This is a genomic window from Anaerosporobacter faecicola (genome assembly GCF_012070565.1).
Lineage (GTDB): Bacteria > Bacillota > Clostridia > Lachnospirales > Lachnospiraceae > Anaerosporobacter > Anaerosporobacter faecicola.
This window is the reverse complement of record NZ_JAAQRO010000022.1, coordinates 288,357-403,699: the sequence shown is the minus strand read 5'-3', so window position 1 is coordinate 403,699 and position 115,343 is coordinate 288,357. Positions and strand designations below refer to the sequence as shown.

Here is a 115,343-nt window from a genome sequence, read left to right as displayed (position 1 = left end):
CTAGATTCTGAATTGGCGTCGGCTGATTCATTCGTAGAATTGTCGGTTACAATCAGTTCAGGTACGGTAATTTTCGCTTCATTCCGATCATCCTCGTATTGGTAATCTCGAAATGTTACGACATCTACAAATTCCCCAATCACTGGAATCTTCTCCATTGCATTTGCAATATTTTTGGATAGGTTTGGAGACGCAACGAATACAATTGCAACACCTGCAGCTGTAAGAGCAACCCTTTTTATATAGTGGGGTTTCATTTGTGCCTTTTTATCTTTTTTTGCTTGTTCTATGTTCTCTTTCATCTGCTTCACCTGCTCCTCTGACATGGATATCTCCGTATATGTTTTCTTTAGCTGTTCCAATTCTCTATTCATATAACACCTCTTATTCTTCTAGTTTAATTCTTAGTTTTTTTAGCCCACGGTATAGTCTGCTTTTGATGGTACTAACGGGTTCTTGCTGTAATTTTGCGATATCTTCTAATTTCATATCTTCAAAATAGCGAAGACTTATGACGAGTTTATCTTCTTTTGGAAGCATGTCCAGTGCTTGTTGCAAATCAAAATTGGCATACGGATCAGTTATTGCTTCCTCATAAGTGACACCATCTAAGTTTACACAAGTTGGCTGATTTAAAAATCGGAATATCTCGTTAAGCATAATCCGATATACCCATGTTTTTGCATAGCTTTGCTGTTTGAGCTGGTCACTGTGCAAGATTGCTTTATAAGCACCATTTTGTACAATATCCAAAGAATCGGATTCATTCTTGGTATAGCTAAAAGCCAGACGGTAAAACTGGTTATAATCACTGAGCAGAATATGTTCTACTAGAGATTCTTTTCGTTTGTTTGTCACTACAAATGTACGCCTCCTATCATGTGTTTCTATTTATTAGACATTTGAGGTTGAGAAAAAGTTTCATGATGAAATAAACTATTTTCATAATTTTTTTTGTTTCTTATTTTTATTATTATCATAGAGTGAATGGCATAATCGTATCTTTCCATCATAATATGTCAATTAATTGTAGATTTTACTCTGCCTATACACGACACGTTTAGACCATTCCTATTTATTTTATTGACGATATAAGTCGAAAATTAGTAACAATACATAGAAGATGGAATATATATATAGTAGAACATTCATAGAGGATTGCGTATCATGTCATTAATAACCAGATACTCAGATCGTATTTATGGGGATATAGCCTTTATTGGTAATACACTTGGTTTATCAAGAAGGCCAATAACACTGTTGAATCCTATTCGAAGTCCAGGGACGTTAGGAATAGTAGGATCCTATATTACAACCGACACAACAAAAACTTGTGGTGGATTTACGAATGGAACAACTTGCGACTATTCTTTGAATAAATCTACAGCAGAATTACAATTACCTGCTAATACAGAAGTTATCTATGCGGAATTAATTTGGAGTGGAAATTCAAGCACAGATGGTGGGAATATTGGTAATTTAATGGATAATAAAATCATCTTTAAGGGACAAAATCTGGCTGAGATAGAAATTGAGCCATTGGAAATAACAAAAAATAATGAAGTGTTAGTAGCCAATTCTGATGTAAAAGTTTATACCCGGTCTGCCATTGTAACAGATTATGTAAAACAATCTGGGAATGGAACCTATTATGCAGGTAAGATACCAGCTTATTTGGACTTAAATGATCAAACTTCACATGAATCAGGGTGTGTTGGCTGGACATTAGCGGTTATCTATCGATATCTAAGTGCAGGGTTTGATTTTAAGAGTATTACCCTATATGTAGGTGGTTTAGCAGTTCGACAGAACCAACTACCAGCACAGACAGTATTGCAGGACTTTGTTACACCTGATTTTGATAATATTGCTGCTGACGTTTTAATTAGTGCAGCAGAAGGGGATTACAACTTAACCGGTGAAAATGTTTATTTCGGTACAGAAGGAAATGCTTTAATAAATACGCCATTGTCAGGTCCAAACAATCCGGTAGATAATTTTTTCGCATCGCAGATAAATGGAAATGATGGAAATCTGGTTACAACAGGGACGTTTGGGAACGTTAACCATACACGAATTGGTCAGACATCACAATATATTGGAGTTAGTGGTGCACGACAAGGTTGGGATATTACAAGAGTCAATGCATCCGATCATGTAGATAAAAATAAAACTTCTGCGACCTTAAGAATCTCAACAATGGGCGATAGTATACTAGTTAATGGTGTTGCAGTTGTACTTGATACAAGTGAACCTAAGATAGAATTAATGAAACAAATTCATAGCACGTATGTAACGGTAGGAAGCATTGTAGATTATACCGTTTATGTTGATAATATTGGGACTGAGACGGCAGAGAATGTATCATTAACCGATACGATTCCTATTGGAATGAATTTCGTTCAAGGAAGCGTAAAAGTAAATGGGGAAGAAAAACCAGATGCAACGATTGTAGGAGGTGTACCACTTGGAAATATTACGACTACGCAAAATCCTATAAAAGTTGATTTTCAATTGCAAGTAAGTACAATTGATGGGATTGAAGAATATAGAGATTATGCTATAGCAGAGTATCATTATACCTTACAGCAGAAACCGTATTTTGCGTATAGTAATGAACAAGTTTGTTATCCAAGAAAACCAGAGATTGATCTTGTGAAAACCGCATCGAAACATTGTATTGATTTGGGTGGAAACGATGAATCAAGAACCGTACATTATCAGTTATTACTAAGTAATACGGGTGATGTAGATATAACAGAAGTGACGGTAAAGGATTTACTGCCTGGTGGTATGAATCTCATGGAAGGTACACTTCAGGTTACGCCAGCTATACCTGGAGAACTAAATATAGAAACTGGTATAACAATTGATATTTTAGAAAAGGGAGCAAAGTATATGTTTGATTATGATGTAAAAGCTATGCAAGTGAGTACGGGACCTTGTGCGAATGATTTTATTAATACAGCTAGTGCAACTGGTAGTTATCAGTTAAATGAACTTGACACGCCTAAACCAATAGAAGCTTCTGCTGAGGAAACCGTTCATTGTATTAATACGGAATTCACAAAAACAGCAAATAGAACGAATGTAGAAATTGGTGATTTTGTAACGTACACACTTACCGTTACGAATAACTCGACAGTTGATTTTTCGAAAGTGGTATTTTTTGATACAGTACCTACTAACTTAGAGATCACAGCATCTACTCCAGCTGGAATTACGAAGGCTATGTTATTAGCTGGCTATGATGCTGGTGCTTTGACAAAAGGTAATTCTAAGACGATTCAATATACAGTGCAAGTAAAAGCTTGTTCAGGCCTTAATAATACAGCTTATGCTACTGTATATTTTAAAGGATCTTGTTACGAAACAGAACATGTAAATACAGAATCAAAATCTTGGACATTGACCTGTAGAAACCCAGAAATAGTTGTTGAGAAGTCTGTTGATCAATGTTATGTAACAACTGGAGATACAATAAGAGAGTATACAATTATTGTTCGTAATACAGGTGATGTTACGATTCGTGATATTGTATTCAACGATAACTTAGCTAATGGAGCTGGAACCTATGTACCAAATTCAACTTACTATGCGACGAATGGTGTAGATAATCCTGGAAATCCATTCAATCACAATCCAAGTTTGAATCAAGTGGTAGTTCCTGATTTAGACGCAGGAGATATGTTTACAATTCGATATAGCGTTGATTATGGACTATAAGATATAAGAGAGGCTTGGCTTCTTTGGGGGGATTGAAAGTGAAAGAATATGTTAATACTGTCCATGTAAAAGGTTTTGCTAATGATCAAATTGTAGAGAGTAAGAGTAGTGCACGGGTGGCTATAGTGTGCCCTCATGAACAAAGAATATGTTTATGTAAAAGAATATGCAGGCAGATTCGATTAAGTTGTAACAATATTCAATGTATTGAAGATTGTCAAATCCAAGTCGTATCAAAAACGATCCAATGCTACAATTGTGAAAAAACAATTACTGTTAAGTATATAATTTACGTACTATTTAGAGATTGTAGCGGGTGTTTGCAAGAAATATGTCAAGAAGGCATTTCTACTTTTTATAATATTCAAGGAAATGTAGAAATTGATGATGTTTCCGTTTGTATTTCTAACCCACCAAGAGTTCAAGTACTATCTCACTTATTACAAGTCCGCACGATTATGACGATCGAATACGAAAGATTCATTAAGAAGCATTGCGAGAAAATAGATTAGGAATGACGATATAGGATAGCGAAAGAGCCATTGTAAAATTACAATGGCTCTTTAACTGTTATACCGTATCAACTGTTTATCATTAGCCCTTATGATATAATTTTACAGAGATGAGTAGACGGGAGTGGTATCCCAACACTACGTTCTTTTATATCTTCTGACTTATCTCATGCAGTTTTTTTACCATGTTATCAATGGTTTTAATAGATTCTAGAATATTTTCAAAAGACTCTGCCTGCATTGCTGATACTTGGTTGTTCTTTTCCAATCCTTCATCAATCTGATCAACCTTTTGAACAATATCCTGTATAATGGTTCCAATTTTTTTTATTGATTCTTTTGTATTTGCTGCAAGCTTTGTTATCTCAGCGGCGACTACTGCAAATCCCAATCCTGAATCTCCGGCCCTTGCTGCCTCAATAGAAGCATTTAGTCCCAAAAGATTTGTTTTTGCAGAAATATTATGAATCAAAGACACAATCTGTGTCGTGTCTTTTCCACGTTCCGCCGTATCATGTACTTCTTGAAGGAGTTCCTCGTTCTCAGTGGTCAATTCCTTGAAGCCATCTGCAATGTTCTGTATATTCTTTGAAATCCCACCAATGCTGTTATACAATACATCCATAATAGACACCAGTTCATTCCGATAACTTTCATCCACAGCTATGGTCAGTAATCCTACAACCTCTTCTTCCTCTCTTAATGGGAAAAAATAGCAGGTTGTATCTGTCTCCACCATTTCCTTCGGAAGAGAGACCTTATAGTTCTTCCCACTTTGAATTACCTTCACTGCAGATGGATTAAGAATATCTCCAGTATGAAATGGAATATTAAATTCTTTTCCCTGCTGTACAAACAAATATCGCTCCGTGTCGGTAACTGCCAAACAAACATTATGGTCATACAGCTCACTAATTATTGGAAACATTGCATATGCTACATTAATTGCTTCTGCTGAAAATCTTTTTTCCATCGTATCAGCCTCCGTTATCTTATGTATATTTGCGTAATACAAAAAATCCAATAATCTCAAAATATGAATTTTTTCATTATTCTGTCTTAACGGATATAATAATTCATTCCGAGAGATTAATAGATTTTAAATATCTGTTAATAACTCAAACTTCGCACATAAATTTTAACTATGCACCTTGAAAATTTAATACCTGGCTATGTTATTGAATTTTCAAGGTGCATAGGCATTTAACTAAGTGCGAGGTTTAAGTCTATTATACCATTTTTCTTATATCGTGCAATGGATTCCTAGTTTACTTTGGTTGATAAAGTTAACTAAAATGATATTAATCAATAGAATGACGTGCGTATCCCGCGGAGGGTTTCTATATTAAGGAAATCGAAGTAGAGATATATTAATTGCTGACAATGCCTTAGGATAACCTTTCAGGGCTGAAATTGAACTGCGAAGTTTGCGTTAATGTAATAAATAATTATGAACGTAAAAGGTTATAATTTCCCTACAATATCTCGATATATACTTAAATTAACAAATTTATTTTATGGAGGTAGGAGATGAATATTGGAGAGTTAGGTGGAACGGGAATTTTGAATAATCAGGCTGTTCAGAAGGGGAGAAAGATATATTCTCAAAACGCTACAATCAGTTTTTCTGGTTCAAACTGTCAAGCAGCATCCTTTCATTTGAAGATGAATGGTTTGGCTTCAGCGGCACTGCCAGATGGAACGAATATAACAGCGTACAAGTCGGAGTCATATTCAAAAAACGATCCTATGATTAAGGTGGTTACGACTAGGGAAGATGGGAGCGTCGATACACATAATATTGATCCAAGAAAAGTGGATGCTTCCCATGCAACTTCCGAAGAAATGTTTGCGCTAAATGCATATTTAGTGGTTGAAGGGAAGCTAGATAATAGTATTTATGAAACAGATGTAAATCAGTACAGCAAAAGTTCAAGTGAAAGAAAGAATTTCATGGAGATAATGAAAGAATACATGTTGATGCAATATGAAGCAAATAACATATCCGGTTATGTTAAATACAACAAAATTTATAGTACATACAAGGCTTTAAGTGATGGAAAGGCAGATAACTAGAAGGGTTTGGACTTTGACACTTTGTTTTGGGAGATAAAGTGAAATAATTGAAAAAGAGGAATTGATGAAACGCAGAAAATAGGATATTATTAAAGCATTACGTTTAGCTTTCTTAGTATAGACATGAAAAGGAGATTTTGAAATGAACAACGAAAACAAAGTTTGTAAAGTACATTATACAGGTACATTTAATGATGGAACAAAGTTTGATTCTTCCTATGATCGAGGAGAACCACTAGAGTTCGTCTGTGGTGGAGGCATGATGATTAAAGGATTTGATGAAGCAGTTAAAACAATGGCGGTAGGAGAAATCAAGGACGTTCATCTTATGCCGGAAGAAGCATACGGAATGTCAAATCCAGATAATATCATTACAATGGAGATCAGTCAGCTGCCAGGTTCTGAAAAGCTGACTGTAGGTGAGCAAGTTTCTTTAATCAATGAGATGGGACAGCCTGTTCCAGTAACGGTAACAGCAAAGGATGAAACAACCATTACTTTTGATGCAAATCATGAGATGGCAGGAAAAGAACTTAACTTTAAGATTGAATTAGTAGAAGTTAATTAATTTTATCCACTAGAAAACGTATGTAATTGTCTTAAGTGCATTGGAAATAGTTCTGATGCCAGTATGTACGGTTAATATTATGATGATACCTTACTTTGCTTCAGCATTTATTTGTTGGAGCAAGGTAAGGTATTTTTGGTTTGCTTGGGAATCTTTTAGTTACTATTGTTTGTATCAAGTTTCCTTGCTTCCTCCAATAATCCATTGAGTAGTTCTTTTGCCATTCTGGTCTTTTCACGATTAATCTCGCTAATATTGACAACTTTCTCAGTACTTGCATTCACTTCTTCGCTGGAAGCGGATAGTTGAGTAATACTGTCTACAATTTGATTGTTGGATTCAAAAATCTGATCTATATGCTCCTGTAAGGTGGAAACACTTTGGCTTAATCCACTGATTTGTTCATTGATTTCATGATAATGGTTTTCTGTATTAGAGATTAACTCATTTTCTTCTTTAATCTGAATAACTACTTCTTCAGCAGCATTTTCGGCCTGTGTAGCATTTAGCTCCAGATTATTGATAATCCTAGTGATGTCGCTGGTTAATTTTTTTGTCTGCTCCGAAAGAACTCGTATTTCTTCGGCTACTACTGCGAATCCTCGTCCAGCTTCACCAGCACGTGCACTTTCAATTGAGGCATTCAATGCCAGAAGATTGGTTTGAGCTGAAATCGTATTGATACCATCTGTAATGGATTTTACTTCTTTTGTACTTTCCACAAAGGTTTGGATGGTTGTCATCATACTTTCATTGAATGCTTCTACATGACTGGACTTTTCTTTTAGTGCAGTAATATCTTGAATTCCTGTATGTACTTTATTACTGGAGGTATCAGCATATTGACAACTGTTATCAGCTTCAAGGCGTGCTTCTTCAATCATTCTTTGAATCTGCTCGGTCATAACAGATTGTTGACCAATACTCTCAGCATTGGCAGCATTTCCAGAAGCAATATTGTTTATGGTGGTTACAGAATTATCTGTAGCTTCATCTAATTCATTAATATATGTAGTTACAGATTCAGCATTGTTGCGAACAATATTTGTAATGGAGATCATATTCTCAAGTAATCTTTCTGCTTTACTATGTTCTGACTGAATAGCGTCAATTTTTTCCTGATTCATTTTCTGTATAATTTTCAGAATGATGTAAGACGCAACAGAAAACACAAATACACTGGCAACTTGGGTAAGGATTAGGAAAATATCGAAAGTAGCTCCTGAAGGAAGACGGTGATTGATGCATTGAATTGCGGAAGAGATTGCATTAATCAAGATGTTGCAGATTGTAGCAACAAGTATCAATTTTGAATCGAAATAGAGTAAATATGGCATAATGATTACAAATACTAACATAAAGATATAATCATTGTTTGTTGTGAACAGTGTAATGGCATATGCGATAAGAAATCCCACAAGCGACACTTTTGAGAAGAGTCTACCCTGCTTGTTTTTAAAGTAGCAGAAACCTTCAGCCAAAACAATAATAACGTACATAGTCATAATTACGATTGCTTCTGCTTTACCAATTGTAGTACCGTAACGAACGGTATAGCCATAGAACATACTCATGCAGAAGATGGCCTGAATAATTAGTATAAAACGGTTTATTTTCTTGTTGTATTCCATAAAAACCCTCCTTTGTAAAAATAAGTATCTTATCCAATATTATACATTCATTTTGTCGATTAGTAAATGCAAAATTTGGAGAAAAATAGTCAATGGAGAGTTGGAAATCTTTTTATTGGTGGATGTGATCTAGAACATTATTGGGGAAACATACAACATTAGCACCTAAAATATTTGCGATGTCAGTGTTTCTTAAAGCATTTTTAATAATAGAATCATATGGTATAATAAATATAAATGGATTTTACAGTAAGTTTTCATAGAAAGAAATAGGATAATGCATGTAGTGGAACTTGGTTGATACGATAAACAGATGAGAAGGAATAAGGAAAAAGAAGATGAAAACAGAGATAATTACATGTGGTACAGCGAATGCATATCTAATACGAGGGGAAGACAGAAGTATTCTTTTTGATACGGGAACAAGGAAGTATCGAGATAAGGTATTGGCGCATTGTAAAGATGCCAAAGTAAACCTAATCGTACTATCCCATGGACATTTTGACCATTGCCATAATGCATCGTACATAGCAAGGGAACTGGGCTGTTCCATAGGAATTACCAAAGAGGATGCAGAACTTTTGGAAAATGGAAGAAGACGTAAAGTATATGGAAAAGGTATTTGGGGGAAATTTTATGCATGGGCATCAAATCAGAATATTGGACGGAATGAAATAGAACAAACCAAAGTAGATGTTTTGATCGAAAATGGAATGTCGTTATCACAATACGGTATTAACGGTAAAGTAATTGCACTTCCAGGACATACAAGAGGATCGGTTGGGATTTTTCTATCGTCTGGGGAGATGTTTGTAGGAGATGCAATGCAGAATATAATCTCTCCTTCTGAGACATGGTGTTTTGAAAATGCGGAACAAGCAAGGGAGACGGTTGCGCGAATACAGAGCTTGAATCCGAAAGTAATCTATTATGGACATGGGAAACCAACTTTTTTTAGAGAGGGATTATTGAAGAACAATTAGCAAGCTCAAATAACCTTTGGAATGCTGCTTATGCATTTTGCATACTTTCCATTTAGTAAGCGAACACTAAATGAAAAAGTAAGGAGCAGATTGTGAATGAAAGAAGCGAAAAATAGAAAACCCAACCACCTAATTAAGGAAAAATCCCCTTATCTCCTTCAACATGCCCACAACCCAGTAAACTGGTATCCATGGTGTGAGGAAGTATTTGAAAAAGCAGAGTCCGAAGACAAGCCAATCTTCCTAAGCATTGGTTATTCCACCTGTCATTGGTGATGGTATTATTACTTTACCTACATAGAAAGTCAGTAAAATCAGGGTCTGTCGCGACTGGATGCCGTGACAGTTTAAAACGTAAAAGGTTAGTTGAGCCGCCGCGATAAATCAACAAAGCAGTTATTCACTTGTGAGTTCCTTCTATTGCATCAAGTGTAAAGGTAGTAGCTGCTTGATCGGTGGAGCAACGCACCAATATCCTTTAAACAAACGGTTGTGGTGGTAGTTTGGCACTTGAAAGAGTGGGTAAGCATTAGTACAGGAAACATGATGGACAGACTAGTTATGGTAAAACTAATGTGATTATATCAGTATGAATAGAAGTTGTAAAAAACCGACGGACTCAGTATATACGGTAATATTATGAGATACCTTATCTTGTTTCAGTAATTTTTGCTGGAATAAGGTAAGGTATTTTTGATTTACCTCGGAATCTAGTAGACCGGTAATATTTTAATAATTACTGTAACAAAATAAGATATTGAATGAGCATTCCATGAACAGATCAAGTGAAACGAAAATAAGCAAAGAAGAAGCTAGGGGAGTAGGGGAAAGAGCATATATGAAAAGTGAGGATTTTGAATGAATAAGTATTGTATTCAGGTCAAGAAGACTATTGAAGTTGAAAATGTTAATGAAATAGAGGTATTTAAGAAAATGGATCATATAACACGTGAGGTATTGGGGTATTATATCGTCACTAAAAGTAAAGAGTACTATCAGATTGATGAAAAGACATATAGGAAGATTAGAGAAGATAAGACGCCAGATTTTAGGAAGATGATAATGAAGTAGTAAACAGCCAGATACAATTCCTTGCTTTATCTTAAAATCTATATAGAGTAAGGTATTGTACTGTAATCTATATTTTGCCGTGGAGGTAAACATTTACATGTCAATGAAGTACGATGTATAATAAATATATACATTGATAATTTATTAGTCATTGATAGTTAAATCAAGTGAACAGAATGAAATATAGAAAGTAAACTATGAAATTTGTATAAAATATATTATGAGGTGATAGATATGAAAAAGATTACTATTGATACAAGCATATTTCCAAAAATTGTAGGTATTATTATTGATGGAGAAAAGGGGAAAAGTAGTATAGATTTGCCTAGGGGTGTAAATCTTTTATATTTAAAAGATATTAAAGATAAGACTGAGATAAATTTACTAGAAAAATATGCTTATGGCGTGCAATTTACAGATGACGAATATAAAACACTTTTTAGTCTTTTCCTTAATAATACACCTAGAATAAGTCATCAGAGCAGGAATATTAATGACTTCATAGACCAGTTTGGCATTGACATCGTTAATAATCAAGGACATATAGAATTTAATATTAAAGAAGATTACATACAACAAGTAAGAGTAGATACATGGGAAGATATAACGATAGACTTACTAAAAAGTAATTATTCAGATATTATTAATTGTTTTGATTTTGGCGATATAAGGATAGATCTTGGATCATGGGTAAGTGATGCTAATAAGCAGAGACAATCCTTATTAAATTCATTTAGAAGTGCATTTATGTATACGTTGATAGGATTTATATATGGTGATGATAAAGACTTATATGATAGTTTTATAGATTATTTTGAAAATGAATTTTATAAAAGAATAGCATTATTAAATGGAATATGGAAACAGCGTAGTGAAACAGATGTAATTAAGTACATACCGATCTTTGATAGTTTTTATAATTTGGATGGAAATTCTCCAGATGAATTGATAAAGACAATACATGCAGTATTAGCTGATGATTCAATTGTAAAAGATGAAAGAAAGATGATCCAGAATAGACTTATTGATGGTGCATTAGATTTTCATAATAATCTAGATCCACAAAGTGAATCTTTAGAACAGGGATTAATCAAGCCTGTGGTAAATTATCTTATGGAATTACAAACAGCGGAGGATGATTTACTTGCTGCAAAAACATTATTAGAACAAAATTTGTATGAATCTGTAATAAATAGAAGTTATTATTCAATGATGCATGCTCTTAAAGCATTATTAGAACATAAAAATAAGCTCGATGATTGGGAACCAGGAATACTTAATGTCAATGAAAGTCATAAAGCATTGGAATTAAAGTTAAGAGAACTTGAAATGCAAGGAATTATAGATATAAGTTATGTAAATGATTTCTTATATGTTAAACAGAAAAGATGGATTGCAGATTATAATGTTTCATCTTTTAGCAAAAGCGAATGTGAACAATGTATTAATAAAGCTATATCATTTATTGATGAGGTTAAACGAATTTCATTATAATATGGGGGGTGGATGATAGTATATGGAGTATGAAACTGATGATAATACTAGGCCTACGAAAGCAGAAGTTCAATTCTTGAATTTAGCTTATAATGAGTTTTACAATATTTTTGATGAAATATTCATAGGGGATATTTTCTATAGCCAATCTTCTTATTATAGGTTCTCTCGAATAAGAGAAGCATTTTGCATTTATGGGGAGGTACAATCATATGAGCCTATACAATGGGCTTTGAAGGATATAGAAGAACATAGACCATTTATGGAGTCTGTTATTGCAAAAGATCTTTTCAAAGCAATTAGAAATATTTTTTCTCATTTCCCGTATTTTTCAGCATGGGATGATGTTTGGCTATCTGAAGAACTAGTTAATTGGTATAAACCAAATCAGAGTATCGATAAGTTTATCAAGAAATATGCAGACAAGGATACTGTCAAGTATCGTTTTTGGGATGATTTGAGTAAAACAATGACATATATTTCGATACGCTTTCCGACATTATCGGAATATAAGACCAGAATATATTTGAAAGATATGTTGACAGAAAAAGACGGTGTCAAATTCTCTATGATTTTAATGAAAAAGGTTATGGACACTTGTGTGGAAAAATAGAGTTAAAAGTTATTTATATACAGTACAAATCATATGGGGGTACGTATGAAGAAGAAATTAGTTAATTGGATTAATAAACATAAAGTTTTAAGCTTCGTAATCTGTATTTTTCTGTTGTCATTTACAATACCTTTGAGTTTGGAATTTCTAATTTTTCGAAATGAGTTTGCATCTGCCTTAGATAATAGTGACTGGAGTAGTTTTTTTGGAAGTTTTCTGGGGGGAATAATTGGTGGAGCCGGAACACTAGTGGCTGTATATATAACAACTAAGGAAACACGCAAAATACAACTCGATGCTCAAAAGAATAAACTTTATGACGACAGAAAGAAGTTTGTTGATGAGATAATTGTCTATATGTCTAGATATATCACAGACATAAACAGTTATTTATGGGGATGCCGAGAATCAGAAAGGTTAAATAGCGATTTAACACAATTAATGAGAGATTCTAGTACTATAATAAGTGATTTACGTCTTGTTAATGATAAATTAGTTAAAGTAGATCCTAATGACACTGATTCTATAATTAGATTATCAATGGAAAAAGATTCTTATGATACAGAAAAGGCTGTTGTAGATAAGAAAATTGAGGATAAACAAAATGAAATACAGAATAATAAGGTTAATAGAACAATAGCTTGTGAATGTTATTACATACTAAAGGTACATTTAGAGCCTATAAATGAAGCGCAATTTGTGATTAAACAGTTAGAGTACGTACATAATGGATTACAAGGACGATTAGCATCTGAATTTTTTCCAGAAACAGAAAAATTAATGAATGTTACAATAGAGTTTGTTAATCAATATCTTAAAAAGAATAGTTAATTACCTTTTGAACATAAAAGATGATTTGGTACCTTGTGTGCACATGGATATTCTCTCAGTGTGGATTTCAAGGTACCTCTTTTTTATGGTTATTAGGTGGCGATATATTGATGAACCATTATAAGAGATGAAGCCCTGAGTGCAATTTGAGAATATATATCCGTTCAGGGACAATATAATATTACTCCAGAAAGCCATAGAATTGGTGTATATGCAATGAAATGATATGACTCAATAATATATCAGCTCGTGTAATATAAGTCATGAAAACATACATTTGGTATTCCTTGATGATAAGAGTGAGTAATGACCATAATTATAGGAATTTTGATCATAGGAGGGAATGTAAAAATAGAACCTAATCCAAATTTACATGGTGAAGTACAGTTTGATATGTAAAAATAGAGTTGTATTCTATATAAATTTACATTATGTAAATCACATTAAAAGTTTATATTTACGAAATCAAAAAAACTATATATAATATTATTAATGGAAAAATACAACAGCAAGGTGAATGGATTATGGCTAATATTGCATATGTGAGAGTATCAACAGTAGAACAAAATGAAGCAAGACAAATCGAGTCGCTTAATAAATATCAGATAGATAAATGGTTTATGGAAAAGGTAAGTGCAAAAGATACAAACCGACCAGAACTTCAAAATATGATAGACTATATAAGAGAAGGGGATACGGTATATATCCATGATTTTAGTAGATTAGCAAGAAGCACAAAAGATCTGTTGGAATTGGTAGAGCTTTTTAATAATAAAGGAATCAGTCTTGTTAGTACTAAAGAGAATCTTGATACATCAACTCCAACAGGAAAATTAATGCTAACAATGATTGCAGCTATAAATGAATTTGAAAGAATGAATCTTCTTGAACGTCAAAGAGAAGGTATTGCGATTGCGAAGAAACAGGGAAAATATAAGGGAAGAAAAGAAGTAAAGATTACTAATTTTAAAGAGCACTATCAAAGATATATGAATCGTGAAGTGAATAAAAGCGAACTTGCAAAACAATTACAGATATCACGTCCTACATTAGATAAGTTAATAAGGGAACAGCAATTAATATTAAGAGAGTAATTATTATATTACTCTTTTTTATGCTTAAGTTTACTATCCAAAATCTAATTATATAATAAAAATATAAGGACTTGCCTTAAGTATAAATTATTGGAGGATTAGTAAAATGAAAACATATGTTAGTGATATCGTCACATGTGATATTATAAAAAAACTAAAAACAGGACAGAACTACTTAATTGGTTCAGAAATGGGGAGTGGTAAAAACTTTTGGACAAGGAATAAGCTACTACCATATGCCATTGAAAATAATAAGAAGGTATTGTTAGTTGTGCATAGAATAGCTATAAAAGGACAGCAAAATCATTATCTACAATCATATAAAGAAGAATGTGTCAAGAAGTTCAAAGGTGATATATTTGAGATACAATCATATCAGTCATTAGAACAAATGGTCAAGAATGGAAGAACTTCTTTTATTGATGATTATGATTATATTATTTGCGATGAAGCACATTATTTCGTTAAAGATAGTAGTATGAATCCTAATACTGTTTATTTTTATGAGTATCTGAATGATAATAATACGGCAGTGAAAGTATTCTTGACTGGAACGTATGAATCATTTAGTTACTTGCCTTGGAAGAATAAGATGACTTGTTTAAAACAAGCAGATTACAATCATAGTAACGTGAAAGAAATCTATTGCTATCAAGATAAGGATTTGATTAAATCAGTGATTGAAGAAAAAATAAGCAAGGGTCAAAAAGTATTAATGATAGTTGGAGATAAAAAAATAGGCCAAGAGTTTAAAAATAAAATAAATGCAAAGACATATTTTATGACTGCTAATAAAAAGGATAGCAGTGAGTTTTCCAAGATAACTGAAAATAATACGTTTGAATCAGATCTACTTATTTCAACTTCATTAATTTGTGAAGGGGTAGAAATTAAAGACCCAAATATTAAAACTATTGTTCTAGATGGAATAGATGATTTGGAACTAATAGCTCAATCTTCGGCTAGAATTAGAGATGGTGAAGTTGTACTATTTGTTAATCAACCAAGTTATCAAAAGATTATTAACCGTTTCATGAAATATGATAATAAGCTTAACATGATTGAGGAGTTTGAACAACTTGGCTATTTAGAATATGAACAGAAATATGGATATGAAACAATACATCAATCCCATGATTTCTTACTAACAAGCCAGATTGCGTCAGATAATAATCAAAATGAATTAATATTGAAATTAAATTCGTGTGCAGTTGCAAATTTACAATACAATTATGATATGTATCAAAATATTATTGAGGTAGGCTTCAAGGTTGCTCTGAAAAAGTATTTTCCGAGTGCGGTAATCTATAACTATGATGAACTTGTAAAAGACGGATTAATAATTAAGAACATAATTGATAATTTTATGGGCAAGCAATTGTTTAAGGAAGAACAACAAATGTTGAAAGGTTTATTAATCAGGGAGTATGGGTTGAGAAAGTCCTTGGGGGTAAATAAGATAAATGAACATTTTGAAGAAAATCATATTAATTTTAGGCTGATTAGTGATAGAGAAAAGAAGAGACAATCACCAAATTATAATAAGACATATTGGATTTTAGAGAAAGTAGCTTAAGTATAGCAGAGTTTGAGTCATTATTTGTATAGATAAGTATATATTAACTTATTCCTACAAAAAATGACTCAAATATGATATGAGAAGAAGGGACGGACAAGGTTGCTTAAAGATTATCTTAAATATAGGACTTAGAACAATGGCTAGAGAACGAGTTTACTCTGGTCATTTTATTATATAGGCCACAGAATGATCATATGTGACATTATCATCATAGGATATATAAATTATAAGATAGCAAAAGAAAATGTCCTTAATCGTCCCTAGGGGCTTCTGATGGTATAGTGGTATTTAGTAAAATAAAATTAATAATTTATCTTATTAATATATGAGTAGTCTACAAATGATGAAATAATGTACCTTTCATATAGTATTCGAGGTATGGAAAAGTATTACAAAGAATGATATGATAATTAAGTAAGGATATGGGACAAGGGGGGCACATATGGAACATAGTAAATTGTCAGAGCATAAGTTCAAGAAGGGAAAATTTACAACACCATGGAACGAAATTTTAAAGGATATAGGAGTTGATAACTCATGGTGTCATAACAGACTTCCTGAATATTTATGGATTGGTTTAATATTTGACCATTATGGAAGAGAAGAGGGATTACAGAAAATATATCAAATACTACAATGCATGAAGAATGTTGATTATGGGAGGATATTAACTAGATTCTCACATATACTCAAACTTTCAGAAAAGGAACAAAAGATTCTGTTTAGAGATATCTTAAGTATAATACCTAAAAAAGTATTATCTCCGTTAACATTAATATTTACATACAGCAATTATCCTGTGTTTGCAACTTCCTTTGTTGAAGGAAGTGTGGAAGAAAGGAAAGAAGTTATTATAACTGTCTTAGATAAAACAATGGATCATCAAAGTAACTGTTCAACAGATATTAGATTTATTATTATGTATTATTTATTTATAATTGGAAAACTTCATATGCCTAAAGAACAAATCGATTTATTAATAAAGTATCCTCACCTGAAACATGATGATATGGAAATGCGTATGATTCGACCTTTTATAAGGTCTATGGAAATAGGAATATTGAGCGTTGAAAAAGTAAATAATGAATATTTAAATGCTTTTTGGGAAAGGATTAGTGAAATGACCGAGTGCGAATTATACTATTTAGAATTTAGTAGTGATGACATAAAAACAGATATTTATATGGAACAGGTTCATGAAGTGTATTTGTATTTGTCAAATTTATTGGTAAAAACAAGCCCATTAGATAATAAGATGCTTGTGTTGTTGGGAATAGCGACATATTCATATAAAAGAGCGAAAGAAGTTGTAGAGCATACATTATTTAATTCAATTTCCGGTAGAAGTGCAGTTAGAGTTCTAGTTGAAAACTATATAATGATGAAGTATCTTTTAAAGAATGAAGAAAGTCATGAGGATATTTGGACACAATATCAGTATTATGGCATTGGGTTGTATAAATTGATAGTAGCTCGATCTAGGGAATCAGAAGAAAGAAATACGAATAGTCATGTGAATTATCAATATCTTGAGGCTTTAGTAAACGAATATAAAATGGAAGAATTTATTGATATGGAGACATCATATTTTGATAAACAAGGAATTAGAGAAAAAGCAATTACCGTTGGCGAGAAAGATTTGTATGGTTTATATTATGATTATGATTCATCATATGAACATGGATTGTGGGGTGCTATTAGAGAAAGTTCACTAATAAAGTGTAAAAATCCAGCGCATCAGTACCATTGCGTACCTGATATAGAAGATAATCAAAAGTTAATGAATGTTTGGCCAGACTGTAAAATGATGCTAAATAGAACAATTCAATTACTAGATGAGGTGTATGGTATACCAAAACAACTTATTACGGAGGAAATTGCAATTGAAAAATAATCTTATGTTAGAGAAAATAAAAGACATACAGCTAGAATATTTACAGCTATTACAGAGGGTACAAACACAATTAGACTCAAAGGATTTTCTAATTATTGTTGATGAAATAAATGTTTTTTGGAGCACCAAGAAAGAGATAGTTAAGTTATTTCTTAGATACGTTGCAAATAACTATAATACATATGTTTTCACGGGAGCAACATTTCTTGATGTAGAAGATAAAGAACAATATCCATTCTGTTTATTAGGGGATATTCATATTATAGATGATCCATTATGTAAGTATTCACAAGTAGCATTAATGGATATAGATAATAAATGCTTTTCGCTATATACGGAGCAGATAATATTAACAGCACAAGATAATATAAAGATTCTTAAAGATTATTCGGAATATATTGTGATTTTACCTATACGATTGTTAACAGAGATGGATAGCCAAACATTAATAAAAGCCTCAGAACAATTTTTTTTAAGCTTATTTAATAATAAATTGGATTCAATTAAACAATACACGCAAAGCTATTCAAGTTTTGAAGAAATAATAACAGATTTAAAACCGGGGGTTGAGAAATCTTTGGTTTTTAATGAATATGAAATTGAGGGTGAAGGTCTTAAAGAACGATTTCAAAGAGCATTCAATGATGCTCCTTTACCTGATAATATTCCAAATACAGAAGCTTGTAAGTTCTGGTTCTGTATTTTTGGTTATCTCAATCAGTCATTAGATATTATGCTTACATGTGCCGAATACAACTTAATTCCATATTTAAGAAGTAATGTTACTTTTAATTATTTTATAGTGTTAAGCCAGAATTTCAAAAGTCATACTGAATATTCAGAAATCATTTCTAGATGTATTGTTGCACACCTTCTTTACAATTTATTTGATAAAAATATGATTAAGAGTATAGAATTTAGTGAGTTTTTTAGCATTGTGAACAGGCTTAATTTCTGTGAAGAATTATTTAAATGTATAGATATAAGTAAGCTTATGAAGTATGAGGTAACAATTGAAGATGTCAATAAATTGGTAAAGGAACATCTGAAAAGATTGTATAAAGGTTTAAGTTAAATATTCTTATCCTAAGTGCATTGGAAAATACTTCTGATGCACTTTTTTTTACCCCAAGTTTACTTCTCAAAAAAGCATTATATAACATAAATATAATCATTTTTTAGGGAGTAGATATTATGAAAAAGGAAAAGAAACTTAAGATCACAGTTACAGTAACCAATAAACCATCTCGTGAAGCAATCGAAGACTTTACAAAGCAGGTTCTTAATATTTATAATGAACTAATCACCAATGATGACGAACGAGAGGAAGCTGCATAGATGAAAGTTGCAATATATTTAAGAAAATCACGTGGTGATGAAGAGACAAGTTTAGAGAAACATAGAATGCAGTTACTTGAGCTGGCACATCGCAATCATTATACGTATGACGTGTATGAAGAAATTGGAAGTTCTGACAGCATTACCAGTCGCCCAGAGTTTACAAAATTACTGGACAATATCAAGAAATACAACAAAGTGCTGGTAGTTGCATTAGACCGATTATCAAGAAATGATTTGAATCAGGCACAGATCATCAATATTTTCAAAGAAAATGGCGTAAAGGTTGAGACACCAAACAGAACATATAACTTTGAAGAAGAGTCAGATATTATCACATCAGATTTTGAATTTCTGCTTGCAAGGCAAGAGTATCGTTTGATTAAGAAACGTCTAAGACAAGGGAAAATCGAAGGAGCAAAGCAAGGAAACTTTGTCAATGGAAAGCCACCATTGGGATATCGTTTCAACTCCATGACTAAGGAAGTTGAGATAGATGAAGATGGCAAGAAGATATATCGATACATTGTAGATAAGGTATTGTCAGGAGAATATTCAGCATATTCTATGGCATTTGAACTCAATAAGCAAGGCGTACCGACTTCCTATGGAGGTCAATGGAATAATACAGGGGTATACCGCTTGTTGCTGTCAGAGTTCCATCTAGGCATGGTAAAGTATAATAATGAATGGTATCAAGGTCGTCATGAGCCATTAAAGACAGAAGAAGAGCATCGAAAGGTGTTGACCATGTTTAATCATGTCGGTAAGAAACCAAGAAAGAACAATAAACGAGTATTTGCGTTATCTCAGTTATTAAAATGTCATTGCTGTGGTCATACATTGACGTTAGGATTGAAGAAAGCAGATAATACAGTCTATGTGAAACCTTGTTGGTATCGTGACCCATATGGCGAAAAATGCGGCAATTATGGAATGAAACAAGATACCTTAATGCCATTCATTTATGAGCAGATTGATGACCATATCGAAGAATTAAAGGTTTGTATTGAGTCTGGACAGAACAAGGTCAAGATGGAACGAAAGAATGCTTTATTGTATGAGTTTGATATGATTGAACAGAAAAGACAAAGTTTAAATGAGAAACACAAGAGAATCTTAGAGATGATCGAAAGTGGTCTATATACGATAGCCGATGGAAAAAGACGTATCGATGAACTAAATGATCAAATCACTAGTTTACAGAAACGACAAGATGTGATAAAATATGACATAGATACAGAATTTTCCAAGAACATGGAAGATGAATTACTTTCATTAGAACAAGTAAAAGAAAGATTACAAGGCTGTGTATCAGAAGAACAGTTGAATGCAATCTTACGAAGTATCATCAAACAAATTAAATATGGAAAGACGATAGACAATGAAGTTACATTGGAGATTAGCTACTTATGATAAAGGACTGTTCGTTTCTTTAGCATTCTGTTATATAGAGTCTCCAATTTTTTTATGATAGATAAAGTAGTAATACAAAGGTTTATCACAATCAATCCTTGAATACTTTCATTTTGTTAAGAGAACACTAAGTGAAAACGAATTAAGGAGGTGATTGTTATGAACCTAGAGGAAAATAGAGTAGCCAACCGCTTAATCAATGAGAAAAGTCCTTACTTACTTCAACATGCGTATAATCCAGTAGACTGGTTTCCATGGGGAGAAGAAGCATTTGCGAAGGCAAAAGCAGAGGATAAACCGATTTTTTTAAGCATTGGCTACTCCTAGGTAAACAATTACGTATGTCATTGGCGCCATGTTATGGAGAAGGAATCGTTCGAGGATGAAGAAGTTGCGAGGTTACTCAATGACCACTATATTGCAATTAAGGTGGATAAAGAGGAACGACCGGATATTGATACCATCTATATGACGGTTTGCCAGTCCATAACAGGACATGGCGGGTGGCCACTTACAATTTTGATGACAGCAAAGCAGAAACCATTTTATGCGGGTACGTATCTTCCGAAGCATGGGACGAGGAATTACATTGGACTGATGGAACTGTTGCAGAGTGTTGTGAAGATGTGGCATGAGGAACGGGAGCGGCTAACGAAGTCCAGCGAAGATATTACAAGACTACTGCAAAAAGAGCTGTCTACAGCCAAGCACAAGGAGAAAGAACAGTCGGTGGAACAATTGTTTGATCAGGCATTTGCGGCATTTTGGCAGCAATTTGATAAGCGGTATGGAGGGTTTGGGGAAGCACCAAAATTCCCTACACCACATAATCTGATCTTCTTACTACGGTATGCAGTAGAAAACCAGAAGGATGAAGCGCTGCATATGGTAGAGAAGACATTAGAGGGAATGTATCAAGGTGGAATCTATGATCATATCGGTGGAGGCTTTTCTCGATATTCTACAGATGAAAAGTGGCTCGTACCTCATTTTGAAAAAATGTTATATGACAATGCATTGCTGGTTCTACTCTATACTGAAGCATATCAAGTTACCAAAAAACCTCTCTATGAAAAAGTGGTAAAAGAAACATTACAGTATTGTATGGCGGAAATGAATAGTAACGAAGGTGGATTTTATTGTGCACAGGACGCAGATAGCGAAGGAGAAGAAGGAAAATACTATGTATTTACTCCACAGGAAGTTATTGATGTGCTGGGAGAGGAAGAAGGAAGACGATTTAACCAATACTATGGAATAACGGATCTTGGTAATTTTGAAAATCGTAGTATTCCTAATCGAATTGGAAAAGAGCTACCTTCTGAGAAAGATGTGATGCATCTGTGGAAAAAAGAACGAGAGAAACTGTATCGCTATCGTCTTAGTCGTATGAGCCTACACAAGGATGACAAGATTCTTACCTCATGGAACAGCTTGATGATTATGGCGTTGGCTAAGGCGTTTCAGGTATTTGGAACAGATGAGTATCTTCATACTGCAAAATGTGCCTATGCATTGATCAATGAACAATTACGAGGAGAGAAGGAACGCCTCTATGTAAGATACCGAGAAGGACAACGCTTTGGTCTAGGAAATCTTGAAGATTATGCATTCCTGATCATGGCACAGATTACTTTATATGAGGCAACGGCAGATCCCGTCTATCTGATCAAGGCAGTACGAGATACGGAGGAGATGATTCATCTATTCTGGGATGAGGAGAACGGAGGCTTCTATTTCTATGGGCATGATGCAGAACATCTGATCATCAGACCGAAGGAAGTTTACGATGGAGCCATACCGTCAGGAAATTCGGCAGCAACCTTTGTTCTTTGTCGAATGGCAAAGATTACACGAAATGATCGGTTTATACAGATTGCCAAAAGACAACAGGAATATATTCTGCAGGAAATTTCCTCGTACCCATCTGCATATACCTTTTCCTTGTGTGCACTTATGGAAAATATCTATGGTGGGAAAGAAATCATATGCATTGTGAAAGAGCAGGTGGATCATAAAGAAGTAAGACAGATCTTGCAGGAGTGCTACGCTCCAAGCACTATGATTCTTCTTGTAGAGGAGGATACAAGAGAGGGGTTAGAACTGGTAGCCCCTTATTTAGCCGAGTATCCCAAAATTGTTGCAGAGAGTACAACCTATATCTGCGACTCCAATGGATGCCATCCGCCAATCTATGGGATGGAGGAGTTAAGAAAAATTCTTTTCTTTGTATGATGGAAGGAAAAGAAGCGATAACAATAAACAGGACCAATTTGTATTGGTTCTGTTTTGTATATATGGCAGTATTCTATGCAGAGGGATTTTTCAATCTGCTCTTTTCATGGATTCAAGACAATTTAAAGACAACACGTGAATTTTTATGTAAGGTTGTGAAACAGACCATATTGATGAACCAGAATCCATAACGGTTTTTTGGAAGCATTTTTAAAAGTAGAATCATATGGTATAATATAAATGGATTCTACAGTAAGATTTCATAGAAAGAAATAGGAGAGCGAGGAGCGGACATGAACGAACTAGTAGTGGGAAGACCGGAGACTTCAGATGGACGACTGGAGAAAGAGATGAAAGTATACGATTTGTTAGACCAATTGCAAATTTCATATGAACGTGTGGATCATGAAAAAGCGGATACCATAGAAGCTTGTGAAGTAGTGGAAAAGGCATTGGGAGCTGGGACAAGTATCTGTAAGAATCTCTTTTTATGTAATGCACAGAAGACGAAATTTTATTTGTTAATGATGCCGGGAAGAAAAGTATTTAAGACAAAGGATTTAACAAAACAAATCAATAGTGCACGTTTATCCTTTGCAAGTCCAGAATATATGGAAAAATTTTTGAATATCACCCCTGGATCGGTCAGTGTAATGGGGCTTATGAATGATACAGAGAATAACGTACAACTATTGATTGATGAAGAAGTGGTTGAACCAACATATATTGCGTGCCATCCTTGTATGAATACATCAAGCATCAAGTTCAAAACCAAAGATTTATTGAACACATTCTTGCCATATGTACATCATGAACCGATTTTTGTAACTTTACCAGTGGAAAGTTCGGTTTTATAGTCGATAAATACAGGAGTAGAAAGAGGGATAACAATGTTTCAAACATATATATTTGACCTATACGGGACGCTTGCTGATATTCACACAGATGAGGAGTCTTGGGAGGTATGGAGCAAGATGCGTTTGCTTTATGCATACCATGGAGCTAACTATCGTGTAGAGGAATTACGAACCGCTTATGAACAGGCAGTTCGTAATGCCATAGATTTTGCTTTAAAAGTTGACTTTGAAGAAAAATTAAAAGAAGATAAATTAAAAGAGGTTAAAGATTCATCAAGCAATGAAGCAAAGAAACAATTAGTAAAAGTAGAGATTCAGATTCTCCTAGTTTTTCAAGAACTATTTAGGGCAAAGGGAGTATCCGTAACCAACGAAGAATGTACATATATTGCCCAGTTTTTCCGTGGGCTAACTACTAGCTATGTTAAGTTATATAAGGGTGCCAAGGAATTATTAAAACAATTAAAGGATAAGAAGAAAAAGGTATATTTACTCAGCAACGCACAAGCAGCATTTACAAGGGGAGAATTAATGATGCTTGGGATTGAATCTTATTTTGATGGGATTTTGCTATCATCCGATACGAAGTATGCAAAACCAGATCCTCGATTCTATGAACAGTTGCTTCGTACCTATCAGATTGATCCCACTACAGCAATCATGATTGGAAATGATCTAGTGGCAGACTGTCAAGGTGCCAAAAATATGGGACTACACACTTGTTATATGCATTCGAACTTGTCTCCAATTGAGGATCAAGAAGCGCTTAACCAAGCGAAGAGAAAACAAGGGGAAAAGAAACAAGATGAAATGGATCAAGACAAGAGAAGCCAAGAAGTGATACACCTAGTAGATTTGGGACAGGGGATAAATCAGATTGCTGATTTTATAGTAGATCATACAGATTTGAATGAGGTAGCAGATAAAATTATTCGTAAAAGTTAAACGTTTGGAAGATCGATATTGTTTTAACGAAAACTAAGAGCAAACACTTCCATGTCCGTAGAATAGACTTAACTAAGACGATGGAACATTTATTATGTTATCAAGGTACATATATGTATCTAAAATATACTATACGAGGGGGAGAAGGAGATGGAGAAAACAGGTTTTTCAAAAGAAGAAAAATCAGGTTATGGAAGTTCAACGACAGATAGTTTCAAAACAGCAGGGCTTACTGCGAATATGATCAAGGTAATTGCTATTGTTGCCATGGTAATTGATCATATAACCTGGAAGTACATACCAACAGCATCATTGCAAGGGCAACTACTTCATGTGATTGGACGATTAACGGCACCAATCATGGCATTTTTTGTGGCAGAAGGGTTTTACCATACACGAAATTTAAAGCGGTATGTATTGCGTATGTTTGTTTTTTCTCTAATATCGTATTTGCCTTATCAGTTCTATGAGTATGGAGAACTCTTTCATGGACTACGAGGGGGAAGCTTCGTTACGCTCTTGACCAATAGTGTAATATTTTCGCTGTTATTAGGACTGCTATCACTAGTTGTATGGTATAAAACCAATTGGAAGAGATGGATTAAGATCACCGCTGTGGGACTTTTGTGTATCATGGCGAGTACCAGTGATTGGGCGTTGATTGATGTGCTTTGGGTATTTTTCATAGGAATTAACCATGGTAATTTTAAAGAGCAGATGAAAGCCCTTGCGGCAGTTGGACTGATCACCAATGGTTCCATGATTCTTGTGGTACTTTTATCAGGAGATGCGTATTGGTGGCAGAATCTATGCCAATTAGGAGTTATAGGTGCAATCCCAGTGCTATCATTATATAATGGAAAACTTGGGAAATCGAAGAATATGAAGTGGCTATTCTATATATTTTATCCATTACATTTAACGATTTTAGCATTTATAAGGTTTTGCTTATAAGGGGTGAGTTAGTAACGATACTTTTTAAAAAACAAGAAAGATACGAACGAAAAAGTAGGAGGTTAGCATGCATTACAACTGTTTGATTGTCGATGATGAAGAAGGATTAGCGAAGGTGACATGCGAGTATTTTCAGATGTTTGATACAAGTTGTACTTATGTAACCTCTGCTAGGCAGTGCGAGGAATTCTTAGCTAGTCAGGAGGTAGATGTAATCCTACTGGACATTAATCTGGCAGATGAAAGTGGCTTTTCCTTGTGTAAGAAGATTAGAGAGACATATACGACACCAATCTTGTTTATCAGCGCGAGACAAAGTGATGACGATATACTGATTGCACTAAATATTGGTGGAGACGATTATATTAAAAAGCCATATAGTCTGAGTGTATTATTAGCGAAGGTTAAAGTAATCTTAAAACGTATTCAAAACAGCGAGGTCTACGAAGCGGGCAAGAAGAGAGAGGCAAAAGTGGGGGAAGACCAGGATACAGAGGAGATTTCCTATAAGAATATTCGCATTAATGAAGGGGCAATGAAGATCTATATTGGAGAGAAAGAAATCCTGTTAAAGGCAAAGGAATTCAAACTGTTTCTGTGCTTATTCCAAAACCGCAATAAGATTGTGACAAAGGATCAGCTATTTTCGGAAGTTTGGGGAGATAGCTTTTTCAGTGATGGTACCATTAATGTTCATATTCGAAGGTTACGCGAAAAAATTGAGGAGGACCCCAATCACCCACAATTGATCAAGACAATCTGGGGAACGGGGTATATGTTGGAAGTATGACAAAAAAATGGATTATTGGTTTACATATTGTTGTTCTTTTGCTTATTCTATGTGGCATTCGATATATCAATCATTGTGATTATAACAAGGCAGATATTGCTTCATTGAATAAGTCCTACATGAGAATTACAGAGGAGTTACAGGAAAATCCCGATGCAGACATAACGGCATTGGAAGAACGATATCATTGCAATCTATCTCTCGTACAAGATGCGGATTATCAGCAGGTTATGTACGAAGCCATTAAGAATGGATATGTAGTATTCGATTACAGACAAGAGAACCAAATCATTGGTAAAATCATCTTTGAAGGGGGAAGTGCAACGTATTCAAAGCTGAAAGAGCTGTTGATAAAAGCCTTGCTGATTATGAGCCTGGTGATTTTGCTAATCTATGATGTATCTTTAGGCTTTGTTTCATATTATTACATTCGACCATTTTACAAGTTAAGAGCATTTGCTAGTGAGGTGGCGAAAGGAAATCTGGACATCCCATTGGGGATGAATAAACATAATTATTTTGGAGTATTCACGGAAAGCTTTGACCTTATGCGTGTGGAACTAAAGAAAGCAAAGCAGAAAGAGTATGAAGCGAATCAAAGTAAAAAGGAACTGGTCGCTTCTCTTTCCCATGATATGAAGACACCCATTGCTACCATTCAGGCTTGCTGTGAGGTGTTAGATATCAAGTTGGCTGGAAATGAAAATCTGGATAAGGTGCAGTTGATTGAGGATCGAGCCAATATGATCAATAACTTACTCAACAATATGTTTCATGCAACATTAGAGGAGTTAGAAGAGTTGGAAGTGAATGTGCAGGACGAGTTGTCTACCGTGTTGAAGGAAATCGTAGAGAAGGCACAAACACTTGGAGGGGTATTGATACAGAATACATGTCCTGAATGTATGCTTCGGATGGACGCCCTTCGTCTGGCACAAGTAGTTGATAATATCATTAGCAATGCAAAGAAGTATGGAAAAACGAAAGTAGAGATTTCCTATGAAGATGCGAAAAATGGAGTCATACTGAAGATCAGAGACCATGGACAGGGGGTACCCGAAGAAGCATTACCGCTATTGATTGAGAAATTCTATCGTGCAGAGAATGCAAAAGGATGTACAGGAGCAGGACTTGGAATGTATTTGGCGGATTATTTCATGAAAAGGATGGAAGGGGATCTGGTGTATTATAATGAAGAAGGATTCGTAGTGGAGATATTTGTAAGGAAAGCATAATCAATTATGTAAGAAACAGTTAAGAATTAAGCTAGATTCAGGAAAAGACTTTTGAAAAAATAGTAGGTATAATAATGTTGTAGTCAGATAGGCTACAACATTTTTTTTAAGAAAGGGTGGGCGCAGATATGGCAGCAATATTAAAAGTAACAGATTTATGTAAGGCATTTTCCAATGGTAGTGTGCAACAGCATGTACTTAAGAATCTGACAATGAATATAGAAAAAGGCGATTTTACAGTAATCATGGGAAGTTCGGGATCAGGAAAGAGTACAATGTTGTATTCGGTATCCGGGATGGACCGACCAACATTGGGAAGTATCATTTATGATGGACAGGAGATTTCAAAGCTATCCAATGACAAATTAGCAATCTTTCGTAGAAAAAACTGTGGCTTTGTATTCCAACAAAATTATTTGAACAATACGATGAGCGTTATCGATAATATATTGGTAAATGGATTGTTAGTTAGTAAGGATCGAAAAAAAATTGCGGCAAGAGCAAAAGAATATTTAAAGAAAGTTGGTTTGACAGCGGAATGTTATGACAAATTCCCAAGTCAATTATCAGGAGGGGAAGCACAGAGAGTTGCAATCGTGCGAGGTCTAATTAACCAGCCAGGAATCTTGTTTGCAGATGAACCAACGGGAGCTTTGAATTCACAGAATACGACAAATGTATTAGATATCTTCACGGAATTCAATCAAGATGGGCAGACCATTGTTATGGTAACTCATGATATCCGTTCCGCAGTAAGAGGAAATCGAGTGCTTTATCTGAAAGATGGTGTAATCGAGGCAGAATGCGAATTAGGAAGATATACACCAGAAGATACCAATCGCGATCATATATTACGAGAGTTCTTAGAAAAGATGGGTTGGTAAACTTGATTCGAGAAGGAACAACTCATTATAAGAAAGGGAGCGTAAAGATATGAAATTAATGATCATTGCATTAAGTAATATGCGAAAACATAAAAGTAGTATTGTTGTAACGGGAATCTTAGTTGCCTGTGCAATGTTATTGCTATATTCTAGTATCAACTCCATTGGTAGTGTCACAAATCATGCTGCTGATGTGAATAAGAAACAAAATGCAGCAGATGTAATTCTCTACACAAGTTACGAGGACAAAGAGAAAGTTTTTGATTTTTTTGACTCTCAAGAGGAGATTACCGAATATGAGTCCAGAGGCTTCTATAGTACGGGTGTGAAATATCATAATGTAACAATGGATAGTAAGAAGGAGCAGATGGAATTCCGAATCATGAATGAGAAGGATAAGACCAATATATCAAACTTTATTATTTATGATAAACAAAAGGAATGGAAAGAAAATTCGATTATTTTACCAATGTATCTGAAAACAGGATTGGGATTCCATTCCGGTGACGAGATTGAGCTTGAATATGCATTGGCAACACAAACCTATGAGATCTATGGTTTTATTGAAGATGTCATGTTCCCAAATCCCAACACGGTAGGAATGTATGAATGTATCGTATCAAGCGAAGAATATGAGAGAGTTGCATCGTATGGCTGTTTAGCAGGAAATGCGTATTTTGTAAAGATTGATGAGAAGCTTCAACCATTCAAATACGTAAATGATTTTAGAAAAAATATTGATGATCACATTCCAGGAATCTCATCTTCCGTGGTATATTACATTAATGATTCGCAGAGTATGTGCTATGCGGCTTCGGTATGGGCATACACGATTATGGCATTATTTGCTGTATTTGCAATCTTTATTATTGTGATTGCGGTTATTGTGATTCGATTTACCATAGTAACAACACTCGAAGATAATCTACCGAACATTGGAATTCTAGAAGCGGGTGGATATACTTCAAAACAAATGATCTTTGCCAATATGGTGGAATATCTTTCAACGACAATTATCGGTATACTTCTTGGTTTGGCTGGAGCAGTGGGAGTGAAAGGCTTACTAGAGAACATCGTGAATGCTACCACAGGATTAAAATGGCAAGAAGAATTTAGCCCAGTTATTGCAGTAATCTGCGGAATCATTCTAATTCTTATGGTGGCGCTTACCATTCGAATTGCATCAAGACGTATGAAAAAAATCACACCATTAGATGCATTACGCGATGGTATACATACACATAATTTCAAGAAGAATCCAATTTCTCTTGAAAAATCAACCTTACCACTGAATTTGTCAATTGGGTGTAAGAATATTTTACAAAGTTTAAAACAGAACATTTCTATTTTGATCATTGTTTGTTTACTCACATTTATCTGTGCGGTATTCTTCAATGTTTACTACAATGTAGCCGTTGATCCGGACGGAATCATTCGTTTAGTTGGAATTGAAAAATGTGATATTGCCTATGAAATCAATAATACCAATGGAATGGATCTTCATTTCCCTGCAGAGGGAACAGATAAGAAAGATGCCGATTACTGGAAAATGTGTGACCGCATTAAAGAAATAGAGGGTGTACAGAATGCATTTCCATGTGGAAGTGGAAGCACGTACTTAACAAATGGAAAGCAAAATACGCAAATTGAATTGACTGCTTATGATGATTTTAGCCAGTTGAAGATTAATACCATAGTTGAAGGAAGATATCCAGAAGAAAATAATGAAATTGTATTAGCAACCAAAACGGCAGAGCAGTTAAAAGTCGAAATTGGAGACGTTGTATATGCAGAATCAGGAGAGAAATCTAACGACTTCGTTGTCGTAGGAATTGAGCAGCATATGTATAACGTAGGTACAGGAGCATTGGTGAACTTTGACGGGTTGCAAAAAATAAGCCCAGATGTAGAGATTAACAATCTATTTGTATATACCGAGGAAGATGTGGACATCGATACGATTATTAAAGAAATCAAAGATGCTTTCGGGGATTACCAATCCAATTTAGCGAATTTTGATGAGTATTTCACGACAATCTTAGCAACATTCTCTTCTGCAATCGGGGCAATGTCGCTATTCTCATTAGTATCTACAATGATAATTGTTTGTCTGATTATTTATTTATTAATCAAGATGAAATTATTACGAGACCGTCGTATGTTAGGAATATACAAAGCCTTAGGCTTTACAACACCACAATTAGTAGGGCAAACGGTGCTTAGTTACATACCAGTTATTGGAACTGGAGCTTTATTAGGTGGTGGCCTTGCAATCTTGATTGGTAATAAAACGGTTGCAGCAGTATTCCGTGTGATCAGTGGTATTCAAAAATGTAATTTCACAACGGTATATAGTTATATCATCTTATCCGTTGTGTTAGTAATCGTTGCGGCACTTGCAATTGCAGTTGCATGTTCTGCCAAGATTAGAAAGATTGAACCATGTAAGATGATACAGGAACAGTAGGTTTGAATTTTGTAATAAGAATGAAGGAAGTTTTGAGAGGCTTTCGGTACTTTGTGTATCGGAAGTCTTTTTTTATATATAGGACATTATCGGAATTCGTTTCCATCTAATCTGATATTGATATTACGTGTGCCAATGTATCAAGAATTAATGGATTCACTGAGACTGACAGATGCTGGTAGGGATTATGTAAGCAGATGCGTGACAGATATACCATTGGTATTCTGGTGGTATTACGAATAAAGTAGTGCCATTTTTTATTGGAAAATTTGTGAATTGTAATGTATCATATTAGTTTTTTATTCTCTTATAACTAAAAAAGAGTGCGAATGAATACGATTAATCAGATAAAAGATGTTATCTGTCAGGATGTCATGTCATCTGTCAGGAATTCAACATTTTTAGTAAAAAATATGCTACCATAACCGAAGTAATTGAAAATCAACTAGATCGTCAGGCTAAAGAATGAAAAGGGAGGATAGAATGGCTAGCATCGCACTAAATTATGATTCAATCGATAGCGCAGCAAAACATGCAAAAAAAGTTGCTAGTACAGCGGAGGATTACGTTCTTAAATTACAAAAGAAGATAATCAATGATATTGACTCATTAAGTGGAGTGAGCACGAGTTACACGACAGAAGCCAAAATGAATGTGTCAAAAAAGATGATGCACTTATATGATAAGAGAGATATCTATGAAGATTATGGTTTAAAGCTAGAACAATTTATTGAAAATGAGGAATATGGCGCAAAGGCAGTCGATCAACGAGTTGTTGAATTGTTTCAATCGGAAGGAGCCTTCCCCAAAAAGAAAAAGGAAAATAGTTCGATTGTAAATAAAGCATTTACTTTTTTGTCAAATGCAGTGCAGACGGTAGGAGAATTTACATATAATGTTTTGTTGGATATATCAGATGCAGTCAACTGGGTGTTTCAACTTCCAGCATTTAGCGGAAAGTCGGTAGATGAAATTGCTGAAATTATGAGGGACGCAGGCTATGATGTTACAGTAAAGGCTTCTACAAGGTCAAGAAGTGGAGCTCAAATAATAAAAATTAATAACCCTGGTAATGGTAAAAATATATCTCAAGTTCAAGTATCTCCAGGTGGAGGAAGACATGGTAGTAACCCGTACATCAAAATTAGCACTACAGACCAGGGAATAATTAAGATAATTGATGGACCAGAAATTTTATATAAAACAGATGGTAAAGAAACTGCAACAATTATTTTTTCAGGAGGTAAATAGTATGCAATTAGATGTAAATAGCCCAATTTTACCATATTTGGGATTTGGTAATATAAAACTATATAGCACAATGGATGAGTTGAATAATATTTTGAAGTTGGAAGGTGTAACATCAGTTGTTCTAAACGATACATGGATTCAGTATAATGTGTTAGATAGCATAGAACTATATTTTCACAAAAAAAATGAAAAACTATTCAGAATAACAACGCTTGATAAGTACAAAGGGAAGTTGTTTGGAAAGATTGGTGTCGGATCTTCTATAGAGGAGATGTTACAAATTGAATCTACATTTAAATATGATGAATTTGAGGAAGTATGGGAAAGTGAAAAAGGTGTGTTTATTGAAATGGATGCAGAAACTAATAAAGTTCGATGGATTTCAGTATATATTAGAGAACTAGATTCTGATGATTTTGAACAGGCCAATTGGTAAATATAGACATTTCTTTATAATTATTGCTTGATATTTTTTTGATCAAAAGTTAATTTGGTAATAAGTTGAATGCAATATCATAAAAAAGTTGTTGATGTAATTAATATGTTAAGGAAAAGAGTGAATGATTGATCAGGATTTCAACTTGAATCGCCAGTAAAAAAGTTTTACGATTAATTTAGTTATTGTTAAACTTTAGGACCTCTAAACCCTAATCCAAAAAGCTATATTAAGTTCTGTCTGTTCACAAAATGAATGACATACAGAACTTAATAATAGCTTTTTGTCATTAAATTCGTGGCAGATGAAGACGTTGGCTGGATGTTGAAATGTAATGGAGGAAATAAGTGATATGTTTTGTGAATTATATTGATGTTTTAGGAAATGAACATACAGATTTATATATGAAAAATGTGAGGATAGACGAAATAGAGTTACTATATAAACAAGATATGTATATAAAATATCAAAATGTTTTTTTTCAATTATTTGCAAACGACATTTTTAGAAGTGATGTATTAGATAATACATATATGTTAACAAACAGGTATTGCTAATTCTGTTGAAGGCTGGGGTAATGGAGGAGGTCAGCAGTTTGATACAATAGGGAAATTTATTGATGAAGATGCTTTTGTAAATGAATGGTTGATAGGTGAATAAAATGAATAAAGAATATACATATAGAGAGAATATAATCTGTTTTGGTGAAAAACAGATTATATTCAATGAAAGGATTGCAGAAATTGTAGAATTTGAAAAGTGTTTGGTAATAAGAAATAAGTATTCAAATGAGAATCCTACGAATAATTTAGTTGCATATGATTTTACTGGTTATAAAATATGGGAAATAGATGACATTATTAAGCCGTTAGTACCGCAGACAATTGTATCAATTGGGAAAAGAGATAGCCAATATATAAGTATAATTACATTTGCAGGATTGAATTTATTGATAATAGCGGAGTCTGGTCAAATTGTGGATAAAAAAATTACAAAATAAAGAAGATTAATGTCATATTCTAAGCGTGGAAAGTTAGGTAGTAGGGCGAACGATAGAGCACGTATTCCATTTGATAAAAATGAAATGGACTTCAACCACCCGAACTCAAAAGCGATTATCTTCCTGTTTGTTCATAAAGTAATTGACATACAGGAAGATAATCGCTTTTTTCGTAAAAGAAGAAGTAACCTTATTGCAAAATGTACCTAAACGCTTTAAAAGATAGGTTTTTGGCAGCGATTGAACTGCGAAGTTTGAATTAATATGATAAACGGATGACATACAAAACATGGTAAAACAATTGTTAAATCTATCACAAAAACCCAAGAACAAGAGCAAAAAACAAGGAAAATTAAATAAAAGACGCAATAAATGGTATTTTTGTTTATAAAAATGTCCTAACATATTCATTTGTTTAATAAAAAAATTATATAATTTGTATATCAACCGATTGACATATTATAACACATATGATAATATACATACATAGCAAACAACAGAAGCTAAAAACAGTCAACTTGCACAACGGAAGCAGAAAAAGGGAATAGGGCATAGTAAAAGGGTAAATACTTATAACCAGTAAGTTGATTCAAAAAATGATTTATATTTGGAGGGTAAAAGGATGAGAAAAATGAAAAAAATGATCTCAGTATTACTTGTAGGTTCCATGATTATGGCGTCCTTAACAGGATGCGGCAAAAAAGATTCTGGTGACAGCTCGACTGGAAAGAGCAATGTAGCAATTACCTTATTAAACTCAAAAGGAGAGATTCAAGAAGGTCTTGAAACAATTGCAAAACGTTACGAAGCAAAAACAGGTGTTAGTGTTGAAGTAATGGCTTGCGCATCTGGTGAATCCCCTTTCCAAAAGATTTCAAGTATGTATAGTGCAGGAAATCCACCAACCTTAGCAATTCTTGATACCACTGATGTCAAAGAATTAGCAGAGGAAAAAGCAGTTGATTTATCTTCTGAAGACTGGATAAAAGAAGTAGAAGGTCTTACCACAGAAGTGAATGGTAAGGTATATAGTTTCCCATTTTGTATTGAAGGTAGAGGTATTATCTACAACAAGACAGCAATTGAAGAGACATTAGGTAGAGAATTTGATCCAAGTACGATCAATTCTTATGATTCCTTAAAAGCAATCTTTGAAGAATTAAAAGCAGCTGGTATGGAATATCCAATTGTTATCTCAAAAGAAGACTGGTCATTAGGTGCACATCAATTACAATATGTATATGAAACGAAAGATGGAGCAAATGGCTGGGAAGAGGTAATCGCCCAGTTAAAATCCGGAGATTTAAAGTTAGCGGATTATGATCGTTTTGAACAATTTGTACAGACATTTGATTTATTAAAAGAATATAATATAAATAATCCAGAGCCATTAGCAGCAACATATGAACAAGATCCAATCTTTCTTGCAGAAGGAGATGCAGCATTCTGGTTCAATGGTTCTTGGGCTTGGCCAAATCTCTTAGAAGCTGGCGGCGAAGGCAATGAATATGGATTCATTCCATATGTATTAGGCAATGATACTTCTGATTTTGCAAATAACCAGATTCAAGCTTGTGCATCAAAGCAAGTTATGATTGATAAAGAAAAAGCTTCTGATGAACAAATTCAGGCAGCAAAAGATTTCTTGAATTATCTTGTATATGATGAAGAAGGGCAAAAGGGATTAGTGGAAGATTGTAGCATCATTCCAGTTGCAGCAAACAATGCATTTGAACCAAGCGATCCACTTGGTCAAGCGATTAAACAAGCGATGAGCACGGATAAAGTATTTACAGCAGCAGCAATTGTTCCTGGTGATCACTGGTCAGTTCTTGGTGCAGCAATGCAAAAATATCTTGCTGGAGAAAGTACAAAAGACGAGTTAGAAAAATCAATTGAAGATTACTGGACTTCTCAAAGCGAATAAAAAGAACGATTCGTATCATGAAAATATAGTTAACAGAAAAAACTGGGAGCGGCTTAAAGAGATTTATGCACTCCCATTTTCTGTTTATAGGGAAGGAAGAGAACAATGAGGATTAAAGATAAGAAAGAGGGACTCAAGACTTTTGGGATATTCGCATTACCAGGCATATTTGTATTCGTAGCAGTGGTAATTATCCCATTTCTATATGGTCTATATTTGACATTCACTGATTGGAATGGTATATCGAATGCGTCGAATCTAGTTGGTTTCGATAACTATGTGAATGTATTCAAAGATGCAGAATTCTGGAAGGCTTTATTACTTACGTTGAAGTATGTTGTATGTAGTGTGTTATTTGTTAATGTGGTAGCATTTTTCTTGGCATATGTACTTACTAGCAAGTTAAAAGGGGTAGGTTTCTTCCGTACTGGATTTTTTACACCAAACTTAATCGGCGGAGTAATTCTGGGATTTATTTGGCAATTTGTATTTTCAAGGGTACTTGTTAATATCGGAAATACAACAGGGATTGGTTTTTTATCAAAATCCTTCCTTGCTGACCCAACAAAAGCATTCTGGGCAATGGTCATTGTTACCGTTTGGCAGACTTCTGGATATATGATGATTATCTATATTGCTGGTTTTACAGGAATCTCTTCTGATGTATTAGAAGCGGCCAGCATTGATGGAGCCACTGGAATACAGAAATTAAAGAATATCACCATTCCACTTATGATGCCATCTTTTGTAATCTGTACCTTCCTTACTTTATCAAGAAGCTTCATGGTATACGATCTAAACTTATCCTTAACAGGAGGAGAACCTTATGGATCAACGATCATGGCAGCAATGCATGTATATAACAAAGCATTTACCTCTAGACAGTATGGAGTAGGGCAAGCGGAAGCATTATTCTTATTCCTTATGGTTGCCATCATCAGTGGTGTACAGATCTATTTAGGTAAGAGAAAAGAGGTGGAGGCATAATGGCGAAGAATCATATCGGCGGAACAAAGACTAGAATTAAAAACATCGGAATCTATACCTTACTTGTACTTGTATTTCTACTCTATATGTTTCCATTTATCTTTATTGTAATTAACTCGCTGAAAACGAAAAAAGAAATCATTAAAACTCCGTTGAAGTTACTTAGTGAACAGGGACTGAACTTTGACAACTTTGTAAAAGCATATGAGAAGATGGACTTTGCGAAAGCATTTACCAATTCTATGTTTGTTACCTTATCGGCTACCGTGATTGTTATCATCTTGGCGGCAATGACAGCGTATTATTATGTCAGAGTGAATAACCTGCTTTCAAAGATTTTCTTTTCATTGATGGTCGCTTCTATGATTATTCCATTCCAGGCGATCATGATTCCATTAGTTTCCATCTATGGTGCGAAGCTAGGAATGCTGAATAGCAGAGTGACCTTAATCTTTATGCACGTTGGTTTTGCTATTAGTATGTCCGTATTTATCTTCCACGGATTTATTAAGAGTAATATTCCAATTGCACTAGAAGAAGCGGCATATATCGATGGTTGTTCTAGAACGAAAACATTCTTTAAAATCATCTTTCCTTTGTTAAAGCCGACAACAGCAACATTGGTAATCCTTAATGTACTTGCATTCTGGAATGACTTCCTTTTACCATCACTTGTATTAACAAAAGAAAAATTATTAACGTTACCATTATCCACATATAAGTTTTATGGAACGTATTCAGCTGATTTAGGTACAATCATGGCAGCGCTTGTATTAACCGTGGCACCAATCCTGATCTTGTACGTATTCCTTCAAAAATACATTATTAGTGGTGTGGTTTCAGGTGCAGTAAAATCATAAGAACATACAGCAAATGGGGGTAAGAAAATGATATTTGCTATAGAGATACGAAAACCATATCTATGGATACCAGTGAAGAAGCAAGGCGAAAAGAAATTACTAACCATTGCGGCAGACCAGGAAAAAATTACGGAAGTGATGGTTCCTATTGCGAACAAGGATTCTTGTGATTTTTATGCAACCATTGGAGTAAGAGATTATCAAGGGAAAACGCTTCTTTTCGATGGAATAGAGGAAGAAAGTTTCTACCAGGGAATTCGCCAGGAAGAGAGCCGTTATGAAACACAACAAGTTAATCGGCCAGAAATTCATTTTACTGCCAATACAGGGTGGATCAATGATCCCAATGGATTGGTTTATCAAGATGGGGTGTATCACTTGTATTTTCAATACAATCCGTTTGATGTGGAATGGGACAACATGAGTTGGGGACATGCGGTTAGTAAGGATCTACTTCATTGGACACAGCTAGATACGGTAATGTGGCCGGACGAAGAGGGAATGATGTTCTCGGGAAGTGGAATCCGTAATGAGCGGAAACTTTTGAACTTACCAGAGGCTGCCTTACTCTTTTACTACTCTGCAGCAGGTGGAACGACACCATGGTCGAAAGAAAAACTGTTTACACAGCGTCTGGCTTACAGCCTAGATCATGGAAAAACCTTAAAGAAGGAGAAAACGTTTGTTGTACCGACCATTGAGAAGGAAAATCGTGATCCAAAAGTATTCTGGCATGAGGAAAGCAAAGCCTATATCATGGTCTTATGGTTAAAGGATCATGAATTTGCAATTTTACGAAGTACAAATCTTACAGAATTTACAATTTCACAACGTCTCATTCTCGAAGACGCCTTTGAATGTCCTGATCTCTTCCCATTGTCTGTAGAAGGAGAGCGAGAGAAAAAATGGGTATTCTGGTGTGCAGATGGATTCTATTATGTAGGTGATTTTGATGGATTTACCTTTACCCTGGAGCAGGGAAAACGATGCGGATATCAGACACATTTACCATATGCAGCACAGACCATAGCAGGAGTAATAGATCGGATGATATCCATTCCATGGTTGCGAGCAAAGTTCCTGGACCGTCCATATACGGGTGCAATGGGAATCCCGAGGGAACTTGGTTTACTTTCTATAAGGGGGGCTTGGTATTTGCAACAACCATATTGTCAGGAATATAGAGATGCGAGAAGAAAAAGGAAGAAGATACAGTTAACCAGTGAGAATACGATCCAGATTGGAACGGTTACAGGGGTAACCGAGATTGAAGTGTCAAGCGACACTGAATTATCGGGAAGGATTAATATACTTCTTGGAGACCAATGCCTTCATATGGATTTTGATAAAAAACAGATACAATACAAAGAGGATACGGTGTTCTTACACGAAGAGATTCCTCTAAAGGATTTCTCCTTATTGATCGATGAGACGATCATAGAGCTTACTGCTCAAAATGCTACTATATATATCGTTTATGAATTGCCAGAACAACCACTTACTGGTAAAATAGAATTACAATCTGTGCAAGGAACGCATGAACGTAATATAAACATATATGAGTTAGAAAAGGAGAAATAAATGGCAACGTTAAAGGACGTAGCTGCAAAATCCGGCGTCACAGTGACAACGGTATCTCGTGTACTTAATAATCGCGGATATATCAGTGAAGAAACAAGAGAAAAAGTTTATGCAGCGATGAAAGAATTGAATTATCAACCCAATGAGATCGCAAGATCGTTATCCAAACAAAAAAGCAATAGCATTGGAATTATTGTTCCTCATATTGAACACCCATACTTTGCGAAATTGATTGGTTGCTTGGAGAGAGAAGCTGCAAAAAGAGATTATAAAATTATGCTTTGCAATTCCCATGCAAAGTTCGAAAAAGAAATAGACTATTTGGAGATGTTTCAATCTCATCGTGTAGCTGGAATCATCTTATGCTCAAGTTCTGTTGATATAGGAAAATTCATATCTTTGAACATACCAGTAGTGAGTATAGAGAGACCAGTTGATGTAGGGACAACAAGTGTGGAATGTGATAATTATCTGGGAGGTGTCTTAGCAGCAGAGCATTTGATTGCATGCGGCTGTAAGAACCTGGTTCATATATCAGGAATTGAGAATGAAGCCATGCCAGCAGATGCACGGTGCCAGGGATTTGTTAAGGTCTGTGAAGAACGACAGATTTCTCACTGGGAAGTTGAGTGCAAGGAAGATAATTATCTCTATATGGAATATCATGCGTTGATCGAACAGATTTTGACCAAGAATCCGGAAGTGGATGGAATATTCGCCAGCAGTGATCTCATTGCGGCGCAAGTAATACAAGTGGCAAGTAAGATGAATCGCCTTGTTCCAAAGGATTTAAGAATCGTTGGATTTGACGATGTCAACATCGCTTCCCTGGCTTGCCCGGCTATTACAACCATTCATCAGCCAATCAAAGAGATGGCAAAGGAAGCTATTGAGTGCTTGATCAAATGTGTCGATGACACCATGGTTCCTTCCCGAATTCAACTACCCGTATCATTGGTGAAGAGAGAAACAACGTAAGAATGAAGGATAAACAGTCTATTTCGTTAAGAGATAGGCTGTTTTTAGATTACTGCTTAGGTTGTCAAAAGCCCACATTTATTAAAAAAAGTGGGTACTTTTTAGAGTGCTAGGACAGGAATATAGATTATATTAAGTGACAAATTGATTATAGTGCGTAAAGGAGAATGTCTTATGTACGATGTGGTAGCATTAGGAGAATTGCTTGTAGATTTTACACCGTCAGGAACGTCAGACCATGGAAATCCATGTTTTGAACGAAATCCTGGTGGTGGACCTGCCAATATGGCATGTGCAGTTTCAAAACTTGGAGGAAACGTGGCTTTCTTATCCCAGGTAGGGGACGATATGTTTGGACAGGCATTGAAGAAGATTGTGGAACGGGAACATGTGGACTGTTCACAGGTCTATTTATCAAAAGAATATAAGACAACATTAGCATTTGTTGGATTAGATGAAGCGGGAGAACGTTCCTTTAGTTTCTATCGACAGTATGGTGCGGACACGATGATGGATGCGAGTATGTATGATCTCTCCATCTTATCAGATACACAGTATTTCTTCCTAAGTAGTGTATTAATGGCGGAGGGAACCAGTCGAGATATGAGTTTTACCTGCTTAGATGAAGCGAAGAAACAGGGTGTACCAGTCATATTCGATCCAAATCTTCGCTTTAATTTGTGGAAAGATCCAAAAGAGATGAAAGAATGCGTAAAAAAAGCATTGAAGTATTGTCATATTGTAAAGGTTTCCGATGAAGAATTATGTTTTTTGATGGATTGCAAAGAGATCGATAAAGCAGCACTTACAATGAAAGAGCAGTACAACATTGGTATTCTATTGGTTACAAAAGGCGGAGAGGGATGTGTTGCCTACACCGATCAGGGAAAAGTGATACACAAAGGGTTTGCCGTTGAAAAACCAGTGGACACCACTGCAGCGGGGGATTCTTTTACTGGTGGTTTTGTGAAAACATTGACCGAGTTCAAGAAGCCGTATACAGCATGTACATTGGAGGAAATTGCCCATTGTATTAAAGTAGGAAATGCGGTTGGTAGTTTAACGGTTCGAAAACGAGGAGCGATCAGTGCATTACCAAGTATGGAGCAAGTACAGGAACTTTTGGGATAGTTGTTGGCTAAGGTTGCTCTCCGAGTATGAAGGGAATGCAGAGGAAAAAGAGTAAAAAGTAGCAATAAACAGAAGCAAAAACAAGGAAGCAATTTAAAGCAGTAAATAGAGAGGACATACGTATGGGACAGAAAAGTAAAGAAAAGACTTGGTGGAAAGAAAGTGTTGTATATCAAATTTATCCAAGAAGTTTTCAGGATAGCAATGGAGATGGAATTGGAGATTTGCAGGGGATTATTAGACGTTTGCCATATTTGCAATGGTTAGGAATTGATGTAATTTGGCTAAGCCCTATCTTTCAATCGCCAAATGATGATAATGGGTATGATATTAGTGACTATCAGGCAATTATGAATGAATTCGGAACAATGGAGGACTTTGATGAACTGTTAAGGCAAGCACATGAACATGGCTTGAAGATCATGCTGGATCTTGTTGTTAATCATTCCTCTGATGAACATGCATGGTTCATGGAAAGCCGCAAATCAAAGGAAAATCCGTATCGTGATTACTATATATGGAGAGAAGGAAAAGATGGGAAAGAGCCAAACAACTGGGGTGGTAGTTTCGGCGGTTCGGCATGGAAAAAGGATGAAACCACAGGAGAGTACTATCTTCATACCTTCTCGCCAAAACAGCCGGATCTAAACTGGGATAACAAGAAATTACGGGAAGAAGTATTTTCCATGATGCGTTGGTGGCTTGATAAAGGTGTTGATGGATTCCGTATGGATGTCATTAATATGATATCAAAAGTACCTGGTTTACCAGATGGAGAAAAACATGGTGGACAATATGGTGATTTTACTCCTTACGTTATGAATGGACCACATGTACATGAATATTTACAGGAAATGAACAAAGAGGTTTTATCGAAGTATGATGTGATTACAGTAGGGGAAGCGCCAGCTGTAACGGTAGAGCAAGCCAAGCAATATGTGGGATTTGATGCAGATGAATTGAATATGGTGTTTCAGTTTGAGCATATGTGTGTTGATGAAGGTCCTTATGGAAAATGGACGAAGAATCCATTGGATCTAGTGAATCTTAAGAATGTTCTAAGCAAATGGCAGACAGGTTTAGATGGCATTGGTTGGAACAGCTTATATTGGAACAATCACGATCAACCACGTATCGTAAGTCGTTGGGGAAATGATGGTGAATATCATGATAAGTCAGCGAAGATGCTTGGAACATGCTTACATTTATTACAAGGGACACCATATATTTATCAGGGGGAAGAAATCGGTATGACCAATGTGGAATTCTCCTCCATATCTCAATATAGAGATATTGAATGCTTGAATCAATACAAGGATTTTGTAGAACAGATTGGAATGAATCCAGAAGAAGCATTTGCGAGAATTCAAAAATCCAGCCGTGATAATGCCAGAACACCGATGCAGTGGAATGGAGAAGCAAACGGAGGATTTACAGAAGGAACCCCTTGGATTGAAGCTAATCCAAATTATACACAGTTTAATGTGGAGATACAAAGAAAGGACAAGGATTCTGTTCTACATTACTACCGAAAATTAATTCGTTTCCGCAAGGAGCATTTGATTGTCATCTATGGAACGTATGAATCTTTATTACCAAAGGATCCGCAAGTCTTTGCCTATAAGAGAAAGTACCAAGATCAAGAACTATATGTATTGTGTAATTTTAGTAAGGAAAGTATACCTGTAGTCATACCAGGATTCACAGAAATGAAGGAAAATCTTGTACTTTGGAATGACACTAGATGGATTCCGGGAGAACTTAGCCCATATGAAGCGAGGGTTTATCTTATATAAGGCAAACTTCAGTTAAAAGAAGAGGAACTGATTATCATTTAAAGAAGAACAATAAGGGAGGATTATATGGCAATCTTGTATCATGAACAAACAAAAATATTTACCATGCATACGAAGAATTCGACATATCAGATGCAAGTGGGAGCATATGGATATCTTCTGCATCTTTATTATGGAAGTAAAATTGAAGGGCAGGAACTGACATATTTATTACAATATAATGACAGGGGATTTTCTAGTAATCCAGCGGAAGCCTATAAGGATCGGACATTTTCCCTCGATTTTTTACCACAAGAATATAGCGTGTTTGGTATGGGAGACTATCGGGAAAGTGGGTTGCAGCTTCAGAATACTGATGGAAGTTTTGATGTACAGCTAACATATAAGAGTCATGAAATCTATCAGGGAAAACGAAGATTAGAGGGACTTCCTGCTTCTTACGGAACGGAGAAGGAAGTGGAATCGTTAGTGATCACCTTGCAGGATGAAGTGACAAAGGTAGAAGTTGATCTGCTTTATTCAGTATTTGAAGAGCTGGATACCATAACAAGAAGTGTTCAGGTCCGTAACAAAGGAATAGGAACGATCACTTTGGAAAAAGTCATGTCCTGCTGTTTGGATTTTATGAATCGTTGTGATTTTGATTATATGACGTTTTACGGAAAACATACGTTAGAGAGACAGGTAGAACGGACACCAATCCGTCATGGAAAGATGAGTGTGGAAAGTGTTCGAGGATGTTCAAGTCACCAGCAGAACCCATTTGTAATCTTATGTGATCAGGATGCTAATGAGATGCATGGGGAGTGTTATGGCTTCTCTTTTGTATATAGTGGAAATTTCAAAGCAACCGTGGAAGTCGACCAGATTCATCAAACTAGATTTGTTATGGGAATTCATGATACAGGTTTTTGTTTTACGCTAGAACCGGGAGAGGCATTTGTTGCACCTGAAGTGATGATGGTCTATAGTGAGCAAGGGCTTGGTGCTTTATCAAGAAACTATCATACACTGATCCAGGAGCATATCTGTCGTGGTAAATTCAAAAAGGCACGAAGACCAGTGCTGATCAACAACTGGGAAGGAACATATTTTGATTTTACAGCAGAGAAGTTAGCCAGTATTGCTAAAGATGCCAGTAAACTGGGGATCGAGATGTTGGTTATGGATGATGGCTGGTTTGGGGTACGAAATGATGATTATTCTGGTCTTGGGGACTGGTTTGTGAACACGAATAAGTTACAAGGTGGGTTAAGCAAATTGGTAGAAGAAGTCAACTCCTATGGAATGAAATTTGGCATCTGGTTTGAGCCGGAGATGGTCAATGAGGATAGTGACTTATATCGTACTCATCCAGATTGGTGTCTGAAAACGCCAACCAGAGAAGGGAATCGTAGTCGCTTCCAGTATGTCTTAGATATGAGCAGAGAAGAGGTTCGAACATATCTCTATGAAAGAATAACGGCAATCCTAAAGGAAGCGAATATTGAGTATATCAAATGGGATATGAACCGACATTTGACCAATGTATATTCCATTAGCCTTCCTGCGAACCGACAAGGAGAAGTTTATCATCGTTATGTCCTTGGATTATATGATTTGTTGGAACGTTTAACGACAGAAAATCCACATGTATTATTCGAAGGTTGTTCCGGGGGCGGTGGACGATTTGATGCAGGTATGTTGTATTATTCCCCTCAAATCTGGACGTCAGATAATACTGACCCCATCGATCGTTTACGCATACAATATGGTACGAGTTTCGGTTATCCAATTTCATCAATGGGATCCCATGTTTCCGCTATACCGAATCACCAAACAGGGCGCGTGACACCACTTCATACAAGAGGTGTGGTAGCAATGTCGGGTACATTTGGATATGAGCTGGATATGAATAAGATGACGGAGGAAGAGAAAGAGGAAATCAAAGAACAGGTTGCCATGTACAAGAAGTATTATAATACAATCAATTATGGTGCCTACTATCGGTTAACCAATCCATATTCTTCAGAACGATTTGTGGCTTGGGAATTCGTATCAGAGGATGGTAAGAATGTACTTGTTAATTTCGTCTTAACAAAACCAGAGCATAATCCTCCAATTATCAATATTAAGTTGCAGGGATTAGAACGGAATAAGAGATATCGAGTGGCAGGGACTGAGGAAGTCTATACAGGTGCAGCGCTAATGAATGCGGGATATCATTTGAAAGAGCAATTTGGAGATTATACAGCGGTTCAAATCGCTTTGGAACTATATGAATAGATGCAAGCAGCAAGTTTGTGGAGAGCGGCACAAGATTGTTGAAAACTGATTAAAACGCTTTAGAATGGAGATTCCAATGAAAAAAATAGAAAACAAGATTATGTTAATCACCTATGCAGATTCCATGGGAAAGAATCTAAAGGATTTAAAATTGATTTTAAAAGAACAGATCGGTGACGCAATCGGAGGTGTTCATCTCCTTCCTTTCTTCCCATCCAGCGGAGACCGAGGATTTGCTCCAATGACTTACCGTGAAGTTGACCCAGTTTTCGGAAATTGGGACGATGTAACAAGCTTAGCAGATGACTATTATTTGATGTATGACTATATGATCAATCACATTTCTGCAAAGAGCGAATACTATAAAGACTTTTTAGCGAAAAAAGATGATTCCCAATATAAGGATTTATTCATCCGTTATAAGGATTTTTGGGAAAATGGAGAACCTACACAGGATGAAGTAGATGTAATTTATAAGAGAAAACCAAGAGCTCCTTATGTAGATGCTATCTTTGCAGATGGAACAACAGAGAAAGTATGGTGTACGTTTGATGAAGAGCAGATTGACATTAACTGCCCACATGAATCAGCAAAGACATTCATTCGTGAAAATCTGCAATATCTTTGTGAACATGGTGCAGCCATTATTCGTCTAGATGCATTTGCTTATGCAACGAAGAAAGCGGGAACAAGCTGTTTCTTTATTGAACCAGAAGTGTGGAACTTACTAGATGAATGTGAGGATATCTTAAGAGAGTATGGAGTAGCGATTCTTCCAGAGATTCATGAACACTATACGATGCAAAAGAAGATTGAAGCGAAAGATTTTTATGTCTATGATTTCGCATTGCCAATGCTACTGATTAATGCCTTATATTATGGAAATGGATCGTATCTGAAAAACTGGCTGAACATCTGTCCAAGAAAGCAATTTACTACATTAGATACCCATGATGGAATTGGGGTTGTTGATGTACGAGATCTATTACCTGATGAGGAAATTGACCGTACAAAAGAAGATATCTTTAAGTTCGGTGCCAATGTGAAGAAGATCTATAATACAGCAGCATACAACAACTTAGATATTTATCAGATTAATTGTACGTACTATTCTGCACTGGGAGATGATGATGCTTCTTATCTTTGCTCTCGTGCCATCCAGTTCTTTGCACCTGGAATTCCGCAAGTATACTATGTAGGTATGTTGGCAGGAAAGAATGATCTAGAACTGCTAGAAGAAACCAAAGTAGGTAGAAACATCAACCGTCATTATTACTCTGTAGAAGAAGTGCGAGAGGAAGTTAGACGGCCTGTGGTTGCTCAGCTACTAAAATTAATGCGATTCCGCAATAGCCACAAAGCATTTGACGGAGCGTTTATACTAAATGAAAGCCCAGACCACATCATCAGTATTACAAGAAGAATGGGAGTGGATGAAGCCAATCTTATTGTGGATCTGAATAAAAAAGAAATGAAGATTACGTATACCGAAGACGGCAAAATGAAGGAATTGGTTTAAGGTTTACAATGAATTAGGGCGTCAGAAGTTCACATTTAATATAAGCACCCCCAATCGATACGATTTAAGTTTGATACACATGTAATATAGGACATAGTTCATATCGGGCACCCTCGCACCCTATCTGAAGTTCGTAGTGGTACGTAAGGCTCTAAACTACAGAGTCAAAGTACCAACGACTTCATACTATTGCTCATCAAACTATGTCCCGCATTACATGAGATAAGTGAATTCTTTATTTGTTAAGATTGCGATATTCGCTTGGCGTCATACCAACCGTTTGCTTGAAAGTTCGAATAAATGAAACACGGTTATTGAAACCTATGGTGGCTGCAATCATATCAATACGTAGATCCGTTTCTGTAAGTAAGGTTTTGGAATGGTCAATCTTACGTGTGGTGATGTATTGCTTGAATGGAATGCCCAGTGCTTGTTTTAACAAGCGAGACATATATTTTGGCGTTGTGCCGAATACCGTTGCTATGGATTCTAGATAGATATCTTCACAGTAATGTTGGTCTACGTAATTCTTAATCTCCTCTAAACTATGGTTAGAATGATTGGTTTCTGCCTGTTTGTTACAGAGAGCAAGGTAGAAATCCTTGATATAGTCGGAACGTTGCAAGGAGGAAAATCTATGTAAGTACGTCGATAAGTTTACATAGTGCTCTGTCATAAGTTCCTGCCCATCTAAGCCAATTCGGCGCAATAGATTATCCCCTATTTCATAAAAATGAATATAGAGATCTTTGAATCCCATCTCTGATACATGTTGTTCCTTATTCTTTTCTAATATAGAACCAATGAGAGATAGTGCATCTTCCCCATTCCCTTGGAAGAGAAAATTGGATAATTTGTTATCTTCAATGGGGGACATACAATAGGAGCTTTTTCCATCTTCTGTTTCTTCATAAAAGTGGAGATAGGTATCTCCAAAAGTAGAAATCTGTGCGAGCGCTGTATTTGCCTCCTTCCAAGAACAATGAAGATTCTGTAGAGTTTCGTGAGTCTTTCCAACTGCCTGATAGAGTTTGATATAGTCAGCATCAAAAGAAAACAGATCCTGGAATGCTTCGAAATCTTTGGTAAGAAGGCTAGTTTGATCGGGATCTGGGGAATTGGAGATGATACAAAATTGCTCATCTTCCATACGAAATACATATTTTACACAAGAAGGGTCTTGTGTCAGTTGAAGTACATCAATTAATTGGTGACGAATAATGGTTTGATCTGCTTTGGTAAAATGATTGTAAAAGGCAGTACTATATCTAGGAATCAGAATACAACAAGTAAAATATGTGTAAGGAAAATGGAAGGAGTAATCCGCTAAAAGAGGTTCCAACTTTTTATTGTCATAGTCTTCCTGATACAGGATGTTGAGGATGTAACGACTATATAGGGTAGGAAGAGCGGTCGTCATGGTGTCTTTTAGGTACTTGTTGGAATACATTAGATTCTGTATCCGTTCATCTAGATATTGGAATTCATCCCGTCGTATGTCAGTGGCTGGGGAATCCGATTCACTTCGTGAGGAAAGGTTATGTAGGATTCCTTTAATTGGTGAGTAGAGACGTAGGGAAAACAGATAGCATAGAAGAACCATTAATATACAACAAAATAGTAATGTGACAATGGACAAGATCCATGAACTCGTAATTTTATCCCAGATGTCTTTGTAAGGAACTAACGTTACATACAGTAAGGAGTCACAATAACCCGACGTGGAGGAGGTGGCGAACATATAATACTCGGTATGATCAAGAGTAATCTTCCTATGATCGGGGTTTAGCGTAATCTGCGCTTGTACCAGTGCCTCTTGTTTTACATTCGTTGACGCGATAATCTGGTCGGTCTCTTTACTATAGACAAAGAGTTGCGTTCCAGGGGTGATCTGATAATTCTTTAAGGAGGATGAAAATGTATTCTTACTTATATAGATGATCAAAGGATTGGTAATGGAATAGTGGCCAATCTGATATTGTAAAATTGGAATGGCAACCTGGCTATTCTTCATATCCAATGGCTGTATCTGCAGCATGGTTCCACGACGCTGATAATCTGCAAGGTAATTCCCTTGATTGATTACAGAGCCATAGAAAGGATTATCATAAAAATCTTCTAAAAATGCAGTATAAGCGGAGGAGATGTATCGATCATTAACTGTATTCACATAACCTGCCTGCAGAATATAGGATTTGGTCGCCACAAAAGAGGAGAGCGTTCGGACGATATTAAGTAAAAGATAATTTTTTGAGGCAGCAAGTGGGGTCTGGTTATAATAGGTACTTCGGAACGTTTGGTTATCCATAAGAAGAATACTATTTTGACTTAGTTCATAAAATTCCTGATCGTAATTTCCTGCAAAATTCTTGTGGGATAATTTACATTGATCCAAGAGTTGTTTCTTAACGCTATTCAGTAGATAAAAATTTAGCGTAGAAAAAAGTAACACACTTATTACTACAGGTAAAAGTATATAGAGAATGATTTTTCGTTTATACAGAGGGATTCGTGTCCTTCTGTTTTTTTGTGTAGATGTATGATTATTCAAGAGAATACCTCCAATTTTCAAAACTCTATAAATGGCATGAGTCGAACGTTATCGAATTGATGTAATAGAATTCTACCGGTAGACATTTGTTACGAAGTAGAATTCTGATACAGTTGTTTCGGTGGAAAAATGAAACACATATGTAATTCCTCCACTTGTTGGAAATGAAAGACTTTGCTATAACAAGATTGCTCGATGAAAATAATTCTTAGCTAAATTGTAGAGAAGGAGGAAATAGTTTGTCAACAGATTTATGCAAAATTAACCAAAAAAAGAATACCAAGTGGCAAATGAAATGGAAAAAAATCAAACAAGATAGGGTGCTATATCTGATCTTGTTAATTCCAATCATTTATTTAATCGTATTTAAGTATGTTCCAATGGCAGGTAACATATTAGCATTCCGAAAGTTTAAGATTGGTGGTTCGATGTTTGGAGAAAGGTGGGTGGGGTGGAAATACTTTAATCTATTTATAAAGGATTCCTACTTTTGGCAAGTATTCAAGAACACATTCCTATTAAGTGTGTTGAATCTGTTGTTTGGATTCCCAATTCCAATTATTCTTGCACTTCTTTTAAATGAAGTAAAGAACAAAGCAGGAAAACGAGTGGTACAGACATTGACCTATCTTCCTAAGTTCCTATCAACCGTTGTTGTAGTTAGTATGTTACAAACGTTGCTTTCGCCATCAACGGGAGCAATTAATTCAATTTTACAAGGGCTTGGATTCGATAGTATCTATTTTCTAAATGAATCCTCATGGTTTCGACCAGTTTATATTATTTCAGATATCTGGCAGTTCATGGGGTGGAATTCAATCCTATACTTAACTGCTTTAACGAGTATTGATCCACAGCTCTATGAAGCGGCAGCAATTGATGGGGCCGGAAGATGGAAACAAACCCTACATGTTACATTACCAGGCATCATGCCAACCATCGTTATTACTCTTATCTTATCTACAGGAAGTGTACTTAGCGTAGGATTTGAGAAAGTATTGCTTCTATATACGTCCAACACTATGGATGTTGCTGATGTAATCTCAACGTACACCTATCGTATGGGTATTGTGAATAGCCAATATAGTTACACAACAGCAGTTGGTCTTTTCCAAGGGGTAATCAATTTGTTCATCATAACAGCAGTTAATAAGATATCAAAGAAAACTACAGAAACTAGTCTGTGGTAGAGAGGAGAAGGTTATGAAATATAGTAGAGGATATAAGGTCTTCCGCATATTCAATGGAATTTTTTTAGCATTAATCTGTATCGTATGTCTTTATCCATTTTTGAATACCTTGGCAACTTCCTTAAGCAGTAACACCTCTGTACTGCGTGGAGAGATTGGAATCTTTCCAAAAGGAATTAATTTTGAAGCGTATACAAGGATTATGAAGGACTCCGAATTCTATATTGGATACAAGAACACGGTTGTATATACCGTATTAGGAACATTACTTTCCCTGACAATTACCATAGCGACAGCATACCCCTTATCAAGAAGAGGACTTGTAGGAAAAAAATATATCATGTTGTTTTTCGTATTCACCATGTATTTTGGTGGTGGTATGATCCCAAGTTTCCTATTAGTAAAAAATCTTCACATTATGAATACCATTTGGGCAGTTATTCTACCAGGAAGCTTAAGTGTATATAACATGTTAATTATGCGTACATTTTTTGCTAGTATACCAGAGAGTCTATCTGAGGCGGCAAAGATTGATGGGATTGGTGATTTCCGTTTACTGACCAAAATCATCTTACCATTGTCTAAACCCATTATTGCAACAATGACCTTATTCTATGCAGTTGGTTACTGGAATGACTGGTTCAGTGCATTGATCTATATGAGTGATAGTAAAAAACATCCTGTTACCCTGTACCTTAGAAGTGTTGTTATGGGATTAACCAAGCAAGCCATGTCAGGTAATATTACAGGAAATGATGTGGCAGAAGTGGCAAATAAAACGGTGCAAGGGGCAACAGTTATGTTAGTAACTATTCCAATCCTGTGTATCTATCCGTTTGTACAGAAATATTTTGTATCTGGTGTAATGTTGGGTTCAGTAAAAGAGTAAAAAAATTGATAATGATAAGAAAGTTCACCCAAAGATTTCTTATTTATTATAAAATAAAAGGAGTAAAGGAGAATGTGTATGAAAAAAAGAATGGTAAAAGTAATTGTAATTTCAATGACGATGGTTATGGCGCTTGTAGGTTGTGGCAGTAATAAGAAATCCAATACGAAAGAAACAACGACACAGGAGGCAACAGAACAAACGACAGAATCACCTACTGGGGAAGAAACAGCAGAGAGTACGAACCCTGTTTCAGACAAGCCAGTTACTTTTTCATTTATGTATTCGGGGGAGTTTAATGCAGATTATAAATCATTGGCAAAGATGACCGAATTGACGAATGTTTCTCTTGATGTAATGGCAATTCCTGATAGTGATTATGATACAAGAAACCAACTGGTCATTAATACAGGGGAAGATATGCCGGACCTGATCAGCAAGACAAATCCAACAATCGCACAGGCGCTTAGCGGTGTCTTACTACCAATTAGTGATTATTTTGATCAAATGCCACATTACATGGAATTTATTAAGAAGAATAATCTTCAGTATCTAATCGATGATGCCACACAATCAGATGGAAAAGTTTATGAACTTCCAATTAATACAAAAGAAGTAAAGACTGCCTCCAAACAGATTTTTGTAAGAAAAGATGTATTTGAAGAAAATAATATTGCAATACCAACTACATATGATGAACTTTATGATGCAGCAAAGCAGTTAAAACAGATCTATCCAGATGTTTATCCAATTCAAGTAATCTATGGAAATGGTAACCTTCTTGATATGATTGCACCATCCTTTGGGACTAGTGCCGGCTGGGGAAAAGGATTTGATAACTTCCATTATGTAGAGGAAAATGACGAGTGGATCTTTGCACCTACCAGTGAAGAATTCAAGACGATGTTACAGTATCTAAACAAACTTTATGCGGAAGGGTTATTGAATCAGGAATATACCACATTTAGTAGCGACATGTATTCACAAAATGCGTCTACTGATAAAGCATTTGTCTTAATGGCTGATTGGCTTGGTTGTGAGACTGCAGCAACAACTGCCCTTCAAGAAGCAGGCAATGAGAATGCAGAATGGGTACCAATCTATCCATTGGCGGGACCTGCAGGAGCATATTTGTCACGTGTAAGTAATTCTACGCAGACGATGGTAGTTTCCGCTAGTGCAGCAAAAAAAGAATATTTCCCTGAGTTAATCAAATGGTTAGATTGGATGTACTCGGAAGAAGGAATAAATCTGTTCTCCTGGGGAATTGAAGGAGAAACTTATACGGTAGACAGCAACAATAATAAAGTTTTAGGCTCTGATATTCTTTGTGCAGCGAATCCAACAGGAACTGTAGATGTGCAAAAAGAATATGGAACAAGCAATAATTGTTTTACGTTCGTATATCCTTATGACCATGAACTTGCAACGATGGCAGAATCTTATAAAGAGTTAATTGAAAAAGAGACAGAAGGCAATGCAATTCCAAACATTGAACCAGCCATCGCATTGTCTGAGGATGATGTGGAAGAAGAAGCGCTATATGCAACTAATCTAAACGACTATGTGGATCAGATGATCAGTAAGTTTATCATGGGTGGTGAATCCTTTGATAAATGGGATAGCTTTATATCGGAATGTAATAGCAAAGGTGCAGAGCAGTTATATACATTGTTCAATGAGGCATGGAAGAAACAAAATCAGTGATACATATTAATGAGTTATAGATAAAGGAATTAAGCATAGAACAGTAGAGGAATAATATACCTTGACAAAACTGACTACACATTGTAGACTAACAATATGTCTACAATGTGTAGTCAGTTTTGCTTTAAAAGGATAAGGAGAATTTATTTATGGAAGAATACTCATTAGGAGCTGTGGAAGGTAGATTTGCTGATTTAATATGGGAGAAGGAGCCGATTGTTATGAGTGAATTGATTCCTTTATGTGAAGAAATCTTTGGGTGGAAGAGAACAACCACGTATACCGTTGTAAAACGACTTAGTGGAAAAGGAATATTTCAGAATAAAGACGGAATTGTTTCAGCTGTTCTATCGAAAGAAGAGTTCTATGCTCGGCAAAGTGAAGAATATGTAGAGAGTAGTTTTGGTGGTTCTTTACCAGGTTTTTTAGCAGCATTTACGAGAAGAAGAAAACTTAGTGAAGAAGACATTGCAAATCTACAGGAGATTATTGCAAAGTGTGAACCAGAGGATACTAAGGAATAAAAGGAAAAGGCAAAATTAGCAAAAGAAGAAAAAGAGAAAAAGAAAAGTGGGAGAAAGAGATAAGAGGAGAAAGAGATAAGAAGAGAAAGTGAGGGAGCCCATGGGAGTAAAATGGTTCGTTCAAGTTTTGAACCTAAGTTATCAGGGAACAATGATCATCATGTTATTCTTTCTGGTAGGGTTCGTATTACATAAGATTAAAGTGCCACGGACGTATATGTATTGTCTCTGGATAGTCGCTTTTGTGCGTTTGCTTTGCCCATTTACTTGGGAGAGTGGATATAGTTTTCTGCCAACGAATATGGAACCAGTGAAGGTTGGGACGGAGGATCTGACAAAACAGAAGCAAACGAACCCAGACCAATACAAGGGGAGCCAAGCAAATGAAGGGCAGCAAGGAAAATTGCAGCAGGGGCAGACATTACCTTATGACGTGCGGCAAGCAGAGCGTAGTAGTAGCAATGGAATTGAAATACTGCAAGTTATATGGTTGATTGGAATTCTGTTTTTCCTTGTTCGTGGTTTGTACACCTATATTCGATTAAACAAAAAGTTGATAGATAGTCAAAGAATCGGAAAAAATCGTTACCTATCCGATCATCTGGAAACGGCGTTTGTTATGGGAATCTGTAAACCAAAGATCTATTTACCATCTATGTTGGAAGAAAAAGAAGCAGAGTACATCTGTATGCATGAACAGGTACATATTAAGAGAAAAGATCATCTGATCAAATTATTAGCATATGCAATAACCATATTGCATTGGTTTAATCCATTTGTATGGTTGGCTTATATCTGCCTTGATCAGGAAATGGAGATGTCTTGTGACGAGTATGTGATGAAACATCATAAGGAAGATATTCGTAAGGATTATGCGACATCTTTGTTGCGGTTATCAGTAGGAAGAAAAAGACTGTCAGGTGTACCTCTGGCATTCGGGGAGGGAAATGTGAAAAAACGAATCAAACATGTATTACAGTATAAAAAACCCCTTCTTGCTGTTGCAGGCGGTGTCTTCCTTTGCTGTGTGATCTTAGCAGTTTTTGCTTTCAGTAGTCCACGTGGAGAGACAACAAAGAAAGAGGTTGTTAATGAAAAACAAGAGATGAAAGGGAAAGAAGAAACAAAGCAGAATCCAACACAGAATAATGTAGTGATCAATGAAGTGATTGAGAAGAAAGCACCTGTTTTAAAAAAAGGAATGACATTAGGAGCCGATGGGCCTGATTTGGATTATTGTGAAGGAAATCAGTTGATCTTTCATGGATATTTTGGTTTATTTGTGTATGACCTTGAAAAGCAACAGATGAGAAGTGCGATTGACCTAGCATCTATTGGATGTGATAAAACCCAGGGAGATTCCTACTGCGAAGTAACCGTTTCAAAGGATGGAAATGAGATATACCTTCATCCAATGAACGAGTCATATATGTTCGTATATTCCATCAAAGACGACCAATTAATTAAGAAAGAATGGAACAATGACAATCTAGTATATACAGGCTTGCAGGATAATTATGAGTTAGCAGGGAGTGGAAATGGCTTCTATTCCATACAAAAAGTGCACTACAGTAATGGAGAGTATGCCTATGATGGGTATCTCTACGCAAGTGATTGGTCGGTAGACTCGTTATGTTATGTGGAAGATGATATGGTATTTGCGCTATTTCCCGAATTAGAAGAGGATATGAAATAAGATTATATATGAAATGCCCTTTTGGATTGAAAATTGTTGTGTATCATACTATGATGGAATGGAAAAGGCAGTTTGAGTAAATGAATCGATTGTATGAATACAAAAGGGGAGAATCTATGAAGACATTATATGTTACAGATCTAGATGGGACATTATTGAACACAAAGGATTGTATCAATCCAAGGAGCATTGCAATGATCAATTCCTTGGTAGATCAGGGAATGACTTTTACCTACGCAACGGCAAGATCATTGGTATCTGCATCCGTTGTAGCCAAAGGGCTATCCACTAAGATACCCGTGATCGTGTATAATGGGTGTCGTATTATACAGCCCGATTCTGGAGAGGTATTATTTTCTGTTGATTTTGAAAAAGAGGAGCAGGAGGAGGTAAAATCCTTTTTGACAAAACAAGGAATATCCCCTCTTGTATATGCATTTATTAATGGAATAGAGCGTGTATCCTGGAACCCCCAATATGAGAATGAGGGGATAAGGAGATATCTTCAATCAAGGAAGAATGACAAAAGATTTCGCCCAGTGAATATGGAAGAACAATTATATGAAGGAAATATCTTCTACTACACGTGTATTGGGGAAAAAGAAAAATTATTACCCGTCTATGAGAAATTCAAAGATAACCCTACATATCGTTGTACCTTAGCGCAAGAATTATACCGAGAAGAGTATTGGTGTGAGATCATGCCAGCCAAAGCGACGAAAGCAAATGCCATCCAGATACTGAAGACGATGTGGAATTGCGACCGTGTAGTTGCGTTCGGAGATGCCATCAATGATATTCCGATGTTTCAGATTGCAGATGCTGCTTATGCGGTTGAGAATGCAGTGGAGGAACTAAAGAGATATGCAACGGGAATCATTGCCGATAACGACCATGATGGAGTAGCGGATTGGTTAGCGAATCATGCAAAATGGTAGCCTATCCATTTACTGAAAAGTATGGTATGATTATTGCTATGAGTCTAGGGTGGTTAAGAAAAGATAAACGCAAACTTCACACTTGCCAGTTTTTAAACGAGCAGATGCTTGCTATATTCATGGAAAACGCGCGCTCGATTGGCTCCACTGAATTTTGAGTAATAAACCCATAGACATGAAACAACCCATACAGGGAATGGAGAGGTAAACAATGGAGAATCAAGAACCAAAACATCAAAGACGTGTTCGCTATAAAGGAACACATCCTAGAAGTTATAAAGAAAAATACAAAGAATTACAACCTGAAAAATACAAAGATACCATCGAGAAGGTAATTGCAAAAGGAAGTACCCCTGCTGGAATGCATATATCCATCTGCGTGAAGGAGATTCTGGATTTTCTTCAGATCAAGCCAGGACAGGTAGGATTAGATGCAACACTAGGTTATGGCGGACATACGTCCAAGATGCTAGAGTGCCTACAAGGAGAGGGACATATCTATGGATTGGATGTGGATCCAATTGAATCGGCAAAGACGAAAGCAAGGCTAGAGAATATGGGATATGGCCCTGAAATCTTGACGGTAAAATTATTGAATTTTGCCAATGTAGATGAAATACTTGAAGAATCAGGACAATTTGATTTTGTATTGGCAGATCTAGGTGTATCCTCTATGCAGATTGATAACCCTGACCGTGGTTTTTCCTATAAAGTAGAAGGACCACTGGATTTACGATTAAATCCAGAGAAGGGGATATCAGCAGCAGAACGGTTAAAGAATATCACGCAACCAGAATTAGAAGGAATGCTTATTGAGAATGCAGATGAACCATATGCAAAGGAAATATCGAGAGCTATTGTATCGGCAATTAGAAAAGGAAAAGAAGTTGATACCACGACAAAACTGAAAGAGATTATCGAACAGGTACTTTCATTCTTGCCAGCAAAAGAGCAAAAAGAAGTGGTTAAGAAAACATGCCAACGTACCTTTCAAGCATTGCGTATTGATGTAAATAGTGAGTTTGAAGTATTGGAACAATTTATGGAGAAATTACCAACCATATTGAAAAGTGGTGGACGTGCAGCAATTCTCACCTTCCATTCAGGGGAGGACCGTTTGGTAAAACAATATTTCAAGTATTATAACAAAGAAGGAATTTATTCCGAAGTTGCAAGAGACGTAATTCGACCATCAGCAGAAGAATGTATTCGAAATGGTCGTGCCCGTTCTACGAAGATGCGTTGGGCAATTAAGGCGTAACCTTTTTGCAATGTGAAAATCCAATAGTAGGAGGTAAGAATTTGTATGATGGATGCAAGAATCTGTGAGTGGTTAATGGAAAATGCGGATACCCCTATTCGATATCGAATTGCGCGGGAGTTTTTTCAAGACATAGAAGAGAGCAAGCGTCTTCAAACAGAGTTACTTGAACATCCAGCCGTTATAGAATGGCTTGGTTATTTAAAACCAGATACACCTCCGAAACATTGGTCAATGGAACATGGTAGTATGAATTATTGTCTGGAAAATGCAGGTGTAAAGATTGCGCAATTGGGACTGCATAGTGGAATACCCCAGGTAAGAGATGCAGTGCAGTACTATTTTGACAAGATGAAGAATGGCGAAGCCATGGATTCCTATTTTGCCTATTCCAAGAACCAGGAGATTTACTATAGAAAAGGACAGCATTTTAACGCAATCGTTATTACCAATATACTTTCTGCCCTAGGAGTTCGTGAGGAAGAGATTGAAACATATCTCCTTGGAAGCCTAGAGGAGATCAGCCAATTTGTCAAAGAAGGAGATTATGCCATATATCTGGAGGAACAAGAACGTTGCAATCTCAAAAGAGTACCTTCGGTGTGGAAGAATACAGCGTATTTTATTAAGCCTTCTCTGACACAACGTTATGGGGTTGGATACCCGATGATCTATGATCTGGTTGGTCTATCTAGGTTATATGATCTGCATGACAATGCGGTAGATAGGAAGATTGATGATATAATAGAGTACATTAGCACAGACGAATTTCATAAGTCTATAATTGACGGATATGGAATACTTGCAGAAGAAGACGGGAAATATCATAGTATGGGCTGGGATCCAAAATACCCGGGCTGGTTCGATTTGGATCAATATAGGAAGGAAAAGGATGGAGCAAAATTGCTCTTCTTTGCACAAACGATCGTAAATTATCCGAAAGCAAGAAAGACAAAATGGTTTAACGAACTCCTTGTCTTGTTAGAATCCTATCGGACGGATTCTGGTACGTACATCTTTCCGAAAGAGTGGTTAAGAGAAACAAAAGGATATGCGGTGTTGGGAAATCATTTATCATTTGGAGAGAATAGAAGAAAGAAAAATTGGATTGAACTAGAATCTACATTCTATATGCAGGTATTAAAGAAAAAATGTGACAACTTTTCACGTTGATACAACGCGAAAAGTTGTTATTTTTTTGTTGTTTCTCCTACTTCCGTATCATTGACGAATGTTGGTAAGAAAGATACAATATATTACAAGATGTAACATAATATGTTTCGATATTGTAAGGGCAGCAATGTATTTTTGGCGCTCCGATCATTTTATGTTCATACTATATTGTATAAGGGAGAGGGAATGGAATGGAACAAAACAAAAAGACATTAAAAAAATCACTGGCTGTTTTTCTACTATTGATCATAGTAGGCTGTAGTGTGTGCCCGCTACTTGGAAGCAAAATGGCCATAGCCGCAAGTAAAGCCCAATTAGAGTATACTTCAATGGACATTCCGATGGGGAAGAATGGCTATGTAATATACGTAAACAATATGGTGAAAAAAGCGACTTATTCGTATGTTAGTAGTAATAAAAAGATTGTAACGGTTGATAAAAAAGGAAGTTTAACAGGAATTAAAGCTGGTAAAGCTAAGGTTACTGTATACCAGACGTATAAAAAGAAAAAGATTAAAGTAGGAACTTGTACGGTTACCGTAAAAAAAGCGAATGTTGTATCTTACCTGAAGGAAGAACCTTTATATGTACCAATAGGAAAAGAGTATTATGCAGGATATCAGTTAAATCTAAATGATTTTTCGTGTATTGACTATCCGAATAATCAAGCTACATACACTTACTATTCTAGTAATAAATCAATAGTGAAAGTTACGAAAACTGGTTTGGTAGAAGCATATAAAACGGGTGTAGTAGATATTACGATCAAAGAAACCTATAAAAAGAAAACAAGAACGGTTGGTTCTTTCCAAATGGAAGTAAAAGAGCCTGAATTAGAAGGAAAGGATCAGACGGTTGAATATGTACTGAATAATACATATGCAATGAATTTGGGTATTTACTATGCGCCATATTACTTGTATATCCCTGATTCATCGGTAGATTCGAAAAACTTACCAATTGAATACATCTATGATGAAGAAACAGGTAATTGGTCTGGTTATGTGAAAGCAATAAAAGAAGGAACGGTAAAGATTAACGTTTATGGCAGTACAACGCCAATCGATGAAAAGGCAGATTATTCGAAATACTATGTAGGTTCATTTACGGTAAAAGTTGTGAAAAAGCCAGCAACAGGAATGGAGTTGTATAATTTAGAAGGTGGTACGCTTAGCGATAAGCTTACTCTACTTAGTGGTGAATATGATGGTTGTATTGGTTTGTTAGAACCCGATGAGACCAGTGATGTAATTACGGCAACCAGCAGTGATCCATCTGTAGTGCAGATTTATGCATTAGACGATGATATGCTTGCGTTCGGATACCCAATATCCTATATTGTATTCATGGCAATAAAACCTGGAAAAGCAACGATAACAATTACAACAGGAACAATAAAGAAAGAAGTCGAGATTACGGTTGATACGGTAACGATCAAGAAAGGGGAAACAAAAACCCTTAGTTGTATTATTCCAGCTACAGGGAATAATAGCAATGTTTCAGTATCTGCATCCAACCCGAATCTAGTTAAGATTAATGGTGTGTGTAGTGAGTTTATGGATGATAATACCATTGAATATGAAGTGGATTATACAGCATTGGCTGTGGGACTAACGACAATAACCGTTTCATCTAATGGTGTTGTACAGGAATATTCCGTTCGTGTAGTAGAATAATAGAATATTGCAATTGCCTACGCATTCAAAACATGCAAGTGTAAAGTTTGAGTAATAAAGTAATAAAAAAATTCCATGAATCATGTTATAAGATAAGACGTTACAGTTTAAATCTTGATACGGATTCATGGAGTTTTTTTGTTTAAAAACGATTCTTGACAATTAATTTGTATTGATATAATACCACAAAAACGCCTATTTTTCAAGACTTGTAAGTATATGGGGGGCGATATACAATGTAGGAATCTTAGATACAGAGAAAGGGATTGAGGTGGAGGTAGGGCTGAATAAACGAGTGAATACTTCAAATAATAGCAACTCTAAAACGAGAAATAATAGGTACTATCATCCGATGGAAAGAAGGAGTGAGAATCATGAAAGATGAAGAATTGATGCAATTTCTGACACTGCAACAGGGAAATCAGGAAGTGGTTCTACAGAAGCAAAAGGAAAATCTGATGAATTGTAATACGTATACAACAAAATTCGGATTACGGTTGTCTGAACAAGAAGCACAAGAACTGTTAGTGGAAAGAAAAGAAAGTCTGAAAAGAGAGGGAAGAATTGAATTTGGAGAAGGAATTCTTACAAAATTAATCTACGCCTTCTGTGATTCTGCCTATATTTATCAAGATAATTATGTTGATACAATCGAGCGATTACAAGAGATTTTCTATTTGTATAAGAACGAATGTCTTGATGAAATCACCGATGATGAGTTAATTGCATATATGAAAGAACGCTTTGAGGGAATCTGTCAGGGGGATTTGGAATACTTAGAGGATACAGCATTGGAGTCAATTGCTAGGAAGATTCGAAGAGGGGATTGGTAGGAGTGTAGATAGTAGGCATGAAGATAGTAGTCATGAAGGAAATAGTAACAAAATAGCATATTAGGTGTGCTAGAGCATTATTGGGGAGGAGCAGGATTGTATGAAGGTTGAGAAGAAAACGAATGAGTGGAACGCGGCTGAATGGAAGACTGGTGAGCGGAAAGATCATGGAATGGAAGACTATGCTATGGAAGAGTTCGTGCCCATTGTCTCAAAACTAGTTGAGAGATACACGAGTAAGGAAAGTAGTTCTGTTTCCGTTGCAGTAGCTCGACAATTAATGGAAGCAGTGGTGTATTGTATTCATTATGGGTTGAGAAAATCATCAAAGTATCAGCTTGATTCTGGGGAGAAGATACCTGCGCAGACTGCATATGAGTTGGGCTATCAGCGAATTATGGAACGGACAAAACAGTTAAACGATTTGTATACCTCCATGTTACCTACCTTTTCTGCTTACGATAACCGCGCGTATATTGACACGATCATGAAAGGAATGCCTGCTTTTTTCCTGCATTATGATGTTCAATTTGCACCACAAGATCAGATCCTTACTTTAGATTATCCAATTCTGCGTCCACTTGGGCAGGAGGAAGGCATCGAAGCCATTGATCGATATCTGCAAGCAACGATACTGGAACAGACCTTTTTGCGGGTATATCCAGAAGAGTATGTAAGAGCGGTTTTAGAACAGTACCATGAGGACCACAAGGAACTGTTGATTAATATAAGCAGTATTGTTTTACAGAATAGTTTGCTGTCTATGTGGTTGAGAAAACCTTTGCTGTCACGGGAATTTTCCTTGAAGGATTGTGATTGGATAACGGATCAGGTTCTTATGCATTCCTCAGTTGAAACAGAACAGATATTAGAACGACTGCTCCAGATCCTGATTAAGAGAGGATATGAAGATAACCAGGAACTATATGCGTATCTTAGCTATGAGATTCATGAACTTACCATACGATTACGAAATGCTGCAGAACATGAGAATATGGCATTGTTTTTGGGATGTATGAGGGGTAGTTGAAAGTAGGAAGATAAGTGGGAAGAGTAACGTGAAGATAAGAGTAAAGAGACAAATGAAAAGATAAAACGAGTAAATTAAGAATGAAGTGAAGAGAAAGAGTATGAAATTAAGGTGCGATGATAAAGAGGAGGAAGGAACGTTATGCATGAGGCAAAAGAAAAAAAGAACATAGTAGGTTACAAAACGAAAAGTACAACAAATACAGAAAATACAGAGTACGTAGAGCGAAAAAAGTGTGCAGAGCGGAAAGAAAGAATCCAGGAATACGAAGAAATTGCTATGAATGCATTCCCAGCAAAACATACGGAAGTATATGATGGCTGGATATTACGGTATACCGATGGATATACGTATCGTGGAAATTCGGTAAATCCTATGTATTCATCGGTATATTCTCTGGAAGAGAAAGTCATAGAATGTGAGAAACGATTTCATATGCAGGGCTTACCCTGCGTATATAAGATGACTCCTGTAGTAGAAGAGGGCTTAGATTCATTATTAGAGAGATACGGGTATGATATACAGAAGCAAGTATATATTATGAATATGGATTTAGCTATGGTTTCGTTAGAGGAGGAAGATAGGGAGGTAAATAATAAGGAACAAGATACAGTGGAAGAAATAGAGATAGATAAAGATAAAGAAAACGAAAAGAGGATAGAGATAGCAACAAGCAATAAGATGAGCGATGCTTGGCTAGAAGAATTTGTTGTACTTAATGAAACCAGTGTAGAACCTACGAAATCCATTGCCAAAGATGTGCTACGTAGGATAATAAATCCCGTATTCTGTGCAAGTATTAAGAAAGAAGGAAAAGTCATTGCCTGTGGTTTAGGAGTACTTGAGAGAGGAAAACTAGGATTATATGATATCCGTGTGTCGGAACAAGAGCGTCACCAGGGGTTCGGAACGCAGATCTGTAAACAACTTTTAGCAGAAGGAAAAAAAGCAGGAGCGAAAGAAGCTTATTTACAAGTGAGCAGTACCAATGACAATGCAGTTGCATTGTACAAAAAATTGGGCTTTGCACAATGTTATACATATTGGTATCGGGTAAAAGAGATGGAATAACATTTGGACTTCAACTTTGTTTAAAATTTGATTTATACCTTAATTTTAGCAAAGCTGAAGTCCTTTTTGTATGTGATTTCCTTCAATTGTTATGTGAAAGCTGAAAGTAATAAAAATACAAGTATATATGCGGTATTAGCCGTAGTGGAATGCGTTAACATGGATAGTTCAGATTAAAGGAATGGGATAATGCAACATTATGTCCCTCTACATAATCGTCTGTAGATGGGCAATCTGACTGCTTAATTCGCCAGTAACCCATTGATAACGACCATCATCTTCAAACTGGCGATAGGGAATCTCAATGGTCATGGCTAGTCTTCGCCAGATACGGTATAGGCAGATTCGACGTTCCTCCATTTTAGTAAAAGAGGATTTGCCGTAACCCTTTAGGAAGGCGGGGCTGATCTCTCCGTATCCAGAGAAATGATCTTCTAGCAGGTAATCCCCCCAGAAGCAACGTTCAAAATCAATAATTCCAGAAAGTTTGTGATCATGGATCATCATGTTGCCGTCCCATATGTCATTATGAATAAGACATGGTTCTTTACAATCATCGAAAGCATCTTTATTAGCACAGAGTAAATCCCATAAGTCATCATAGGAGATACAAGGAAGTGTAAAGTCCTTTGCCTTTCCGTCTTGAATGAGTAACTTATATACACCTAACATGAATTCACTATTGCTCTTTGTAAATGTCTCAGGCATTTGAGGACGACCAAATGTGGTCCCTTTAATTGCATTCATTGCAGCTGTAATCTTTCCTGTCTCTTCTAGAATACCATTACGTTCTTCGTTGGTAAGTTCCTGATTAATCTTATCCATAGAAACACCCGCAATCTTAGTGATAAATAGATAAGGGGATTTACAAATGGAACAACTGGTATCGTAGAGAAGAACTTTGGGAATTGGTACATGGATCATTTCATTAACAAATGTCAGCATTTCTGCTTCATTCTTTAATAGATTTTTCTCGTCAGATAGCATTTCAATTGCTTCATGTGGTGCAATTTTTAAAACCATGTCTTCACCATTGGCGGTGATTAAGTAAACCGCGTTACAGAATCCACCATCAAGTGGTTTGGCTGAAAATGTCTGTAGTGGTTCACCAATTGCTTGTTGTGTCATTTTCATTAGTGTATCGTCTGTTTGCCAGAATTTTGATACTGCGTTCATGTTATATACTCCCTTCACAATGAATAATGTTGTCTGTTGGGGAAACGGACAAAGGGGTAATAAAATCCCCATGCGTTGTTGTACAGGAAAGTGTAAACATTTGGCATGGGGATCGTATATCTTACTTATTCTAGACCAATCTGATTCATTAACTAAAACCTCTCACAAAATTAAATTGTGCATTCGCCAACGGCGGCTGTCGAATTCCCATGCTCCGTGTTCATTTTTAGTGGTGCTGTAAAACAGCATGGGAATATGACACCCAAATCGGTGAGTAAGAATAAGCGTATACACCTGAATTAGTCAGGATTAGAAATCATGTAGAATTCGATTCCTATAAGGAAATACTTACAGAAGTCGTTCCTGCAGCTGCTTTAACTTTCTTGTCTGTACCAGCGACAGCTATAGTGAAAGTCTTATCTGTTGCAGCATAGGATACTTCAATAACGTTACCTTTACGAGTAGCAGTAATGTCGGTAAGTTTCTTTGCTTCGCTGTCGTAGATTGTAGCAGTAGCAGTTTTTCCGTCTTCTAGGTTGTAGATGGTTGCTTCTGCGTTATTTAAGTAGTCATATACAACATTGTTGGTAGCGAATTCACCAAATGTAATGATGGAGTTCGGTCTTGCAAGAATTGGCATCTGGAAGTAGTTGCATGTTCTTGTGTAGTATCTTCCACCTTCGTATACATCATTTGTTACGATATCATACCAAGTTCCTTCTGGAACGTAGAATTCAGCAATACCTGCTTCATTCATAACAGGAGCGATTAATAAGTTATCACCTAACATGTACTGTGTATCAAGGTATTTACAAGCAGTATCATTAGAAAAGGCAATAATCATAGAACGCATCATAGGTACGCCGACTTCATGTGTTTTGATTGCTTGTGCCCATAAGTATGGCATTAATCTACCTTTCAATTTGGTGTAGAAACGAAGAACATCGCAGGATTCTTCATCGAAGTTCCAAGGTACGCGATAAGAGCTTGAACCATGTAAACGGCTATGTGTTGACATAAGACCGAAGGCACACCATCTCTTATATACATCAGCTGGAGCAGTTGCTTCAAATCCACCAATATCATGGCTGAAGAAACCAAATCCAGAAGAGCAAAGGGATAAACCACCACGTACGGTTTCTGCCATTGCAGAGTATTCAGCATAGCAGTCACCACCCCAGTGTACAGGGAATTTCTGTCCGCCAACAGTTGCACTTCTTGCGAATAAACAAGCTTTATCTTTTCCAAAGTATTCTTCCAATGCTTCAAATACACACTTGTTGTAGAGATAGGTGTAGTAGTTGTGCATCTTCACAGGATCTTTACCATTGAAATATTTACATTTCGTAGGGATTCTTTCACCAAAATCCGTCTTGATGTTATTAACACCCATTTCAAATAATTCTTTTAACAGACTCTTATACCAAGCACAAGCAGCTGGGTTCGTAAAGTCTACAATTGCCATTCCTGGTTGCCAGAAATCGGTTTGGAATACGCTTCCGTCAGGATTCTTAATGAAGTAACCATTTTCTTTACCAATATCAAATAATTTGGAACGTTGTCCAACATAAGAGTTGATCCAAACACAAACTTCCAAACCTTTGTCATGTAATCTCTTCAACATAGCTGGTGGATTCGGGAATTGTCTTGTATCCCATTCAAAGTTACACCATTCGAATTCTTTCATCCAGAAACAGTCAAAGTGGAATACTTGTAGAGGAATATCTCTTTCTGCCATTCCATCGATGAAGGAGTTGATCGTCTTCTCGTCATAGTTCGTTGTGAAGGAAGTCGATAACCATAAACCGAAAGAGTAAGCTGGAGGAAGAGCTGGTTTACCAGTTAAGTTCGTATAATTTGTTAATACATCTTCTAGATTCTCTCCACCAATTACAAAGTACTCCAATTCTTCGCCTGGTACAGAGAACGTAACACGTGATACGGTATCGGACATTACTTCGAAAGAAACTTTGTCAGAGCTGTTTACCAATACACCATAGCTCTTTGAGGAGATATAGAATGGAATGTTCTTATAACTTTGGTCTGTACAAGTACCACCATCAGAATTCCAAGTTTCAACTGTTTGGCCGTTCTTAACAAATGGAGTGAATTTTTCACCAAAACCGTAGATACATTCGCCGATATCGGTCTTTAATTGTTCTCTAACGTAAGCAGTATTGCCGTTCTCTGGATAGTCAAAGAAGTCATTGTCTTTGTTTAATTCTTTTTTCGCATCTGCACTAAATTGATTTTCTGCAATATAAGAACTAGTACGCCAAGAAGCACTCGTTAATTGACGGTCTTTATAGTAGAACCTAATATTCCATTGTTCGCCCTTACCAATTACAACTTTGGTATTACCAGAAATCATCTCGATGTATTCGTCTGTATCATTGATCACTGGTTTGAAGGAAGAATCTTCATTTAGTTCAAAATGAGGAGTTGTATCAAGACCACCTCTAAAATGTACCATATGTACTTTAATGCTGTTTTCGCAAGTAGAAGAGTATGTAATCTCAAGGTTTGGTCCTTGAAGTGTCATACCACGGTTTTCAATAACAGCTGGAGTAGCAAGTACGGTAATGCTGTTTTCTGTTGTTGTGATTTCGTAAGGTTGTGTAGCGTAGCTTACTTCATATCCTTTTTTGGTTACCCAAAAACCATTTGCAAATTTCATTGAAATTTACCTCCTTTGGAATCGAATGTGAATTGTTTCAATCATTTCTCATGTATGAGTATGTTCCTTGATCTCAGTTATGTTTTTGCACTGTTTGGTACTTCTCCGTGTTGGCAAGTTGAATACAGAACAATTACCATTTTTCAGTAGTGCATTTTTTCTGATAATGATATTATATTATTGTATGGAAAGAAAATATTTAACTATATAGATAAGTTATAACATTATTTTGATGTTTACTTCCTAATTTAAGAATGATAGTATAGGGTAACTGATAAGATTTTGCATTGAATTCATTTTGGGGAGAAATTGTAATGTATGATAGAGGATGATTGAAAAAGAATGATTAAAAAAGAATAATTGAAAAAGATAAATTGAAAAAGATAAATTGAAAAAATAGATTGAAGGAAAGACGCATATCGTAAGATATAAATGAGGTGATAAATTTGCATAATACAACGGAAGAAAAGGTATTCGTATATCCTAACAAAGAGAAGGCAAAACGAAGGGAAAAGGAAAAGAATTTCGAAGAGAAGGTCAGTCATGGGACAGCGGAGATTCCTATAGCCTTACATAAATTAACCTATCCGGAGGGAACAGATATGATCTTTTATCTGCATTGGCATCGGGAGATGGAACTGTTGGTGGTGACAGAAGGTAGTATGGAATTGCAGGTGGAAGAGATTGTTTATCGCCTGAAAAAGGGAGATTGTATCTTCATTAATTCGAATATGTACCACAGTGCAAAATCCATCGGAAAAGTACAGTGTTCTTTTTATGCGGTGGTATTTTCTGATGAATTCCTTCAAACCGATGTTCATTCTCATTATAGTAAGCACTATATACGTCCGGTTCTCAAAGGAAAGAGAATATTCACACCTGTTATACAAGAGGATGGGGATTGGCAGTCAAAGATTCTAGGAATGTTAGAAGAGATTCATGTATTGGACCATCGCTTGTTGTTAGAACATGAACTTATGCTAAAGACACGAATGTATGCGATTTGGGAATTGTATTTTGAACATGGCAAGGAGAATGACGCCATTAATGATGACAATTCCATTAATCTAGAGAGAATTAGGCCTGTACTTGAATATATTGAAGACAATTATGCCTATGAAATTAGCTTATCGGATTTGGCTGCTTTGATTCCTATGAGTGAAGGACAATTTTGCAGGGTATTTCGACGGACAATGAGTCGTACCCCTATGCAGTATATTATGCGTTATCGGATTTTACAAAGTTGTCATCTCCTAACAGAGACAAATGAAAAAATTGCGGAAGTAGCAAATCAATCAGGTTTTAATAATATCAGCTATTACAATAAAGTATTCTTAAGTATAGTTGGATGTACGCCCAAACAGTATCGGAACGCAAACTTTTAGGGACAATTTGTTCTGCTATTTAGAAATGATTTGCTATGGAAGAAAAAAACAATTATAATTAACTTACTATAAAACCGTTTTATGTAAAAATAGTTTGAACCTATAAGAGAGCTTGATTAAGATGTACTGAAATCGGTTTCTTAACACAGTGAGGTGAAGTAAGCGCAGGCGCGATATTATCAGAAGACGGAGCAGGCAGAAAGAGGGGAAGAGAGAATTGTGGAAGCAAAGGCCATTTACAATAAAGCGAAAACTACTCCTAATCAATGCAGTCATTGCAATTGTACCGTTGCTTATTATAGGAGCAATCATAGCAGGAATTTATCAGAATACGGTAGATAAACGGACGAAACAAAGCGTTACGGATTCCAGTGTAGTTATAGCAGACCGTATTACACGTGTTCTGAAAGATACGGAGAGCTGTTCTAATTATCTTACAATTAACATTAACGAAGTTTTAAAGGAGAAGGATCCTTTGGAGAAGATAAACTTAAGAAAACAACGTGATGTTACGAATGAATTGTACAATGCGAAAATTGTATTTGATGAAATGGAATCAATTGCTTTTATTAGTGATAGTAACCAAATTTTTGTATCAGATAATGCAATGCTTAAGAATGCAGAAATAGTAAAAGATTCTGAACAGTTTGAACAGCTGAAGGAGACGAGTGGTAAATCCATATGGTTTCCATGTGAAACAAGAGAGTTCTTGGTTTTAGACAAAGAAAAACCAGTAGTAACGTTAGGGAAAAAGGTAGTTAAAATCACAACAGGGGAGACGTTAGGTTACATACTCATTAATGTTAATATGGAGCAGCTTGAATCCGTACTAAGAAATCAGTTAATTCATTATCGTTTGGAAGATTCCACGGGAAAGCAGGTTTGTTCCGTTCCCGCAACGGAGAATATTAGTGCGAAGTACATAGAGGATATTATTCGTAGTGTGGGCGAATATAAGACAGGAATATATGAAGGAAAGAATTATTATGTCACGTCCTATAACATAGCAGAATATGGTTGGAAATTGACTTCCGTTGCTGACCTTTATACACTGAACGTAGGTGCTAAGTAGATTATCTACTTAGTTGTTTTGGTAGCAATTGCTGTGATTATCATGGAGATCATTTTATATAACTATTTGTCTAGAATAATAACAGTTCCCTTGGAACATCTAAAGATGGGAGCGGAGAAGATGGCAAGTGGGAATATGGATTTACGTCTCAGAATTACGAGTAATGATGAAATCGGAAAGCTTGGAGAAGCGTTTAATCACATGGCAGAACAGGTGCAAGAATTGCTAATAAAAGTAGAGTTTGAGGCAAGGAAAAAGAAGGAATATGAACTATCCTTATTACATGAACAAGTAAAGCCTCATTTTTTATATAATAGTTTAGACATTATTACGAAGTTATCGGAGATGAATCGACAAGTGGAGTCTAGAAGGGCAATTCGAAGACTTGCTGATTACTATAGAAATTCCTTATCGGATAGTAAAGAGATTATTACGCTTGAGCAGGAAATAAAAATTGTTGAAGATTATCTTGAATTACAACGAATACGTTATACGGATGTATTTACATATGAAGTGGAGGTGGAGGAGGGAATCACCAACATTGTAATTCCCAAATTATCATTACAGCCATTAGTTGAGAATGCAATCTATCATGGTTTAAAGTATAAGGAGTCGAAAGGCGTTCTTCGTATTAAAGGTGAGAGACGTGAAGGGTGTGTGTGTATCCGTTTATGATAATGGGGTAGGAATGGAAGAAAATTATTTACACGAGATACTCACCAATCAGCCAAATGGACATTTTGGTGTTTACAGTGTAAATCATCGTATTAAGCTGTATTTTGGAGAAAGCTATGGATTAACGGTGAAGAGTGTTGTGGGAGAAGGGACTTGTGTTGAGATGATTTTGCCAGATGAAACAGGGGAATAAAAGGCGAAGATTGCATTATAACATGAGGTAATTGTGGCTAAGGAGGAAGTTAACGATGATTAGGATCATGATTGTGGATGATGTACCAGTATATCGTGACTATCTAAAGAATTTTATAGAATGGGGTTCGTATGGATTTGAAGTTTGCTGCGAAGCAAAAGACGGAAAAGAGGCACTTGCTATGTATGAGCAATATCAGCCAGATATTGTTCTAACGGATATTGTAATGCCATATATGGACGGATTGGAGCTATCAGAAAAATTACTGAAAGATAATAAAGAGCTATCGATTATTTTAATTACAGGAAATAGCGAGTTCGAATATGCGAAGAAAGCAGTAAAACTAGGTGTGTGCGATTATATTGTTAAACCATTTGAAAAAGAAGAATTAATCATTACTTTATTAAAACTTCAGGATAACATACGCAAAGTTTTGGAGATTAGCAACGAACAGGATGCATTTAAAGAGGAAGTGCGGGAACAACAGTTACGCCAGTATATCTATCGGAAGAATGATTATGCAATAGAATTAGCGGATGAAAAAGTGAGATTTCCGTATCCTTTCTTTTTAGTTGTAACGGTTAGCATCGATTTATATGAGAATAAAATCGGTACAGAAGATATCTTGAATTGGAAAACAATTCTTACATCTATGTTGCAGGATATGATTCAAATCAATGGGAAACAAGAAGTTTTTCATGACTATGAGGGTAATATTGTAACGATCCTTAATTTTGAGAATCAACAGTCCATGGAGGAATACCAAGGGTATGAATTTGAGGATCTTACAAAATTAGCAAAAGAACATATAGGAATTGATATTTCTGTTGGAATTAGTGGTTATTGTTCATCTGTGAGCAAATTACAAAAGGGGTATTATCAGACATTACAAGCACTAAGTAGCATATATGCACCTCATACAACACATATCTTTGATTACAAAACATTGTTAAAAGAATGCAAACGGGAGTTTTATTCCAGTGATTTGGTAAATGAAATTAATAAAGCGTTTGACGTGTTAAATTATGAAAATATTGAAATGGTTATTGAACAAGAACTAAACCGTATCAAGGAATATGAGAATATTGAAAATGCGACGATGATCTATATGAGTCTATTAAGTATATTGTTTTCCTATTTGACAAAGTTGGGAAGAAGTATAAGTGATGTGTTCGGTGAGGATTTCCAGCCATACTCGATTCTTAATAATGAGGGAAACTATACAAAGAAGCGATTATTTCTGTATGATTGCTACCATAAAGCGATTCAATATGAGTTAGAACATCAAGATACAAAAACACAACAAGTTGCTAGGCAAGCGAAGGAGTATATTGATGTGCATTTCAGTAATCCTAATTTATCAATACTAGATATCTCCAAAGAACTTCTTATGAACCAGACATATTTAAGAAAAATGTTTAAAGCAGAATATAAAATGACGATTACGGAATATATCACAAAATGTAGAATGGAAAGAGCGAAAGAATTAATTTTATCAGAGAATATAAAACTTTCATATGTTTCGTATGAAGTTGGCTATAATGATCCGAGTTATTTTGGTAAATGTTTTAAAAAATATTATGGATATGCCCCAAGTGATGTAATAAATAGATAATAAATTTTGGATTTTACCAATTGATTTTGGATATTACATGGAAAACGAACTGTTAGCGTCTTATACTAATGATATCACAAGCGAACAAAATAATGTATGGGGAAATATGATTTGTTTACTAGTGACATACAAGGAGAATGGTGTGAAGAAGTGAGTTTCACATGGCGATTTGTGTAGAACACAAAGTCGCAAGATTTTTGAAAGGGCGTGGTGATTATTATGAGAAAACTAACAGCACTAGTTTTATGTGGTGTACTTTGTATAAGTACGCTAGTTGGTTGTTCGAAGAAGGCAAATAATGAGAAAGCAGAGAATAAGACAACGAATACCACTGAAACGACAACTACAACAACGGAAGAGACAGAGGCCTTGCCAGAAGGGGTACTATCTGAAGAGAAAGCAACATTAAAGATTTATGCACAATATGCTGACGAAGATACAAAAGTCCCATATGACTATGCAGTGGAACAATTAAAAGTTGCATATCCAAATGTCACATTAGAGCTAGAGCCACAAGCACAAGATGATGGACAAAAACTTATGACATATGCTGCTACCGGTAATTTACCAGATATATATCAAGTAGCATTGGCTCAGATTGAAAATTTCAAACAATCAGGAAATATCATGGTACTGAATGATGTTGCAAAATCAACTGGATTCGAAGATAAGGTATTCGATAGTGCCAAGAACATTCTATACAATGAAGATGGAAATATCTACGCATTCCCTTATGCAGGAAACGAATATGTTGTTTGGTACTATAACAAAGCAATTTTTGAAAAATACAATGTAGAAGTACCAAAAACATTTGATCAATTGTTAACAGCAATTGAAACATTTAAAGCAAATGGAATCGTACCAATGTCTATGTTTGGTGCGGAAGGTTGGATTACTGCAGCAATGTATGATGTATTAGCTACTAGATGGGATGCAGGTGGTATTGCGAAACTTGATAATGGAGAAGGAACGGCAAAAGAAGATGCGTATGCAAAAGCAGCTGACATGTTACATACATTAGTAAAGGCAGGAATGTTCCAAGGAAGTGTAACTACTACCAATTATGATCAGGCATCTGAAATGTTTTTAAATGGGGAAGCAGCAATGTTTCTTAATGGACAATGGTATATGACAGATGCAACAAACAAACTTGGAGATGACGTTGACTGGATGTACTATCCATCTTATGATGAAGCTTCTTATGAGGCAGGTAAGACTGTTTGGTCTGGCGGTGGAGCTGCAGCAGGGTATGCAGTAAATCCTAATTCTAAGAATGCAGAACTTGCAGCTAAAGTAGCAGCATTCCTTTCAGAGAAATACTGTGAAGCAAAAGTTATGTATAGAGGTACTCCATTGGTAGCGTTAGATGTTGATGTGCAACCAGAGACAGAGTTCCCAGCAATGATGAAGAAGTTACAAGCGGATTTACCTGCTATTACAAGCATAACGAAGTTTGACTGGCATCTATCCAATGCAACATTTAAAACAGCATTAGAAGACCAGACAAAATACTTAATGATTGAAGATTATACACCTGAAGAATTTATTAAAGAATTAAATAATGCATTACAACAATAGAGGAAAATTGTTGGGAAACAGTTAATGTGGAGCCGCCATACTAAGGCAACCCTATGTGTGGTGGCTCTAGTTTTATCCACAATTAATACAAGGAGGAAACATACGGTGAAAAAATTCTATTCGAATAAAATAGCGATTGTTTTGTTCGCGCTACCTGCGTTGGCACTTTTTACTGTAATGGTGTTTTATCCTATCGTACAAGTTTTTTTAAAGAGTTTCTATGATTGGAACGGCCTTGGAAGTGGAACTTTTATTGGCCTTGACAACTATACGACATTATTTAAAGACACAGTGTTTCATTTATCCAATAAAAATGCATTAATCTTTGCTATTGTAATTACTGTATTTCAGATGACGTTAGCCACAATATTTTCTATTGTCGTATCGAATAAGAAGATGAAAGGTAGGGGATTCTTGCGTGTGTCGTATTTTATCCCTGTTGTATTATCGGTAACGGTAGTTTGTCAATTATGGTTAGCTATTTTAAACACAGATACAGGACTTTTGAATGCAATATTCAAAGCACTAGGGATTGATTTTCAACAGAACTGGTTGGCAAATCGTCATAAAGCAATCTATGTAATTGCATTTGTTAATGCGTGGCAATGGATGGGCTATCAATTTGCTTTATTAATGGCAGGAATTAAATCAATACCAAGTGACTATTATGAAGCGGCAAAGATCGATGGGGCTTCATCAATAATGGCACATAGAAAAGTTACGATACCATTACTAAAAGAAACATATAAAATCTGCCTTACAATATCATTAACTGGTGGTGTTAAGGCATTTACAGAAATGTTCATTATGACCAAAGGAGGACCAGGTAATGCTACGTATACTTTGACATACCTTATGTATAAGGCTGCTTTTAGAGAATTCCGTTACGGATATGGTATGGCTGCAGCGAGTATGCTAGTACTTCAATGCTTGGCTATAATCTTGATTATTAACTGGTTATTCCGTGACAAAGAAGAAAGGAGCGAAAGAAAATGCAACAAAAGAATGGCAAGACAGTTAAGTCAATAGCGAATCGATTAGGAACTTTGATCTTTCGTATGTTTTGTTGGATATATGCTGCATTTTCACTATATCCAGTAATCTGGCTCCTTTTCTATTCGTTTAAAAATAACAGTGAAATATTTGTTACAAATCCATTTGGATTTCCCCGCGTTTTACATATAGAAAATTACACAAAAGCATGGGCTCAATATGATGTACCTATGTATTTTTCGAATAGTATAATTGTGTCGGTATTTACCGTTATTATAACAATCGTATTAGCATTACTGTTCTCCTATGCAACCGCTCGTATGCAATGGAAAGGTAAAAACATTGCAAAAGTGTATATGTCACTAGGGATGTTTATTCCGATACAAGCAATCTTAATCCCGGTTGCAAAACTTGTAAATGGTCTTGGGTTAGATAGTACAAGATGGGGACTAATTCTTGTGTATGCAGCAATTAATCTTTCATTTGCATCATTGGTATTCTACGGTAATCTAAAAGGAATTCCAATTGAGATAGAAGAAGCGGCATGCATGGATGGGGCGAGTATTTTTAAATGTTTTATAAAAATTATAGTACCATTAGTAAAACCAGCAACAGCAACACTTGTGATCTATACGTTCCTTAATGCTTGGAATGAATTTAATCTGGCTAATGTTCTAATCATAGAAGAAAAACTTAAGACGTTACCTTTAGGGTTATTATTCTTACAAGGATCATTTACAACAGATTGGGGTGCAATGGGAGCCACTATGGTGATTGCAAGCTTACCGACAATACTCTTATATTGTATATTCAGCAAACAGGTGGAGAATGCAATGACAATTGGTGGAGCAGTTAAAGGGTAAAGAACGATGGTTATGTTTAAAAGGCTGTATTCAAGAGAGGACTCCTATAAGTTAGATTTTCGGACTAACTTATGGAGATCACTTCTAATGAGACAGCCTTTTTTGTTTCGTTGCTTTGCAACTCTCACAATTCTAAAACATTCCGGGTCCGCGTAAAAGCGCTACTTGCTCATGACCTTTTGACCCTTGCAGATGAACGAATTGCTCCGTTGCTTTGCAACTCTCACAATTCTAAAACATTCCGGGTCCGCGCAAAAGCGCTACTTGCTCATGTTTAGCGGGTCAACACGTCATATTCACATTTGTGCAAGCACAAAGTGAACATGACCTTTTGACCCTTGCATCATAACTCTATGTCAAATTCTAGATAGTATGGTTGGGGGTGTACGGTTGCTTCCTTCGATAGGTAGGAGCTCCAACCCATATCTCCGCCAATTCCACCATGTATGGCATCAATATGAAGATAACTCTTTTGGTGAATGTGCAATTCCTCTTCGGTGGTCGCTTTCTGGTAATCTTCTATACTGCTATGGTGTATGTCAAAGTGGAAAGTGCCAGCGGTAGTGAACTTGATCTGGTGTCCTTTGTTATCACGGATACAGAGCCAATGGGTATCTTCATGTCCCCCATTTTCGGATGGTGGTAGATAAGGTACATGTTCGTTGGTTACAGTAGATTCATAGACACCTAGCAAAGAACTTGTCTTACGGTCGCAGTAATTCTCCAATGGTCCACGTCCAAAGTAAGTGATTGTTTCAAAATCAGCAGGTAAAATGAATTGGGCGCCAACTCTTGGTAGAGTAGGAAGAGAGGAAGGAACGAGGAATTGCATCGTGACATGGAGAGAATGGTCGTTGCTAGCCGTGTAAGTGGTCCGTACCTGAATCGTCTCCAATGCGGGATATCTTGTCTGCTCAGGAGAGAGTTGAGGTGATGGGGAGCAAGGAATCGCTGTTACTGTTTCCATATAGAAAAATTGATCAGTACAGTGATGGTTTATCTGCAATAGATAATCCTCTCGATGGAGACCTTCATAAGTGTTCCAAAGTGGTCGATATCCCCATGTTTTCTCTGCATCTATACCAGTATAAGGTCTTGTAAAACAGCTACTTGGACCAGATAGAAGGATTGGTGTATTCTGATAGGTTAAGGCGGTCAGATTTCCTTGTACTTGGTCAAATTGTAAGCAGAGATCTTGCGCTTGAAAGCAAAGCGTATTTCCTTTGGAAGTGGTACTCCATACGGAAGCAACCTCATTACTGGAAGGTTTTAAGGAAGGCATATGTTGTGAGGTATATGCTGCTGTATAGGAACCAGCCAGATAGAATTGAAAACAAGCAATCTCATAATCAGCAGGTGCAAAGGTGGTATCTTTGGCATATCGAATGGAGAAGTCTACATGATAGATACAATTCTCTTTTTGCTTGATTTCTGGTTGGAAAACAACGTCCCTTTCCTCACCAGCCTTAAGAGGAGGAAGTTCATAAGTCCCGCTCTGAATGGTGACACCATTTTCTCGTATGGTATATATAGCAGAATAGAAGGAAGTATCACGAACCATATTGCGATTCTTGATTCTATAATGACCAGGAGCAGGGTCAAGTCGCCATGCGTTATCATAAGTAATCTCTTCTATAAGGATAGGACTATAACAATGTTTTACTTCCTGCGCCACAGGTTTTGGTGAGAGATTAGCAAACAGAATTCCATTGTTCGTCATAAAGGTAGGATCAATCTTATCCAGATACGCTACTTCTTTTTGGGTTAATGCTTTATCTGCCCAGTCCCATATGTATCCTCCCTGAAAACGAGGATATGTCTCTAACAACTCCAAAAACTTATGCATTCCACCTCCAGAATTCCTGATTTGATAGAGGTATTCAACGAGGATTACAGGGCGGTTATCATCTTGGTCCGTAAGCATTTGGAGAATGTTTCTTTGCGTTGCATACATATTGCCTCGAATATCAGATATATTCTTGCCAGGTGTACCTGCTTCATACTGACAGATACGGGTAGGATCATATTCCCTTATCCAACCTGCCATACCAGCATGTCCTGCTCCAGTACCACTTTCATTACCAAGTGACCAGGAATAGATGGAAGGGTGATTTTTATAGGTAACCACCATTCGAACGGCACGTTCTAAGAAAGCAGTTGCCCAAGTTGGATCATGTGTTAAGGCACCATATACACCGTGGGTCTCTAGATTACATTCGCAGATGAGGAGGATACCCCACTGATCACAAAGGTCATACCATCTTGGATCGCTGGGATAATGACAGGTTCGAACGGAATTGATATTTAGTTTTTTCATTAACTGGATTTCCTGAATCATGCGCTCCGTTGAAATTGTTCTTCCAAAGTCCATATCGTGTTCATGCCGATTCACTCCGGTAATCCGAAGCCGTTTCTTATTCAGATAAGCGATTCCGTTGGTTATGGAGATCTCTCGAAAGCCGATTCGACTACTCTCAAAATCCAGATGTTCACCTGTAGGAGAAAGCAACGTCATAACGCCGATATAGAGGTAAGGGGATTCCGGATACCAAAGATGAATATCCGGTAAGGACATGGTGATCCTTGCTGTATTTGCAGTAGGTTTTTTGTCATTCCGGTATTCCGCTATGGCTGCAATAGAACTGGTTTGGCTTTGAAGAAGTTTGCCATCTGTATCATATAGGTCAAAACAAACCGTATGATCTGCATAATACGGAAATCGATTCACTTGAATATCAGCAACAAGCTGTCCGGTTAAGAAATCAACATTAGGGAGTGCATGAATCTTCCAATCAACAATTCGACATTTTGGTTTGGCATAAAGGTGAACGGAGCGAAAGATCCCTGACAGATACCAATAGTCTTGATCTTCCAGGTAAGTTCCAGTACAAAAACAGGTCACTTTCATATAGAGATGGTTTTTTCCAGCCTTGCAGTACTCTGTTATCTGGAAGGAACTAGGAAGTTTACTGTCGTCAGAACTTCCTATATAGGAGTCATTAATCCATAATTCGTAAGCTGACTCCACTCCATCAAATTGAAGGAATAGATCACGAGCAAGCCAGCTTTCTGGGACTTCGAATAGACAGTGATAACACCCAGTAGGATTCTCTTTTGGCAAGTAGGGAGGGTTTGGAACGGGGGCTTGTTGCTGTTGAGGATAGATACGATGTTCACCAGGAGTTTCTAGATCCCAAGGATAGACAGTATTGGTATAGATCGGAGCACCATAGCCTTGTAATTCCCAGTTTCCCGGAACTTGGATTGTATTCCACTCCGAATGATCAAAAGAAACGGGTGGAAATACGGTTAAGGATTCTGGTGAAGAATAGATCTGAAAATCCCATGCTCCATCCAGACACTGAACCCATTTGGATTGTTCTCTGTCTAATGTCTTTGCCTGTTTGGCATCTTCATATGCGCCCCACAAAGAGTGAGCAGGTTCTCTTTTGTTGTCTTGGTTCATATTGTTACCTCCTATGATTGTCTCTTTTATTCTTTATAACAGTTCTGTCCTTATCATATGTAGTAGGACTCTTATTAACGAGATATGTACCTACATCGTATTGGCGTAGTTTTATGTATAGCAATATTTTATATCATAGGTCGCAATAAAACAAATTCAATATTCATGAATATCAAAAGTTGTTTAAGTATTTTTGATTGACTGGAATGATCAGTTGCAGTATAATGAAATAAAATTGAACACTGTTCAATAATGAGCTGTGTATGCTTAACGTCAAATATCCTATTGACTCTTACATCAATGAATACATATATACAAAGGAGGTGAAGGATTAACCATGGAGAAGAGTCAAAAAGCAGAGAAAACAAAAGAAACTATTTTAGCCAGTACAATTGCAATGATTCAGGAAGGGAATGGAGAGGTAGAGAAGATTACCATTCGTAAAATAGCAGAGCGATCCGGTGCGAGTGTGGGTTTAGTTAATCATTATTTTGGTACGAAAGATTATCTGATAGAAACTTGTGTACAGCAAATGATCCATGAGGTTGTTCATGGGTTTAGAGTGGAACGATGGAATGAGTTACCGTCAATTAAACGGACAAAGGAAGCTGCAAAAGCGGTTATGGATTTCTTAATGGAAAATCCACAAATCTCAAAGATCTCAATTTTAGGTGATATGAAAAAACCAGCGACTACAAGTAATACAATAGGGACTGCAATACGGTTTGCTTTTTGCCTGGCAGAGGATGAGGTCACGGAAAGCCAGAAACAACAGGCATTTGCATTAACGACTGCGATACAGGGTGCATTTCTACAAAAGGAAATCATGAAAGAGACCATCGGAATTGATTTTTATAAGAAAAAGAGCAGAGATGAGTATATTGAATGGTTAGTTGATCAACTGGTATCCTAGATATCAAATGTCGTTAAGTGAATAGTGAGGTAATTCGTGTAGGGAGATACAACAGAAAGAATTACGTTTAGGAAACATATACAAGAGAAAGGAAGTGCAAGGTATGAATTATTTGGTTATGAATGGATGCCCACACAAGGGAAATACGTGGAAACTTGCAGAACATGTGGTATCTTACATAAAGAAAATGGATCGTAAGGCAAGCTTTCAGGAAATTCAGTTAGCAGAGATTAATTTGCCTTTTTGTTGTGGATGCAGTAACTGCTTTCGTAAAGGAGGCAAATACTGTCCACATTATGAAAAGTTAAAAGTCGTTTATGAAGCAATGGAGCGTGCAGATGGTTTAATCTTGTGTAGTGCAACCTATAATATGCGAGAAACAGGATTGCTAAAGAATCTGTTTGACCACTTTGCCTATATGATGCATCGCCCACATTTCTTCACGAAGAAAGCCCTGTATCTGACGTCTGTCGGAGGAGTAGGTGCAAAAGGCTCAGTAAAGAGTATTGTAGGAAGTTTACGAAGTATCGGCTACAATTATTGCTATTCCTATAAAGTTGGAACAGCAAGTTATAATGCGTATGTACCAAAGGAAAAAGAGATAAAAAAGTTAGAAAAGGTGACAGAACAATTCTATCGAGATGTTGAAAGCAAAACGATGCATCACCCTAAAACAGAAGTTCTTATCCCTTATAATTTATTCCGCGGTATGTGTAGATACTATGCACCAGGAACGGAATATCCCACAAAAGACGGCGTCTATTGGCTAGAACCAAATCGGGTAAAACGTGCTTATGACCAAGCCGTGCCATTGCACCTATATCAGCATCTTCTAGGAAAACTATTCTGCTTCATGGGGAAAACGATGGGAAAACGAATGATTGTTACCTATAAGAAATAAAGGTACTTGTGCAGCATGTTTTGACTCATCCCAACCTTGCAAAAGCACATGGAACGCAATAGAAAGAGAGGATTAACGTCTTTTGTAAATCCGTAAGATATTCTCTGCATTCTGGCACAATTCTTCTTTGATGTCAGCAGGTTCTAACAATTCAACTTTATCGCCAAAACTCATAAGCCAGTGAAGGAGATGTTTTCTGTTGGTAAAATCAAATTGAAACAGCAGATGACCATCTTCTTCTTCCTGAAGAAAATCAGGACCATAGTCATCAATTAATCGCCACTTCACGGAAGGATCAAAACGTGCAGTAATCGAGATGGATAAGGGACCCAATGGCTCTGGAAGAAGAGGAACCTCTGGGAGTGCTCTTGGAGAAAAGCGTTCCAAGGTGTTTTGCAGTGCAAGGATACGTTGTATCTTATATAAGCGAAAATCCTTGTTCTGTAGACAGTATCCCCATACATACCAGGAAGACCACTGAAAGAGCAGAAGATAAGGCTCGATTCGTTTCACGTTCTCTCCGTTTGGAGAACAGTAGGTAAATGTGATGATCTGGTTTTGTGTAATTGCATCACGAATCAATTCGATCTTTGGCGCTAGAGAAGACTTATACCAGGAGGATAAGTTGATCATAATCCCATTGCTCATAGAGAGATTGTTGGTTTCCTTTACGGATAATTTATTCATTAATTGTTGATAACGATTGGTTCCGCTTACGGTATCCAAGCTCTGTAATCCTGTTAGAATTGCTTGCATTTCCATGGAACTAAGCAGGGTTCTCTCCATTCGATACCCTTCCATAATGGAGATGCCGCCGCTTTGTCCTTGGGTGGTAACTAAGGGAATACCAGCCTGGCACAGATCTTCGATATCCCGATTGATAGTACGTCTGGATACTTCGAATTTCTCAGCCAGATAAGGAGCCGTTACTTTATCTTGTTGTAAGAGAATGGATAAGATTCCAATAAGGCGGTCAATCTTCATTATAGGTGTCCTTTCTGTATGTTCATACGGGTTAGGGCTTCAAATTCTCATGCTAAATTATAATATTAGACGGAGGATAGGATTCCTTAACTAGGTATTGTATTTACCAATTATGTTCTTTCAAGAATTGAAAGATAGCGTCTTCACGTTCTGCTCGGTTATCAGGAATGTAAGTTCCTAATTTTAAATCTCCTGCTATTTTACCATCAGAAAGGTAGAGAAGTCTAGTAGCTCGTGCAGCAGCTTTGATGTCATGGGTAACCATTACGATGGATTGCCCTTTGTTATTAAGGTCTGTAAGAATATCTAGTACTTGTCGTCCCATAGAAGAATTCAAAGCACCAGTTGGTTCATCTCCGAATATGATCTTGGCATCACTGATCAAAGCGCGGGCGATAGCAACGCGTTGCTGACCACCTCCGGATAATTCAGAAGGATATTTGAGTAAGGAGTCACCAAGATCAAGAGAAGTTAGTAAATCCGTGGCCTTCTGGTTAATCTGTTCTTTGGAGGCAAGGCCATAGCCACTATAGGCAACATTTTCAAATACAGTGAGGTCAGGCAAGAGGTTCATACTTTGAAAGATGAAGGATATATCTTTTTTTCGTATCGCGGCTATTTCATATTCATTAAGGTGGGTGATATCCTGACCAAGTATAGATACATCACCGCTTGTAGGCGTATCCATAGTAGAAATGGAGTAGAGTAATGTAGATTTGCCACTGCCACTACTACCCATAATAATGGTAAAATCCCCTTCATAGATTTCAAGATCAATATTTTTTAACACGGTATTGGAAGTCTTTCCAATAATAAAACTCTTACATAATTTTTCGGTCTTAATAATTGTATTTTTCATAATCCGTACTGTACAACAATAAAGTTGTACGCTCCTTTCTATTCTTCCATGAGTTCTTTTGGTGAAATCTTTTTCACAGGTAATGTGAATAAATATGTAATGAAAAGGATAAGCACCATCATTGAAAAGGTAACACCCAGTCGTAAAGTGAATGGACAAATTAAAGCATCAATACCCACAAGGTTCGCAAATAATATTTTTGAAAACAATAGATCCAGAACCTGTGCAAAGATTGCTGCAATTGTGGATAAAATCAGCGTTCGGAACATATTTTGTGCACAGATATAGCGGTTTGTAAAACCAAGTGCTTTCAAAATTCCATATTGTTTACGATTTTCTAAGTTATTCATCATCATAAGGTTTATGATATTGAGAATGCTAAACAAAATGAATACGATGACAAGGGTAAAGGTTACTGGTTTCGACAGATTTTTAACAGAAATGACGGCACTCTTCAGTCCTGGCATATAGGAGACAACCTGTAATTCGGGTTTGGTTTCTTGCACGTAATCTTGGAATTCCTCGAATGACACACCCTCTTTTAGTTGAATCATACTATTATCAAAGTGGTAGGTAATATGACAACGATCCAGATCCACTGGGAGAATGTGCAGGTTGTGACCACCTTGCATCAAAGATGAAAAGATTCCCGTGATCAAAAAATCTCCTGTGTAGTCATTTATCGTCAAATTTACATAATCCCCTACGGTTCCTCCAATTTCTTTACTCATATCACTTGTAATTCCAATCTCTAGAGGGTTTTTGGGTGGGCGCCCTTTCGCATAAGTGAAACTGACAACCGGATCCTCAAAACTTTCATAAGAGAAGATTGGATCTGCGGAGAGATCGTTTCCTGTTGTATTGCTGACAAAAGTGGTTGCCCGAATGGATAAATCTCCAAAAATAACTTTTTTGACGTAAGGATTATCCGTAAGATAGGAACGAACATCATCGGTTACATCTGCAGCAATACTACAGGAAGTGCGAGGTATACCAAACCAAACATCTAAGTGAGATTCCAAAGTGGAACAAGTGTGGCTTATGGAACCAAACAGTAGGATAAGGTAGAAGGAAACACTTAGGACAAGGACTACCATGACACTAAGTGATTTCTTTTTCCAGATCATATTGATTGCCATGGAAAAAGGGGAGTGGGCACTTGGTATAAGGGAACGTTTTAGCTTTTCCTTTGAAGATGTAGCACCAATGGAAAGAGCCTTTATTGGTGTAATCTTAGGGATTGTTCGTAAAATTGCATATACATTACCAAGTAGGATCAACATAAGAATAACAAAGGTTAATACAGCTGCTAGTATACTAGTTGAGGTTATGTGATATCCGGTAAGGTATTTGTTGGTGATTCCCCCTAAGAGATATGCCAAAGGAATACCCCCTAAGATACCCAGGGGAATGGCAAAAACTCCGACGAAGGCATAACAATTCAGATAGAAACGGATGATTTTCTTCGATGTATAACCAAGAGATTTGTAAATCCCGATGGAGCGATACTCCCGCAACAAACTGGAACGTAAGATAAATCGAATGAGTATAACGGAAACAAGGAAGATGATCAGCGAAGCAATGGTTCCAATCCCACCAAATAGCATGGAGGCAGTAGAATAGGTCATATTGATACCAGCTACATCAATGGAATAGTAAAGGTTACTCATAAATTCCTCTGGATAACATTCATTTGGTATAGATTTTATACCATCTTTAAATTGAAGGGTAATATAGGTGGCATCCGGTTCGTCAATGGAATTCAAGGTTTCTTGGCTAACAAACATTGGAAATATGCCCATCATTCCAGAGGGTACAGGAGCAGAATTATAGAGAACGGTAACCGTTAACATACATTCATAGGAGGAACGAAGGAAAATCGTATCTCCAACTTCAATATTGTTATCATCAGCAAATGCTTGGCTTATCCATACTTCGTGGTTCTTCGGTGCCAAATCTTTTGTAGCGCCCTTCACACGTTCGAAATAGTAAGGAATTTCTTCTACATTGTTTAATGCCATGCAAGAGTTAAAGGTAACATTGATGGCTTTATCATCTACATACATACCCGCTGTTATATACTTTGCTGATTGGGCAAATAGTGTATCAACATCATTCATAACATCGGAAGTTTGCTTAAGAAGCTGCTCACTATCTGCAGAGCGCGTTAAATAAATCATATCAGGACAAGTTTCACTTTTGAAAAAATCTTGTCCAAATCTTGTTGTCTCTAATGTAAAGGAGATACAACCTGCGAAGATTGCAGTGGTAACGAATAGAACAATTCCGATGAGTAGGAATTGGTATTTTTTTTGTCGTAATTTCTTTTTCCACATAGTAATATCCTTTCTTGTATGTATTCAATTGATTCTATTTGGTATTGTACAGAAGGAATGTGACAGAGATACAACGCAAATATAAATAAATTATAACAAAATACGCAATACTTGGTAAATGCATTATGGGTATGGTATGATAGAAGAAATTGAAGAGTAAATTGAACTGTAAATGCTAAAAAATCGATTATATAGATAAATACAAGTCATAAATACAATAAATACAATGGATAATGACAATAGATAAATAGAAGGAGGGATATTGTGAAAGAAAAGATCTTATTAGTAGAAGATGACCGAGATCTTTCCCGAATTATACAGGCATTTCTAACAAAGGAAGGTTTTGATTTAGTCGTAGCATATGATGGCTTGGAAGGGATCACGCTTGCAAGAGAAGAACAACCCCAATTAATTCTTTTGGATATTATGTTACCAGAAGTGGATGGATTGGAGGTTTGCCGTAACATTCGAACGAATTCCATTGCACCTATTATTATGATATCTGCAAAAAATTCAGATATGGACAAGATGATATCCCTTGGGATTGGGGCAGATGATTATCTTACAAAACCCTTTTCATTATTAGAATTAGGTGCCCGTATCAAATCCCATCTTCGAAGATTTACAACATTTCAAAGTGTAGAGAAGAATAAGAATCGGGAGTCAAGGGAGAGTCTAACCACTTGTAAAGTGTTTGGAAACTTAGTAATCGATCCAGTCAGCTATAAAGCGACCGTAGAGGGAGAGAAAATTGATTTTACAGCAAGAGAGTTCAAACTGCTGGATTTTATCACCTCGAATCCAAATCAAGTATTTTCGAAAGAACAATTAATGAATCAGGTTTGGGGATATGCAGAGTACATTGATAATAATACCATCACAGTTTATATTGGACGACTACGTGAAAAATTGAGTAAATATAATGTTTGCTACATTAAAACGGTTTGGGGAGTGGGGTACAAATGGGAAATGTAGTACAGAGAAAAGGGTATTCCTTTGGTTTGGCGTTGGGGATTTTGTTCCTTGCATTACTCAGTTTATCTGTTCTATTGGTTCAGCAAATGCTCAATCAGGATAAGCTTGATGAGAAAAAAGTGCGAGTTATTTGTAATGATTTGGTGTACCAGGTGGAAGAGATTCTGACGCAAGCAGATACGGTGGAAGAACATATCTGGGAGGACATCTCGAATACATACCAACGATCTTACTGTATTCTTGATCTATCAGGTACGGTATGTTTTAGTAATATCAATAGATATCAAAAAGGAGCAAAAGTAAATCTTCATACATTTGGAATGGTAGAGGAGTCAAAGAAAGAGTATCGTATCCCCATAATGAAGGGAGAGCAGCAAGCCTATTATGCCATTATCTCAATTGACGATACTAAATTTCAGAAATCCTTATGGAAACCAAGTCTTTTTTGGTATGGGCTTCTAATTGCACTAGTAATGGGGGAAGTTTGTATCTTATATCGTTCAAAGCAATTCTTACAAGAGGATATACTTGCTCCCGTAGAGGAGATTCATCATGCCACCAACGCCATAATGAGCGGAGATTTTTCACAAAAAGTAAAATATGATTATGATGGGGAAATAGGTGGTCTATGTCATGATTTTGAATTAATGCGTGGAGAGTTGAAAGATTCCTTTGAGAGAGAAAAACAATATAAGAAAAAAGAAATATTACTTTTAGCAAGTATTTCTCATGATCTCAAAACTCCATTGGCAACAGTAGGAAATTATGTAGAAGGTATTTTGTATGATGTAGTAGAAAGCAAACAGGAGATAAAAGAATATGCACAGATAATACTGAATAAGGTCACTTATCTTAATGGTCTAATCGATGATATACTAGAACATTCCAAAGCAGGACTGCATCAATTTCAAATAGAAAAAAAAGATTGCTATGCGGATGACTATTTTCAAAAAACACTACAGATATTTCAACAGGATGCGGAACAAAAAGGGTTTCGGTTTACCTATCAGTCCTTTCCGAAAGTTGTTTTACATATGGATACGAAAAGAATCACACAAGTACTCCACAATCTTGTGGATAATGCAATTAAATATGGAAAGCCATGTGGAGCAATCCATGTGACAAACCAAATAATTAAAAAATCATCAAAATCTTATCTGTTAGTCTGCGTTGCAGATGATGGAATTGGAATACGAGCAGCAGATCTGCCCTATATCTTTGAAACTTTTTATCGAGGTGACAAAGCACGAAATCAAAAAATTGGCGGATCTGGTTTGGGATTACATATTGCAAGGTATATTGTGGAACAACATGGCGGTGAGATGGATTGTGACAGCATCTATGGAAAAGGAACAACCATCAGCTTTACAATACCGATCTAAGTGAAAAACACCTTACCAACATTATCACATACACCAAATAACTTACCAACATAATTGCACTCAAAATGCACATGTTAAACATATGGAGATACAAGGGTCGAAAAGTCATGCGTTTCATGCTTGCATGAAAAAGCATGACCTTGAGACCCGCCAAACATGAGAAAGGAGCCCGAAAGGGCGGATTTCAAAAAATGTGGAGGTTATCATGGTTAAGATCAAAAATAATTTCCTAAAGTATATTCTTCTTTTTTTTGTGGGAGGTTATGCATACTGTGGAATTGAAATTTTAGCAAGAGGATATTCCCATATTTCCATGTTGATTGCAGGAGGAATTTGTTTTATTGCAATTGGGCTACTTAACGAGAAAACGTCCACAGGAATGTCTTTCCTTAGTCAGATGGTTGTTTCATCTGTTATAATAACAACCGTAGAATTCATAACGGGAGTTATTGTGAATCTTTGGATGGGGCTGCAAGTATGGGATTATTCCAATCAACCCTATAATGTTTTAGGACAGGTTTGTCTTTTATATGTATTTATCTGGTTTTTTTTATCACCACTGGCGATACTTGCAGATGATTATCTTCGCTATTGGCTAATGGGAAAAGAAAAACCCAAATATCATTTTTGGTAGAGTAAGGAGCACATTTTGGAATATTTATATGATAAATTAAAAAAATACAAGGAGCAAGAGATCTATCCCATGCATATGCCAGGTCATAAGCGAAATCTTGAACTAATGGGAAAAATGGATCCTTATTCCATTGATATCACGGAAATTGATGGGTTTGATAACCTACATGATGCACAGGAAATCTTGAAAGAACAAATGGAAGAGGCAGCGAAACTATATGGTTCCATGCATACCCATTATCTTATCAATGGGAGCACCAGTGGATTACTTGTTGCAATTGCTGCTTGTACCAAAAAAGGGGATACAGTTCTTGTGGCTAGAAATTGCCACAAGGCTGTTTATCATGGAATCTTTCTTCAGGAATTGGTACCCATATATCTCTATCCTAATGTGGATGAAAAATATGGGATTCAACGGGAGATTACTCCGGAACAAGTGAAAGAACAATTAGAGAAGAATCCTGAGATTAAGATGGTTTTACTGACCTCACCCACCTATGAAGGTGTAGTATCAGATATTGCGGCAATTGCAGATGTGGTACATGCCTATCACATTCCATTGGTGGTAGATGAAGCACATGGAGCACATCTGGGGTTTCATTCTGCTTTCCCCAACAATTCCGTAGCTTGTGGAGCAGATCTTGTTATTCATAGTGTTCATAAAACGTTACCTGCATTTACGCAGACGGCTTTATTACATAGTAATGGAGAGCTGGTAGATTATGATAAAGTCAAAATGTATCTACAAATTTTTCAGACAAGTAGCCCTTCCTATGTTTTGATGGCGGGAATTAGTAATTGCCTAAGACTTGTTCGAGAACAGGGAATGTCATTGTTTGATCGATATGTGGAACGTCTGACTTGGTTTTATCAACAGTGCGAAAAGCTAGAGGCACTTCAGGTCTATATGCCATGGAAGGAACAAAGGACGAACCAGCCATATGCATTTGATCCATCTAAGATTGTGATCTTTACACAATATAGTGAACTAACAGGAGTCGAATTATATGATCTGTTATTGCATAAGTATCAGATTCAGTGCGAAATGGTGTCAAAGAATTATGTACTGGCAATGACAAGTATTGCTGACACAGAGGAAGGCTTCCATCGGCTGGTGAAGGCACTTTTCGCTATTGATGAAAGTCTGACAAAGAAAGGCAGCAGAAGTGAAATTAACACGGATAGTTTATTTTATGTGACCAATTTAATGCTTGTACGAACACCGTATGAAGCTTATAATCTAAAGAGAGAGAGCATTTCCCTTGATCAGAGTGTGGGACGAGTAGCAGGTGAACAGATTTATTTGTATCCGCCAGGAATACCACTTATTGTACCTGGAGAACAAATTACAGAAGAAGTTATAACCACAATACAGGAATACCAAGCAGCAGGATTGCAAATCAAAGGAATGCAAGATGGAAAGGCAAAGACGATTTTAGTAGTAGGAGAAGAAAAAAATGGGTAAGATATATGTAGTAATTGGAAAGAGTGCATCAGGCAAGGATACCATATTCAAATACTTGCAAGAGGAAGAATCCCTACAACTAAAGACAGTAGTCGGTTATACAACAAGACCTATTCGAAGTGGAGAAAAAGAAGGGACAGAATATCATTTCGTTACAACGGACCAATTTGAACAAATGAAGGAAGATGGGAAGATCATTGAATATCGAACCTATCATACGATACATGGACCTTGGATTTATTTCACGGCAAATGATGGACAAATTCAATTGGAAGAAGCGGATTATCTCTTTATTAATACCCTAGAAGCCTACAATCAGATTCGAAAATACTACGGAGAAGAGCAAGTTGTACCGATATATATAGAAGTGGAAGATGGTGAACGTCTCATGCGTGCACTAACGAGAGAACGAAAACAGACAGATCCTAAATATGCCGAACTATGTCGAAGATTTTTAGCAGACCAAGAAGATTTTTCAAAAGAAAAATTGCAGGAAAGTGGAATCAAAGATAAGTTTTATAATAATAAAAAAGAAGAATGCATAAAAAAAATCATAGACTACATTAAAAAGGACCAAAATTGTAAGAAAATCTATAGTATATAAAACGAAAAAGGTATGGTATAATGTAACTAATCAACAGCAGCGAAGCTGCTGTTAGGGATTGCACAAAGTGCAAGCCCGAACTCCGAAGGAGTGATTCAAATTCAGTGTGTTAGGGGTGACAGTTGTGGAGATCAAGGTTAATCAATTACAAAATGTAAACCAGGTAGAAACGAAAAATCAAATTATTGAGAATGATGGTTCATTCAAATTTACATTAATCAGTAATATTGAGGAACATGATCTGCAGTCTCGTCTACACTTTATGATGCAGGAAATCATTCAACATAGTGATAAGCTCGGGAAACATATGGATATTCGTGATATGAGAAAGTATCGCCAACTAATCAAAGAGTTTATGAATGAAATTGTAAACCGTTCCCATAAGTTTAGCCGTGAAAATTTCCTTGATAAACGAGGCAGGCATCGTGTATATGGCATGGTGAAGCTGGTAGATAAAACACTAGATGAATTAGCTACAGAATTAATTAAAGATGAAAAAGATCATATTACCATTCTGAATAAGATAGATGAAATAAAAGGCCTGTTGTTGGATATATTAGCATAACAGTAATTTAGTGATAGATTGGAGCAGAAACGATGTACGATTTTGATAGTATAGTTGGACATGAACAGATTATTGAACATTTACAGAATGCAATCAAATTGGGGAAGGTTTCGCATGCTTATATAATTAATGGTGAGAAAGGCATGGGAAAGAAGACGATTGCATATTCATTTGCAAAGACACTGCAATGTGAGGAACATGCCACTAGTGCATGTAATTCATGTAAGTCATGTCTGCAATTGGAATCCGGAAATCACCCAGATGTGATTATGGTTACCCATGAAAAGGCTAGCATTGGTGTCGATGATATTCGTGTGCAGTTGAATAGTGACATTGCCATCAAACCATATAGCAGTCCGTATAAGATCTACATTGTCGATGATGCTGATAAGATGACAGAGCAAGCACAGAATGCATTGCTTAAAACCATTGAAGAACCGCCTGCTTATGCAGTTATTTTATTATTAACAACAAATAGCAGCAAGCTTCTTCCAACAATCTTATCCCGTTGTGTTACATTGAATCTAAAGCCGGTATCTTCTGATGCAATCAAAGAACATTTGATGGAACAGTATAGTATACCTGATTATATGGCTGAGATGAGTGCAACATTTTCACAGGGAATTTTGGGACGTGCAATCCGGTATGCATCATCAGAAGAATTTACGCAGTCAAAGGAAGAGGTACTACATCTTTTAAAATATATTGATGATATGGAATTGTATGAGATCATGGAATCCATCAAGAACTTAGCATCACATAAATTAGAAATCAATGATTACTTGGATCTGATGATTCTTTGGTATCGTGATATCTTAATGTTTAAGGTTACCAAGAATCCAAATCTCTTATTATTTAAAGAAGAGTACAAGTATATATCGGAACAAGCAAGCAAGAAAGATTATGAAGGGATCGAAAATATCATTAATGCAATGAATAAAGCGAAGGTTCGTTTGAATGCAAATGTTAATTTTGAAACCGTTATGGAACTTATGCTGCTTACACTAAAAGAGAATTAAAGGAGAGGCATATGATAGTAATAGGAGTGCGCTTTCGTAAAGCGGGGAAAGTATATTTCTTTGATCCAGCAGGATTAACAATCGAAGCGGGGAATAACGTTATTGTTGAAACTGCTCGTGGGGTCGAGTATGGAAATGTCGTTATTGGACCACGAGATGTGGAAGAGAGTAAGATCATTCAACCTCTTAAAGCGGTAATTCGAATTGCGACTGCAGAAGACGATGCGATTGAACAAAAAAATCGTCAGAAGGAAAAAGACGCATTTGGCATCTGCTTAGAGAAGATCAAGAAACATGGACTTGAGATGAAGTTGATCGATTCAGAATATACATTTGATAATAATAAGGTGTTATTTTATTTTACTGCTGATGGCAGAATTGATTTTAGAGAATTGGTGAAAGACCTTGCAAGTGTGTTTAAGACAAGAATCGAATTACGTCAGATCGGTGTAAGAGATGAGACGAAGATTGTTGGTGGAATTGGTATCTGTGGTAGAGCACTTTGTTGCCATACGTACTTATCAGAATTTGCCCCTGTTTCCATTAAGATGGCGAAAGAACAGAATCTTTCTTTGAATCCAACGAAGATTTCAGGAGTATGTGGACGATTAATGTGTTGTCTGAAGAATGAAGAGGAAGCATACGAAGAAGCAAACGGAAAACTTCCAAACATCGGAGACTCCGTAACAACAAATGATGGTTTACGAGGAGAAGTACAAAGCGTTAGTGTCTTAAAACAAATCGTTCGTGTAATTGTTACGTTAGATAACGACGAGAAGGAAGCTAGAGATTACAAGGTGGATGATCTGAAATTCAAGCCTCGTAGAAAGAAAGAAAAGATTGCAATTGACGATGAGTTACGTGCATTAGAGTTGCTTGAGAAAAAGGAAGGAAAGTCGCTCTTAGATGATGAATAAAGATTTATTATTACCAGAGGAAAGAGTGGATGAACTACATCGTAATGGCTATCGTATCATACAGAATCCCAATAAGTTCTGTTTTGGTATGGATGCAGTTTTGTTATCGGGATTTGCAAAGGTAAAGCCAGAAGAGAACTGTCTTGATCTTGGAACGGGAACCGGTATCATACCGATCTTATTAGAAGCAAAAACACCAGGAAGAAAGTTTGTCGGTTTGGAGATTCAAGAAGAAAGCGCTTCTATGGCAAGAAGAAGTGTTTCACTGAATCAGTTAGAAGAAAAAGTGCAGATTGTAACAGGTGATATCAAGGAAGCATCATCCATATTTGGAGCTGCTTCCTTTGATGTGGTTACGTCCAATCCGCCTTATATGACCAATCAACATGGTCTGCAAAATCCAGATATGCCAAAGGCAATTGCAAGACATGAAGTATTGTGTACATTAGAAGATGTTGTTCGAGAAGCAGCAAAGGTTCTTAAGCCAAATGGTCGTTTTTACATGGTACATCGTCCTTTTCGTTTGGTCGAGATTATTAATTGTATGACCAAGTATAAATTGGAGCCAAAGCGAATGAAGCTTGTTCATCCATATGTGGACAAAGAACCGAACATGGTTTTAATCGAAGCGATTAAAGGTGCAAAGTCTATGATTAAAGTTGAAAAACCGTTGATTGTATATAAGGAACCCAATGTATATACAGATGAAATCTATGATATATATGGATACTAATGCTTTATGCCATTATTTCAAAAAGTAAGGTATGTGAAGAAAAAGGACAATAAAGAATCTGGTGATTGAGTAACATCAGAGAATGGTATGATGATAACGTAGATCGTTATTGTAAGAATGATGGAGGAACAACATGGCAGGAACATTATATTTATGTGCAACTCCCATTGGTAATCTAGAGGATATTACATTTCGTGTCATACGAATATTAAAGGAAGTGGATTTGATTGCTGCAGAAGATACTAGACATAGTATCAAATTGTTAAATCATTTTGAAATCAAGACACCAATGACCAGTTATCATGAATTTAATAAGATAGAAAAAGCGAGATATCTTGTAACGCAGTTGCAAGAAGGCGTGAATATTGCGGTAATCACAGATGCTGGTACGCCAGGAATATCGGATCCAGGAGAAGAATTGGTACGTCAGGCGCATGAGGCTGGAATTACAGTAACGTCGTTACCAGGTCCTGCAGCTTGTATTACGGCATTGACCATGTCGGGATTATCCACTCGTAGATTTGCATTTGAAGCATTTTTACCTTCTGATAAAAAAGAGAAACAAGTTATTTTAGAAGAACTAAAAAAAGAAACAAGAACTATCATTTTATATGAAGCACCACATCGTTTGTTGCGTACCTTGAATGAACTCCTAGAAGCAGTGGGTGATCGGAGGATAACGATTTGTAGAGAATTGACGAAAAAGCATGAGACAACGTTCCTAACAACAATAAAGGAAGCAATTGCTTTTTATGAAAGCCAGGAACCGAAAGGTGAATGCGTAATCGTGATGGAAGGAATAAGCCATGCGCAAATCGCAGAAGAAAAACAAAAAGAATGGGAAGAGATGACCATTCATGAGCATATGGAGTATTATCTAAAACAGGGAATTGAGAAAAAAGAAGCAATGAAATTAGTTGCAAAAGATCGTGGAGTAACAAAAAGAGAGATTTATAGCGCATTAATAGATTAGAAAAATAAAAGAAGCGGTCCATTTGGGAGAATGGACCGCTTCTTTTGGATTGTTAAGAGAGTAAACTCTCTTTTTGTTTGGGAAACAATTTTGGTATTCGACAAGCTTGGGAGTTGCTTATCGAATTAGACTATTAATTATTCAATGATTCCTGCTAATTTAGCAAGTTGAGTGATTGATTCTTTAGAAACTTTCTTTCCGCAGAAATCAAATAACTCATTCTTGTCGCCAGTGAAGATATCAGTTGGTTCATATTTTTGAAGAATGATTCTGTCTTCTTCAACGAAGATTTCTAGTGGATCTCTTTCGCTAACTCCAAGTGTTCTTCTTAATTCGATTGGTAATGTAATACGTCCTAATTCATCAAGTTTTCTTACGATTCCCGTACTCTTCATAATAACTATCTCCTTTGCTTTTTGAGTTGACAATAGATAAAAATATTGACTCTACTGTATATTACAACAAGTATATCTGTTTTGTTGTTAAAGTAAGTGGTATCCCGATTTATGTAATATATTTCTTATACATGGAAAAATATATAGGATACTAATATAAAATAACACACCACCTAGATAATGTCAATTCATATTATTATCTAATTATAGCACAATTTTAACATGTTAAATTATGTTAAAAATAAAAAACACTTTCTTAACATAATACGAGTTAAGACAGATATAGTAGAGCAAATAGTAAAAAAACCGTATTTTAAGCGATTATCACTAATTTTTTAGTAAAAAAAAGTAATATAATATTGTAGAATAATGTTACGATTTTTACGTATTATTGAGATTAATTAATAAATGGTTTTAATAAAAATTTTTTTTTACATGAAAATTGTGCTATGGAATATTTTGTAGGTTGGGATAATATATTAGTGGTAATCATGTGCATAGACATTGTTGTTTTATAAGAGGCTCTTATGGAACAATATTGATAAGGAGGGGCTGTGCTAAATTATATCTGGGGCTTCTTGATCATTGTGGGAATCGTTGTAGGGGTGTGTACAGGAAATATTGCCAATGTAAGCGATGCAGCGTTGAATTCCACCAAAGAAGCGGTGACACTTTGTATTACAATGCTAGGTATTATGGCTTTGTGGACAGGAATCATGCAGGTCGCAAGGGCGACAGGGATTATTGCCTCACTTACCAGAGGAATCCGTCCGGTTATACGGTTGTTGTTTCCGGATCTGCCCAAAGAACATATTGTAAATGAATATATCGCTTCTAATATGATTGCTAATATTCTTGGGTTAGGTTGGGCAGCCACCCCTATGGGATTAATGGCAATGAAGGAGTTAGCAACATTGAATGATAACAAGGAACGTGCCAGTTGTGATATGTGTACATTTCTTATTATCAATATTTCTTCCTTACAGTTGATTCCTGTTAACATTATAGCATATCGAAGCCAATACGGCTCTGTAAAACCAACAGAGATACTGGGCGTCGCTATTGTTGCAACATTGTTTTCCACCATTGTTGGAGTAATATTCTCAATTGTGGCAAGAAAGAGAGGAAGGCAATGACATTTTTATTATATCTGTCGGATTATATGATTCCATTTGTAATTTTTTATGTAGTGGGATATGGTATTCTTACCAAGACAGCCATTTTTGATGAATTTGTTAAGGGTGCAAAAGATGGATTTAAGGTAGTCGTTGATATACTGCCAACGCTGATTGGTTTAATGGTGGGAATTGGTATTATGAGAGCATCAGGGGCATTTGACATTTTATCCAATCTGCTTAAACCGCTTATGGTTTTGTTGCAGTTTCCAGCGGAATTGGTACCATTGGTAATTGTAAAGATGTTTTCCTCCTCAGCAGCAACCAGTTTGGTAATTGATATCTTTAAACAGTATGGACCAGATTCCTATCTTGGAACATTAACTTCTATATTAATGAGTTGTACGGAAACAATCTTCTATACAATGGCTGTCTATTTTATGGCGGCGAAGGTGAAAAAGACGAGATACACATTACTTGGAGCACTTGTTGCAACCTTATCCGGTGTAGTAATTAGTACATTCTTAGCTAGCTTTATGCGGTAATGAATCTATTTGTAGGTTACTGGTGAGCTTTCCTGCCTTGACTTCCTAGGCTATCTAGTACATAGTAAGAAGAGCTAAGATGCTCCGCTACTGTTTTTAGCAAACGTAACTTGGCAGGAAAGCTTATTTACTTTATTAGGAATCTAATAGTAATGAATGATAATGCATAATATTAATAAACAGGATTTATTTAGGTATGAATAATAGCATTGACGAAAACAGGTTCGTGCGTGTAAAATGTAATTAGTTTATTTATATTCATATTGGAATACAAGGGATTAAGGAGGAAAGAGAATGAAGATATCAACGAAAGGGAGATACGCACTTCGTCTTATGCTAGATTTGGCACTGAATAATACAGGAGAACCTGTTCGTATTAAAGATATTGCGCAAAGACAGGAGATCTCTGATAAATATCTGGAACAAATCATATCTGTTCTTAATAAAGCAGGATATGTAAAGAGTTTGCGTGGACCACAAGGAGGATACAAGTTATCCAAAGATCCAAAAGAATATACAGTAGGGATGATCTTACGATTAACGGAGGGGAGTCTTGCACCTGTCGCATGTTTAGAGGATGAGGTGAACCAGTGCAAACGCCAGGATGAGTGCTCAACTTTAATCTTGTGGGAAAAGTTATATGACGCAATTAAGGGGGTAGTGGATCAATATACACTGGCAGATCTTGTGGAATGGCAGATGGAGAAGGCAGATCATTACGTTATCTAAATCGATTCAAGCATAATATACATATACAATAAATAGATGAAAAACAGAAACAAAAAGTAGGACAAGCTTGGAAAGCGTATCATGTAAATGGTCGAAACAGAAAGGAATATGTAGAAATATGTATATTGGAATTGATGGCGGAAAACAATGCATTCAAGTGGTAGAAGGAGAGAACCTTCTTCAGGTATTACGGCGAGAAGGAGTAATAATTCCTGCCCATTGCGGAGGAAAAGGAAACTGTGGGAAATGTAAGGTACAGGTACTTTCCGATAAGACCATTCCTTATTCTCCTAAAGACCTACAATTGCTATCAGAAACAGAGAGACAACAAGGATACCGCCTCGCATGTACATTATCAATTTACGATGATCTGCAGATTCGAGTAAAGGAAGAACAAGAGCAGTTAACGAGAAAAAGTACCACATTTCTTTTACCAGAATGGTGTCTTGCTACAATCCATAACCAATTGCAGGAACGAATAGATCCGGAATATGGTGTTGCCTTTGATATTGGAACGACAACGGTGGTTGGAATGCTATGGGATAATACAAATGGGCGTTTGCTTCAAATAGAAGCAAAGACCAATCCGCAGCGTGTCGTAGCGACTGATGTGATTGGTAGAATTCAATATAGTATGGAAAGTAAAGAAAAGAAAGAGCAGTTGTATCATTTGATCATAACATGCTTGAATGACATGATTCAAGGGTGGCAGACAAAGAGAAGAGAACAGGGATGTGAACCATATGTAATAACAAAGGTTTGCATTGTTGGCAATACGACCATGAGCCTACTTGCACAAAATCAGGAGGTGGTACAGCTTATACATCCTCCATATCCAGAAGAATTCTATATGGGGAAGCAGTATGAAGGAAGACAGACGGAACTTATGATAGATGACCAAGCACAGGTGTATTATCTCCCCGGCATTGGTGGTCATGTTGGAAGTGACATAACAGCAATGATGTTGGCTACGAACCTTGTACATTTAGAAGGAATATCATTAGCCATTGATATCGGAACCAATGGAGAAATGGTGTTGTGTAAAGATGGAATTTATAAGAGTTGTTCTACAGCAGCTGGTCCCGCATTCGAAGGGGCATGTATCCACTTTGGTATGCGAGCACAGGAAGGTGCTATTGAAGCGGTATCGATGAACGAAACAGGTGTAAAGTTACAGATTATAAGAAGCAAAGAAGCACAGGGAATATGCGGTTCGGGACTGATTGATGCAATTGCTGCACTTTTGGAAGTGGGGTTGATCGATTCTTCAGGAAGAATGCTTGAGATGGATGAGGCAATAGCATGTGGTGTACCTAAAATCCTTGCAACTCGAATGCAGAAAAAAGAGGAACAGATGCAATTTGTTCTGCAATATCGTTATGCAAAAGATCCTGTAGTAATCACCCAACAGGATGTAAGAGAAGTACAGCTTGCCAAAGGAGCCATTGCGGCAGGAATGCAGATTCTGTTACAAGAGGAAGGAATTACAGAAAAGCAGGTGGACCACTTTTTCCTGGCCGGTACATTTGGCTCCTATCTAAATACCCAGAATGCCATTCGAATAGGTCTTTTGCCAAACTTACCGGTAGAAAAGATACATTCGGTTGGAAATGCTGCTGGAGTTGGTGCAAGTATGGCATTGTTATCGGAAGTATATCAAAAAGAATGTAATAGTATAGCAAAACAAACGAAACAGCTAGAACTCTCCATGCGTAGTGAGTTTCAGGAAACATTTCTACAATGTATGGAATTTTAGTATTCGTGAATGATGTTGTGAGAAACTTATTCAATTCGGTTCGTTATGAGACAATCATAATTTTCCTAATTGAATAAGTTTTTTTCGTTCTTTAGTATTTTTATGATTGTTTGACAAAAACTATACGAAGAGACCGTTAAATGGGAACAATCCACTATTTACATAAAAAGATGAAAGAAAATAGATTGACAAAATGTAAAGTTGGAGTAACATTATATTATATAAAACATATATGAAAACAATGAATAGTAGAAATTAAAAAGACAATACTATTGGAAAAAGAAATCATTTATGCAAAAGGAGGAATAAAAGTGAAGATATCAACAAAAGGAAGATACGCCTTACGAATGATGCTTGATCTAGCATTGCATGATACAGGAGAGATTGTTCGAATCAAGGATATTGCAAAACGTCAAGAAATATCAGAAAAGTATTTGGAACAGATCATAGCCGTACTGAATAAAGCTGGGTTTGTTAAAAGTGTACGTGGACCACAAGGTGGCTATCGGTTAGCGAAAAAGCCAAAGGAGTATACGGTAGGAATGATCCTTCGTATAACAGAAGGCAGCCTAGCTCCAGTAGATGCTTTGGAAGAAGAAAATGGTCGACTGGATGCGGAAGGGGATTGTGTGATGATGTATATTTGGCAAAAATTATATGACGCAATTAATTCGGTGGTTGATCACTATACCCTTGCAGACCTTATGGAATGGGAATACTCAAAAGCAGATCATTATGTTATCTAAGTACAAAAAGCAATTTATCAATTTAATACGCTAAACCTATTGACAAACTATGAATTATAGGATATGATACAGAAAAAGCATAGTAAAGATATATGAATTATATACTTTACTACAGAGGACAAAGTGTATTTTGCCCTCGTGTTATAGGGAAAATCGTGTCATGTTTAATCATGCTTGTGAAAAGAACATGAATAAACATGGCAATTTTGTCCGAAGAATCTTGTGATTGCAAGAGTTTTAACAAGTGTGATGTACATAGAATACCGTTCATTAGTAAGTGAAATTAGGAGGATGATAGTATGAGTAAAAAAACAAGAGAGCAACGTAATTTCCGTTTTGAAACATTACAATTACATATTGGACAGGAAACTCCAGATCCTGTTACAGATGCAAGAGCAGTACCTATTTACCAGACCTCATCATATGTTTTTCGTAATTCAGACCATGCAGAAGCACGTTTTGGTTTAGCAGATGCAGGTAATATATATGGAAGATTAACAAATCCAACAGAAGATGTATTCGAAAAAAGAATTGCAGCATTGGAAGGCGGAGTTGCAGCATTAGCGGTGGCATCTGGAGCTGCAGCAATTACATATACCATTCAAAACCTTGCGCAACAGGGAGATCATATCGTGGCTTCCAAGAACATCTATGGAGGAAGTTATAATCTGTTGGAACATACCCTTCCTCAATATGGAATCACAACAACATTTGTAGACCCTCATGAAGAAGGTGCGTTTCAAGCAGCGATTCAGCCTAATACGAAAGCAATCTTTATTGAGACGTTAGGAAATCCTAATTCCGATGTGATCGATCTTGAAGAAGTAGCAAAGATTGCCCATAAGAATCAGATCCCATTAGTGGTAGATAATACATTTGCGACACCTTATCTTGTTCGACCAATTGAGTATGGTGCAGATATTGTTGTACACTCTGCAACAAAATTCATTGGGGGACATGGAACTACCATTGGTGGTGTTATTATAGACAGCGGAAAATTTGATTGGGAAGCATCTGGGAAATTTGAGTCATTAACAAAACCAAATCCAAGTTACCATGGTATAAGTTTTACAAAGGCTGTAGGAGCAGCAGCGTTTGTTACAAAGATTCGTGCAATCTTATTACGTGACATGGGAGCTACCTTATCACCATTTCATGCGTTTTTCTTCTTGCAAGGTCTTGAGACATTATCCTTGCGAGTAGAACGTCATACGGAAAATACGAAAAAAATATTGGAATATCTCAACAATCACCCACAAGTAGAAAAAGTGAATCATCCATCTCTTAGCAAAGATCCAAAACAAAAAGAGTTGTATCAAAAGTATTTCCCTAATGGTGGTGGTTCTATATTCACCTTTGAAATTAAGGGTGATGATAAAAAGGCGAAAAAGTTTATTGATAATCTAGAGTTGTTCTCTTTGTTAGCCAATGTTGCAGATGTTAAGTCGTTAGTAATCCATCCAGCATCTACGACTCATTCCCAATTAACGAAAGAAGAGTTAGATGATCAGGGAATTAAGCCAAATACCATTCGTTTATCCATTGGTACGGAGAATGTATTGGATATCATCGAAGATTTAGAGGAAGCATTTAAGGCGGTGGAATAATTTAAGGATAGTAATAGTGTAATGAAATATTTATGCTAAAAAGTTAAATAATGAGAAAAAGAAGACTTAAAACTGATTACCTAATTCCTACAGGTAATCAATTAATAAGTCTTCTTTTTGGTTATTGCTATTATAAGTTCTCATTAAATTGTTGAGGAGAAAGAGATTATTATTCAACCTTTTCAGATTATTGATAAAAAAATGTATATGACATACCCTTTTGTATTAGTAATTATACCTACTGATGGTTTGCCAGTAGTTTATATATGCTAAGATAGAGATAAAGGAATTGTTAGCATTGGAAATTAGGAAACTTAGACAAGGAGGATATTATAATGTGTATGAAAAACGTATTACCGTTAGGAGAATCACCAATAATTACATTTCTATATGATGCAAATCCATTATCCATTTTATCAGCTCACGGAGATACATATTTTGAATGGTTAATATCTAACTATATTCAGCTTAATGCCAATAAGGATATTATTAAGGCAAAAAGTGTATTCTTAGAGTTCTACGGACCACAGGCATGGGAATCTCCTTTCTTGTATAAGCAAATTATATTAAGGAGTACATTTGTTGAATCAGGACTTAAGATACATGATTTTATTAAATTTTACATAGATCAAGGGTACTACATATACTGTGAGGCAGATGATTATTATATTCCGGATAGATTACCCTATCAAAACCTACATTTAGTCCATGACATGTTTGTTTATGGGTATGATGATATTGAGAGAGTATATTATATATTAGGTTATAATAATAAATTTACATATGCGCAAAGTACATGCTCGTATACTACTTTTGAAAAGGCATTTTATAGTGAATCTATGAATGATGTTGTAAATACATGGGCAGATAATATAAGATTATTAAAGTATAAGCCTTACCAATACAAATTCAACATGAAATTAGTTAAACATCTGCTAAGTGAATATTTAAGTGGACAAAATTCGTATGAAACATATAATCGTTTTGATGAACCACGGTGTGATCGAGTTTATGGAATAGAAGTATATGACAAGGTACTACAACATTTAACCTTAGTAGAAGAGAATAATAAATCGGACAACAAAAAAAAGGACATATACTTAGACAATCATATTTTTAGATTACTTATGGAACATAAAAAATTAATGATGATGAGAATGGAGTTTATCAATAATCGATTTGTAGATATAAGTAATTTGATAAATGCCTATAAACAAGTAGAACAGATAGCAAGCAAATCACATGGAATAGCAATTAAATACTGGAGTAATGAGAGCTTAGTTTATATAGAGAAATTAAAACAAAATATTACGTTAATTAAGAAATTGGAATGTAATATTTTGAAGGATTTATTGGAGAAGTTAGATAGTTTTTAAAGCAGAATCATGGAATATTAAGTGTTGCAATCATTTTATATACCACAGAATAGAACGAAGTAAAGAATAAGGAGCAGATGCGATATGCATCTGCTCCTTTGACATTTTATAAATTATAAGTATGGTAAGGCTGAAAATAGTCACCTTTAATTCACCATTCAGATCCAATAGGTCCAATATTAAATCGAAAAAAGTAAAATTTATTACCAAAAATGGAAATAAAAACATAAAAATGCTAACTTATCCCTATAAGTGTATATTAATGGAGCTATAAAAGGTTTTAAATAGCAAAAAAAAAATTAAAATAGATTATATGAAGTCCAGAAGATAAAATTAGTATAGTACCTGAACAAATAATCCTATAGGGAAAGGTATCCATGACTGATTGAATTATATGATAGAAATAAGGCATATAGTTTGATTGGTAGTACAAAAGATACTATGTATTTTTTTAGATAAAATTGCATAAATAAAATTCTTCTAAATTATATGTTGGTGTTAGTGTATATTTATATAATTTTTTGGGTTATCCATGGTGATTATCCTATTAGTGTGTATTAGTAATAAAACTAAAATACAGATTAATCAGTGTGGAATTTTTATTATTAAATTTAACAAGAATTATTAAAAACTTCAACCACTAATTATTTAATTAGCTACATAAGCGGAGTAAGGGGGATTACGAATGAGCAGTTTTTATAACAATGCAGGTGCTAGAATTAGAAATTTACGTGAGATTAATAGGTACACACGTGAGGATTTGGCAGAATTAGCAGATATTTCACCTAAATTTTTATATGAAATCGAAACTGGACAAAAAGGATTTTCAGCGGATACTTTGCATAGAATTACAAAAGCCTTATGTGTATCGAGTGAGTATATTTTAAGCGGGGATAATAAAGAAGAATATAGTCAAGAGGTATTAGAAATATTGAAATTATTTAATGATTCACAGTTAAAAACAGTATCACAAATGCTAAAACTTATGTATGAGATGAATACGAAAAGTTAAGATATGTTAACCCAATTATTATATATTTATATTTGCAATACCAATAAATCTAGTGAATTAGAACGATAGTATGTTTAATGTAATAAGGAAAAGTGTAGTATTAGGTATAAGAATAAATTCCGTTTCGGCGTGTTTATTTGAAGATGTAAATGAATAGTTAAAAGTAGTACGAACAGAATATGTATCGTAATGGCGAAGCACGCTTTTCATTGAATTGAGTAATTATTGGAGGAACAATAATGAGCTGGTATGCTTTATTTGTACAGACAGGTTATGAAGATGATGTATGTCGTTATTTAGATAAAGTAAGGGAATATATGTTACAAGATATTACGTATCGATTACTTGTTCCCAAAAGAAAAATCTACGAACGGAAACAAGGAATCCGATATGAAGTAATAAAGCTAATGTTTCCTGGCTATGTTTTTATTGAGACTGACAGTATTACTCAGTTTTATAAAAGAGCAAAGGGTTCTCCACACATAATTAAATTTCTCAAAGAGAAAGATTTTTTTTATGAAATTCAGTTAGAGGAAATTAGTAGGATTTTATTCATGGCAGATCATAAGGGATTAATTAATCTGTCATTGGCATATGTAGTTGATGACAAAATTAGTATATGTGCAGGCCCCTTATTGGGACAAGAAGGAATAATTAGAAGAATCGATAGACGGAAGGGCAGGGTTAAAGTTGAATTTATAGTTAATAATCAATCTGTATTAGTTGATTTAGGGATTAATATTATAAGAAAACTAAGTTAGATTGTTTTACGTTAGTCTACTTTTTTTGATTTGATGCAAATTAATAAAAAGTTTTACTCGGATGTCGAATAATAAGGGACAAATCTTTATGAGTAAGGAGGATTATGATTGAAGTTGTAGTTGTTAAATTATCGGATAATTTACCATTTCAATATGATTATCTAAAATATGTATCGTATGAAAGGCGAAATCGTATTCTTAAATATGTGAAAGAAGCAGACAAAAAAAGAAGTCTTATGTCGGAACTGCTAATAATCATGGAATTATCGAATAAGCTAGGAATGAGCAGAGAGAAAGTTAATATAAGTTATAATCCATATGGAAAACCATATATCGCAAATCAGAGAAATTTTCATTTTAATATTTCTCATTCGGGATCATATGTAGTAATTGCAACAAGTAGATATAAAATCGGAGTTGATATTGAGAGGAATACGAAGATAGATATCTCCATAGCAAAAAATATATTTACGCAGAATGAGTATCAGTATATAGATTCATTTCGTACAGAAGATGATAGAATTTGTGCATTTTATAATCTATGGACCTTAAAAGAAAGTTATGTAAAAGCATTGGGAAAGGGATTAAAAATACCATTTAACGCATTTGAATTTGTTATTGATAAGGAAATTCGTTTAAAGCATGATAAAAAACGAAAAAAATTTTTATTTAGCTCAATTCAGTTATGCAATTATACATTAGCTTTAAGTTATCAGGAAAATGATATTACGTTTACATATTTAAAAGAAATTGATATCTATAATTATTTTATGAATATGGTACAAAACAAGGAGTGTTTGAATAATTAATTAAGATTAACATGGAATAATTGAGAGGAGAATAGAATCTTTGAAAAAATTATTAATATTGCTTATTACAATTACTTTGCTAATGCCTGTATCAAGTGTCATAGCAGAGTCAAATGAACTTGATATTACAGAATATACAGATCTAGATCGTTTAGTTGAAAAGGCTCTTAACAAGTCAGATACGCCGGGAGCTTCAGTTGCGATTGTAACCTCAAACGGTATACAACTTAAATCTTATGGCTATGCGGATAAAGCAAGGGAAATCTGTGTTAACCAAGACACCCTTTTTGAACTGGGTTCAATGAGCAAAGCATTTACTGGATTAGGAATTCTGTATTTAGAACAGGAAGGGAAACTAAAGTTAACAGATAACATCAAAGAGTATATACCATGGCTTACCTTTAACTTCCAAGGTAATTATAAAGGACAGAAAATTGATGGAGAAGTACCAGTAACAATTGGGAATGTCTTATATCAGACTACAGGAATTCCGTTCCAATCAATTGGACTTATTCCGGAGGGATCTTCGCCAGATATGCTTGAAAAGACAGTTCGTGCGTTGGATAATATAGAACTTGACTTTTATCCTGGTACAAGATATTCCTATGCAACAATAAATTACGATATATTAGGATTAATTATTCAAACCGTATCGGGGCAAAGTTATGAAAGTTTTATAACAGAACATATACTTCTACCGCTCGGATTAACGAGTACATATGTGGATAAAGATAAGGCATTAGAAACCGGTAAATACGCGAAGGGTTATAAGATGGAATTTTTCGGGGCAAGGGAATATGCAGCACCTACATATAGAGGCAACACTCCTGCAGGTTATGTGATATCTTCAGCAAAAGATATGGCACGTTGGCTTCAGATACAGATGGGGCTGACGAATATACCAGATAAATATAAAAAGTTAATAGAAAAATCTCATATTGGAGATAGTACAGTTCCCTCATTAGGGGACTATTATTATGCAGCAGGCTGGAGTGTGCATATTAGGGGGGAAGGTATCATACATGGTGGTACGAATCCTAATTACTCCTCTTTAATTAGAATAGATAATGAAAAAAGTATTGGTATATGTATATTGACCAATCAAAATTCGAATGCAGTAAACTATGTAGTAGATAATTTCTTTAATGTATTAGATCAGCGTGACACCATTAAGTATAAAGCGGATAGTTATCAAACTTTGGATACGGTCTTTTCAATTTTATTAATTGGTTGTCTCGTATTTGCAGTACTATATTTTGTTCTATTAGTGATTGCGATAATTGAGATAGTTAAGAAAAAAAGAGTAAGAGCACGATTAAAGAAAGGAAAGATTACAGGCTTACTAATTGCGATACCAATAATTGTTTTTTTCGGGTTTTGTATATATTATTTGCCTAATATACTTTTGTCAAGATTACCTTGGAAGACAGTGAATATATGGGGATCTAAAAATATTATGTATGGAAGTATAGCTGCATTTGTAGCAGGATTAATATTTTTTATTTATGTACTTGTGACATTTTATTTTACCAAAAAAAATGAAAAGAACTATTTTGCATTAATCCCCTTATCCATTTTGAATGGACTTACAAGTGCTTTAATTATATTTACAATTAATGAATCATTTAATAGGAATCTTGAGTATTCCAAAGAACTATTATTTTACTTTATCTTTTCTCTCGTCTTTTTTGTTTATACGATAAAGTTGGTACAAGGAAAATTAATTGTAATTGCAAATGAAATGATGTATGAAAAACGAATGAATATGATTAACAAAATATTAAGTTCTTCCTATCAAACAATAGAAAAAGTAGGTGTTGAAAGAATCTACTCTGGTTTAAATAACGATATAAGTGAGATATCTAAAATCCCAGGACTTATAGTAAGTTTTGCATCGAATTTACTAACCGTTATCTTTTGTATCGCATATCTTTTATCAAATAGTGTGGCTGCTTTTATTGCCTCCATTAGTGTTATTATATTAAATTTCTGCGTAAGCATGATAACTAGCCAAATTGCATCGAATTTCTGGAAGAAGAATAGGGATATTCAAGACATCTATTTTGGTCAAATGCATGATTTAGTATATGGTTTTAAAGAATTAATACTAAGTAAATTTAGAAAAAAAGATTTCTATAAAGATATGGAAAATTACTCAAAGAAATCAAAAGAATTAACAACAGAAGCAGATATCAAATTTTTGAATTTTAATATATATAATACACTAATGTTTAATACGATATTTGGTGTTGTAGTATTTGTTTTTCCACTATTTATTATTGGGATACAAGTAAATGAATTACGTGAGACGCTATTTATGGTTTTTTATTTACTTGGTCCATTTAATGTATTAATGGGATTTATTCCTTCTATTACGCAGGTAAAAATTAACCTAGATCGAATTGGTAATCTATTTTCCGATTTGGATGAGAGGCCGATTAATACGTGTGAGAATATAGAGGCTGAAAATCTCGACAGGAAAGATATAACGATAAGTTTAGAAGATGTGTCTTACAGTTATAAAGTGAAAAATGATAATACACAGGAAGAAGATGTAGAGTTTACATTAGGTCCTATTAATATGGATATCAGTACTGGAGAGATTATCTATATCACAGGTGGGAATGGAAGTGGAAAATCAACATTAGGGAAATTAATAAGTGGAATGTATGCACAACAAAGCGGAAACATAATTATAAATGGTAAAAAAAGCAATATATTTGAATTAAATGATTATTTCTCGGCGGTTTTTAGCGATTATCACTTATTTAAGAAACTTTATGGCGTAGATGTTCAAGCAAGAAAAAGTGAAATAGATGAATTGCTTCAGATGATGATGCTAGATCAAAAAATAAAAATTAGTGAAAATGGGGAATTTGAAACGCTTAAGTTATCAACAGGGCAAAAGAAAAGATTAGCTTATATTGTATGTTGTCTCGATAATAAACCTTTTATGCTCTTTGATGAGTGGGCAGCAGAGCAGGATCCTACTTTTAGACATTATTTCTATACCGAACTATTACCACTTTTAAAGCAGAATGGAAAGGGCGTTATTATCATTACACATGATGATCGTTATTTTAGTCTTGCAGATAAAATGATTAAGTTAGAACGAGGGGAGATAATCGAAAATGAATATTCATCCATTGTCTAATGCACAAAAAAGAATATGGTTTACCCAAAAAAAATATGAAAATTCATCATTATTTAATATAGGTGGAATTGTAAAAATAAATGGAATACTTAATATAGGTATTTTACAGCAAGCAATAAAAAATACAATAGGAAGTAATCCAGCACTTCGATTCCGACTAATAGAAAAAAATAATGAGGTATTCCAATATGTTGCGAGTGAACCTTGTACTGTTGATTTTATCGATTTTTCAGATGATGAGAATGCAGAAGAAAAGTTTATGCAATGGTATGCGTATCAAGCAAAAACTCCGTTTGAAATGATTGGGTATCCTTTATATTATTTTTCAGTATTCAAAATTAATAAGTATCAGATGGGGTATTTGATAAAACTACATCATATTATAGCTGATGGTTGGTCAATTAAATTATTGACAGATCAAATTACAGATGAGTATGAAAAAATCGCTAGTGGAAATATGGATTATAATGAATCAGATGAATCACTACTAGCGAATAAACCATCATACATTACTTATATACAGAATGAAGAATCGCAGTTAATGAAAATGGATAAGGCAAAGGAATATTGGAATGAGATGTACTATAAGATGCCTGAGCTGTCCACTTCATGTGGTACGAGTTTGAATGGAAAGAGAAAATCATTTATTCCTGACGACGCAATGCAGTTAAAGATTGAGGCGTATATTAAGGAACATAATATATCAATTAATACATTTATTGTTTTCGTATACACATTATACACATATAAGAAATTCGGTATCAAAGATCTTATAGTTGGTATTCCTCTACTTGGTAGAAAAGGAAAGGTTGAACGACAAACATTTGGAACATTTACCAATACAATGCCATATCGATTTATTGTTGATGAGAAAGAGATGTTAGTAGATGTACTAAAAAATATATCAATGGATTTGAAGAATATTATACGTTATCAATACTACCCCTACAACCTGTTACATAAAGATTTGAAATTAACAGAAAGTGGGGTAGGGAGTTTATATAATATATGCGTTAATTACTATAATACAAGGATTAACAATACGATTGGTGGTGTGCCTGTTGAAAATATAGAATTCTATAATGGTCAACAAGAGTATGCGCTTCAAATAATTATCAGACATTGGAATGACATTAAGATGCAGCTTGATTATGATTATCAGACGGACGTATATTCGGATAAGCAGATAGAAGATATGTATCAGCAGTTTATTATAATAATGAATCAATTGTTTGCTGATGAAGGTTTGAAAGTAGAAGACTTGGTATTAATAAATGATGAAGATAAAGTAAGATTTTTAGAAAGTCTACAGGTATCCAAACAGGTTCAACAAAAGGATACAACTTGGGTTACATTATTTAATAAAGTACGATTGCAAAATCCAAACAAAATAGCAATTTCAAAAGATAATGAGGCAATTACATATCAGGAACTAGACCAACTTTCAAATAGAATAGCGAATCATATGGTTTTACTTGGTATAAAAAGTGGGGATGTAGTAGCGATTCGTCCTGAATATGATATTAAATCAATCGCCATAATTCTAGCAATTATGAAATGCGGTGGTGTTTATCTGCCCATTGACAGTACATATCCAATTGGAAGAGTAAATGAAATATTACAGAATGCAGAGGTGAAGTATTATATTGCCAAGGAATATGATGCGAATTACAAGGGGAAATTCCTATCATACAAAGAGCTAATGTCTATTTCAAGTAGTGAAGAATATATAGACCGAAGTAAACCACTTGATTTGGCTTATATTATATATACCTCTGGATCAACAGGTGAGCCCAAAGGGGTAATGATTACACATCGTAATTTTGTCAATTATTTATCGTGGGCAAAAGAGAATTATATAAAACAGGAGAAAGAAGTATTCGCACTGTACTCTTCCTTTTCATTTGATTTTACAATGACTTCTATCTTCTTACCTCTAATAAGTGGCAATGAAATTCGAATCTATAACAACACAATAGAAGATAATGTTTTTACCAAAATTATAGAAGATAATAAAGTTACGATCTTGAAGGTTACACCATCGCATATAACGTTAATTCAGGATGTAAAAGTGAATAATTCCAAACTGCATACATTTATTGTGGGCGGAGAGAATTTTAAGACAGCTGTATGTGAACACTTATATAAACAGTTTAATAATAGTGTAAGTATATACAACGAGTATGGACCTACGGAAGCTACTATCGGTTGTATGATCTATCGTTATAATAATGATACATCAGAATCCATATCAATTGGAGGACCTATAGCGAATACAACAATATACATATTGGATCAAGATATGATGCCAGTACCAAACAATACGATTGGTGAAATCTATATTGGGGGTGATAGTGTATCGAAGGGGTACTATAAAGCGAATAAAGAGACAAGTGAACGTTTCCTTATAAGTCCTTATAGAGAGAGTGAAGTCATCTTCAAAACAGGAGATATGGCGTATCGTGATGAGTCAGGGAATATATACTTTTGCGGAAGAAAAGATAATGAAGTCAAAATTAATGGCAATCGAATCAATATATCGGGCATTGAGCAGAGGATATTATCAAGTAATATGGTTCGAGATGTATTTGTCAATACGATTAATAATAGGGAAAGCGTACAGTTAAGTGCATATGTAGTACCTAACGAACAATTTTCACTACAAGAATTAAAGAAGTACTTGAGAGAATACCTTCCGGAGTATATGGTACCCTATCATATTACGACTCTAGATGAATTCCCCCTCACTATTAATGGGAAAATCGATGTTAACAGTCTACCAAACCCATTAAGTTCACATAAAGAAAAGGACAGACGTAAGGCTATAAAGGAGCATGAAGTTTTACTAAATGCAGTAAGAGATATTATTCATGAAGAGATTATATTAGAAGATAACTTTTATAGCGTAGGAGGGGATTCCATTAAAGCAATACAGATTTCTTCTCAACTTAGTAAACAAGGATATGAATTGTCGGTCCAGAATATTCTATCCCATCCATTTTTTTATGATCTCGTATATTATGTCAGAGAGAAAAAAAAGACAAGATATGAACAAATACCATGTGATGGAGAGATTCGATATACGCCAATACTTTCGTGGTTCTTTGAACAGAATTTTGAGGAAGAGGGGCATTATAACCAATCTGTATTATTAGAGATTCGACAGATGATATCTCTAGATGTAATAAATAAGGTATTTAATGAATTATTACGACACCATGATATACTCCGTATGAATTATGATAAGCAAACAGGTAAATTATATTATAATAAGGAGCATCTTAATGCGGAGTCCTTCGTACAAGTAATTAACTTAGAAGGAGATCGTGCCAATAATGTATTAGAAGTAATTGAATCTAATATACGACATGATTTTGATTTAAAGAGGAATCTTTTAATAAAACCGTATCTACTTGTTTCTCCGAATAAATGTTATCTGTACATTGCAACACATCATTTGGTAGTGGATGGAGTGTCATGGAGAATCTTGTTAGATGATATATCTACAATGATTAAGCAAACGATAAGTGGACAACCTCTATTACTACCGGAGAAGACGATATCCTATGCTCAATTTGCTAACAAGTACAAAGAATGGAGTACAAAACGAAAAATCGATGCGGATTACTGGAAATTCGTTTTGAATGCTGCGGATAATCCTTTTTGTGTAGAACAAGATTACGCAACGTATTCTGATACAGTAAGACAAGAGATTCTGTTTAGTAAAGAGATTACTGATCAATTACTTGGTAGTGCAAATGATACGTATCATACGAAAACGAATGAACTATTATTAATTGCTATAATGCAAGTAGTAAATCAAACCTGTTTAATGAATGAGCTTGTTATGGTAGTAGAAGGTCATGGACGAGATGTATTGGAGAGTGAAGATACGAATCGAACAATCGGTTGGTTTACGAACAGGTATCCAATTAAATTGAGGATACCAGAGTGTGACATGCAAACTCAAATAAAGTCATTAAAGGATCAAATAAGAAAAGGTACTTCAAAAGGCTATGAATACTCTATATTAAGGTATATTAAAAAGTGGGCAATTCCAGATAAAAAAATGATTTGTTTCAATTACTTAGGGGAGTATAAAGAGAATAAAAATGATTTTTTTGAACTAAAAGAGATGATGTTTGATAGTAATATATCTGGTAAGAATCAAATACCATACATAATTGATATAAATGGTGTTGTAATAAATAGCCAATTAAAAGTCTATGTTCATTTTAATAAAAATATGTTTAGTAGTGAGTATATCTCTAAGTTTGTTCATTGCTTTGAGAATAACGTAATTAACATCGTAGAACATTGCGTTGGGCTGAAGGAAGAGATTTTTACTACAACTGATTTTGATTCCATAGAAATAACCCAGGAGGAATTGGATAACTTACTCAAACTTCGCACTTGAAAGTTTTGAACTCGTATGTGGTTGTTATATTCGACGGAAAAGGCACTTCGTGAATATAGCAACTACGTACATGAAGTAAAGTTTTCGATGTGGGAAGTTTGAGTAAATTACTTAACTGAAAGGAAGTAAAAAAGTGAGAATAATAGGAAATAAATTAAAGTATCATATGAAAATTATTGAAAAGATTTATCCTTTCAATGATTTTTTTTATCGAGATTGTTACTATAACTCATTGTTTGCTGTTATCAATCATTTTAAAGGTGATATCTCCTATATACTTGCAAATGAGTTACAGATATATGATTATGTAGCAAAAAGCGTATTAAGCACGGGTATTGTCACCTTATCAATGATGCCTACGAATAAGTTGTTGGAGAAAATGAATATATACTATGACGCAAAGGAAGGAAAGATTGAACCGTGTGAAATCTATGATGCTTTGGAAAATGATAAGCCAGTTATTCTTATGGTCGATTGCTTCGAAGAATCAATTCGACAAGATTATTATCATAAGGAGCATTTGGACCATAACCTTTTGATATATGGATATAACGATGAACAAAAAACTTTTCATATTTTTGAGCATAGTAGAACAAATCGCTTGGATTATAAGAAGACAATAATCCCAGTAGAGAGTGCAATTCATGCATCTAATGCATATATTCGTTATTTTCATGAGAACAATAAGAGGGGAGCAACTCTTATTACATTCTATCAAAAGCAGCTACAGGTTAATAGAAATAAGAATCCTTTTACCTTGTTTTGTGAGAACTATTTAAAACATGAGGAGAGCATTCGAGGTCAAGTAAAATTGCTTGATCAAATGAAGGATGTTCTGTGCAGACTTATAAGTGACAGGAGAGCGTTATCAAACGATATCAATGTAGTAAATGAGGAGATAACAGAAATTATTAATGCTAAAACAATAGAAAAGAAAAAGTTAAAATTATTTTTGGATCACTTGGAGGTCAATCAGTTGATCGATAACATACTAAAAGGGTGGATAGCAATACGACTGTATTTGATGAATTATCAATATGGTGGAACCGATATTGAAAAAAAGTTAAGTGAGGCAGAAGGACGATTAAATGAAATTGTTTTAGATGAAAAAAGACTGATTGAATTAGTTTTTAGTGTGATTAATGAAAAAATGAAGAGGGTAGGTAGATTAAATGAATAAAAATAAATTGGTACAACTAATTGAAATGGAAAAAATTAATAACAAGTTATGGAAAGATAATATAACATGGAAAATATATTGTTTAAGTTCATTTGTGCTGATGCTAAATAAAATGCATGGTTTGGAGGAATATAAAATCCTTATTCAAGAGGAGAAACAAAGAGTACTTCAAGTTAAATTAGAAGATGATATTACATTTAATGAGTTATGTTGCAGGGTAAAAGAATACTTAGAGAGAAAATGCGAAGAGGACATATGTGACTTAAAACAAAGTGATGTACAGGCTATTTTTCTAATGGAGGCACAGCAATCACAATTAGAAGAATTATTAAGCAAGTTTAGCCATTGTTTATGTATGGTATGCTCACAAGACCAGACTAGTGTTTCCTGTCGTTTTGAAAAAGTGAATGCATGTGAGTGTTATATAGATCTATTGGAACAGAGATTTAATGAAATTAGCAGGCATTATCTTCTACCGAATGATATAAAGCTAAGAGATATCTCTATTATAGGAGACGAAGAAAAGAAAAAAATCCAAGATTTTTCTAGAGAGAATAAATCCGAGATTCCTGATAAGACTTTTCATGAATTGTTTGAAGAACAGGTATTGAAATCACCGAATAAAACTGCTGTGATTTGTGGGGAAGAGACAATTACCTATGACGAATTAAACAAGAGAGCAAACCAACTAGCAAATTACATAAATGAAAATATAGAAGGAACAGAGAATCTAATCGGAATCTATATGGAACGATCAATCGAATTCATAGTTTCTATATTTGGTATTATCAAATCGGGAAATGCCTATGTTCCAATTGATCAGGATACTTTGAATCCAGGGCACAGTGGAAGCTTCCCTAAAAGTAGATTACGTTTTATGCTTAACGATACAAAAATGAAATTGGTTATTACGAAAAAGAAGTATGAACAGGATATTCCAAGTGATGGAAGAGAAGTACTATGCTTGGAAAATGAAAACTTGAAAAAGTATTCATCAGATAACATAGATAAGAGGTTAACGATTTATAATTTGATTTATGGCATATATACTTCTGGTTCAACAGGATATCCCAAATTAACATTAGTTGAACATAAATCGGTACTTAATCTATTTAATAATATTAATAATTTTGCATATTCAAAACTTACTGAGAACAAAACTCATATTGTTGCACAGAATGCACCATTTGGTTTTGATGCTTCGGTTCAGCAGCTAGGTTGTTTTGTAAAGGGGTACACATTATGCATATTAACAGAGAGAATACGTAAGTCAGCAAAAGCAATTATAGATTGTATCTTAGAAAATAAAATATCAGTTTTTGATTG

At 35.6% G+C, this 115,343-nt stretch carries 92 protein-coding genes and 2 pseudogenes (2 of these 94 cut by a window edge); 82 read left to right on the top strand and 12 right to left on the bottom strand.

The annotated features are described in order from the left end of the window. Both HBB17_RS09875 and HBB17_RS09870 read right to left on the bottom strand, forming a co-directional pair. A protein-coding gene (locus HBB17_RS09875; RefSeq protein ID WP_167957305.1) for an RsiV family protein crosses the window boundary here: on the bottom strand, positions 1–374 show its start. The gene continues 595 nt to the left of window position 1, outside the view; the window shows 374 of its 969 coding nt (coding positions 1–374); the start codon lies at positions 372–374; its stop codon lies off the left edge, out of view. Between the two features lie 10 nt (positions 375–384). Next, positions 385–858 carry a sigma-70 family RNA polymerase sigma factor gene (locus HBB17_RS09870; protein ID WP_167957304.1) on the bottom strand — a complete coding sequence of 158 codons (474 nt, stop codon included), beginning with the start codon at positions 856–858 and terminating at the stop codon, positions 385–387. Between the two features lie 309 nt (positions 859–1,167). Between HBB17_RS09870 and HBB17_RS09865 the strand changes: the two genes are divergently transcribed. Continuing rightward, positions 1,168–3,726 (top strand): DUF7507 domain-containing protein, encoded by a 2,559-nt coding sequence (locus HBB17_RS09865; RefSeq protein WP_167957303.1) that lies wholly within the window; start codon positions 1,168–1,170, stop codon positions 3,724–3,726. Positions 3,727–4,386: 660 nt separating this feature from the next. On the opposite strand, the gene HBB17_RS09860 is transcribed toward HBB17_RS09865, so the two are convergent. Continuing rightward, on the bottom strand, positions 4,387–5,211 hold the full coding sequence (locus HBB17_RS09860; protein ID WP_167957302.1) for a methyl-accepting chemotaxis protein: 825 nt from the start codon (positions 5,209–5,211) through the stop codon (positions 4,387–4,389). A 557-nt stretch (positions 5,212–5,768) separates the two neighbouring features. On the opposite strand from HBB17_RS09860, the gene HBB17_RS09855 reads away from it, so the two are divergent. Further along, positions 5,769–6,314 (top strand): hypothetical protein, encoded by a 546-nt coding sequence (locus tag HBB17_RS09855; RefSeq protein ID WP_167957301.1) that lies wholly within the window; start codon positions 5,769–5,771, stop codon positions 6,312–6,314. Between the two features lie 148 nt (positions 6,315–6,462). Continuing rightward, positions 6,463–6,882, top strand: a pseudogene (locus tag HBB17_RS09850) (FKBP-type peptidyl-prolyl cis-trans isomerase); the annotation flags it as partial. A gap of 155 nt (positions 6,883–7,037) precedes the next feature. On the opposite strand, the gene HBB17_RS09845 reads toward HBB17_RS09850, so the two are convergent. After that, a complete protein-coding gene (locus tag HBB17_RS09845; RefSeq protein ID WP_167957299.1) occupies positions 7,038–8,513 on the bottom strand; it encodes a methyl-accepting chemotaxis protein in 1,476 nt (491 codons plus the stop codon). A 338-nt stretch (positions 8,514–8,851) separates the two neighbouring features. Here HBB17_RS09845 and HBB17_RS09840 point away from each other — a divergent pair, with 338 nt between their 5' ends. From HBB17_RS09840 to gtfA, 33 genes and pseudogenes are all read left to right on the top strand, one after another. After that, on the top strand, positions 8,852–9,496 hold the full coding sequence (locus tag HBB17_RS09840) for an MBL fold metallo-hydrolase (RefSeq protein WP_167957298.1): 645 nt from the start codon (positions 8,852–8,854) through the stop codon (positions 9,494–9,496). 96 nt (positions 9,497–9,592) lie between these two features. Next, the gene (locus HBB17_RS09835; RefSeq protein WP_330588199.1) at positions 9,593–9,772 is read left to right on the top strand and encodes a DUF255 domain-containing protein; all 180 of its coding nucleotides are present in this window, start codon (positions 9,593–9,595) and stop codon (positions 9,770–9,772) included. A 582-nt stretch (positions 9,773–10,354) separates the two neighbouring features. Continuing rightward, entirely contained in the window at positions 10,355–10,567 is a 213-nt protein-coding gene (locus HBB17_RS09830) for a hypothetical protein (protein WP_167957297.1), read from the top strand. 234 nt (positions 10,568–10,801) lie between these two features. Next, a complete protein-coding gene (locus HBB17_RS09825; RefSeq protein ID WP_167957296.1) occupies positions 10,802–12,061 on the top strand; it encodes a HEPN domain-containing protein in 1,260 nt (419 codons plus the stop codon). Positions 12,062–12,083: 22 nt separating this feature from the next. Next, a complete protein-coding gene (locus HBB17_RS09820) occupies positions 12,084–12,674 on the top strand; it encodes a hypothetical protein (RefSeq protein WP_167957295.1) in 591 nt (196 codons plus the stop codon). Between the two features lie 45 nt (positions 12,675–12,719). Then, positions 12,720–13,505, top strand: coding sequence for a hypothetical protein (locus HBB17_RS09815; protein WP_167957294.1), 786 nt, complete (start codon positions 12,720–12,722; stop codon positions 13,503–13,505). A 524-nt stretch (positions 13,506–14,029) separates the two neighbouring features. Then, positions 14,030–14,599: a recombinase family protein gene (locus tag HBB17_RS09810; protein ID WP_167957293.1), complete on the top strand. Its 570-nt coding sequence runs from the start codon at positions 14,030–14,032 to the stop codon at positions 14,597–14,599. A gap of 106 nt (positions 14,600–14,705) precedes the next feature. Next, positions 14,706–16,175 (top strand): DEAD/DEAH box helicase family protein, encoded by a 1,470-nt coding sequence (locus HBB17_RS09805; protein ID WP_167957292.1) that lies wholly within the window; start codon positions 14,706–14,708, stop codon positions 16,173–16,175. 445 nt (positions 16,176–16,620) lie between these two features. Continuing rightward, entirely contained in the window at positions 16,621–18,072 is a 1,452-nt protein-coding gene (locus tag HBB17_RS09800) for a DUF5677 domain-containing protein (RefSeq protein ID WP_167957291.1), read from the top strand. A 4-nt stretch (positions 18,073–18,076) separates the two neighbouring features. Beyond that, the gene (locus HBB17_RS09795; protein WP_167957290.1) at positions 18,077–19,147 is read left to right on the top strand and encodes a hypothetical protein; all 1,071 of its coding nucleotides are present in this window, start codon (positions 18,077–18,079) and stop codon (positions 19,145–19,147) included. A 119-nt stretch (positions 19,148–19,266) separates the two neighbouring features. Then, positions 19,267–19,410: a hypothetical protein gene (locus HBB17_RS09790; protein WP_167957289.1), complete on the top strand. Its 144-nt coding sequence runs from the start codon at positions 19,267–19,269 to the stop codon at positions 19,408–19,410. Continuing rightward, a complete protein-coding gene (locus tag HBB17_RS09785; RefSeq protein ID WP_167957288.1) occupies positions 19,411–20,826 on the top strand; it encodes a recombinase family protein in 1,416 nt (471 codons plus the stop codon). It begins immediately after the preceding gene. A 159-nt stretch (positions 20,827–20,985) separates the two neighbouring features. Next, positions 20,986–23,061, top strand: a pseudogene (locus tag HBB17_RS09780) (thioredoxin domain-containing protein). Next, the gene (locus HBB17_RS09775; RefSeq protein ID WP_167957287.1) at positions 23,058–23,252 is read left to right on the top strand and encodes a hypothetical protein; all 195 of its coding nucleotides are present in this window, start codon (positions 23,058–23,060) and stop codon (positions 23,250–23,252) included. Before HBB17_RS09780 ends, HBB17_RS09775 begins: the two are co-directional and overlap by 4 nt. 102 nt (positions 23,253–23,354) lie before the next feature. Continuing rightward, complete coding sequence (locus tag HBB17_RS09770) at positions 23,355–23,918, top strand: prolyl-tRNA synthetase associated domain-containing protein (protein ID WP_167957286.1); 564 nt, start codon at positions 23,355–23,357, stop codon at positions 23,916–23,918. Positions 23,919–23,951: 33 nt separating this feature from the next. Then, a complete protein-coding gene (locus HBB17_RS09765; protein WP_167957285.1) occupies positions 23,952–24,863 on the top strand; it encodes an HAD family hydrolase in 912 nt (303 codons plus the stop codon). A 150-nt stretch (positions 24,864–25,013) separates the two neighbouring features. Next, positions 25,014–25,817, top strand: coding sequence for a TraX family protein (locus HBB17_RS09760; protein ID WP_167957284.1), 804 nt, complete (start codon positions 25,014–25,016; stop codon positions 25,815–25,817). A 67-nt stretch (positions 25,818–25,884) separates the two neighbouring features. Then, a complete protein-coding gene (locus tag HBB17_RS09755) occupies positions 25,885–26,607 on the top strand; it encodes a response regulator transcription factor (protein WP_167957283.1) in 723 nt (240 codons plus the stop codon). Next, positions 26,604–27,842 carry a HAMP domain-containing sensor histidine kinase gene (locus HBB17_RS09750; protein ID WP_167957282.1) on the top strand — a complete coding sequence of 413 codons (1,239 nt, stop codon included), beginning with the start codon at positions 26,604–26,606 and terminating at the stop codon, positions 27,840–27,842. Before HBB17_RS09755 ends, HBB17_RS09750 begins: the two co-directional genes overlap by 4 nt. A 128-nt stretch (positions 27,843–27,970) precedes the next feature. Next, a complete protein-coding gene (locus HBB17_RS09745; RefSeq protein WP_167957281.1) occupies positions 27,971–28,726 on the top strand; it encodes an ABC transporter ATP-binding protein in 756 nt (251 codons plus the stop codon). Between the two features lie 49 nt (positions 28,727–28,775). Continuing rightward, on the top strand, positions 28,776–31,193 hold the full coding sequence (locus tag HBB17_RS09740; RefSeq protein WP_167957280.1) for an ABC transporter permease: 2,418 nt from the start codon (positions 28,776–28,778) through the stop codon (positions 31,191–31,193). Between the two features lie 483 nt (positions 31,194–31,676). Beyond that, positions 31,677–32,444, top strand: a complete 768-nt coding sequence (locus HBB17_RS09735) for a hypothetical protein (protein ID WP_167957279.1) — start codon at positions 31,677–31,679, stop codon at positions 32,442–32,444. Position 32,445: 1 nt separating this feature from the next. After that, positions 32,446–32,880, top strand: coding sequence for a hypothetical protein (locus HBB17_RS09730; protein ID WP_167957278.1), 435 nt, complete (start codon positions 32,446–32,448; stop codon positions 32,878–32,880). Between the two features lie 661 nt (positions 32,881–33,541). Next, a complete protein-coding gene (locus tag HBB17_RS09725; RefSeq protein WP_167957277.1) occupies positions 33,542–33,880 on the top strand; it encodes a hypothetical protein in 339 nt (112 codons plus the stop codon). Positions 33,881–34,502: 622 nt separating this feature from the next. Continuing rightward, the gene (locus HBB17_RS09720) at positions 34,503–35,807 is read left to right on the top strand and encodes a sugar ABC transporter substrate-binding protein (protein WP_167957276.1); all 1,305 of its coding nucleotides are present in this window, start codon (positions 34,503–34,505) and stop codon (positions 35,805–35,807) included. A 111-nt stretch (positions 35,808–35,918) separates the two neighbouring features. Beyond that, positions 35,919–36,794, top strand: coding sequence for a carbohydrate ABC transporter permease (locus tag HBB17_RS09715; protein WP_408609342.1), 876 nt, complete (start codon positions 35,919–35,921; stop codon positions 36,792–36,794). Further along, on the top strand, positions 36,794–37,654 hold the full coding sequence (locus HBB17_RS09710) for a carbohydrate ABC transporter permease (protein ID WP_167957274.1): 861 nt from the start codon (positions 36,794–36,796) through the stop codon (positions 37,652–37,654). Before HBB17_RS09715 ends, HBB17_RS09710 begins: the two co-directional genes overlap by 1 nt. A 27-nt stretch (positions 37,655–37,681) precedes the next feature. Next, positions 37,682–39,235 carry a glycoside hydrolase family 32 protein gene (locus tag HBB17_RS09705; protein ID WP_167957273.1) on the top strand — a complete coding sequence of 518 codons (1,554 nt, stop codon included), beginning with the start codon at positions 37,682–37,684 and terminating at the stop codon, positions 39,233–39,235. Then, positions 39,236–40,213, top strand: a complete 978-nt coding sequence (locus HBB17_RS09700; RefSeq protein WP_167957272.1) for a LacI family DNA-binding transcriptional regulator — start codon at positions 39,236–39,238, stop codon at positions 40,211–40,213. 174 nt (positions 40,214–40,387) lie between these two features. Further along, complete coding sequence (locus tag HBB17_RS09695; protein WP_167957271.1) at positions 40,388–41,344, top strand: carbohydrate kinase family protein; 957 nt, start codon at positions 40,388–40,390, stop codon at positions 41,342–41,344. 122 nt (positions 41,345–41,466) lie between these two features. Beyond that, positions 41,467–43,140 carry a glycoside hydrolase family 13 protein gene (locus tag HBB17_RS09690; RefSeq protein ID WP_167957270.1) on the top strand — a complete coding sequence of 558 codons (1,674 nt, stop codon included), beginning with the start codon at positions 41,467–41,469 and terminating at the stop codon, positions 43,138–43,140. Positions 43,141–43,206: 66 nt separating this feature from the next. Further along, positions 43,207–45,405 carry an alpha-galactosidase gene (locus HBB17_RS09685; protein ID WP_167957269.1) on the top strand — a complete coding sequence of 733 codons (2,199 nt, stop codon included), beginning with the start codon at positions 43,207–43,209 and terminating at the stop codon, positions 45,403–45,405. Between the two features lie 76 nt (positions 45,406–45,481). Further along, positions 45,482–46,924 carry a sucrose phosphorylase gene (gtfA, locus tag HBB17_RS09680; RefSeq protein WP_167957268.1) on the top strand — a complete coding sequence of 481 codons (1,443 nt, stop codon included), beginning with the start codon at positions 45,482–45,484 and terminating at the stop codon, positions 46,922–46,924. Positions 46,925–47,159: 235 nt separating this feature from the next. On the opposite strand, the gene HBB17_RS09675 is transcribed toward gtfA, so the two are convergent. Continuing rightward, positions 47,160–49,475, bottom strand: coding sequence for a helix-turn-helix transcriptional regulator (locus HBB17_RS09675; RefSeq protein ID WP_167957267.1), 2,316 nt, complete (start codon positions 49,473–49,475; stop codon positions 47,160–47,162). Between the two features lie 239 nt (positions 49,476–49,714). Between HBB17_RS09675 and HBB17_RS09670 the strand changes: the two genes are divergently transcribed. From HBB17_RS09670 to HBB17_RS09615, 12 genes are all read left to right on the top strand, one after another. Next, a complete protein-coding gene (locus HBB17_RS09670) occupies positions 49,715–50,665 on the top strand; it encodes an ABC transporter permease (RefSeq protein WP_238483720.1) in 951 nt (316 codons plus the stop codon). 13 nt (positions 50,666–50,678) lie between these two features. Further along, a complete protein-coding gene (locus tag HBB17_RS09665; RefSeq protein ID WP_167957266.1) occupies positions 50,679–51,554 on the top strand; it encodes a carbohydrate ABC transporter permease in 876 nt (291 codons plus the stop codon). A gap of 78 nt (positions 51,555–51,632) precedes the next feature. Continuing rightward, positions 51,633–53,261 (top strand): type 2 periplasmic-binding domain-containing protein, encoded by a 1,629-nt coding sequence (locus tag HBB17_RS09660; protein WP_167957265.1) that lies wholly within the window; start codon positions 51,633–51,635, stop codon positions 53,259–53,261. Positions 53,262–53,410: 149 nt separating this feature from the next. Next, complete coding sequence (locus tag HBB17_RS09655) at positions 53,411–53,785, top strand: BlaI/MecI/CopY family transcriptional regulator (protein ID WP_167957264.1); 375 nt, start codon at positions 53,411–53,413, stop codon at positions 53,783–53,785. A gap of 100 nt (positions 53,786–53,885) precedes the next feature. Beyond that, the gene (locus tag HBB17_RS09650) at positions 53,886–55,481 is read left to right on the top strand and encodes a M56 family metallopeptidase (RefSeq protein WP_167957263.1); all 1,596 of its coding nucleotides are present in this window, start codon (positions 53,886–53,888) and stop codon (positions 55,479–55,481) included. A gap of 116 nt (positions 55,482–55,597) precedes the next feature. Next, positions 55,598–56,419 carry an HAD family hydrolase gene (locus tag HBB17_RS09645; protein ID WP_167957262.1) on the top strand — a complete coding sequence of 274 codons (822 nt, stop codon included), beginning with the start codon at positions 55,598–55,600 and terminating at the stop codon, positions 56,417–56,419. Between the two features lie 211 nt (positions 56,420–56,630). Beyond that, positions 56,631–57,680 (top strand): 16S rRNA (cytosine(1402)-N(4))-methyltransferase RsmH, encoded by a 1,050-nt coding sequence (gene rsmH / locus HBB17_RS09640; protein WP_167957261.1) that lies wholly within the window; start codon positions 56,631–56,633, stop codon positions 57,678–57,680. A gap of 45 nt (positions 57,681–57,725) precedes the next feature. Then, a complete protein-coding gene (locus tag HBB17_RS09635; RefSeq protein WP_167957260.1) occupies positions 57,726–58,853 on the top strand; it encodes a hypothetical protein in 1,128 nt (375 codons plus the stop codon). 191 nt (positions 58,854–59,044) lie between these two features. Then, on the top strand, positions 59,045–60,529 hold the full coding sequence (locus HBB17_RS09630; RefSeq protein ID WP_167957259.1) for an Ig-like domain-containing protein: 1,485 nt from the start codon (positions 59,045–59,047) through the stop codon (positions 60,527–60,529). Positions 60,530–60,903: 374 nt separating this feature from the next. After that, complete coding sequence (locus HBB17_RS09625) at positions 60,904–61,362, top strand: DUF6323 family protein (RefSeq protein WP_238483719.1); 459 nt, start codon at positions 60,904–60,906, stop codon at positions 61,360–61,362. Positions 61,363–61,462: 100 nt separating this feature from the next. After that, positions 61,463–62,392: a DUF6179 domain-containing protein gene (locus HBB17_RS09620; protein ID WP_167957258.1), complete on the top strand. Its 930-nt coding sequence runs from the start codon at positions 61,463–61,465 to the stop codon at positions 62,390–62,392. Positions 62,393–62,533: 141 nt separating this feature from the next. After that, positions 62,534–63,463 (top strand): GNAT family N-acetyltransferase, encoded by a 930-nt coding sequence (locus HBB17_RS09615; protein ID WP_167957257.1) that lies wholly within the window; start codon positions 62,534–62,536, stop codon positions 63,461–63,463. Between the two features lie 207 nt (positions 63,464–63,670). Here the strand turns inward: HBB17_RS09615 and HBB17_RS09610 are convergent, their stop codons facing one another. After that, the gene (locus HBB17_RS09610; RefSeq protein ID WP_167957256.1) at positions 63,671–64,639 is read right to left on the bottom strand and encodes a phosphotransferase family protein; all 969 of its coding nucleotides are present in this window, start codon (positions 64,637–64,639) and stop codon (positions 63,671–63,673) included. Between the two features lie 334 nt (positions 64,640–64,973). Continuing rightward, the gene (gene yicI, locus HBB17_RS09605; protein WP_167957255.1) at positions 64,974–67,316 is read right to left on the bottom strand and encodes an alpha-xylosidase; all 2,343 of its coding nucleotides are present in this window, start codon (positions 67,314–67,316) and stop codon (positions 64,974–64,976) included. 446 nt (positions 67,317–67,762) lie between these two features. Between yicI and HBB17_RS09600 the strand changes: the two genes are divergently transcribed. The 8 genes from HBB17_RS09600 (at position 67,763) to HBB17_RS09575 (ending at position 75,690) form a co-directional block, all read left to right on the top strand. Then, positions 67,763–68,701 (top strand): AraC family transcriptional regulator, encoded by a 939-nt coding sequence (locus tag HBB17_RS09600; RefSeq protein WP_167957254.1) that lies wholly within the window; start codon positions 67,763–67,765, stop codon positions 68,699–68,701. 217 nt (positions 68,702–68,918) lie between these two features. Then, entirely contained in the window at positions 68,919–69,773 is an 855-nt protein-coding gene (locus HBB17_RS20435) for a cache domain-containing protein (RefSeq protein ID WP_238483718.1), read from the top strand. A gap of 18 nt (positions 69,774–69,791) precedes the next feature. Beyond that, on the top strand, positions 69,792–70,448 hold the full coding sequence (locus HBB17_RS20430; RefSeq protein ID WP_238483717.1) for a sensor histidine kinase: 657 nt from the start codon (positions 69,792–69,794) through the stop codon (positions 70,446–70,448). Positions 70,449–70,461: 13 nt separating this feature from the next. Further along, positions 70,462–70,641, top strand: coding sequence for a sensor histidine kinase (locus tag HBB17_RS20425; protein WP_238483716.1), 180 nt, complete (start codon positions 70,462–70,464; stop codon positions 70,639–70,641). 55 nt (positions 70,642–70,696) lie between these two features. Next, complete coding sequence (locus HBB17_RS09590; protein WP_238483715.1) at positions 70,697–72,256, top strand: response regulator transcription factor; 1,560 nt, start codon at positions 70,697–70,699, stop codon at positions 72,254–72,256. Between the two features lie 219 nt (positions 72,257–72,475). Then, on the top strand, positions 72,476–73,834 hold the full coding sequence (locus tag HBB17_RS09585) for an ABC transporter substrate-binding protein (RefSeq protein ID WP_167957253.1): 1,359 nt from the start codon (positions 72,476–72,478) through the stop codon (positions 73,832–73,834). Between the two features lie 105 nt (positions 73,835–73,939). Further along, positions 73,940–74,863 carry a carbohydrate ABC transporter permease gene (locus HBB17_RS09580; protein ID WP_167957252.1) on the top strand — a complete coding sequence of 308 codons (924 nt, stop codon included), beginning with the start codon at positions 73,940–73,942 and terminating at the stop codon, positions 74,861–74,863. Further along, positions 74,827–75,690, top strand: coding sequence for a carbohydrate ABC transporter permease (locus HBB17_RS09575; RefSeq protein ID WP_167957251.1), 864 nt, complete (start codon positions 74,827–74,829; stop codon positions 75,688–75,690). Before HBB17_RS09580 ends, HBB17_RS09575 begins: the two co-directional genes overlap by 37 nt. A 343-nt stretch (positions 75,691–76,033) precedes the next feature. Here the strand turns inward: HBB17_RS09575 and HBB17_RS09570 are convergent, their stop codons facing one another. Next, a complete protein-coding gene (locus HBB17_RS09570; RefSeq protein WP_167957250.1) occupies positions 76,034–79,156 on the bottom strand; it encodes a glycoside hydrolase family 2 TIM barrel-domain containing protein in 3,123 nt (1,040 codons plus the stop codon). 337 nt (positions 79,157–79,493) lie between these two features. Between HBB17_RS09570 and HBB17_RS09565 the strand changes: the two genes are divergently transcribed. Continuing rightward, on the top strand, positions 79,494–80,069 hold the full coding sequence (locus HBB17_RS09565) for a TetR/AcrR family transcriptional regulator (protein ID WP_167957249.1): 576 nt from the start codon (positions 79,494–79,496) through the stop codon (positions 80,067–80,069). 103 nt (positions 80,070–80,172) lie between these two features. Then, complete coding sequence (locus HBB17_RS09560) at positions 80,173–80,970, top strand: flavodoxin family protein (protein ID WP_167957248.1); 798 nt, start codon at positions 80,173–80,175, stop codon at positions 80,968–80,970. Positions 80,971–81,042: 72 nt separating this feature from the next. Here HBB17_RS09560 and HBB17_RS09555 read toward each other — a convergent pair whose 3' ends face one another. The 3 genes from HBB17_RS09555 to HBB17_RS09545 all read right to left on the bottom strand — a co-directional run bounded on the left by HBB17_RS09555 (position 81,043) and on the right by HBB17_RS09545 (position 85,149). Further along, positions 81,043–81,954, bottom strand: a complete 912-nt coding sequence (locus HBB17_RS09555) for a helix-turn-helix transcriptional regulator (RefSeq protein WP_167957247.1) — start codon at positions 81,952–81,954, stop codon at positions 81,043–81,045. Between the two features lie 103 nt (positions 81,955–82,057). Further along, positions 82,058–82,813, bottom strand: a complete 756-nt coding sequence (locus HBB17_RS09550) for an ABC transporter ATP-binding protein (protein ID WP_167957246.1) — start codon at positions 82,811–82,813, stop codon at positions 82,058–82,060. 38 nt (positions 82,814–82,851) lie between these two features. Beyond that, a complete protein-coding gene (locus tag HBB17_RS09545; RefSeq protein WP_167957245.1) occupies positions 82,852–85,149 on the bottom strand; it encodes an ABC transporter permease in 2,298 nt (765 codons plus the stop codon). Between the two features lie 264 nt (positions 85,150–85,413). Between HBB17_RS09545 and HBB17_RS09540 the strand changes: the two genes are divergently transcribed. From HBB17_RS09540 to rsmI, 10 genes are all read left to right on the top strand, one after another. Then, positions 85,414–86,124, top strand: coding sequence for a response regulator transcription factor (locus HBB17_RS09540; protein ID WP_238483714.1), 711 nt, complete (start codon positions 85,414–85,416; stop codon positions 86,122–86,124). Continuing rightward, the gene (locus tag HBB17_RS09535; protein WP_167957244.1) at positions 86,112–87,506 is read left to right on the top strand and encodes a HAMP domain-containing sensor histidine kinase; all 1,395 of its coding nucleotides are present in this window, start codon (positions 86,112–86,114) and stop codon (positions 87,504–87,506) included. Before HBB17_RS09540 ends, HBB17_RS09535 begins: the two co-directional genes overlap by 13 nt. A gap of 205 nt (positions 87,507–87,711) precedes the next feature. Further along, positions 87,712–88,140 carry a putative ABC transporter permease gene (locus HBB17_RS09530; RefSeq protein WP_167957243.1) on the top strand — a complete coding sequence of 143 codons (429 nt, stop codon included), beginning with the start codon at positions 87,712–87,714 and terminating at the stop codon, positions 88,138–88,140. A 15-nt stretch (positions 88,141–88,155) separates the two neighbouring features. After that, positions 88,156–89,604 carry an aminotransferase class I/II-fold pyridoxal phosphate-dependent enzyme gene (locus HBB17_RS09525; RefSeq protein WP_167957242.1) on the top strand — a complete coding sequence of 483 codons (1,449 nt, stop codon included), beginning with the start codon at positions 88,156–88,158 and terminating at the stop codon, positions 89,602–89,604. Beyond that, entirely contained in the window at positions 89,597–90,208 is a 612-nt protein-coding gene (locus HBB17_RS09520; RefSeq protein WP_167957241.1) for a guanylate kinase, read from the top strand. The genes HBB17_RS09525 and HBB17_RS09520 overlap by 8 nt, the downstream gene beginning before the upstream one ends. Before the next feature lie 124 nt (positions 90,209–90,332). Further along, entirely contained in the window at positions 90,333–90,773 is a 441-nt protein-coding gene (locus HBB17_RS09515) for a YaaR family protein (protein ID WP_167957240.1), read from the top strand. A 32-nt stretch (positions 90,774–90,805) separates the two neighbouring features. After that, entirely contained in the window at positions 90,806–91,792 is a 987-nt protein-coding gene (gene holB / locus HBB17_RS09510) for a DNA polymerase III subunit delta' (RefSeq protein ID WP_167957239.1), read from the top strand. 11 nt (positions 91,793–91,803) lie between these two features. Then, a complete protein-coding gene (locus HBB17_RS09505; RefSeq protein WP_167957238.1) occupies positions 91,804–92,709 on the top strand; it encodes a PSP1 domain-containing protein in 906 nt (301 codons plus the stop codon). Beyond that, complete coding sequence (locus HBB17_RS09500; protein ID WP_334297182.1) at positions 92,702–93,442, top strand: tRNA1(Val) (adenine(37)-N6)-methyltransferase; 741 nt, start codon at positions 92,702–92,704, stop codon at positions 93,440–93,442. Before HBB17_RS09505 ends, HBB17_RS09500 begins: the two co-directional genes overlap by 8 nt. 133 nt (positions 93,443–93,575) lie before the next feature. Then, on the top strand, positions 93,576–94,415 hold the full coding sequence (gene rsmI, locus HBB17_RS09495) for a 16S rRNA (cytidine(1402)-2'-O)-methyltransferase (RefSeq protein WP_167957236.1): 840 nt from the start codon (positions 93,576–93,578) through the stop codon (positions 94,413–94,415). Between the two features lie 137 nt (positions 94,416–94,552). Here the strand turns inward: rsmI and HBB17_RS09490 are convergent, their stop codons facing one another. Then, complete coding sequence (locus tag HBB17_RS09490; protein WP_167957235.1) at positions 94,553–94,810, bottom strand: AbrB/MazE/SpoVT family DNA-binding domain-containing protein; 258 nt, start codon at positions 94,808–94,810, stop codon at positions 94,553–94,555. 554 nt (positions 94,811–95,364) lie between these two features. Between HBB17_RS09490 and HBB17_RS09485 the strand changes: the two genes are divergently transcribed. The 14 genes from HBB17_RS09485 to HBB17_RS09420 form a co-directional block, all read left to right on the top strand. After that, on the top strand, positions 95,365–95,946 hold the full coding sequence (locus HBB17_RS09485) for a nucleoside recognition protein (RefSeq protein WP_167957234.1): 582 nt from the start codon (positions 95,365–95,367) through the stop codon (positions 95,944–95,946). Then, a complete protein-coding gene (locus HBB17_RS09480) occupies positions 95,943–96,470 on the top strand; it encodes a spore maturation protein (RefSeq protein WP_167957233.1) in 528 nt (175 codons plus the stop codon). Before HBB17_RS09485 ends, HBB17_RS09480 begins: the two co-directional genes overlap by 4 nt. A 294-nt stretch (positions 96,471–96,764) precedes the next feature. Then, the gene (locus tag HBB17_RS09475) at positions 96,765–97,199 is read left to right on the top strand and encodes an RrF2 family transcriptional regulator (RefSeq protein WP_167957232.1); all 435 of its coding nucleotides are present in this window, start codon (positions 96,765–96,767) and stop codon (positions 97,197–97,199) included. A gap of 118 nt (positions 97,200–97,317) precedes the next feature. After that, positions 97,318–98,955 carry an ASKHA domain-containing protein gene (locus tag HBB17_RS09470; protein WP_167957231.1) on the top strand — a complete coding sequence of 546 codons (1,638 nt, stop codon included), beginning with the start codon at positions 97,318–97,320 and terminating at the stop codon, positions 98,953–98,955. Between the two features lie 311 nt (positions 98,956–99,266). Beyond that, complete coding sequence (locus HBB17_RS09465; RefSeq protein ID WP_167957230.1) at positions 99,267–99,701, top strand: RrF2 family transcriptional regulator; 435 nt, start codon at positions 99,267–99,269, stop codon at positions 99,699–99,701. Between the two features lie 299 nt (positions 99,702–100,000). Next, complete coding sequence (locus HBB17_RS09460) at positions 100,001–101,308, top strand: O-acetylhomoserine aminocarboxypropyltransferase/cysteine synthase family protein (protein ID WP_167957229.1); 1,308 nt, start codon at positions 100,001–100,003, stop codon at positions 101,306–101,308. A gap of 341 nt (positions 101,309–101,649) precedes the next feature. Next, a complete protein-coding gene (locus tag HBB17_RS09455; RefSeq protein WP_167957228.1) occupies positions 101,650–102,684 on the top strand; it encodes a BtrH N-terminal domain-containing protein in 1,035 nt (344 codons plus the stop codon). Positions 102,685–103,369: 685 nt separating this feature from the next. Then, positions 103,370–103,696: a helix-turn-helix domain-containing protein gene (locus HBB17_RS09450; RefSeq protein WP_167957227.1), complete on the top strand. Its 327-nt coding sequence runs from the start codon at positions 103,370–103,372 to the stop codon at positions 103,694–103,696. Between the two features lie 239 nt (positions 103,697–103,935). Continuing rightward, on the top strand, positions 103,936–104,457 hold the full coding sequence (gene loaP, locus HBB17_RS09445; RefSeq protein WP_167957226.1) for an antiterminator LoaP: 522 nt from the start codon (positions 103,936–103,938) through the stop codon (positions 104,455–104,457). A 104-nt stretch (positions 104,458–104,561) separates the two neighbouring features. Continuing rightward, positions 104,562–105,266 carry a 4'-phosphopantetheinyl transferase family protein gene (locus HBB17_RS09440; RefSeq protein WP_167957225.1) on the top strand — a complete coding sequence of 235 codons (705 nt, stop codon included), beginning with the start codon at positions 104,562–104,564 and terminating at the stop codon, positions 105,264–105,266. A gap of 40 nt (positions 105,267–105,306) precedes the next feature. Further along, entirely contained in the window at positions 105,307–108,420 is a 3,114-nt protein-coding gene (locus HBB17_RS09435) for a cyclic peptide export ABC transporter (RefSeq protein ID WP_167957224.1), read from the top strand. Further along, a complete protein-coding gene (locus tag HBB17_RS09430) occupies positions 108,398–112,837 on the top strand; it encodes a non-ribosomal peptide synthetase (protein ID WP_167957223.1) in 4,440 nt (1,479 codons plus the stop codon). Before HBB17_RS09435 ends, HBB17_RS09430 begins: the two co-directional genes overlap by 23 nt. Positions 112,838–113,003: 166 nt before the next feature. Beyond that, positions 113,004–114,017, top strand: coding sequence for a BtrH N-terminal domain-containing protein (locus tag HBB17_RS09425; RefSeq protein WP_167957222.1), 1,014 nt, complete (start codon positions 113,004–113,006; stop codon positions 114,015–114,017). Continuing rightward, positions 114,010–115,343, top strand: partial view of a non-ribosomal peptide synthetase gene (locus tag HBB17_RS09420; protein ID WP_167957221.1) — the 5' portion only. 1,048 nt of this gene lie beyond the right edge of the window; the window shows 1,334 of its 2,382 coding nt (coding positions 1–1,334); it begins with the start codon at positions 114,010–114,012; the stop codon falls past the right edge of the window. The genes HBB17_RS09425 and HBB17_RS09420 overlap by 8 nt, the downstream gene beginning before the upstream one ends.

What these genes read in the sequence shown, in the direction of transcription:
- HBB17_RS09550 (WP_167957246.1), bottom strand. Translation starts at nt 82,813, where the DNA reads ATGAAAAATACAATTATTAAGACCGAAAAATTATGTAAGAGTTTTATT.
- HBB17_RS09785 (WP_167957288.1), top strand. Translation starts at nt 19,411, where the DNA reads ATGAAAGTTGCAATATATTTAAGAAAATCACGTGGTGATGAAGAGACA.
- HBB17_RS09470 (WP_167957231.1), top strand. Translation starts at nt 97,318, where the DNA reads ATGTATATTGGAATTGATGGCGGAAAACAATGCATTCAAGTGGTAGAA.
- HBB17_RS09695 (WP_167957271.1), top strand. Translation starts at nt 40,388, where the DNA reads ATGTACGATGTGGTAGCATTAGGAGAATTGCTTGTAGATTTTACACCG.
- HBB17_RS09535 (WP_167957244.1), top strand. Translation starts at nt 86,112, where the DNA reads ATGGGAAATGTAGTACAGAGAAAAGGGTATTCCTTTGGTTTGGCGTTG.
- HBB17_RS09500 (WP_334297182.1), top strand. Translation starts at nt 92,702, where the DNA reads ATGAATAAAGATTTATTATTACCAGAGGAAAGAGTGGATGAACTACAT.
- HBB17_RS09855 (WP_167957301.1), top strand. Translation starts at nt 5,769, where the DNA reads ATGAATATTGGAGAGTTAGGTGGAACGGGAATTTTGAATAATCAGGCT.
- HBB17_RS09840 (WP_167957298.1), top strand. Translation starts at nt 8,852, where the DNA reads ATGAAAACAGAGATAATTACATGTGGTACAGCGAATGCATATCTAATA.
- HBB17_RS09740 (WP_167957280.1), top strand. Translation starts at nt 28,776, where the DNA reads ATGAAATTAATGATCATTGCATTAAGTAATATGCGAAAACATAAAAGT.
- HBB17_RS09770 (WP_167957286.1), top strand. Translation starts at nt 23,355, where the DNA reads ATGAACGAACTAGTAGTGGGAAGACCGGAGACTTCAGATGGACGACTG.
- HBB17_RS09750 (WP_167957282.1), top strand. Translation starts at nt 26,604, where the DNA reads ATGACAAAAAAATGGATTATTGGTTTACATATTGTTGTTCTTTTGCTT.
- HBB17_RS09555 (WP_167957247.1), bottom strand. Translation starts at nt 81,954, where the DNA reads ATGAAGATTGACCGCCTTATTGGAATCTTATCCATTCTCTTACAACAA.
- HBB17_RS09700 (WP_167957272.1), top strand. Translation starts at nt 39,236, where the DNA reads ATGGCAACGTTAAAGGACGTAGCTGCAAAATCCGGCGTCACAGTGACA.
- HBB17_RS09835 (WP_330588199.1), top strand. Translation starts at nt 9,593, where the DNA reads ATGAAAGAAGCGAAAAATAGAAAACCCAACCACCTAATTAAGGAAAAA.
- HBB17_RS09720 (WP_167957276.1), top strand. Translation starts at nt 34,503, where the DNA reads ATGAGAAAAATGAAAAAAATGATCTCAGTATTACTTGTAGGTTCCATG.
- HBB17_RS09865 (WP_167957303.1), top strand. Translation starts at nt 1,168, where the DNA reads ATGTCATTAATAACCAGATACTCAGATCGTATTTATGGGGATATAGCC.
- HBB17_RS09830 (WP_167957297.1), top strand. Translation starts at nt 10,355, where the DNA reads ATGAATAAGTATTGTATTCAGGTCAAGAAGACTATTGAAGTTGAAAAT.
- gtfA (WP_167957268.1), top strand. Translation starts at nt 45,482, where the DNA reads ATGAAAAAAATAGAAAACAAGATTATGTTAATCACCTATGCAGATTCC.
- HBB17_RS09440 (WP_167957225.1), top strand. Translation starts at nt 104,562, where the DNA reads ATGATTGAAGTTGTAGTTGTTAAATTATCGGATAATTTACCATTTCAA.
- HBB17_RS09690 (WP_167957270.1), top strand. Translation starts at nt 41,467, where the DNA reads ATGGGACAGAAAAGTAAAGAAAAGACTTGGTGGAAAGAAAGTGTTGTA.
- HBB17_RS09565 (WP_167957249.1), top strand. Translation starts at nt 79,494, where the DNA reads ATGGAGAAGAGTCAAAAAGCAGAGAAAACAAAAGAAACTATTTTAGCC.
- HBB17_RS09860 (WP_167957302.1), bottom strand. Translation starts at nt 5,211, where the DNA reads ATGGAAAAAAGATTTTCAGCAGAAGCAATTAATGTAGCATATGCAATG.
- HBB17_RS09430 (WP_167957223.1), top strand. Translation starts at nt 108,398, where the DNA reads ATGAATATTCATCCATTGTCTAATGCACAAAAAAGAATATGGTTTACC.
- HBB17_RS09705 (WP_167957273.1), top strand. Translation starts at nt 37,682, where the DNA reads ATGATATTTGCTATAGAGATACGAAAACCATATCTATGGATACCAGTG.
- HBB17_RS09575 (WP_167957251.1), top strand. Translation starts at nt 74,827, where the DNA reads ATGCAACAAAAGAATGGCAAGACAGTTAAGTCAATAGCGAATCGATTA.
- HBB17_RS09725 (WP_167957277.1), top strand. Translation starts at nt 33,542, where the DNA reads ATGAATAAAGAATATACATATAGAGAGAATATAATCTGTTTTGGTGAA.
- HBB17_RS09460 (WP_167957229.1), top strand. Translation starts at nt 100,001, where the DNA reads ATGAGTAAAAAAACAAGAGAGCAACGTAATTTCCGTTTTGAAACATTA.
- HBB17_RS09650 (WP_167957263.1), top strand. Translation starts at nt 53,886, where the DNA reads ATGGGAGTAAAATGGTTCGTTCAAGTTTTGAACCTAAGTTATCAGGGA.
- HBB17_RS09630 (WP_167957259.1), top strand. Translation starts at nt 59,045, where the DNA reads ATGGAACAAAACAAAAAGACATTAAAAAAATCACTGGCTGTTTTTCTA.
- HBB17_RS09660 (WP_167957265.1), top strand. Translation starts at nt 51,633, where the DNA reads ATGAAAAAAAGAATGGTAAAAGTAATTGTAATTTCAATGACGATGGTT.
- HBB17_RS09570 (WP_167957250.1), bottom strand. Translation starts at nt 79,156, where the DNA reads ATGAACCAAGACAACAAAAGAGAACCTGCTCACTCTTTGTGGGGCGCA.
- HBB17_RS09530 (WP_167957243.1), top strand. Translation starts at nt 87,712, where the DNA reads ATGGTTAAGATCAAAAATAATTTCCTAAAGTATATTCTTCTTTTTTTT.
- HBB17_RS09505 (WP_167957238.1), top strand. Translation starts at nt 91,804, where the DNA reads ATGATAGTAATAGGAGTGCGCTTTCGTAAAGCGGGGAAAGTATATTTC.
- HBB17_RS09635 (WP_167957260.1), top strand. Translation starts at nt 57,726, where the DNA reads ATGATGGATGCAAGAATCTGTGAGTGGTTAATGGAAAATGCGGATACC.
- rsmI (WP_167957236.1), top strand. Translation starts at nt 93,576, where the DNA reads ATGGCAGGAACATTATATTTATGTGCAACTCCCATTGGTAATCTAGAG.
- HBB17_RS09480 (WP_167957233.1), top strand. Translation starts at nt 95,943, where the DNA reads ATGACATTTTTATTATATCTGTCGGATTATATGATTCCATTTGTAATT.
- HBB17_RS09455 (WP_167957228.1), top strand. Translation starts at nt 101,650, where the DNA reads ATGAAAAACGTATTACCGTTAGGAGAATCACCAATAATTACATTTCTA.
- yicI (WP_167957255.1), bottom strand. Translation starts at nt 67,316, where the DNA reads ATGAAATTTGCAAATGGTTTTTGGGTAACCAAAAAAGGATATGAAGTA.
- HBB17_RS09585 (WP_167957253.1), top strand. Translation starts at nt 72,476, where the DNA reads ATGAGAAAACTAACAGCACTAGTTTTATGTGGTGTACTTTGTATAAGT.
- HBB17_RS20425 (WP_238483716.1), top strand. Translation starts at nt 70,462, where the DNA reads ATGGAAGAAAATTATTTACACGAGATACTCACCAATCAGCCAAATGGA.
- HBB17_RS09545 (WP_167957245.1), bottom strand. Translation starts at nt 85,149, where the DNA reads ATGTGGAAAAAGAAATTACGACAAAAAAAATACCAATTCCTACTCATC.
- HBB17_RS09820 (WP_167957295.1), top strand. Translation starts at nt 12,084, where the DNA reads ATGGAGTATGAAACTGATGATAATACTAGGCCTACGAAAGCAGAAGTT.
- HBB17_RS09645 (WP_167957262.1), top strand. Translation starts at nt 55,598, where the DNA reads ATGAAGACATTATATGTTACAGATCTAGATGGGACATTATTGAACACA.
- HBB17_RS09800 (WP_167957291.1), top strand. Translation starts at nt 16,621, where the DNA reads ATGGAACATAGTAAATTGTCAGAGCATAAGTTCAAGAAGGGAAAATTT.
- loaP (WP_167957226.1), top strand. Translation starts at nt 103,936, where the DNA reads ATGAGCTGGTATGCTTTATTTGTACAGACAGGTTATGAAGATGATGTA.
- HBB17_RS09475 (WP_167957232.1), top strand. Translation starts at nt 96,765, where the DNA reads ATGAAGATATCAACGAAAGGGAGATACGCACTTCGTCTTATGCTAGAT.
- HBB17_RS09805 (WP_167957292.1), top strand. Translation starts at nt 14,706, where the DNA reads ATGAAAACATATGTTAGTGATATCGTCACATGTGATATTATAAAAAAA.
- HBB17_RS09825 (WP_167957296.1), top strand. Translation starts at nt 10,802, where the DNA reads ATGAAAAAGATTACTATTGATACAAGCATATTTCCAAAAATTGTAGGT.
- HBB17_RS09685 (WP_167957269.1), top strand. Translation starts at nt 43,207, where the DNA reads ATGGCAATCTTGTATCATGAACAAACAAAAATATTTACCATGCATACG.
- HBB17_RS09615 (WP_167957257.1), top strand. Translation starts at nt 62,534, where the DNA reads ATGCATGAGGCAAAAGAAAAAAAGAACATAGTAGGTTACAAAACGAAA.
- HBB17_RS09590 (WP_238483715.1), top strand. Translation starts at nt 70,697, where the DNA reads ATGATTAGGATCATGATTGTGGATGATGTACCAGTATATCGTGACTAT.
- HBB17_RS09810 (WP_167957293.1), top strand. Translation starts at nt 14,030, where the DNA reads ATGGCTAATATTGCATATGTGAGAGTATCAACAGTAGAACAAAATGAA.
- HBB17_RS09625 (WP_238483719.1), top strand. Translation starts at nt 60,904, where the DNA reads ATGAAAGATGAAGAATTGATGCAATTTCTGACACTGCAACAGGGAAAT.
- HBB17_RS09775 (WP_167957287.1), top strand. Translation starts at nt 23,058, where the DNA reads ATGATGGAAGGAAAAGAAGCGATAACAATAAACAGGACCAATTTGTAT.
- HBB17_RS09665 (WP_167957266.1), top strand. Translation starts at nt 50,679, where the DNA reads ATGAAATATAGTAGAGGATATAAGGTCTTCCGCATATTCAATGGAATT.
- HBB17_RS09520 (WP_167957241.1), top strand. Translation starts at nt 89,597, where the DNA reads ATGGGTAAGATATATGTAGTAATTGGAAAGAGTGCATCAGGCAAGGAT.
- HBB17_RS09760 (WP_167957284.1), top strand. Translation starts at nt 25,014, where the DNA reads ATGGAGAAAACAGGTTTTTCAAAAGAAGAAAAATCAGGTTATGGAAGT.
- HBB17_RS09710 (WP_167957274.1), top strand. Translation starts at nt 36,794, where the DNA reads ATGGCGAAGAATCATATCGGCGGAACAAAGACTAGAATTAAAAACATC.
- HBB17_RS09425 (WP_167957222.1), top strand. Translation starts at nt 113,004, where the DNA reads ATGAAAATTATTGAAAAGATTTATCCTTTCAATGATTTTTTTTATCGA.
- HBB17_RS09745 (WP_167957281.1), top strand. Translation starts at nt 27,971, where the DNA reads ATGGCAGCAATATTAAAAGTAACAGATTTATGTAAGGCATTTTCCAAT.
- HBB17_RS09560 (WP_167957248.1), top strand. Translation starts at nt 80,173, where the DNA reads ATGAATTATTTGGTTATGAATGGATGCCCACACAAGGGAAATACGTGG.
- HBB17_RS09790 (WP_167957289.1), top strand. Translation starts at nt 19,267, where the DNA reads ATGAAAAAGGAAAAGAAACTTAAGATCACAGTTACAGTAACCAATAAA.
- HBB17_RS09815 (WP_167957294.1), top strand. Translation starts at nt 12,720, where the DNA reads ATGAAGAAGAAATTAGTTAATTGGATTAATAAACATAAAGTTTTAAGC.
- HBB17_RS09735 (WP_167957279.1), top strand. Translation starts at nt 31,677, where the DNA reads ATGGCTAGCATCGCACTAAATTATGATTCAATCGATAGCGCAGCAAAA.
- HBB17_RS09755 (WP_167957283.1), top strand. Translation starts at nt 25,885, where the DNA reads ATGCATTACAACTGTTTGATTGTCGATGATGAAGAAGGATTAGCGAAG.
- HBB17_RS09490 (WP_167957235.1), bottom strand. Translation starts at nt 94,810, where the DNA reads ATGAAGAGTACGGGAATCGTAAGAAAACTTGATGAATTAGGACGTATT.
- rsmH (WP_167957261.1), top strand. Translation starts at nt 56,631, where the DNA reads ATGGAGAATCAAGAACCAAAACATCAAAGACGTGTTCGCTATAAAGGA.
- HBB17_RS09655 (WP_167957264.1), top strand. Translation starts at nt 53,411, where the DNA reads ATGGAAGAATACTCATTAGGAGCTGTGGAAGGTAGATTTGCTGATTTA.
- HBB17_RS09765 (WP_167957285.1), top strand. Translation starts at nt 23,952, where the DNA reads ATGTTTCAAACATATATATTTGACCTATACGGGACGCTTGCTGATATT.
- HBB17_RS09620 (WP_167957258.1), top strand. Translation starts at nt 61,463, where the DNA reads ATGAAGGTTGAGAAGAAAACGAATGAGTGGAACGCGGCTGAATGGAAG.
- holB (WP_167957239.1), top strand. Translation starts at nt 90,806, where the DNA reads ATGTACGATTTTGATAGTATAGTTGGACATGAACAGATTATTGAACAT.
- HBB17_RS09845 (WP_167957299.1), bottom strand. Translation starts at nt 8,513, where the DNA reads ATGGAATACAACAAGAAAATAAACCGTTTTATACTAATTATTCAGGCC.
- HBB17_RS09795 (WP_167957290.1), top strand. Translation starts at nt 18,077, where the DNA reads ATGTTAGAGAAAATAAAAGACATACAGCTAGAATATTTACAGCTATTA.
- HBB17_RS09450 (WP_167957227.1), top strand. Translation starts at nt 103,370, where the DNA reads ATGAGCAGTTTTTATAACAATGCAGGTGCTAGAATTAGAAATTTACGT.
- HBB17_RS09610 (WP_167957256.1), bottom strand. Translation starts at nt 64,639, where the DNA reads ATGAACGCAGTATCAAAATTCTGGCAAACAGACGATACACTAATGAAA.
- HBB17_RS09730 (WP_167957278.1), top strand. Translation starts at nt 32,446, where the DNA reads ATGCAATTAGATGTAAATAGCCCAATTTTACCATATTTGGGATTTGGT.